Here is a 111895-nt window from a genome sequence, read left to right on the forward strand (position 1 = left end):
CATCGCCGAGAATTGTGAGCCGGCGCTTTCGACCGTGCTGTTCATCGGCGGCGCCGGCGGTTCGCTGCGTGCCGGCGTCACCGAGAACCCGGTCAGGCTGACGCGCTCGGTCAAGGACGCGCTGACCTATGTCACCTGCGGCGGCGCACCGGTCTATATCTGGCCGGGCGGCGGCATCACCTTCATGGTCGACGTCACCCGCCTGCCCGAGAACGCCTTCGGCTATGTGCCGACGCCGGCCCTGGTTGCGCCGCTCGAATTCACCATGAAGCTCTCCGACTATCAGGAGCTCGGCGGGCATATGGACCATGTCCGGCCGCTTTCCGAGCTCAATGCCGACGGCCGGCTGAAGCTGCCGCAGCGGCTCGACAATCCCTGGCCGCTGGCGCCGGAGCGGATGCGCCGCTCGCACGGCTGAGCGATGTTCGAGCCCCCCTCCGCGCGCCTGCTGCCAGACGGCAAGCGCCTGCTGCTGCAGCAGGGGCCGATCGACCTCGTCGTCGAGGCGACCGGCCCGGCGGCGGCGGTCGATGCGGCCTATCGGGCGGCGATGCGGCGCTTCGACGGGCTGCTCGCGGAGCTCTGCGGTGAACTTGCCCTGCTACGTTCGCCGGTGCGGGCGAACAGCCCGGTTCCGGAAGGGCCGGTCGCTCGGCGCATGCATCAGGCGGTCGCCCCTTTCGCCGGCAGGATCTTCATCACGCCGATGGCCGCTGTTGCCGGCTCGGTGGCGCAGGAAATCCTCGCCGTCATGGTCGAGGCTGCGCCGCTGGCGCGTGCCTATGTCAATAATGGCGGCGACATCGCCCTGCATCTGGCCGATGGCGAGGCCTTCCGGATCGGCCTTGTCGAGCGTCCGGACCGGCCAAATCTCTTCGCCACCGCCAGCATCGCCGCCAGCGATCCGGTGCGCGGTATCGCGACCTCCGGCTATCCCGGCCGCAGCTTTTCACTGGGCATCGCCGAGGCGGTGACCGTGCTCGCCCCGAGCGCCGCCATGGCCGATGCCGCTGCGACCGTGATCGCCAATGCGATCGACCTGCCGGGCCATGCTGCGATCGAGCGCCTGCCGGCCGAGGCCATCCAGGCCGACAGCGATCTCGGCGCGCTCCTCGTCACCCGCAAGGTCGGGCCGCTGACCGAGACCGAAATCGAAACGGCGCTCGCAGCCGGCCTCGCCGAGGCGCAGCGCCTGCACGGAGCCGGCCTGATCGTCGCCGCCGCCATGCATCTTCAGGGCGTGAGCCGGGCTCTCGCCACGCCTATGATCCCCAAAGAACAAGCCGAGAGGAGACTTGCCCGTGCCTGAGATCGTCGTGCGGAAATATGCCGTGACCGTGGAGGAGATCTTTCACGAAGGCGGCCCGGCCGCGACCGTGCCGTTGAAGCGCGGCGCGGCGCTGGCGGTGATCGCCAACCCTTATGCCGGCCGCTATGTCGAGGACATCCAGGGCTTCATGGATGATCTCAAGCCCTTCGGTCTCGCCATGGCGCTGCGCCTGCTGGCGGCGATGGGCGGCGACGTCAAGGCGATCCAGGGCTATGGCAAGGGTGCCATCGTCGGCGCCGCCGGCGAGATCGAGCATGGCGCGCTCTGGCACGTGCCGGGCGGCTATGCGATGCGCGAACTGCTGGGGGACGCCAAGGCGATCGTGCCTTCGACCAAGAAGGTCGGCGGACCCGGCACGCGGCTCGACATTCCGGTCACCCATGTCAACGCCTCCTATGTCCGCAGCCATTTCGACGCCTTCGAGATCGGCATCACCGACGCGCCCAGGGCCGACGAACTGCTGCTCGCTCTGGTGATGACCACGGGTTCACGCATCCATGCGCGCGTCGGCGGCCTGAAGGCGAGCGAGATCAAGGGCGAGGACGGGCTGAGATGAAGGCTTCCATCCGCAAGATCGTCACCATACTCGACGAGACCCATTCCGAGATGGGCCAGCCCGTCGTGCCGGCGATCTGCCGGGCCGCGGCGGTGGCGGTGATCGCCAACCCCTTCGCCGGCAAATACCAGCCCGATCTCTCCGAGTTGATCGAGATCGGCGAGGAGCTCGGAGACCTGCTCGGCCGCCACGCGCTTCAAGCGCTCGGCATCGAGGGCGAGGCCGTGCAGGGCTATGGCAAGGCCGCCGCCGTCGGCGAGGACGGCGAATACGAGCATGCGGCGGCGATCCTGCACCCGAAGCTCGGCGCGCCGCTGCGCAAGCTGCTCGGCAAGGCGCCGGCGCTGATCCCGTCCTCGAAGAAGCGCGGTTCGCTCGGCGTCGTCCTCGATATTCCACTCGGCCACAAGGCCGGCGCCTATGTCCGCAGCCATTTCGATGGCATGGAGGTCCGCATTCCCGATGCGCCGCGCGCCGGCGAGATCGTCGTCGCGGTGGCGCTGACCAGCGGCGGTCGCCCGCTGCCGCGCGTCGGCGGCCTGACCCATGACGAAGTCAAGGGCGAGGACGGGCTGCGCTGAGAGGCGTCCACGATTCAGATTGGCGCTCGAAACTCCACGTCATGCTCGCCCTTGTGGCGAGCATCCGCGTGTTGAGCGAAGGAAGATGCGGATGGCCGGAACAAGCCCGACCATGACGTCGAGTGGTCAGCGTCCGGCTTTCCGCGCCTTCGTGACCGCCTCCTCAATCCCCTCCCAACCCGGCTTCCCCTGCGCGAAGCGGCCGCGCAGATAGCCGGCGAGCTCGGCGATCTGGCGGTCGTCGAGCGCCGTCGCGAAGGAGGGCATCGAGCCGATGCCATGCTGGCCGCCTTCCAGCAGCATGTTGACGAGATTGGTCGGCGTCGCGGCATGGAGCTTCGAGGACAGGCCGAGCGCCGGCCCGGCATTGACCAGCACCGCCGTGCGACCGGGCTCGTGGCAGGCGGCACAGGCGCCCTGATAAAGGCGTGCGACCGGCGAGGTCGCGGGATTTGCCGCGGCGCTGGTGGCGAGCTCGATCCGGCTGGCGCGGGCTTCGATCTCGGCGTCCGGCAGCGGCTCGCTGAGTGAGGCGAGATAGCTCGCCATCGCCTTGATATCGGCATCCGGCAGCTCTTTGAGCTCCGCGATCACCGGCGCCATCGGCCCGGCCGCGGCGCCGTGATGCTGCGAGGTTCCGGTGCGCAGATAAGCGTAGAGCTCGGCCTCGCTCCAGGGCAGCGGCCCGGCCGAGATTCTGGTCAGGGCCGGCGCCTCCCAGCCCTCGGCCTCGCCACCGGAAAGATAGGCGCGGCCGCCGCGCTCGGCGCCGAGCGCGTTGCGCGGCGTGTGGCAGGCGCCGCAATGGCCGAGCCCGTCGACGAGATAGCGGCCGCGATTCCACTCTGCCGAGCGGGCTGGTTCCGGCTTGAGCTCGCCCCGCGGCCGGAACAGCAGGTTCCAACCGGCTAACAGCGGGCGCAGATTGACGGGGAAGACCATCCGGCTCGGCTGGTTCTCCTGCCTGACCGCCGGCTGCGACATCAGGAAGGCGTAGAGCGCCTGGAGGTCGGCCTCGCTGGTTTTCGCGTAGCTCGCATAGGGGAAGGCCGGGTAGAGATGGCGGCCGTCGCGATGGATGCCGGCGCGCATCGCCCGCTCGAAGGCCGGATAGGACCAGTTGCCGATGCCGGTTTCCGGATCGGGTGTGATGTTGGTGGTCATCACCATGCCGAAAGGTGTCTCGAGCGCGAGACCGCCGGCATAGGGCACGCCGTCCTTCACCGTATGGCAGACGGCGCAGGCGCCGAGCGCCGCGAGCTGGCGGCCTCTCTCGATCGTCGCCGCCGACCAGGTCGCCGGGTCGGGCCGGGCGATCGGGGCGATCGACGGCGCGAGTGCGAAGGAAGCGGCGGCGAAGGTCGCTGCACCGGCAAAGGCGGCGCCGAGTTTGCTCCACAGGCCGAAGCGGCGGGATTTGGCGGAAAGCTGCGGCGCGGCCGGTGCTGACGGCGGTAAGCGCCCGAGGCCGGCGAGCACGCGCTCGGGCGTCAGCGGCAATTCGCGAAAGCGCACGCCGGTCGCGTCAAAGACGGCGTTGACGATGGCGGCGGCGCTGGGGACGGAAGCCGACTCGCCGGCGCCGAGCGGCGCCTCGTGCTGCTTGTCGAGGAGCAGCACGTCGATCGCCGGCAGTTCCGGGAAGGTCAGGACGGGGTAGGCGCCCCAGTCGCGGGCGGCGACGGCGGTGGTCTGCGAGAAGCTCACCTCCTCGCGCAGCACACGGCTGGTCGACTGCAGGACATTGCCGTGGACCTGATGGGTCACCCCGGCCGGATTGACGACCATGCCGGTGTCCTGGCCGACGGTGACGCGGCTGACCGTGACCTCGCCGGTCGTGCGGTTGACCGCGACATCGGCGACCCAGGCGGCCCAGGCGGCGCCGACGCCCGGCCAGCTGCCATGGACATAGCGCGCCTGGGCGAAGCCGCGGCCGCGCAGGACCTCGCCATCTTCCTCCATGCGCGGGCCGATATGCGGCTGCCAATTGGCGCGTTCGGCGGTCGCCCGCGTCAGCTCGGCGGCGCGCTCGTCATTGATGTGGCGCAGGCGGAACTCGACCGGGTCGACGCCGGCCTCATGGGCGAGCTCGTCGATATAGCTCTCATGGGCGAAGACGTTGGGCATGGCCGAGACGCCGCGCAGCCAGGAGGCGCGGACAATCGGCGGCATGTCATAGGCCGTCAGCCGCATGTTCTCGTAGTCGTAGGAGGGCACCGCGGTGCGGTCGCCCATGCGCAGCGTCGCCGGCTGGTTCGGAATGCGCCCGGTCAGCAGCAGGGCGAGCGTCGGCGCTGCATTCGACGGGTACCAGGTGTGGAAGTCATAGGCCGGCAGCGAGCCGCCGGGGCCGAGGCCGCCCTTGATGTCGATCAGCTGGGCGGCGCCCTTCGGCTCCCAGAGATGCTCCTGCTCGCGGGTGAGTTGGACGCGCACCGGGGCGCCGACGGCGCGCGAGAGCAGCACCGCATCGGCGGCGACGTCATCGGCGCAGTTGCGACCGTAGCAGCCGGCGGCTTCGTGGCGGATGATGTCGATCTGCTCGCGCGGCAGGCCGGTGAGCACTGCGAGGTCGTTCTGCAGCGGAAACGGGTTCTGGCTGCCGGTCCAGACGGTGACGCCGTCGGCGCGCACATCGGCGACGGCGCAGGACGGGCCGATCGAGCCATGCATGTGGTAGGGCCAGACATAGGTGCGGTCGAGCCGCTTCTCGAGCGCGCCGAGCGCAGTTTCGACATCGCCTTCGTCGACCAGCAGGCGCGGCGTCGAGGGATGGGTGCGCAGGGCCTGGGCGACATCGGAGAGGTCCGGCGGCGTAAACGAGCGCCACTGCGCCTTCAGGGCGAGCGCCGCTTCCGCCGCCTGCTCCTCGCGCTCGGCGACGATGCCGATGAAATCGCCCTCGACCACGAGGGCGCGGATGCCGGGAATGCCGGCGAGCGAGTCGCGATCGACTGCGATCAGGCTGCGCCCGACGAAGTCGCCGGAATCCATGCCGGAATAGGGCGGGCGGACGACGCGGCCGTGCAGCATTCCGGGCACGCGCACGTCATGGACATAGACGAAGCTGCCATCGATCTTGGCCGGGATGTCGACCCGCGCCACCGATCGGCCGATCAGCCTGTGATGGTCGATCGGCTTGAATTGCGCGCTCTCGGCCAGCGGCAGCAGCAGGCGCTCATTGGCGAGCAGCGTGTCGAGTCCGATCGCCGGGGTGTCGGCCGCGCCGCGATAGAGCCGGCCGTCACGCAGGCTGATCTCATCCTCGCTGCAGGCAAGCGCCGCGGCGGTGAGCCCGATCAGCCTTGTGCGGATCTGGGTCGCGCCGATCCGCATCGCCACCGAGGTGACCTGGATCGTCTCGCTGGCGATGGTCGCGCCTTGGTCCGGCGTATCGGCGGTGTCGCCGAGCACCATCTCGACGGCGTCGAAGGGAAAATCGAGCTCCTCCGCCACCATCTGGGCGAGCGCGGTGCGGATGCCGGTGCCGAGATCGACATGGCCGGAAAAGGCGAGGATGCGCCCTTCGGCCGTGAGGCAGACATGCAGGTCGAGCGCGTCTTCCGAGCTGTCCCCGGCGGGCGCGCCCTTGCGCGGCGCGACGACGGCGATGATCCCGCCGCGCCGCAGCAGTGCCCGGCGGGAGAGGGGAGGCGGGGGTACGCTGTCGTTCATCGCGCTGTGGTTCATGGCGTGGCTGTCTCGCCGGTCCGGGCGCGCGCAGCGGCGAGCATCACGGCCCTGACGATCTCGACATGGGTGCCGCAGCGGCAGAGATTATAGCGCAGCGCCTCGCGCACCTGCGCCTCGCTCGGCGCCGGGTTGACGGCCAGCAAGGCCTTGGCGGTCATGATCATGCCGTTGATGCAGTAGCCGCATTGCGCGGCCTGGGCCTCGATGAAGGCCTGCTGGACCGGATCGGGGCCCGCGCTGCTGCCGAGCCCTTCCAGCGTGACGATCTCGCGCTCTTCCGCCAGCCGGACCGGCAGGGCGCAGGCGCGGGCGGCGATGCCGTCGATCAGCACGGTGCAGGCGCCGCATTCGCCGAGGCCACAGCCGAATTTCGGGCCGTTCAGCGAAAGGTCGTTGCGCAGGAAGAAGAGCAGGGGGGTCTGCGGCTCGCCCTCGACGAGGTGATCGGCGCCATTGACGCGCAGGGCGAAGCGCCGCGTCGTTCTCATGGCTCGTCCAAGCGGGGCGAGGCGCCTTTGATCGCGATTGTCGTCACGTGACCCAAATCGTTCGCATACGAATGAGAATAAGGACAAGTTGCGGCGCGCGGCAAGCGGGATTTGACGCGGGGGAAGTGCGTCGCCGTCATGCTCGCCCTCGTGGCGAGCATCGACGTCCTGAACACGCCCTCGCCGATGGAAGCGAAGACGTGGATGGTCGGCACAAGGCCGACCATGACGGTATGGGGCGTGGATCCCCGCTCAGTGCTGGACGGAGGGGATCTTCTCGGCCGGCGGGGTGTTGCGGCTGATGCCGCTGCGGACGATGCCGTCGATCACGATCATGCCGATGCCGGGCAGGTCGCCGAGCTGGATCGAGTCGAGGAAGTTCCTGCCGGCGGAATGCTGGGCCTTGTCCATGAAGACGAAATCGGCGCTGCGTCCGACCTCGATCAGCCCGCAATCGAGGCTGCGCATCCGCGCCGTGTTGCCGGTGGCGAAGCAGAAGGCCACTTCAGCCGGGACATCGCCGAGCGAGGACAGCATCGAGACCATGCGGACGATGCCCAGCGGCTGGACGCCGGAGCCGGCGGGGCCGTCGGTGCCGAGGATGACGCGCTGCAGTTCGCCCATTTCACGGGCGACGCGCAGCGTGTAGAGCGCGGCGCGCTCATTGCCGTTATGGACGAGTTCGAGGCCGCGCTTGCAGCCCTCGCAGATGCAGCGGATCTCCTTGTCGGGCAAGGCGGTATGGCCGCCATTGATATGGCCGACGACATCGGTGTCGGCCTCGAGCACCACGTCGGCACCGATCAGGCCGGAGCCGGGAATCGAGGGGCCGCCGGTGTGGATGGTCGACTGAATCCCGTATTTGCGGGCCCAGGCCACCATTTCCTTCGCCCGCGCGCCGTCCTTGACACCGCCGAGGCCGACTTCGCCGAGCAGCTTCACGCCGGCATCGGCCAGGTCCTTGAAGTCCTGCTCGACCATGCCGGGCTCGATCACCGGCGCGCCGGCATGGATCTTGACGCCGCCGGGGCGAAAGGCGGTGAAGGCGCGCTGGGCATAGATCGCCATGGCCTTGAGCCCGACAATGTCCTTGGGCCGGCCGGGGGTGTGGACCTCGCCGGCCGAGATCATGGTGGTGACGCCGCCATGCATGGTCGAATCGATCCAGCCGAGCTGGTTCTGGCGCGGCGTCCAGTCGCCGGCGACGGGGTGGACATGACTGTCGATCAGGCCGGGCGAGAGCACGGTGCCATGGGCGTCGATGACGGTGTCGGCCTGGTCGGTGTCGAGATCCTTGAAGCGGCCGACCGCGGCGATCCTGCCGCCGACGGCGACGAGCGTGTCGGCCTCCAGGATCGGGCGCTCAATGTCGCCGGAGAGCATCAAGCCGATATTCTTGATCACCAGCTTGTGGTTGGCGCCGACCGTCGCCGTCTGCTGTTCAGCCATCTCGTTCCGCCCCGTAAGCCTTCGCCGCCTCCTGTGAGGCCTGCGATATCCTCACCGTCCCGATCCCGATTGACAAGTGCGATCGAAGGCGGCATATCGTTTGTGTACGAACAAGTTTTGCATCTGCCTTCCCAGCCTGTCAAGCGGCAAGGATCACGCATGGCCTTTGCAGTCACCAGCGCCTGCATCCGTTGCAAATACATGGATTGCGTCGAGGTCTGTCCCGTCGACTGCTTCTATGAAGGCGAGAACATGCTCGTCATCCATCCCGACGAGTGCATCGATTGCGGCGTCTGCGAGCCGGAATGCCCGGCCGAGGCGATCGTCGCCGACAATGCCGAGGGGGCGGCCGAGTGGCTCGCGCTCAACGCCAGGCTGGCGCCGCTCTGGCCGAACATCACCGAGAAGCGCGATCCGCCAGCCGATGCGGATGATTGGAAGGGAATACCGGACAAACTCGACCTTCTTTCCGAACGCGCGGCGATGTGATAGCTGCCTGCCTGCGTTCGATGATCGGCTTTTTCCTGGGCTAACCGAGGAATGACGAGATGAGCAATTTCTACGAGGAGCGCGTGCTCAGCGTCCATCACTGGACCGATACGCTCTTCAGCTTCACGACGACCCGCGACACGACGTTCCGCTTCAAGAACGGCCAGTTCACGATGATCGGCATCAAGGTCGACGAGAAGCCGCTGCTGCGCGCCTATAGCGTCGTCAGCACCAATTACGACGAGAACCTCGAATTCTTCTCGATCAAGGTGCCGGACGGGCCGCTGACCTCGCGCCTGCAGAACCTCAAGGTCGGCGATCCGATCATCGTCGGCAAGAAGGCGACGGGCACGCTGGTGCTCGACAATCTCAAGGACGGCAAGCGCCTGTTCCTGCTGGGTACCGGTACCGGCCTTGCGCCCTTCCTGTCGCTGATCCGCGATCCCGAGACCTATGAGCGCTATGAGAAGGTGGTGCTGGTGCATGGCTGCCGGCAGGTGGCCGAGCTCGCCTATGGCGAGCAGATAACCCAGCACCTGCCCAATGACGAGTTCCTCGGCGAGATGATCCGCGAGCAGCTGATCTATTATCCGACGGTGACGCGCGAGCCCTTCCGCAATCGTGGCCGCATCACCGATCTGCTGATCTCGGGCCAGCTCTTCGAGGATATCGGCCTGGGCCCGTTCGATCCCGCCAGCGATCGCTTCATGCTCTGCGGCAGCCCGCAAATGCTGGTCGACCTCAAGAAGATCTTCGAGGACCATGGCATGGAAGAAGGCAACCATGGCGAGGCCGGCGACTATGTGATCGAGCGCGCCTTCGTCGAGCGCTGAGCCCACGACTTCCAAATCAACCGAGATACCAGACGGCCGGTCCGACCCACGGACCGGCCGTTTTCGTTCGTCCCGGGCAAACCTTTCGCACAACCGAAATCGGAACTCGGCGGCGGTAGAGCCGAGGCGCGGCGCGCGCTGCGGGTTTCGGAATATCGGAGTCGGCCACGAACCAATGGGGGGCTGCGAAACGAAAATCCCGGGCAGCCTGTTCGGCGCCCGGGATGGTTAAGGTTCGGCGGAGCAGGGGCGTGGCGGCCAGTGGCTGCCGGAGCCCCTAGCGATGTGTCAGCTGGCGGTTGAACAGCATCATCAGGCTGTTGCAGCTCACCGCGAAGACGGTCAGCAGGAGCGCGATCGCCATGATCGTGTCGATCTGGCCGAGATTGATGGCGCTGGTCAGAAGGAAGCCGAGACCGCGCTGCGAGGCGAACATCTCGCCGATCAGCACGCCGAGCAGGGTCAGCGAGAAGCCGAGGCGCACGCCCGAGATGATCTCCGGCAGGATCGCCGGCAGGATCACGGTGAAGGCCGATTGCGAAGGCGAAAGGCGCATCACCTGCGAGGTGCGCCGGTAGACCGGTTTCATCTGGCGGATCGCGTTCATCGAGAACAGGGTGATCGGGATCAGCCCGTGCATCACGCCGAAGGCGATCTTGGCGGAGATGCCGAGGCCGAAGCAGAGCAGCACCAGCGGGTAGAGCACGACCTTGGGGATCGAATAGAGCGTGGTCAGGATCGGCTCGGCGACGTTGCCGGCGAGCTTGCGGACCCCGAGCACGATGCCGAGGCTGATGCCGCCGAGCAGCGAGAGGAGGAAAGCGGCGACGAAGGCCCGCATCGTCTCGCTGATGTTGAGCCAGAACTCGCCGGTGCCGAGCAGCGAGCCGAGCTTGACGACGGTCTGCAATGGCGAGGCGATGGCCGAGGCGCCGACGAGGAGATGGAAGCCCTGCCAGAGCAGGATGAAGGTCAAAAGGACGATGAGAGTGCCGGCGAGTCTGGGCATGGCGTCACCTCACCGCTGGCGGCGCGCCTGGAGGCGCCGGTCGATCATGTTGAGGATCGTGTTGACGATGGTGACGGTCACCAGCACGAGCAGGATCAGCGCGTACATGTGCCCGTTCTCGAACAGATTGTAGGCATAGGCGATGGCGTAGCCGATCCCGGCGCCCGAGAGGATGAACTCCGAGGCGATCACTCCGATGAAAGAATAGGCGACCGAGAGCTTCACGCCGGTGAAGAGATAGGGCAGCGTCGCCGGTAGCTCGACGAGGAGTGCCGTCTTGGCCCGCGACATCCGGTAGATCTGCGCCGTCTTGCGCAGCACGCGCGGGATCCGGTCGAGCCCGTTCAGCGTCGCGGTGATCATCGAGACGACGGCGAGCAGCACGGCGATCGCGATGATCGAGGCCGAGCCGACGCCGAAGAGCGTGATGAAGATCGGATAGAAGACGAAGGTCGGGACGGCATAATAGCTCGCCAGCAGCGGCTCGAGCGCGTGGCGCAGCGCCGGCAGCGAGTAGATGATCAGGCCGGCGACGAAGCCGAGCACGATCGAGAGTGCCGTCGAGATGGCGATGTTGGTGAAGGTCGTCCGGATATCGGCCGAGAACTGGCCGGTGCGCAGGATCTCGGCGAGCTCGACCACCATCTGCGAGGGCGCCAGCATCACCATGCGGGGGATGACGCCGACCCGGCAGAGCAGCTCGACCAGGAGGATCATCGTCGCGACGACGATCAGGCGCAGCCATTTTTCCGACATGGCTCAGCTCTTCCCGGCCGACATGATCTTCAGCGCCTCGACGCGCAGCTTCTCCCAGAGCCGGGCGGTGATGTCGCCGAAATGCGGGGTCGAGACCACGCGGCTGTCGCGGTCGCGCTCCCAGCCGGTCTCGACGAAGTCGATGAAGGTGCCCGGCCTGGTCGACATCACGCCGACCCGGTCGGACAGCATCGCCGCCTCGTCGAGGGCGTGGGTGATCAGCAGCACCGTGGCCGAGGTTTCGCGCCAGAGCCGCAGCAATTCGTCGCCCATCAAGAGGCGGGTCTGCTGGTCGAGCGCGCCGAAGGGCTCGTCGAGCAGGATCAGCCTGGGTTGCATCACCAGCGTGCGGGCGATGCAGACCCGCTGGCGCATGCCGCCGGAGAGCTGAGCCGGAAAGGAGGCCGCGAAGTCCTTCAGCCCCATGAAGCCGATGGCATAGTCGACGCGGCGCTGGATTTCGGCAGGGTCGACGCCGGCGCGCCGGAGCCCGAAGGCGACGTTGTCGCGGACATTGAGCCAGGGAAAGGACGCATCCTCCTGGAAGACGACGCCGACCCCGTCGGGCACGCCGTTGACCGGCTTGCCCTCGAAATGCGCCGTGCCAGCCTGCGGGGCGCTGAGCCCCGCAAGAATGTCGAGCAAGGTCGACTTGCCGCAGCCCGAGGGGCCGACGACCGAGAAGAATTCGCCCTTGGCGAGGTCCAGATCGATCGGCCCGAGCGCGTGCAGGGTCGACTTCGGCAGCTGGAAGACCCGCGTCACGCCGCGCAGCGTCGCATGGGCTTCAACGGGCGCCGGCTGCTGCTTGAGTGTCACGACCTTGGCGCCCGCTGCGGCCGGGTTCATTGCTTGGCCTGCAGATCGGCAGGCAGGAAGGATTTGTCGAGCACGGTCGACCAGTCGATGTCGTTCTTGACCTCGCCGATCAGCTTCAGGCCTTCAACGATACGGTTGAGCTCGGTAATGCTGAACTCGCCCTCGCTCCACATCTTCGGGCCGATCATGTTGTCGACGGCTTCCTTGGCGACCGCCGGCTCGAGCTTGTAGAGCTTCTCGATGATCTTGGCGGTCTCGGCGGGGTCCTTGTAGATCGCCTGCACGCCGGCGCGGCGGCCCGCGATGATCGCCTTGAGCTTGTCGGGATGCTCCTGCGCGAATTTGCGGGTGGTGATGCCGACCGAGGTGGTCATCGGCTTCAGAATGTCGCCGGCCTTGTAGACCGTGCGGTACTTGTCCTTGCGGATGATCGAGAGTGGCTCGATCAGCACCGAGCCGGCGATCGCGCCCTGCTCGAGCATGGTCAGAGCCGGGACATAGCCGCCGGCGGCGACACGCTGGACCTTGGCCTGGTCGATGCCCTTCTCTTTCAGGACCATCAGGAAGAGCATTTCCGAGACGGATTTCGGCGAGGTGATCGCGACCTTCTTGCCGACCAGGTCCTCGACGCTCTTCACCTCGGAGTTCGGCATGGTGACCATCGAGGCCTCGGCGACGCTGCGCGTCCCGGTGTTGACGATGACGAGGTCGAGCCCCTGAGCCTTGGCGGCGAGCGCCGCGGAGACCGCGACCTCACCATAGGGCGTCGCGCTGGCGAGGATGTTCCGGACCGTGGTGCCGCCGCCGCCGGAGCCGATGATGCCGGTGATGTCGATGCCGGCCTGCTTGAACAGCCCCTTCTCCATCGCGACCGCATAGGGTGCGCCATAGAGGCTCGCGCCCCATTGCGTCACGGAAATCTCCTCGGCGCGCACCGGCGCCTGCAGGCAAAGCATCGTGACCGCAGCAGCTGCGAACTGCCGGAAACCAAAGAAATCCGTCATGCCTCTCTCCCGATAAGGTCCATGCCTGCGATTGTTATCGTTCCAGCATGCTGCCAAAATTTCATTTGTATACAAATAACGATCTCAGCATGAGGAAATCTTGTCAAGCGGGTAAGGAGCGAGAATCCGCCGGTCTGGAAGCCGAATTTGGCGGGCGTGGCCGGATGCGGCGCGCGCGGAAACTTCGCCATATCGCAGCCGATATGGTGCCAATTCAATGCTGAAAGCTCCTTTGGATCGGCGCGGGGCGCGGCGCCGGAATCGCCGTGTGGCAACGGCGTCAGCATCGGGGGCGACGCCGCGTCTGGCAAGCCCGAATGGGGGGGCGCGGCGGAATTGATATTGTTCGTGTACGAACTATCTGGATTTGGGCGATGGCCGGCCGGCAGCGCTCAGCTGCGCGGGCATGCCCGCAGCGTGACCCGATCGAGCGCATAGCCGGCGCGCGCCAGGCTGCGATCGTCGAAGGTCGCGACCGAGACCGGTTCGAGGTCGAGCAGGACGGCAGGCAGTCCGAGTTCGGCCGCCAGTCTGCCGGCGAAGCGCATCAGGGCCCGCATCGGTACCGAGCCCGGGAGCCTGGCCGTGGCGAGTTCGCTGATCTGCAGCGTCGCCTCGTCGCGCAGCGAGCGCTGCACGGCGAAGGCGAAGATCGCATGGATGCAGCCGCGTGCGTCTTCGAGGACGACGAGGCCGCGCCGGCCGTCCTTGGCACTGAAGGAGCGCAGATAGCGCGTCCACTGCGCCTTGCTGATATCGGGATGGAACATGGCGACGAGCTGGTAGGCCCGGCCCGCTTCCGCCGCTCCGATCCGCCGTGCTTGCAGGATATCCTCGGTCACCTTGTCACGCCCCTCCCAGGCAGCTGGAGAGGACAGGTGCGGCATCCCGCCCGCATTGATCCGTATCAATTACAAATCTAGGGTTTGATGCATGACTATTCCCCGGGTCGGCGTGCCCGCCATGCGGGGTCGTAGTGAGGTGAGACGCCGTGGATTGCACTGTTTTGGCTTGTGCCCAGCAACGCCCCCAGAAGGCGGGTTGCCAGAGTTGTGGCATTCGCCCGATGAGCATCTGCGCCTGTTTGGCCTACGACGAGCTCGCTCTGCTCGATGCGCTGGCGCACCCCGTCACCTTCGGTGCCAAGGAAACGCTGTTCGTTCAGGGCCAGCCGGCCGAGGCAGTCTACAACATCACCGGCGGCACGGTGCGGCTCTACAAGCTCCTGCCCGACGGGCGCCGGCAGATCGTCGGCTTCGCCCTGCCAGGCGACTTCCTCGGCCTGGCGATGCGCGACGCCTTCGGCTTCTCGGCCGATGCGATCGAGACCGTCACCGCCTGCGCCTTCCCGCGTTCGGCCTATTCGGCGCTGGTCGACGCCAAGCCGCATCTGCTGCGCCGCCTGCACGACTATGCCACGCATGAGCTGACCCTGGCGCATGAGCAGATGCTGCTGCTCGGCCGCCGCAATGCCGAAGAGCGGCTGGTCTGCTTCCTGCTGACGATGCGCGAGCGCTGGACGAGGCTCGGGCGCTCCTCGGCGACGGTCGAGCTGCCGATGAGCCGGCAGGATATCGCCGATTTCCTCGGGCTGACGATCGAGACGGTCAGCCGAACCTTCAGCAAGCTCGCCAAGAGCCGCAAGATCCTGATCGTGCCCGATGGCGTGCGTCTGCTCGACATCGAGGGCATGACGAATCTCGCCGCGGCCTGAAGACTCCATCGCCTAAGGGAGATCGCGCCGGTCGGGCCTCTCCGGCGGGCTGAATACGTTGCGGCGGCCATTGGCCAGCCGCGGCGTTTCGCTGCGGTGCAAAATGACCGCGAGCCTGGCGCCGACTGGCGCCGTTCCTTCGAAAAACATCAGTATCCTCAGGCGCTGCACGGTCAGTTGATCTGTATCAAGGCCGAGCGGCGCGCGCGGGAGTAACCCCCTCGCTGGGCGGCGTCCGTGTTGCGCTGCAGCGAGAAGAAAGGGTGTCGCATGGCGGCGATAGGCTATCCGATCCGGCGGGCCACGGTAGGAGAGATAGGCGGGATGGTGATCGCGGCCGCGGCCGTGCTGCCGCTGATCCTGATCGCTGCCATGACCGAGGACCGTGGGTACGCTTTCCATGCAGCCCTCGGGGCGCTGGCGGCGCTGGGGTCCGTGTTCCTGATCGCGAACCGCTGCTTCCGGCCCGATCAGGTGCCGGCGCCGCAGGAGATCGGCGGCCGGCCGAACTACAATATGGACCCGGTCAAGTTCGCGACCGTCGCGGCGATGGTCTGGGGCATCGCCGGCTTCACCGTCGGGCTGATCATCGCCCTGCAGCTCGCCTTCCCCGACCTCAATTTCGACCTGCCCTGGATCAATTTTGGCCGGCTCCGGCCGCTGCACACCTCGGCGGTGATCTTCGCCTTCGGCGGCAACGTGCTGATCGGCACCTCGTTCTACGTGGTCCAGCGCACCAGCCATGCCCGCCTCGCCGGCGATCTCTCGCCCTGGTTCGTGGTGCTCGGCTACAACCTCTTCATCGTCATCGCCGGCACCGGCTATCTGCTCGGCATCACGCAGAGCAAGGAATACGCCGAGCCGGAATGGTATGCCGATCTCTGGCTGACCGCGGTCTGGGTCGTCTATCTCCTGGTCTTCCTAGGGACGCTAGCCAAGCGCAAGGAGCCGCATATCTATGTGGCGAACTGGTTCTATCTCGGCTTCATCCTGACCATCGCCGTCCTGCATGTCGGCAACAACTTGGCCTGGCCGGTCTCGGTGCTGTCGCCGAAGTCCTATGTGCTCTGGTCGGGCGTTCAGGACGCGATGTTCCAGTGGTGGTACGGTCACAACGCCGTCGGCTTCTTCCTGACCGCTGGCTTCCTCGCGATCATGTACTACTTCGTGCCGAAGCGCGCGGAGCGGCCGGTCTACAGCTACCGGCTCTCGATCATCCACTTCTGGGCGCTGATCTTCCTCTATATCTGGGCCGGCCCGCATCATCTGCACTACACCGCCCTGCCGGACTGGGCGCAGACGCTCGGCATGACCTTCTCGATCATGCTGTGGATGCCCTCCTGGGGCGGCATGATCAACGGGCTGATGACGCTGTCGGGGGCCTGGGACAAGCTGCGCACCGATCCGGTCCTGCGGATGATGGTCGTCTCGCTCGCCTTCTACGGCATGTCGACCTTCGAGGGCCCGCTGATGTCGATCAAGGCGGTCAACTCACTGTCGCACTACACCGACTGGACCATCGGCCACGTCCATTCCGGCGCGCTCGGCTGGGTCGCCTACATCTCCTTCGGCGCGATCTACTGCCTCGTGCCCTGGCTGTGGAACCGCAAGGGTCTGTATTCGCTCAAGCTGGTGAACTGGCACTTCTGGATCTCGACCCTCGGCATCGTGCTCTACATCTCGGCGATGTGGGTCTCGGGCATCATGCAGGGCCTGATGTGGCGGGCCTATACCTCGCTCGGCTTCCTCGAATACTCGTTCATCGAGACGGTCGCGGCGATGAAGCCCTATTACGTGATCCGTGCGATGGGCGGCGGCCTCTTCCTCGCCGGCGCGCTGATCATGGCCTTCAACCTCTGGATGACGGTGAGGAGCGACGCGGTCGGCGCGTCGCAGCGCGAGCCCGCGCCCGATCCGCAGCTCGTCCCCGCCCAGTAAGGAGCCTGTCCCATGTCGAGCCTCGACGCCCCCAAGCAGGCGCCGCGCCAGTCGCTGTGGTCGAAGCACAAGATCTTCGAGACCAATTCGATCATCCTGGTGATCGGGGTGCTGATCGTGATCTCGATCGGCGGACTGGTCGAGATCGCGCCGCTCTTCTATCTGCGCAACACGATCGAGAAGGTCGAGGGCATGCGGCCCTATACGCCGCTGGAGCTCGCCGGCCGCGCGATCTATGTGCGCGAGGGCTGCTATAACTGCCATAGCCAGATGATCCGGCCGCTGCGCGACGAGATCGAGCGCTACGGGCATTATTCGCTGGCTGCGGAGAGCATGTACGACAAGCCGTTCCAGTGGGGCTCGAAGCGGACCGGGCCCGACCTCGCCCGCGTCGGCGGCAAGTACTCCGACGAATGGCAGCTCGCCCATCTCAACCGGCCGCGCGATCTCGTGCCGCAGTCGATCATGCCGGGCTATCCCTTCCTGGCGAAGACCGAGCTGAACTACAACGACATCGCTAACCATCTGCGCGCCAACCGTGCCGGCGGCGTGCCCTATACCGACGAGATGATCGAGGACGCCAAGCGCGACCTCGAGGCGCAGGCGACGCCCGACCATCCGCGCGCCGCGGAGCTGGAGAAGCGCTATCCGAAGGCGCAGATCCGCGATTTCGACGGCGATGCCCAGAAGATCAGCGAGGCCGATGCCCTGATCGCCTATCTGCAGGTGCTCGGCACGCTGGTCGACTTCAAGCTCTACGACGACAAAGCCAACATCCGGTGAGCACCGTCATGACGACATCGACCTATGCCTGGCTCGCCCATTTCGCCCAGTCGACCGGGGTCCTCTATTTCATGGGCCTGTTCCTGGCGATCTGCGCCTACGCCTTCTGGCCGAGCAACCGCGCCCGCTTCGAGGAAGCGGCCCGCACCCCCCTGCGGGAGGACTGAACCATGGCGGACCACAAGAGCACGCCGCAGATCGACGCCGCGACCGGCCAGTCGACCACCGGCCATGACTGGGACGGCATTCAGGAGCTGAACACGCCCTTGCCGCGCTGGTGGCTCGGCATCTTCTACGCCACGATCATCTGGTCGATCGGCTACTGGATCGTCTACCCGGCCTGGCCGCTGGTGACCGACGCGACCAAGGGCGTGATCGGCTATGCCTCGCGCATCGAGATCTCCCAGGACCTGGCCCTGATGAAGCAGGAGCGCGCGGCCCAGTCCAAGGGGCTGACGGAAGCCTCCTTCGAGCAGATCAAGGCCAATCCGGAGCTCTTCCGCATCGCCATGGCGCAGGGCAAGGCCGCCTTCGGCGACAATTGCGCCGCCTGCCACGGCGTCGGCGGCGGCGGAGCCAAGGGCTATCCGAATCTCAATGACGACGACTGGCTCTGGGGCGGCTCCTTCGCCGAAATCCAGAAGACGCTGGAGCACGGCATCCGCTTCGCCGGCGATCCCGATACGCGCGTCAGCCAGATGCCGGCCTTCGGTCGCGAGAAGATGCTGGACGCCACGCAGATCCGCGCCGTCGCCAACCATGTCCGCTCGATCGCCGGCCTGTCGACCGAGCCGAAGGCCGACCTCGCCGGTGGCGCCAAGCTCTTTGCGGACAACTGCGCCGCCTGCCATGGCGACCAGGGCAAGGGCAATCGCGAAATGGGGGCACCCGACCTGACCGACGCGATCTCGCTCTACGGCATGGACATGGCGTCGCTGACCGAGACGATCGCCAACAGCCGCAACGGTGTGATGCCGGCCTGGAACCAGCGCCTCGACCCGACGACGATCAAGGCGCTGACCGTCTACGTGCATTCGCTCGGCGGGGGTCAGTAAGATGTCAGCTGCCGACGCAGACGACCTGCCACTCTTCGCTCCGTCGAAGAAGGTCTATCCTCAGAGCGTCTCCGGTCCTTACCGGAGAGCGAAATGGGGCATCCTGGTTCTCTGCCTCGGCATCTACTACCTGCTGCCCTTCCTGCGCTGGGACCGCGGTCCGAACCTGCCGAACCAGGCGGTGCTGGCCGATATCGCCAATAACCGCTTCTATTTCTTCTTCATCGAGATCTGGCCGCAGGAGGTCTATTACTTCACGGGGCTGCTGATCCTGGCAGCCTTCATGCTGTTCCTGATGAATGCGGTCGCGGGCCGGATGTGGTGCGGCTATCTCTGCCCGCAGACGGTCTGGACCGATCTCTTCCTCGTGGTCGAGCGCTTCTTCGAAGGCGACCGCCGCGAGCGGATCAAGCGCGACGAGGCGCCCTGGTCCTTCGACAAGGCCTGGCGCAAGATCGCCAAGCATGCGGTCTGGCTGGTGATCGCCTGGTGGACCGGCGGCGCCTGGGTGCTCTACTTCGCCGATGCGCCGACCCTGGTGAAGGAGCTCGCGACCTTCACCGCGCCGCTCTCGGCCTATGTCTGGATCGCGATCCTGACCTTCACCACCTATACGCTGGCCGGGATCATGCGCGAGCAGGTCTGCACCTATATGTGCCCCTGGCCGCGCATCCAGGCGGCGCTGACCGATGACGACGCGCTCAACGTCACCTATCGCTATGATCGCGGCGAGCCGCGCGTCTCGATCAAGCAGGCCCAGCGCCTGCGCAGCACCGGCGCTCCGGCCGGCGATTGCATCGACTGCAACCAGTGCGTCGCAGTCTGCCCGACCGGGATCGACATCCGCGACGGGGCGCAGATGGACTGCATCCAGTGCGGGCTGTGCATCGACGCCTGCAACACGGTGATGGCCAAGGTCGGCTATCCCGCCGGGCTGATCGCCTACGACACCGACGACAACGTCAAGCGGCGGCAGGCCGGGCAGAAGCCGGTCTACCGGCCGATCCGCGCCCGCACGCTGACCTATGCCGCGCTGATCCTGGTGGTCGGCGGCGCTATGATCTACCAGCTCGCGACGCGCCAGATGGCCGACATCTCGGTTCTGCACGAACGCTCGCCGTTGTTCGTCAAGCTCAGCGACGGCTCGATCCGCAACAGCTACACCGTCCGCCTGCTTAACAAGCGGCCGGAGGCGCGGCCCTTCGCGCTGACGGTGTCGGGGCCGGCGGGGGCGCGCATCGAGGTGGTCGAGGCGCAGGCGACGGCGGATCTGCGGTCGATCGTGTCGGTCGAGGCCGACAGCTCGCGCGAGGTCCGCGCTTTGGTCACCGTGCCGGCCGATGTCCATCTCGACAAGTCGCAACCGATCACCATCACCGCCTCGGATCTCTTCGCCGGCGAAGTCGTGCGGGCCGAGGATCACTTCATGGCGCCTTAGCGCCGAACTTCCTCGGGCGGGCGCGCAGTCGGCGCCGGCCCGAGGCCCGATCTGATCGGGATCAAAGCGTTGAGGCAGGGTCCATGCGAAATCTTCGCTCCGAGGCTTTCCCGTTCCTGCCCTAGCGAGAGCTCCATGTCCTGCTGCGGAGGCTTTGCCATGCCGATTGACTTGCCAGCCCTGCCGCCGGCGCCTCGCGCGCCGTTCAGGCTCAGCGGCCGCTTCGTGCTCTTCGCGATGATCGGCTTCTTCGCAGTGGTCGCCGGGGTGAACGCGGTGATGATGACGATTGCGATCCGGACCATGCCGGGCGTCGACGTGAAAAGCGCCTACGAGACCAGCCAGCGCTTCAACCAGGAGATCGCCCGGATGCGGGCGCAGGGTGAGCGTGGCTGGCATGTCGATGCCGATCTGCGGCGGGAAGGCGGTGCCGAGGTGGTGGCCGTGAGCTTCGCGGACAAGTCCGGGCAGCCGGTCGTCGGGTTGTCGGTCGATGTCAGGCTGGAGCATCCGGCGCGGCGCGGCAGCGACCGGCAGGTCGTGCTCGCCGAGATCGCGCCCGGGCGCTATCAGGCGCAGCTGTCGGACCTGCCCGCCGGGGCCTGGACGCTGGTGCTGAGCGCCCAGCGCGACGGCGCCGCCGTCTTCGACACCCGCAGCCGCGTGATGCTGAAGGACTGAGCCATGGCTGAGGGCCAGGACCTCTCGATCTTCGTCCGGCACGGTACTGGCGGCGTCGCCGGCATGGAGCTAGCCGTTGACGGCATACGCTGCGCCGGCTGCATGCATGCGATCGAGCGCGGCCTGGCCGGGCAGTCGGGCATTCTGAGCGCGCGCGTCAATCTCGCCCTCAAGCGCGTCACCGTCGAATGGCGCGAGGGGGCATTGCGGCCGGAGGCGGTGATCTCCGGCCTCGCCGCGCTCGGTTTCAAGGCCTATCCCTTCCTGCCGAGCACCGAGCGCGAGGCCTCGCAGCAGGAGGACAAGCGGCTGCTGCGCTATCTCGGCGTCGCCGGCTTCGCCTCGATGAACATCATGCTGCTGTCGGTCTCGGTCTGGTCGGGTACCGGCAACGACATCAATCCGGTCACCCGGGATTTCTTCCACTGGCTCTCGGCGCTGATCGCGCTGCCGACGGCGGCCTATGCCGGCCGGCCCTTCTTCGAGAGCGCGCTACGGGCGCTGCGGGCCGGCGCCGTCAACATGGACGTGCCGATCATGCTCGGCATCGTGCTGGCGCTCGGCATGTCGGTCATCGTCACGCTGAACCATGGCGAACACGCCTATTTCGACGGCGTGGTGATGCTGATCTTCTTCCTCCTGATCGGGCGCTATCTCGACCAGCTGATGCGGCGGCGCACCCGCGACCTCGCCGGCAATCTCGCGGCGCTGAAAGCCGAGACGGCGACGAGACTGGCGGCCGACGGCAGCAGCGTCATCGTGCCGATCGCTGCGATCGCGCCGGGCGATCTCGTGCTGGTGCGGCCGGGCGAGCGGGTCAGCGTCGACGGGCTGGTCGAGGCGGGAGCCTCCGATCTCGACCAGAGCCTCGTGACCGGCGAGACCGCACCGGTCTCGGTCGCCGCCGGCGGGCGTGTGCATGCCGGCACGCTCAATCTCTCGGGCCTGCTGACGATTCGGGTCGAGGCGGCCGGTGCGGGGACCCTGCTCTCGGAGATCGACCGGCTGATGGCACAGGCGGTCGAGAGCCGCTCGCGCTATGTCCGGCTCTCCGACCGGGCGGCGAGGCTCTATGCGCCCGTCGTGCATGCGACGGCGCTCGCCACCTTCCTCGGCTGGATGCTGTTCGGCCTCGCCTGGCACCAGGCGCTGATCATCGCGATCACCGTCTTGATCATCACCTGCCCGTGCGCGCTCGGTCTCGCGATCCCGGCGGTCCAGGTCGTCGCCGCGGCGGCGCTGTTCCGGCGCAAGGTCATGCTCAAGCAGGGCGATGCGCTGGAGCGCCTCGCCGAGGTCGACACGGTGGTGTTCGACAAGACGGGAACGCTGACCCTGCCGGAGCCCGGGCTCAGCAATCCCGAGACGATCGACCCCGAAATCCTCGCGGCGGCCGGCGCGCTGGCGGCTGCGAGCCGGCACCCGCTGGCACGCCCGATCGCGGCCGCAGCCGGTGAGCCGCGCCCGCTCCGGACGGTGCGGGAACATCACGGGCTGGGGCTGAGCGCCATGGTCGACGATGTCGAGATGCGTCTCGGCAGCATAGCCTTCTGTTGTGCCGAAGCCGAAGCAGCGGCCGTGTCCGCCGCTTATCCCGCGGCCTCGCTGATCGCCTGGCGCCATGGCTCGCGCTGCGCCGTCTTCGCCGTCGACCAGCATTTGCGCCCCGATGCGGCGGCGAGCATCCGCGAATTGCGGGCGCTCGGCCTCGACGTCGTCATCCTCTCCGGCGATCGGGTCGATGCGGTCGCGCCGCTCGCCGACGAGCTCGGCATCGCGGCCTTCAAGGCCGGGCAGCGGCCGGACGAGAAGATCGCCGAGCTCGAGCGGCTTGCGGCCGCCGGCCGCCGGACGCTGATGGTCGGCGACGGGCTGAACGACGCGCCGGCCCTGGCACGCGCCCACGCCTCGATGTCGCCGATCAGCGCCACCCAGCTGGCGCAGGCCTCTGCCGACATCGTCTTCCTCGGCGAGGAGCTGGCACCGGTCGCCGCGAGCCTGCGGATCGCGCGCAAGGCGCGCCGGCTGATGGTGCAGAATCTCTGGTTCGCAGTGCTATACAATGCCATCGCCGTGCCGATCGCGATCGCCGGCTTCGCGACCCCGCTGGTGGCGGCCGTGGCGATGTCGGGCTCGTCGCTGGTCGTCACGCTCAACGCCTTGCGGGCCGGCCGCCAGCCGGCTGCCGCCAGTCACGGGAGCAACGCATGAACATCCTGATCGTGCTGATGCCGCTCGCGCTCGCTTTGGGGCTGACCGGGCTCGCGGCCTTCTTCTGGAGCATGCGCACCGGCCAGTACAGCGACATGGAAGGGCCGGGCTGGCGCATCCTCGACGATGACGACCTCGCCACGGAGTCGGTCGCGGCCGAGACGGCGGCCGATCAGCGCGTCGCGGCTCCGCGGCAACGCTCGTAGGTTCTCTCGGAACCTCTCCGTCATCCCGGCCGTAGCGAAGAGGAGCGCCGGGATCCATCGCAAAGCTCCGCAGCCCTATGATGAAGCCCGGAGCGGCGCCGTTCGCGCGGCTTGTCCGGGATGACGAGGCCGCTGCGCCGACGTTCGGCGGCCTTTCCCCATCCTTTCAATGAAAGTTCGGCTGACCGGCGCGCTCTCAGGCGGCGCCAGCGCTCCTCAGTCGAGCAATTCGCGAAGCCGCGTGGCCAGCTCTCGCGCCGTATAGGGCTTCTTCAGCCAGCCAGCCTCGGCGAGATCGCGCCCGGGGAGGCCGGGCTCGGCATAGCCGGAGGTGAACAGCACCTTGATCTCGGGCCGCAGCAGGCGTGCTTCCTTGGCGAGCTCGTCGCCGAGCATGCCGCCGGGCATGACGATGTCGGTGAAGAGCAGGCCGATCCCCGGATGCTCCCCGAGCAGCGTGAGGGCCTGCGCGCCGGTCGCGGCCTCGATCACGCGATAGCCCTCGGTTTCGAGCCGCGCGACGGCGACGCGCCGCACCCTGGCATCGTCCTCGACCACCAGGATCAGCTCGCGGCTCTGCGGCTGGCTGGCCGGGGGCGGCGCTTCCTCCGGCGGCGGCGCCGGATCGGGTTGAGCCGGCGCGGCGGCCGGCAGGAAGAGCTGCAGCGTCGTGCCCTTGCCGAGCACGCTCCGGAGCTGGAGATCGCCGCCCGACTGGCGGGCGAAGCCATAGACCATGCTGAGCCCGAGCCCGCTGCCGGCGCCGACGCTCTTGGTGGTGAAGAAGGGCTCGAAGGCGCGCTGCTGCACCTCGGCGCTCATGCCGAAGCCGGTATCGGAGACGCTGAGCAGGACATAATCGCCGATCCGCAGTTGCGGATGGTTCTGGGCGTAGTCGGCATCGAGCCGCGTGCGCGTGATCTCGACGGTGAGACGGCCGCCGCGCGGCATCGCATCGCGGGCGTTGAGCGCGAGATTGAGGAGGGCGTTCTGCAACTGGGCGGTGTCGACCAAAGCAGTGTGGCCGGCGCCGGTCACCACCGTGCGCAATTCGATCGCCTCGCCGAGCGTGCGTCGCAGCAGGTCGGCGAAGTTCGAGACCAGCTTGCCGATATCGGTGAGCTTGGGCGTGAGGGTCTGGCGCCGTCCGAAGGCGAGCAGCTGCCCGGTCAGCTTGGCGCCGTCCTCGGCGGCGTCCTGGGCCTCGCGCAGCAGCACGCCCAGCTCCCTGTCCTCCAGGCGCCGCTCGATCATTTCGAGATTGCCGCTGATCACCGTCAGCAGATTGTTGAAATCATGGGCGATGCCGCCGGTGAGCTGGCCGACCGCTTCCATCTTCTGGGCCTGGCGCAGTTCCTCCTCCATCCGGTGCCGGCTGGTCAGGTCGCGGATGAAGCCGGTGAAGATGCGCTTGCCATTGGCGGCGGCCTCGCCGATGGCGAGCTCCATCGGAAAAGTGGTGCCGTCCTTGCGCTGGCCGGTGACAACGCGGCCGAAGCCGATGATGCGGCGCTCGCCGGTCGCGACATAGCGCGCGATGTAACCGTCATGCCGGTCGCGGTCGGGATTGGGCATGAGCATCCGGACATTGCGACCGCAGACCTCATCGGCGGCGTAGCCGAACAGCTTCTCCGCCGCCTTGCTGAAGGAGATCATCTCGCCGACATCGTCGATCACGACCATCGCCTCGGGCACGGTCTCGAGGATCGAACGTAGATGCGATTCGCGCGCGGCGAGATCGTCCTGCGCGTATTTGAGGTCGCTGATGTCGATGTTCTGGGCGACGACCACCGGCTCGGCTTCCCCGTCCGGCAAGAGCACGACACAGCGGCTGGCGACGAAGACGGGCCGGCCGCTGCGATGGTTCTGCCTCAGCTCGCCATGCCAGCTGCCCTGTTCGCGCAGCTCATGGGAAATCGCCCCCGCCGCGCCCTCGGCGACGGTGCCGAGCAGTTCGCCGACATGGCGGTCGATCGCTTCCTCGGCGCCCCAGCCATAGAGCTGCGCGCAACCGGTGGTCCAGCGCAGGATCCGGCCGTCGAGCGCGTGGACGATCAGGTTGGCGCCGTCGAGGATCCGGACGAGCTCGTCGATGCTCTCCCAGCTCGTTCCGGTGGGGGGGATTGCTCTGGTCATCCGGCCTCGCGAGGAATCAATGGGGCCAGGCGGCCTGCCGGGCCGCGTCAGTGTCGCACGGCCGAATATCGGCCTGGCTGTCGGCGCCGGCAAGCCGGGCGAGCGTCGCCGGGCGGCGGATGGCCAGGGCATGGCGCCCCTCCGGCGCGATCACGCCGCGCTGGGTCAGATTGGTGAAGGTCCGCGAGACCGTCTCTATGGTGAGGCCGAGATGGTCGGCAATGTCGGTTCGGCTCATCGGCAGAGGGATCGTGGTTGCCGGATTGCCGCCCTCGGCAGCGCGCTGCATCTGCCGCAGCAGGAAGCCGCAGACCCGTTCTTCAGCACCCCGGCGGGCGAGCAGCATCGTCTGCTCCTGCGCAGCGGCGACCTCCTCGCAGAGCGCGGCGATGAACTCGCGCGTCAGGGCGGGCGACGCCTCGGTGAGGGCGCGGAAGCGGCAGCGTTCGATCCGGCGCAGCCTGACCTCGTTCACCGCCTCCGCAGTGGCCTGGCAATGCGCGTCGGGTGCGAGGCCGATGATGTCGCCCTCCTGCGCGAAGCCGACGATGATCCGGCGCCCGTCCGGCAGGATGCGGTACAGCCGCAGCACGCCCTTCAGCACCTCGAAGACATGCCGCGACCGGTCGCCCTGCCAGAACAGCGTCGCGCCGGGCTCGACGCTCTCGAGCGGCTGGCCCGAGAACAGGCCGTGCAGGCTCGGCACGTCCGGCGTGCCGGCAAGGATCGGGGCGCGCCCCGGCAGCTGGGAAACCGCACTTGCAATGATCATTGCCACCGTCTTCGCCTCCGATCCGATGGTGGCAATTGAACCTGCTCGCGTGACGCCGGAACGATGCGCGTGTTACCGTGCGTAGAGAATTGCAACGGATTGTAACAGCCTTGGCCCGCCCGCCTGCCGCCCGATCTTGCCATGGCTGAGCCGCAGAGCCGCGCCGAGCACATCCTCGTCGTCGACGACGACGCCCGTATCCGGCAGATGCTGATCCGCTATTTCGAGGGCGAGGGTTATCGCGTCAGCGCCGTCGGCGACGGCCGTGGCATGCGCGAGACCCTGCAGCGCGGCGGGGTCGACATCGTCCTGCTCGATCTCGTCCTGCCCGGTGGCGAGGACGGGCTGATGCTGGCGCGCGAGATCCGGGCCGGCTCCGACCTGCCGATCATCATGCTGACCGGCCGCGACGATGTCGTTGACCGGATCGTCGGGCTCGAGATCGGCGCCGACGACTACATTCCCAAACCGTTCCATCTGCGCGAGGTGCTGGCCCGGCTGCGGACGGTGCTGCGCCGGCGGCCGCGTGCCGAGGCGCCTGCGCCGAAGACCGATGGCGAGCTGATCCGCTTCGACGGCTGGCAGCTCGATCTGGCCCGGCGGCAGCTGCTCGACCCCGCCGGCGCCGAGATCATGCTGACCACCGGCGAGTTCGACATTCTGGCGGTCCTCGCCGGCCATCCCGGACGGGTGTTCTCGCGCGACATGCTGATGGAACGCACCCGCGGGCGGATGCTTGAAGCCTTCGACCGGTCGATCGATGCGCAGATCGCCAGGCTGCGCAAGAAGGTCGAGCCCGATCCGAAGGCGCCGGCCCTGATCAAGTCGGTGCGCGGCGTCGGCTATGTCTTCACCGGCAAGCCGGAGGGCTGAGGTCTTCCGGCTGCCGCTGCGGCCGGTATCACTCAGCCTGTCGCGGCGGCCATCGCGCTGAGACCGAGCGCCCGTGCCAGGCCGGTCATGTCCGGCAGGACCGGGATCGCCGGCGGGAACGGGTTGGCGATGCCTTCGGCGACGATGCCGACGAAGGGCATGCCCATGCCCCGGGCGGCGTCGAATTCGGTGGTCGAATCGCCGATCGCGACCATGCGGCGGGGATCATGGCCATATTCGGCGGCGAGTGTGGCGAAGGCGGCGGGCTTCAAGGTCGGCGCGCCGATCACGCGATGGAAGAAATGGCGCAGGCCGCGGCGCTCGACGATCGCCTCGAGCTCCTCCTGGGGCGTGCCGGAGACCAGATGCAGCGGCAGGCGCTGAGCGATGTCGTTCAGGAAGTCGAGAGCTCCGGGGATCAGCCGGCAGGCGACGACCTTCTCATAGACGATGGTGCGGTAGCGTTCGGCCAGTGCCTCGATCCCGGCCGGGTCGGTCTGGCGACCGAACAGCGCCGTCTCGAAATAGCGGAACTTCTCGCGTCGGCTGACGCCGCCATGGGCGTGGTGATAGCGGTCGATGGCGGCAAGCTGCTCCGGCGTCGCGTCGGCATAGACGTCCTGGAAAGCCTGCGATTTGATCGTGACGGAGTCGACGATGACCCCGTCGAAATCGAAAACGATGCTCACTGGCACGAGCTGCATGTCGTCTTCCGCTCCCTTGCGCGCTCCGCCGGCTGCAATCCGCTCCTACTTCGGGAACGTGCCTTCCGGGACGCCTCTGCGTCGATCGGCCGGGATGCTGTCGGGGGCCGCCTGCAGCCCGGTCCCGGATGGTGTCCTGTTCGCCCTTGGCGCCGTTCGGGTCAAGCGCCGCCGGACGCGTATCCGCGTTGCGCGGGGCGGGCCGTAGGAAAATCCGGGAGCCTGTGACAATGCTCGCCGAACGATCCATGGGAGCGTCGGCGGTGTCGGAGACGGAAATCGGCAGGCGGGACGTCGCGGCCGGGCGCGAGAAGAGCCAGCGCCTCGGTCTCGCCGGTTTCTGGCGCGAGCGGCTGGATCTCGCGCTGGTCGCGGTCGCGCTCTCGGGCCTAGCCATCGGTGGCGTTCTCTGGTGGCATGGCGCCGAGGCGGGCTGGGTCTGGACGCTCGCCACGCTCCCGGTTCTCGCCGCCCTGCTCGTGCAGATCGTCGGCTCGCTGCGCCGGGGCGATGTCGGGCTCGACATCGTCGCCGCCCTGTCGATGAGCGCCGCATTGCTCTTCGGCGAGCCGCTCGCCGGCAATGTCGTCGCGCTGATGTATGCCGGCGGGCAATTGCTCGAAGCCTATGCGCAAGGGCGGGCGCGGCGGGAGATGTCGGCGCTGCTCGGCCGCGTCGCCTTCACCGCGATGCGCTATCGCGATGGCGGGCTGGAGGAGGTGGCAACCGCCGAGCTGCGCCAGGGCGATCGCCTGCTGATCCGCACTGGCGACGTGCTGCCGGTCGACGGGCATGTCGCCGCGGGCGCCGCAGTGCTCGACCTTTCGGCGCTTACCGGCGAATCGCTGCCGCAGACCCTCGAGCGCGGGATGGAGGCACTGAGCGGCGCGACTCTGGTCGGCGCGCCCTTCGACCTGATCGCCAGCCGGCCGGTGGCGGAAAGCACCTATGCCGGCATCGTCCGGCTGGTCGAGCAGGCGCAGGCGAGCAAGGCGCCGATGGCGCGCCTCGCCGATCGCTACGCCATCGGCTTCCTCGTACTGACGCTGGCCATCGCCGGCGCCGCCTGGCTCCTCAGCGGCGATCCGATCCGGGCCCTCGCGGTGCTGGTGGTGGCGACGCCTTGTCCGCTGATCCTCGCAGTGCCCGTCGCGATCATCTCCGGCATCTCGAAGAGCGCCCGCAAAGGCGCCCTGGTCAAGGATGGCGGCGTGCTGGAAGCGCTGGCCCGCATCCGGATTGCCGTGCTCGACAAGACCGGGACGGTGACGCAGGGCCGGCCGACGATCATCGGCATCCGCGCCGTCAACGGCTTCTCGCCGGACAAGGTGCTGGGGCTGGCGGCGAGCCTCGACCAGGCCTCGGCGCATGTCGTCGCGACCTCGCTGATCAAGGCGGCGAGCGAAGCCGGGCTGGCGCTGCTGCCGCCGACCGAGATCGCGGAGACGCCCGGCAAAGGGATCGAAGGCAAGGTCGGCGAGCGCCGCGTCGCGATCGGCGGCGGCGGCTATGTCGGGCGACGCAGCACGGGCGGCGATGCCGATGCGCTCGCCGCCGATGCGCCGCCGGGCACGCTGATGGTCGCGGTTGCGGCCGATGGCTTGCTGGCCGGCGTCATCCTGCTGCAGGACCAGCTGCGCGACGATGCGCGGGAGACGCTCGAAACCCTGCGCCGGGCCGGGGTGGAGCGGATCGTGCTCGCCTCCGGTGATGTCGGCGAGATCGCGCGCGCGGTCGGGGCCAGCCTCGGGGTCGACGCCGTGCTCGGCGATCTGACGCCCGAGGGCAAGGTCGCGGTCATCCGGGATGAAGAGCGGGCCGGGCCGGTGATGATGGTCGGCGACGGCGTCAACGACGCCCCGGCTCTGGCGGCAGCGAGCGTTGGCGTCGCCATGGGTGCGCGCGGCGCGGCGGCCTCCTCGGAGGCGGCGGGCGTCGTGCTGCTGGTCGATGCGCTGGAGCCGCTGGCGAAGGCGCTCGCCTCGGCCCGGCGGACACGGATGATCGCCCTGCAGAGCGTCTTCGTCGGGCTCGGGCTCTCCGTGCTCGGTATGCTGGTCGCGGCTTTCGGCTATCTGCCGCCGGTCCAGGGCGCGCTGTTCCAGGAGGCGATCGACATCGTCGTGATCCTCAACGCCCTGCGCGCGCTGCGCTAGAGACGGGCGGATGCGCTTCCGGACAGAAGGGCCAGTGCCTGCGGAGACAGCGGCGCCTCGAAGCGCCGCAGCACCTCGATCACGGCCCGCAGCATGTCGGGCCCGGCGAAGCTCACGGTGAAATCGCGCCAGCCCCGCTTCGGCACGAAGGTCAGCTTCCGACCGAGGCGGCGGTCGAGCGCGATCACGGCGAGCTCGTCATAGCGCAGGCGGTGCCAGCGCAGGACCCTGACGGTCACGCCCTCGGCGTCGAGGGTCAGGGCCGGAAACAGCGCATTATGGCTGAGGGCGAGCAGCGGCACCCCGCGCAGCCCGCTGAAGCTCGCCAGCGGCGTGAACTTCAGGGCCTCCATCTGCTCCCCGCCAGTCATCGGCCGGAGGCGCCTCAGGCCCTGATCGCGTCGAAACTCTCGGCGCTCGCGAGCTTCCAGGCCGAGGCATAGAACTCGCCGTCGACGCCCTTCTCGAGCAAGCAGCCCGGCTCGAGGAAGCGGTGGAGCTGCGAGAACAACTTGATCTCGGTCGTGCTGGTGCGCCGCACCAGATGATGCGGTCCCAGTTCCGAAGGGTGGCTGACGCCGGCGGCAGCGAGCATCTCGGCCAGCGCTTTCAGGGTGTTGCGGTGGAAGTTGTGCACGCGCTGGGCTTTGTCGGGCACGACGAGGGCGCGCTGGCGCAGCGCGTCCTGCGTCGCGACGCCGGTCGGGCAGCGATTGGTGTGGCAGCTCTGCGACTGGATGCAGCCGATGGCGAACATGAAGCCGCGCGCGGAATTGACCCAGTCGGCGCCGATGGCGAGGACGCTCGCCATATCGAAGGCGCTGACCACCTTGCCGCTGGCGCCGAGCCGGATGCGGCTGCGCAGATTGGTGCCGACCAGCGTGTTGTGGACGAAGAGCAGGCCCTCGCGCAGCGGCACGCCGAGATGATCGGTGAACTCGACGGGCGCTGCGCCGGTGCCGCCCTCGGCGCCGTCGACGACGATGAAATCGGGCAGGATGCCGGTGGCGAGCATCGCCTTGACGATGCCCATGAATTCCCAGGGATGGCCGAGGCAGAGCTTGAAGCCGACCGGCTTGCCGCCGGACAATTCGCGCAGCTTCGCGATGAACTGCATCATCTCGATCGGCGTCGAGAAGGCGCTGTGGCGCGCCGGCGAGACGCAGGTCACGCCCTCTGGAACGCCGCGGGTGAGAGCGATCTCGCGGCTGACCTTGTGAGCCGGCAGGATGCCGCCATGGCCGGGCTTGGCGCCCTGGCTGAGCTTGATCTCGACCATCTTGACCTGCGGATCGCGCGCCTGTGCGGCGAAGCGCTCGGGGTCGAAATGACCGTCCGCGGTGCGGCAGCCGAAATAGCCGCTGCCGAGCTCCCAGATCAGGTCGCCGCCATTCTCGCGGTGATAGGAGCTGATGCTGCCTTCGCCGGTGTCATGGGCGAAACCGCCGAGCTTGGCGCCGCGGTTCAGCGCCCGGATCGCATTGGCGCTGAGCGAGCCGAAGCTCATCGCCGAGATGTTTAGCACCGAGCCGGAATAGGGCTGGGTGCATTGCGGCCCGCCGATCTCGATGCGGAAGCCCGCGGGATCGCCGACTGCCGCCGGTCGCATCGAATGGCCGATGAACTCGTAACCACCGGCATAGACGTCGACCATGGTGCCGAAGGGGCGGTCGCCATCCTCGTTCTTGGCACGGGCATAGATCAGCGAGCGCTGGCTGCGCGAGAAGGGCAGCCGATCGTCGTCGCTTTCGAGCAGATATTGCCGGATCTCCGGGCGAATGCCTTCGACGAGATAGCGGATATGGCCGAGGATCGGATAATTGCGCAGCACCGCATGCTGCGTCTGCACGAGATCATAGAGGCCGATCAGCGCGAGGATGCCGGCAAGGAGGGCCAAGGGCCAGAGCCAGGACCAGAGCGGCAGCAGCAGGAGCGAGCCGAGCGCGACGGCGATGCAGCCCGCGAGGGCGGCGTAGCGATTGAACAGCGAAATAGGCAAGGCGGCCGGACCTCGTGAAGAATGCGTCCCCGTTGCAGGGCGCGGCCGAGCCTCGGACAAAAAGGCGGGCAGGACAATGCCCCAGCGCGCCACGCCAGTGTGGCGGTGATGTCGGCGCGGCCGCCTCAGGCCGGGTGGACCAGTCGAAAGCCCATATGGCTGGTGCTCGAATCCGGGGCCGAGCCGATGCGGGCGGCGATCCGGTAGCGATGGCAATAGGAGCGGTGACAGAGGAAGGAGCCTCCTTTCAGCACCTGCCGGCGCTCGCTTGCCGCCTCGCGGTTGAGCTGCTGGGCGGCCCGCTTCAGCGAGCGGACGCGGAAGGGCTCGGCACACCATTCCCAGACATTGCCGCACATATTGTAGAGCCCGTAGCCATTGGGCGTGAAGGAGCGGGCCGGGGCCGTGCCGCGATGTCCGTCGGCGCCGCTATCGGCCTGCGGAAAGCTGCCCTGCCAGATATTGCAGGGGAAGGGTCCCTGATCGCCGGGCTCATCGTCGCCCCAGGGATAGAGTGCACCCTGCAGGCCGCCGCGGGCGGCGTGTTCCCATTGCGCCTCGCTCGGCAGGCGTCCGCCCGCCCAGCCGGCGAAGGCCAGCGCGTCGCGATGCGAGACATGCACGACCGGATGGTCCATGCGCTGCTCGATCGTCGATCCCGGCCCCGCCGGTTGCCGCCAGGTCGCGCCGTCGACACGGCACCACCAGGGCGCGCCCTCCGGGCGCTGCAGATCGCCGGCAGGCCCGACGACATCGCGTTCGAAGACGAAGGACCAGCCATATCCCTCGGCCTCGCTGACATAGCCGGTCGCGGCGACGAAGGCGGCGAAGCGGGCATTGGTCACGGCCGCCTCGTCCATCCGGTAGGCCGGCAGCTCGGTGAAGCGCCGCGGTCCCTCGCCGTCGACGGAAAAAAGCGGCCGATCGGTGCCGATTTCGGCGCGCCCGGCCGGGATCGCCACCGTGACGGTCTCGTCGCGGCCCGCTCCGGAGGGCAGCGGCGCCATGCCGGCTGCTCTCGCGGCAGGCGGTCGTGCGCCCGAAAGGCCGCAGCAGCCCGGTTTGGGCTCGGTCGTCGTCAACGCTGATCTCCGTTGTCGGTCGATGGTCCCAGCTTCGGCAGCAACCCGCGTCGGCATCAGTCAAGGCCGGCGGCCGGAACCACGTAGCGCTCCGCCGGGCTCAGGGCAGCTTGTGGTTCTCGAAGAAGCCGTCGAGCGGGATCTGTGTCTCCTTCTCGAAATCGTCCATCGCCTCGAGGAGGCGCTGGCGATAGCTCAGCAGTGCGAGGAGAATCTGGGCGGCATCGCGCGACAGGCCGTAGCGCGACCAGCTCTCGGCCGTGCGCTGTTCGAGGCCGATGCGGGTGCCGAAGGCCTCGATGCTGTCGAAGCCGAGGCCGCGCACCACGTCGAGCAGCTCTTCCGCACTCATCCGCGGCTTGACCAGATGCGAATGCACCCGCTCGAGCACGAGGCGCACATCCGAGGGCCGGAATTGCAGCGAGTGGCGCGCGAGCTGCTGCAGATTGCCGCCTGGTCTCGACGCTCCCGTGCCGATCGTCCGGCGCGGTCCGCCGCCCTCGCGCCGCTCAGTCATGCTTCTGCCCCATGTTCGCCAACAGCGCGTCGGCCGCGCTTTCGTCGGTGATCAGGACGCGTGCCGCGCTGGCCCGCAGCGCTGCCCGGATGGCCGGGGCCTTGTTGGCGCCGCCGCCGGCGATCGCAACCAGTCCGATCCCGGTCAGATCGGACGGGCTTACCGCCATGATACGCCGGTTCACCGGGTGGTCCACCGGTCTGCCCTCGGCGTCGATGAAATGGCAGAGCAGGTCGCCGACCGCACCGGCGGCGCGCAGCGATTCGAGATCCGATTCCGGTACGAGCCCCTCGCGGAACAGCGTCGAATCCCGCCCGAGGCTGCCGATGCTGAGCAGGGCGACATCGGCGGCGCGGGCCCGGTCGCGCAAAGCGCGCAGGGTCGGCTCGCGCCAGAGCGCATCGCGAATCTCGGCGCTCGAGACGAAGACCGGTGCGGTCAGCTGGAAGCAGTCCGCACCGAACATGTCGGCGACGCGGCGCGCCACGGCGGAGGGGTTGATGCTGCGTGAATGGGTCAGCCCCCCCAGCAGCGAGACCACCGACATCGCCTCGATCTGGCGCGGCTGCATGCCGCGCAGCGCCTGGTGCAGGGTTTCGCCCCAACCGACGGCGAGTGACATGCTGTCCTTCAGCATGTCCGACAGCCAGAGCCCGGCGGCATAGCCGACCAGGGCGGGGACGTTGGCGGCATCGCGGGCCGCAGGCACGACGATCGCCTCGTCCAGGCCGAAAACCGTGACCAGGCCGCGCTCCAATGCGGCCTGCCTGGCCGAGCGCGCATCGATGCGGATGCGGACGATGCCTTCATTGCGTGCCGCCGCGAGGATGCGAACGACCTTGACTCGGCTCAGCCCGAGCGCTTCGGCGATCTGCTCCTGGGTCAGGCCCTCGACATAATAGAGCCAGGCCGCGCGAACCTTGGCGTCCGCGACCAGCTCCGCTGTCGCCCGGGCTTCCTCTTCCAGCGCCATGAAGTTCCCGTCGTTTCCTCGTCGTCGCGCCGCACCATCGCTTCCCGGCGGCGGTTCGGCAATCCCGGCGCGATGCTGATCGCTTGACAGTGCCAGCGCAATGACCTTTTGTCTGGTTGAATGAACATATGTTCCAAGAGCCCATCCTTCCCGGGAGGAGATGAACGGACGATGGCGGCAGCATTTTCGCCTCCGATGGGCGCGTCGCCGACGGCCGGGCTGACCTTGGCCGAGGCGCTTGAGCAGCGCGAGAGGACCGGCAGGCCGGTCCGCGTCGGGCTGATCGGCGCCGGCCAGATGGGCACTGATATCGTCGTGCAGATCGCGCAGATGCCCGGCATCGCGATCGCCGCGGTCGCCGACATCGCGCCGGAGCGCGTGGTGCAGGCGGCGGCGCTCGCCGGCTCGGCCGCCGAGATCGTCTCCGACGCAGCCGGGATCGAAACCGCCCAGCGCAAGGGCCGCATCGCCGCGACGACCTCGCTCGACCTCGTCTGCAATTCTCCGGTCGTCGATGTGATCATCGACGCGACTGGCAATCCCGAGGCCGGCTCGCGCGTCGCGCTCGCCGCAATCGCGGCGCGCAAGCACATCGTGATGATGAATGTCGAAGCCGACATCACCATCGGCTCCTATCTCGCCGCCGAGGCAGCGAAGGCCGGGGTGGTCTACACGCTCGGTGCTGGCGACGAGCCTGCGGCGGCGATGGAGCTGATCAATTTCGTCCGCGCCATGGGCTATCCGGTCGTCGCCGCCGGCAAGGGCAAGAACAACCCGTTCCGGATCGACGCCGTCCCGGCCGATTATGTCGAGGAAGCGACCCGGCGGAACATGAATCCGCGCATGCTGGTCGAGTTCGTCGACGGCTCGAAGACCATGGTCGAGATGGTCGCGATAGCCAATGCCTGCGGCTTCGTGCCCGACATCCCAGGCATGCACGGCCCGGAAGCGCCGCGCGCCGAGCTGCAGAACTATTTCTGTCCGAAGGAGGAGGGCGGCCTGCTCTCGCGCAAGGGCGTGGTCGACTTCACCGTCGCCAAGGGCGTCGCGCCCGGCGTGTTCTGCGTTGCCGAGATGCGTCATCCGCGCGTCCGCGAGCGGATGAGCGACCTGCATCTCGGGCCGGGCCCGTACTACTCCTTCTTCCGGCCCTATCACCTGACCAGCCTGGAGGTACCGCTCTCGGCGGCGGCTGCCGCGCTGTTCGGGCTGTCCCATATGCGTCCGCTGCCGGTGCCGAGCGCCGAGGTCGGCTGCGTCGCCAAGCGCGACCTTGCGGTCGGCGAGACGCTCGATGCGATCGGCGAATATGCCTATCGCGGCTTTGCCCTGTCGCGGGCCGATGCGCAGGCGCGCAATGCGCTGCCGATCGGGCTCGCCCAGGGCGCGGCGGTGACGCGGGCGGTGCGCAAGGGCGAGCTGATCACGCTGGCCGATGCCACGCCCGATCAACGCCTGAAGATCGTCGAGGTGCGACGGGCGCAGGACGCGATGGTCGCCGCGCTCGGCGGGGGAATGCAGGCATGAACGACATGAAGACAGGTTCTGCGCAGACGGCGCGGCCGAATCAGCGGCCGGAGCTCGCGGCGCTCGACGATGCGACCTTGCGCACCGCGCTGACCAAGATGCATCTGATCCGCAAATTCGAGGAGGCGGCCGAGGCGAGCTATATGCGCGGGCTGATCCACGGCACGATGCATCTCTCGATCGGCCAGGAGGCGAGCGCGGTCGGCACGACCCTGCCGCTGCAGGCGCAGGACTACATCCTCTCGACCCATCGCGGCCATGGCCACTGCATTGCGCGCGGCGCCGAGCCGAAGCTGATGTTCGCCGAATTCTTCGGCAAGGAGACCGGCTACTGCAAGGGTCGCGGCGGCTCGATGCACATCGCCGATGTCGAGGGCGGCAATCTCGGCGCCAACGGCATCGTCGGCGGCGGCCTGCCGATCGCGGTCGGCGTCGGCATGAGCATCAAGGCGCAGAAGAACGGCCGGGTCTGCATGGTCTTCTTCGGCGACGGCGCCTCGAACGAAGGCGCCTTCCACGAGGCGCTCAACATGGCCTCGATCTGGAAGCTGCCGGTCGTCTTCGTCTGCGAGAACAACAAATACGGGATGTCGATGGACATCGCCCGCGCAATGGCGGTGGCCAATGTCGCCGACCGCGCCAGCGCCTATGCGATGCCGGGCCATTGCCTCGACGGCAACGACCTCGCCGGCGTCGCCGCGGTGGCGCGCGAGGCGGTCGAGCGGGCGCGCCAGGGCGGCGGCCCCTCGCTGATCGAGTGCAAGACCTATCGCTGGCGCGGCCATTCCAAGAGCGACCGCAATCTCTACCGCAGCAAGGAAGAGATCGAGGAATGGCGGGCGCAGGATCCGATCCGGCGGCTCGAGGACGAACTCAAGGCGCATGACCGGTTCGACGCTGCCGCGCTGATGAAGCTCGAAGAGGACGCCCAGCGCGAGATCGATGCCGCCGTCGAGTTCGCACGCACCTGCCCGGACCCCGATCCGAAAGACCTGACCCGTGACGTCTATGCCATCTGAGCTGCGCGAGCTTTCCTATGCCGAGGCCGTGCGTGAGGCGCTGGCCCAGGCGATGGAGGCCGACAGCCGAGTCTTCCTGTTCGGCGAGGATGTCGGCGTCTATGGCGGCGCCTTCGGCGTCTCCGGCGATCTCGTCCACCGCTTCGGCGCCGAGCGCGTCATCGACACGCCGATCAGCGAGCTCGGCATCGCCGGGGCGGCGGTCGGCGCCGCGATCACCGGCATGCGGCCGGTGGTCGAGATCCAGTTCTCGGATTTCGTCACGCTCGCCATGGAGCAGCTGGTCAACCAAGCGGCGAAGATCCGCTTCATGTTCGGCGGCAAGGCGAGCGTGCCGATGGTGGTGCGCCTGCCCGGCGGCTCGGGCACCGGCGCCGCAGCCCAGCACAGCCAGAGCCTGGAGGCCTGGTTCGCCCATGTGCCGGGGCTGAAGGTGCTGCAGCCGAGCACGCCGCACGATGCCAAGGGCATGCTGCTGGCGGCGATCGACGATCCCAACCCGGTGATGATCTTCGAGCACAAGCTGCTCTACAAGACCAAGGGCCATGTCCCGGCCGAGCCCTATCGCGTGCCGATCGGTCAGGCGGCGATCCGCCGCGAAGGCACCGACATCACCATCGTCGGCTCCTCGATCATGGCGCTGAAGGCGCAGGCGGCGGCGGCCCGGCTGGCGGACGAAGGCATCTCGGCCGAGGTGATCGATTTGCGCTCGATCCGCCCGATCGACTTCACCACCATCGCCGAGAGCGTGCGCAAGACCCACCGGCTGATGGTGGTCTATGAGGGCGTCAAGACCATGGGCATCGGCGCGGAGATTTCCGCCATGATCGCCGAGAGCGAGGTCTTCGACTTCCTCGATGCGCCGATCGTCCGCCTCGGCGGAGTCGATGCGCCGATCCCCTATAATCCGGTGCTGGAGAAGGCGGCGGTGCCGCAGGAGGACGACATCTTCACCGCCGCGCTCAACCTCCTGCGCCGCGGAGAGGCCTGATGCCGGTCGAGGTCATCCTCCCCAAGGTCGACATGGACATGGAGACCGGCACGATCGAGGCCTGGCACGTCAAGGAGGGCGACCAGGTCCGCCAGGGCGAGACGATCTTTGAGATCGGCACCAACAAGGCGGTGATGGAAGTCGAGGCGCCGGCGAGCGGCGCCATCCGCCGCATCCGGGCCGAGACCGGCATTGCCATCGCGGTCGGCACACCGGTCGCCTGGATCTATCTCGACGGCGAGGCGGAGGATACGGCACCGGCGGCCAAGCCTGCCGCAGCGCTCCCTCAGCAGGCCGCCGCGCCGGTTGCGGTGGTTGCGAACCACGCCAGCAATGGCGCCGCTGCCGGCGCGGTTCCGGCGGGCTTGCGCGCCACGCCTCTCGCGCGCCGCCTCGCGCGTCAGAACGGCATCGACCTCAAGACCATCGTCGGCACCGGGCCGCGCGGGCGGATCGGCGAGGCCGATGTCCGCAGCCATATTGCTGCAGCGGCAGTTCCCGCACCGATCGCGGTCGACAGCGCCGCCGCGACCTGCCGCAGCGCCGAAGTCCCGGCCGACACGCTGAAGCCCTTTTCCGCCATTCGCCGCATCGTCGCGACGCGGCTCTCGGAGAGCATGCGCACTGCGCCGCATTTCTATCTCACCAGCGAGATCGAGATGAGTGCCGCGCAGGCGCTGCTGCGCCGGCTCGCCGCCCGGCATGAGCGGATCGGTGCGCCGAAGCCGAGCCTGACCGTGCTGATCGCCCGGATCGCCGCCGGCGTGCTCGGCCATCACCCGCTGCTCAACGCCTCGGCGGAGGGCGAGGCGACGCGTTTTCACGAGCGCATCGACATCGGCATCGCCATGGAGCGCGAGGGCGATCTCGTCGTGCCGGTGCTGCGCGATGCCGGTAGGATGGACATGCCGGCCATGGCGCGGGAGTTCGCGCGGCTGCGCGAGGGCGTCGCCAAGCGCAGCCTGACGCCGGCCGAGCTCGGCGGCGGAACCTTCACCATTTCCAATCTCGGCATGTACGGCGTCGACAGCTTCACGGCGATCATCAACCCGCCGCAGGGCGCGATCCTGGCGGTTGGCCGCACGGTCGAGAAGCCGGTCGGCCGCGACGGGCAGATCGTGCTGCGGCCGATGGCGAACTTCACCCTGTCATCGGATCATCGCATCATCGACGGGGTCACGGCGGCGCGCTTCATGGCCGATCTGCGCGAGGCGCTGGAAAACCCGGAAGTTCTCTTGTGAGGGATGCAGGCCACCATGCCGGCGATGCGGCATGGTGGCGGGAAAGACGAACTGATAGCCAGCAGTGACGAAGATCGTCCGGCGCCCTAAGGCGGTAAGGACGACTGACACAACGGAGGAGACAAAAACCATGACCCAGACCAGACGCAGCCTCGTCATCGCCGCGCTCGGCGGCCTGCTCGCCGCGAGCCCGGCCTTCGCCCAGGAGCCGGCCGGCAAGCTCGTGCTCTACACCTCGCAGCCGGAGAAGGATGCGGCGCAGACCACGGCCGCCTTCAAGAAGGCCTATCCCAAGGTCGAGGTCGAGATCTTCCGCTCCGGCACCACCGAGGTCATGGGCAAGCTCGCAGCCGAAATCTCGGCCGGCCAGCCGCGCGCCGACGTGCTGCTGATCGCCGATGCGGCGAGCATGGAGATCCTGAAGAAGGATGGCCGTCTGCTCGCCTATGCCGGGGCCAAGGTCGACGGGCTGCAGCCCGGCTCCTTCGACGCCGACAAGACCTATTTCGGCTCGAAGCTGATCACCACCGGCATCGCCGTCAACACCGGTGCCAAGACCCGCCCGACCTCGTGGAACGATCTCGGCAATCCCGAGCTGAAGGGCCAGATCTCGATGCCGAGCCCGCTCTATTCGGGCGCCGCGGCGATCATGCTCTCGACCATGACGGCCAGGCCCGATCTCGGCTGGAAGCTGTTTGAGCAGCTCAAGGCCAACGAGGCCGTCGCGGTGCGCGGCAATGGCGCCGTGCTGCGCGCCGTCGCGAGCGGCGAAAAGACCTATGGCGTGCTGGTCGACTTCATGGCCTTCAACGCCAAGGCCCAGGGCTCGCCGGTCGAGTTCATCTTCCCGAAGGAAGGCGCCCCGGCGGTCACGGAGCCGGTCGCGATCCTGAAGACGACTAAGAACGAGGCGGCTTCGAAGGCCTTCGTCGATTTCATCCTCTCGGATGAGGGCCAGAAGCTCGCGCTCACCATGGGCTATATCCCGGCCAAGCCGAGCGTCGGCTCGCCGTCCTGGCTGCCGGCCGGCACCAAGATCAACGTCATGGCCTCGGATATCGCGGCCGTGGTCAAGGCGACCGAGGCCGACAAGGCCCGCTTCGCCACCATGTTCGGCAACTGAGACCGGCCCCATGTCCCTAGTGGATGCTGCCACGACGCGTACGCGCGTCGTGGAGACCGGTCTCCTCTGGGGACTCGTCCTGCTCGTCGCGGCGCTGTCGCTGCTGCCGATCGGCCGGCTGGTCTTCGAGGGGCTGGCGCCGGGCGGCGCGCTCTCGACCTCCTCGCTCGGCAAGGTCCTCGCCAGCCAGACCACCTGGACGGCGACGGTAAACAGCCTGGTCACCGCCATCGCCGGCACCGTGCTCGCGGTTCTGCTCGGCGGCACGGTGGCGCTGCTGACGACGCTGACCGATATCCGCGCCCGCAACGCCTTCACCTTCTGCTTCGTGCTGCCGCTGATGATCGCGCCGCAGGTCACGGCGCTGGCCTGGTTGCAGCTCTTCGGCCCGTCGAGCACGCTGCTCAAGCTGATCGGCATGGCGCCGCCGCTCGGCAGCAGGAACCCGCTCTATTCGCGCGAGGGCATCATCCTGCTGCTCGGGCTGCAATACGCGCCGCTGGTCTTCCTGACCTTGCGCGCCGGCCTGCGCGCCTTGCCGAAGGAGCTGATCGAGGCCGGCCTCGCCGCCGGGGCGAGCCCGCTCACCGTGCTGCGCACCGTCGTACTGCCCCTGATGACGCCGCCGCTGATCGCCGGCATCGCGCTCTGCTTCGTCTCGAGCCTCGGGAATTTCGGCATTCCGGCCTTTCTCGGCATTCCCGGCAATTTCCTGGTGCTGCCGACGCTGATCTACCAGCGCCTCGCCGGGCTCGGCCCGGGCGTGCTCTCGGAGGTCGCGATCCTCTCGCTGCTGATCGGCCTCATCGCCATGGTCGGCATCCTGCTGCAGGATTTCATGCTGCGCCGGCGCGATTTCCGGATCACCACCACGTCGAGCGCGGCGCGGCCCTTCGAGCTCGGGCGCTGGCGCACCCCGGTCGAGATCCTGCTCTGGACCGTCGCGATCCTGATCCTGGCGCTGCCCTTTCTCGGCCTGATCACGACCTCGCTGATCCCGGCCTTCGGCGTGCCGCTCAATGCGAAAACCGCGACGCTCGCCAACTATGCCTATGTGCTGCTTGAGCATGCCGCCTCGAAGCGCGCCTTCGTCAACAGCTTCCTGATGTCGGGCGCCGCCGCGATCCTGATCGTGGTGATCTGCGTGCCGCTCGCCTATTTCATCGTCTGGAAGAAGTCGCGGCTCTTACGCCTGCTCAACGTCGCTGCCGAGCTGCCCTATGCGATGCCGGGCGTGGTGCTCGCCATCGCCGCGATCCTGCTCTTCCTGAAGCCGCTGCCGCTGCTCGGCTTCTCGCTCTACAACACGATCTGGATCATCGTCTTCGCCTATCTCGCGCGCTTCCTGGTGCTCGGTCTGCGCCCGATCATCAGCGGCTATCTGCAGCTCGACCGGACGCTGGAGGAAGCCGCCCAGATCGCCGGTGCCGGGCTCGTGCGCCGGCTCGTCACCATCATCTTCCCACTGGTCGCGCCGGCGGCGGTGGCGGGCGCGCTGCTGATCTTCCTGACCGCCTTCAACGAGCTCACCGTCTCGGCCCTGCTCTGGTCGTCCGGTACGGAGACGCTCGGCGTGGTGGTGTTCTCCTTCGAGCAGGGCGGCGACTCGACCTATGCCTCGGCACTGGCGGCGGTGACGGTCCTCGTCACCATCGGGCTGATGCTCTCGACCCTGCTCTTCGCCAAGAAACTGCCACAGGGAGTGCTGCCGTGGCGCGACTGAAGATCGACCGGGCCCGTAAGTATTTCGGGTCCTACACCGCGCTCGACGACGTCTCCATCGATGTCGAGGATGGCGAGTTCATCGCCGTGCTCGGCCCGTCCGGCTGCGGCAAGACCACGCTGCTGCGCCAGATCGCCGGCTTCGACAAGCTCGATGGCGGCGAGATCACCATTGGCGACCGGCTGCTCTCCTCGCCCGAGCGGCATGTGCCGCCGGAGCATCGCAAGCTCGGCATCGTCTTCCAGTCCTATGCGCTCTGGCCGCATATGAGCGTCGCCGAGAATGTCGCCTATGGGTTGACGGTCGCCGGGGTGCGCGACCCCGAGCGCGCAAGGCGCGTCGCCGCGGCGCTCGATCTCGTCGGCCTCACCGGCTTTGCCGAACGGCGCCCGGGCCTGCTTTCGGGGGGGCAGCGCCAGCGCGTCGCCCTGGCGCGCTGCCTCGTCACCGAGCCCTCGCTGGTGCTACTCGACGAGCCGCTCGCCAATCTCGACGTGCATCTGCGCGCCTCGATGGAGGAGGAGTTCTCGCGCTTCCATGAGCGCACCGGCACGACCATGGTCTACATCACCCATGACCAGGCCGAGGCGATGGCGCTGGCCGACAGGATCGCGGTGATGGACCGCGGCCGGCTGCTTCAGCTCGCCAGCCCCTCGCTGCTCTATCGCGAGCCGGCGAACACCACGGTGGCAGGCTTCATCGGCGAGGGCATGGTGCTGCCGGCGCGCCTGCTTTCGAAGCCCGAGGCCGGGCATTGCAAGGTCGATGTGCTCGGCGTCGAAGCGGTGATGCGCTGCCGGTCCGACCAGCCGGCGATCGCGCAGGCCAATATCTGCCTGCGGGCCCGCGACTTCTCGATCGCTCCGGGTGCGGGCGGCCTCGCCGCGCGCGTCGAGCGCCTGTCCTATCAGGGTGGCTATTTCCGCATGGAGGTGCGCCCGCTGGCGAGCGAGGAGACCGTGCTGCATCTCGACGCGCCCGAGCCGGCGCCGGCCGCCCCCGGCGAGACGATCCGCCTCGATATCAGGGATGGCTGGGTCATTCCGGAGACGGAACTCGCGGCATGAAGCTCAGAATTCACGGCGGTGTCGGCGAGAAGGGCCGCACCTGCATCGGCGTCGCGCATGGCACGATGCGGCTTCTGCTCGATGTCGGCGTCGACACCAGCGCGCCGCGCGGGCCGGGCTACTATCCGGCGATCTCGCCGGAGGAGCTGGCCGCCACCGAGGCGATCATCGTCACCCATGCGCATGAGGACCATATCGGGGCGCTCGGCTGGTGTCTGGCCAACGGGTTTTCCGGCCGGATCCTGATGACGGCCGAGGCGGCCGCCGAAACTGATGCGACACTGCAGGCCTATGCCACGGCCGAGGAACGAGCGCTCGCCCAGGCGGTGAGGTTCGAGATTATCGAGGCGGGCAAGCCCTTCCGGCTCGGGTCTATCGCGATCGAGACCGGGCGCAGCGGCCATGTCGTCGGCGGGGTCTGGTGCCATCTGAGCGCCGATGGCCGCCGGCTCGGCTATTGCGGCGATGTGGTGCCGGCGAGCCCGGTCTTCGCGATGGACGCGATGCCGCCTTGCGACCTTCTCCTGCTCGACGCCTCCTATGGCGAGGACCGGGTGCCGGCCTGGGAACGCGGCCTCGCCGTGACGCGCTGGCTAGAGGCGCAACCGGGCGGCGCCGTGCTGCCGACGCCTTTGTCCGGGCGCTCCGTCGAGCTGATCGCGCTGATCGACACGCCGATCGCGATCCATCCTTCGATGCAGGCGCCACTGGCGCAGCAGATCGCCGCGACGCAATGGCTGGTTCCGGGCATTGCCGACGAATTATCGCGCAAGCTCGCAGGTGCGCTGCTCTGGCGCGAAGGCGACAAGCTGCCGAAGGCGGCGCTGCTCTGCCATGACGGAATGGGGCTGGCCGGCCCCTCGGCGGCCGCCCTCGCGCAGGCCCGGACGGAGGGCCACCCGGTCCTGCTCACCGGGCATGTGCCGAAAGGCAGCCCTGGCGACGCTCTGCTGGCGGCGGGCAAGGCGCAATGGCTGCGCTTCCCGACCCATCCGACCCTGCCCGAGAATGCCGCGCTCGTCACAGCCAATGGCGCGCCTGTGGTGCTGGCCCATTCCTGCGACGCTGCCACGGCACGTGCACTGGCGCGCAGCATTCCCGGCCTGAACCCGGCGCCCAAGCCGGGCGACATCATCGAGATCTGAGGCTGAACCATGCGTATCCTGATCGCCAATGACGACGGTATCGACGCGCCGGGCATCGCCCTGCTGCGCCGCGCCGCCGCGCGCCTCTGGTCCGATGTCTGGGTCGTGGCGCCGGAGCGCAAATGGACGGCGGCGAGCCACCATCTCTCTTTCGACCGCGACCTCGTGCTGACGCGGCGCGAGAACCAGGTCTACGCGCTCTCGGGCACGCCGGCCGATTGCGTCGTCGGCGCCATGACCGTGCTGTTCCGCGATGGCGGCCGGCCGGATCTCCTGCTCTCGGGCGTCAATCATGGCCGCAATACCGGTGAGGACGCGGCCTATTCCGGCACGCTCTCGATCGCGCGCGAGGCCTGTTTCTGGGGCGTCCCGGCGATCGGCCTGTCGCGGGTCAAGGAGGGCGGCTATGGCGAGGAGGATGTCGCGGCGCTTGCAGCCCTGCTCGCCAGCCTCTGGGCGCGGCGTGGGCAATGGGCGCGCGAGGGCGCCTGGCTCAGCGTCAACCTCCCCAAGACCTTGCCGGCCGAGATCGGGCTGGCCCGGATCGGCCGCGACAAGATCGCCGGCGCTGCCGACATCGTCGATGACGATCCCGAGCGCACGGTCTGGCGGATCAGGCGCGGCCGGCCGCAGAGCAGCCAGCCCGGCGACGAGAATTCACTGATCGACGCCGGCAAGATCGCGATCGTCCGGCATTGCTGGACGGACGGCGCGCCGCTCGACGAGAGCCTGGCGCAGGAGCTCAACGCGGAGCTCGGGCAGGGCTAGCCTTTAGCGCATTTGCAGGAATCCAGAACGTCATCCCGGGCTTTGCCCGGGATGACGAAGCTATTGCTGGGCAGATCAGCCGGTTCGAACACGCGTTCGGACCCGCTGGTCGCCGGCCTTCCTTCAGCCATGGCCGTAATCGTCTGCCGCGGCCGCCGTCTCGTCGCCATCGCCGGTCTCGCGTTCGAGCAGGGCGGCCCAGCTTGCCGCCGGTGCATGTCCGCTCTGGAGCATCTGGCGCAGCAGCACCCTCGCGACGTGCCGGGCGAAACGGTCAGCCGGGATCGCGGCGGCATCGGCGGAGGCGCCCGACGCCATGGCCGCGGCGAGCCGTGACTTCAGGGCGAGCAGGCGGACGTCGCCGTATTCGCCGAGCATGGCCTGGAAGGCGTTATGGGCCTGTTGGTCCCAGGGGCGGCGATGGCCGAGGCCGTCCTTGAGCGGATGGGCCGGCACGAGATGGGCGCAAGGCACGAAGCCGTCTGGCACCGGCTCGGTCGCGGCATGGGTGCGCCCTGAGCGCAGCAGCTTCGGCAGGACATGGGTGTGCGGGCCTTCCGGGCTCTTGCCGTCGGCCGGCGGGATCGGCTGGTAGACCTCGCAGCGGCCGAAGCGCGCCATGAAGACGCGATGCGGCCCGGCGGCGACGATCGCGGCCATGGCCGGATTGCCGGACTCGAACAGCGAGCGCCCGGCCACTGAGCGCAGTACGCCAACCAGGCCGGGATCGGCGGTGCGGATGCAGATATCGGCCTGCAAAGTGCCGAGCCCCATGTCGAACAGGATGCCGTTCCGGTCCTGCGGCCGGAGCGCCTCGCCATCGAGGCCGAGCTCGGTCAGGACCGTACGGCGGTTCATGGCGCAGGCATCGGCCGGCAGGCAGAGCGAGATGCGGTGGCTCCAGCTCTGGCCGATCGCGGTCTCCGAGGCGAAGAGCCGGACGGCAGAGAGATCGCCGAAGCCGACGCCGCCACGTGCGGTCGTCGCGGCGAGGCGGCCGGGCTCGTCGGTCAGGACGAAAGCTTCGCCGGGATCGCGCTGGAACTCGGCGATGGCGCCGAAGGTGCCGAGATTCCATTGCGAACTCTGCGTCCGCAACTGCTCGCGGATGAAGCCGGTGATGTCGCGCTTGGTCATGAGGCAGTCTCGTCTTTGCGGGGGATCGGTCGCCAGGGCAGGGCATAGGGCTGGCCGTCATGTGCGCCGCGCGCGACCTCGATGCCGAAGGCCCGGGCGAGATTGGCGTCGTCGAGAACGGAATCGGGGGCGCCGTCGGCCAAGACGCGGCCCTGGTCGAGCAGGACGAGGCGGTCGCAGAAGCGGCCGGCGAGGCTGAGATCATGCAGGACGACGACCACGCCGGCGCCGGCATGTGCGGTGCGCCGCAGCAGCGCCATCGCCTCGAGCTGATGGAGCGGGTCGAGCCCGGCGAGCGGCTCGTCCGCCAGCAGCATCTTGGCTTCGACCGCCAGCGCCCGCGCCAGCAGGACGCGCATGCGCTCTCCGCCGGAGAGGCTGTCGAGCGTGCGCTCGGTGAAGCCAGTGACATCGGCGGCCGCCATGGCGCGCGCGATCGCGGCGTGATCGGCTGCGTTCTGATCGGCGAAGGGGCGGCGATGCGGCAGCCGGCCGAGCGCAACGACGGCGCGGGCCCGCATCTGCCAGTGCACCGTGCCCCCCTGCGCCAGGAAGGCGATGCGCCGGGCCAGCGTCTTGCGCCCCAGCGCCCTCGCGGTGAGGCCGTCATAGCGCAAGCTTCCGGCGTCGGCCGATAGCAGGTCGGCGAGCACGCGCAGCAAGGTCGTCTTGCCGGCGCCGTTCGGGCCGATCAGGCCGACCATCTCGCCGGCCCGCAAAGAAAGGTCGATGCCGCGCAGCACCGGTTTGCCGCCGAGGCTGACCGCGATGTCCCTGGCTTCGATCTGCATCACGCCGCCCTCCGCATCCGCTGGATCAGGCTGAACAGGAAGGGTGCGCCGATCAGGGCGGTGACCACGCCGAGCTTGAGCTCGGGCCGGATCGGCATCAGCCGCAGGGCAATGTCGGCGGCGAGCGTCAGGATAGCGCCGCCGAGCCCGGAGACCAGCAGCAGCCGGCCGGGGCGATGCCCGACCAGCGGGCGCAGCAGATGCGGCACGACGAGCCCGACGAAGCCGATCGCGCCGGTGACGGCGACCGAGGCGCCGACCGCCAGCGCGGCACCGCCGATCAGCCGGGCGCGCAGCCAGCCGAGATCGAAGCCGAGGCTGCGGGCGGTGTCCTCGCCGAGGGTGAGCCCGTCGAGGGCGGTGGCGCTGGAGAGCAGCAGTGCCCAGCCGAGCAGCATCAGGGGCAGCACCAGCCAGATATGGGCCATGCTGCGGTCGGCGAGCGAGCCCATCAGCCAGAAGACGATCTCGAGCGCCGCATAGGGATTCGGCGCGAGATTGAGCGCGAGCGAGGTCATAGCGCCGGCGAAGCTGTTGATCGCGACGCCGGCGAGGATCAGCGCCATGGTGCCGGCGCCGCGCCCGTTCAGGGCGTAGAGCAGGAGCGTCGCCAGCATCGCGCCGACGATGCCGCCGAGCGGCAAGGCGAGCAGGAAGGCGCCGGCAAAGCCGGAATAGAACACCACCACCGCGCCGAAGGCGGCGGCGCTGGAAATGCCGAGCAGGCCGGGTTCGGCGAGCGGGTTGCGGAGCAGTCCCTGCATCGCGGCGCCGGCGAGGCCGAGGCTGAAGCCGACGAGCGCACCGAGCAAGGCGCGTGGCAGGCGCAACTCGACGAGAACCAGCGCCGGCAAGCTGGCGCGGCCGGCCAGCCAGTCGCTGAAAGCTGTGTCGAGATCGAGATCCGCGTAGCCGACAGCGACCGAGAGCGCCGTCATGGCTAGGAGCAGGGCGGTCAGCAGCGCGACCAGAAAGCGATAGCGGCTGCGACTTTCCGTGGCGATGGCGGTGGCGGCGGGGTTCACGGGCCGCTCCTGGGCTTGCGCGGCGCGGCGGCCGCATCGATCAGCATTTCGATGGCGTCGATCACCGCCGGTCCGGCACAGGTCCAGAGTCTGGAGGGCAGGGCGACGAGCCTCAGCCGGTCGCCGAGCCGGCCGATCAGCGGGTGGTTCAGGATCTCATGGGCGAGCGAGGGCGGGCCGCCCTCGCTGGTGTTGAGGATCAGGATGTCGGCCTCGCCGAGCGCCACGGTCTCCAGGGCGATCTGGCCGTAATTGTCGATGCCGAGCTCGGCGGCGAGGTTGACGAAGCCGGCTCTGGTCAGGATCTCGTCGACGAGCGAGCCGCGCCCGACGGTGAAGCCGTTCGGCCGCAGGACCAGCGCCTTCGGCCGCTCCTTGCCGATACGCTGCGCCAGGAGCGCGAGGCGGGCGTCGATCTCGCCGATCAGGGCTTCGCCGCGGGCCGGCTCTCCGAGCAGCGCCGCCATCTCGGCGATCTGGGCCTTGACCCCGGCGAGGTCGCGCGGCACGCCGAATTCCCTGACCGGTGCGCCGACGCGCTTCAGCAGCGCGACGGTATTGCGGGTGGTGAAGCTCCCGGCGATGACGAGATCGGGCCGGAAGGCCAGCAATTCCTCGACGAGGCCGTGATTGGCCGGGTACCGGCGGGCCGCCTCTGCCATATTGGCGTTGCGCGGGTCCTGCGAGAGCCAGGTCACCGAGGCGATCGCCGCGGGATCGGCGAGGCGCAGCACGAGCTCGTCCGTGCACATGTTGAGCGAGACGATGCGCTCCGGCCTCGCGCCCGCTGCCGGCGTAGCCGCGAGCGCGAGGCTCGCGACCACGAGCGCTGCGCCGAGGGCGCATTTTGAGCGGCGCTCCGCCATCATCCGCCGAACGCGACCTTGACGCCACCGAAGGCGCCGAAGCCGGGCACGAGGAAGCCGACGGGATTCTCCCAGCGTTTGTCGAACAGGTTGTCGACGCGCCCGAAGACCGTGACCTTGTCGGTGGCCTTGTACTCGGCGGCGAGGTTGACCAGCGTCGCGCCCTTGGCCTTCAGGCGAGGCACCGAAAAGTCCCGGTTCCCGTCGACCCAGGGACCGACATAGATCAGCGTCGCCGAGAGGCTGAGCTTATCCATCGGGGTCCAGGTGACTGTGCCGCTTGCCTTGTGACGCGGCCGGCGCAGCAGTTCCTGTCGCGCGACCTCATCCTTGGCGAGCGTGAAGGTGTAGTCGGCCCTGACACGCAACTGCTCGGAGATCTGCAGCGCGGCGAAGGACTCGACACCCTTCGTCTCGGCCTTTCCGATATTGGCGTAGGAGTTGCGCGCCGCGTTGGTCGCGATCAGGTTCTGAATGTCGTTCTGGAACCAGGTCGCACCGAACTGAACGCGCCGGTCCAGAAGCGGCTGCTCGAATCCGACGTCCCAGCCCCGGCTCTCCTCCGGCTTGAGATTCGGGTTGCCGAAGAAGTTGAAGCCCGGCCGGTAGTCGATGAAGAGTTCGGCGAGCGTCGGCGCCTTGAAACCGGTGCCATAGCTCGCCTTCAGCTTGGTCTCGGTCCCTGGAACGATGTAGGCCGGCGCGATCCGGTAGGTGGTGTGGCCACCATAGCTGTCATCGTGGTCGTGACGGATGTTGGCGGCCAGGAAGAAGCGGTCGGCGACATTGCCCTGATATTCGAGATAGGCCGCCTTGTTGCCGTTCGAGGCCGTGAGGCTGGGGGTGTCCAGCCGCTCGCGCTCATAGGAGAGGCCGCCGATCAGCATGTGCCCCTTGGCGAGTTCGAGATCGCCCCGCCAATCGAGCTTGGTCCGCTCACCCAGGTTCTCCGTCGGCAGGCCGAGGGCCCCGAATGCGTCGGGGGAGCGGTAGGAGCGATCCTGGTTCGAGTATGACACGCCGAAACGGTTCACAAAGCGACCTCCCAGCGGATCCCAGACCACCTCGCCGCGGGTGAAGGCCTGGGCGTAGTTCGAAAGCGATCGGTAGGATGTCGGCCGACTGGGGAAGCCGCTGTCATAGGTCGAGCGAAACTGCCCGTCGGTATAGCGGCCGACCCAGTTGACGCTGAGCGTGTCGGTCAAGGCGAAGCCGAGGCGGCTGGAGTAGCTATAGGCGTCATAGGCATTGGGCTTCACGCGCACGCCCGGCGGGATCAGGTTCGGCGGCACGGAATCGGTCGAGTCCGAGCGCATATGGGAGACGTTGAAGGCGTAGTTGAAACGGTCGTCGCCGCCGCTGAAGCCTGCGGCCTGGTTGAAGGTGCCGTGCGAGCCGGCCTCGACGCGCGCGGTCGCCTTTGGCGGTCCTTCGCCGCGCCTGGTGACGATCGAGATCACGCCGCCGATCGCGTTGGCGCCGTAGAGGCCGCTCTGCGGGCCGCGCAGTACCTCGATGCGCTCGACGTCGTCGGTCAGCATCGAGCCGAAATCGAAGGACCGGTTCGGCGTCGACGGGTCGTTGGCCTCGATGCCGTCGATCAGCACCTTGACGTGGTTCGAATTGGTGCCGCGCATGAACACCGAGGTCTGACCGCCAGGGCCGCCGATCTGGACGATGTTGAGGCCCGGCACGGCAGCGAGCGCCTGCGGTAGCGTCCGGCGCTGCTCGCGCTGGATCTGGTCGGCGGTGATGACGGTGACGGAGCTCGCGACCTCGCGTGCCGGGGTCGGCGTGCCGGTGGCGCTGACCACGACCTCGTCGAGCCGGATCGTTTCAGGTCCCGACTGGGCCCCGGCGGCAAGGGGGTTCAGCGAGGTGCCGGCGAGCAGCAGGAAGGCGAACGGCAAGGGGCCGCGCAGGGCGGTCTGGGGGAAGGGGAGCACGGAAGAAACCTCGGGCGGTCAACGTTGTGGCACGTCACCGCGAACGCGATCTCCCGCCCGCACCCGAAAAGGGCAGCGCGCAAGTGAACCAGCGATCGAAACACCCCGTCCGAACGTGTTCGCGTGTGACCACGACTGACGGCAGGTCTCCTGGCTCGCGGGTCAGCGCCTTCTCACCGCCTTCCCAGGGCCGAGGCCCCAGTGGCGTATGGCGAAAGGCTCGCCGCTTACAGTTGCGGGGGCAGCCGCAGCATGGGGTGGCGAGCCACCTGCACTGCGTTCCCTTTTGATCCCGTGAGGGAACCGTCGTGTTTACGAGTAGGGCGGGAATGAGGCGGCGTCAACGCGCGATGGGAGCGGGAGGTGTCCCGTGGCGCGACGAAGGAGGTTGCAAACTATCATTATATATTATATGAAAATGTATATTGAATTTCGAGCCACAGGAGCCGCCATGAAAATCGTCGAGATCTCCGAGAGGCTTGCGGTCGCTGGGCAGCCCTCCCTCGTCGACTTCAAGTCCCTCGCCGCGCGGGGGGTCAAGGCCATCGTCAACGACCGCCCCGATGGCGAGGAACCGGGCCAGCCAGATTCGGCCGCCGAAAGGCAGGCGGCGACCGAGGCGGGCCTGGCCTACAGCTTCGTACCGGTGACCGGGACGACCATCACCCGGGCCGATGTCGAGGCCTTCCAGGCGGCGCTCGCCGCGGCGCCGGGGCCGGTGCTGGCGCATTGCAAGGGGGGTACGCGCTCCTTGACCCTGCATGTGCTGGGCGAGGTCCTGGGCGGACGGATCAGGGCCGAGGAGGTGCAGGGTTTCGGCGCGCGCTTCGGCTTCGATCTTGCCGGCGCAAAAGCTTGGCTCGACCGCGAGAGCGCCCGCAGTCCGCAGGTCAAGGGCTTTTACGAGCCGCGCAGCGGCAGCGTGCAATATGTCGTCGCAGACCCGGCGACGGCGCGCTGTGCGATCATCGATCCCGTGCTCGATTTCGACGAGAAATCGGGCGCGACCGCGACCGTTAGTGCCGATGCCATCCTCGCCTATGTCGCGCAGCAGGGCCTCACCGTCGAGTGGATTCTCGACACCCATCCGCATGCCGATCATTTCTCGGCGGCCGCCTATCTCAAGGCGAAGACGGGCGCGCCGACGGCGATCGGCGCCGAGGTCGTCGCGGTTCAGCGTCTGTGGAAGGATTTCTACAACTGGCCGGATTTTCCGGCCGACGCCTCGCAATGGGACAAGGTCTTCGCGGCGGGCGAACGCTTCAGGCTCGGATCGCTCGAGGCGTCAGTGCTGTTCTCGCCGGGCCATACCCTAGCCTCGGTGAGCTATCTGATCGGTGATGCGGCCTTCGTCCACGACACGCTGTTCATGCCGGATTCCGGCACGGCGCGGGCGGATTTTCCCGGTGGCAGCGCCAAGGCGCTATGGGCTTCGATCGAGGCCATTCTCGCCTTGCCCGACGAGACGCGGCTGTTCACCGGCCACGACTACCGCCCGGGGGGCCGGGCGGCGCGCTGGGAAAGCACGGTTGGTGAGCAGAAGCGGGCCAACCCGCATATCGCCGGCCAGGACGAAGCCTCCTTCGTGGCGCTGCGCCAGGCCCGGGACAAGACGCTGCCGATGCCGAAGCTGATCCTCCATGCCCTGCAGGTGAACATCAGGGGTGGCCGGCTGCCGGAGCCGGAAGGCAATGGCCGGCGTTATCTGAAGATCCCGCTCGACGCATTGCCGGGCGCGGTCTGGGGCTGAGATGCGATGACGATGCAAGCCGAACAGGTGAACACGAGGGCAGAGCTCGCCGCCAGGGCAGAGGAGGTGGCGGAACTGCTGCGCACCCTCGCCAACCGCAACCGGCTGATGCTGGTCTGCACCCTGGTCGAGGGCGAATATTCGGTCGGCCAGCTCGAGGAGATGCTCGGCATCCACCAGCCGACCCTGTCGCAGCAGCTCACCGTGCTGCGCGAGGCCGGGCTGGTCGAGACGCGCCGCGACGCCAAGCAGATCTTCTACCGGCTGACGGCGGCGAAGGCCGCGCGGCTGGTCGAGGCGCTGCACCAGATCTTCTGCAATGAGGAGGTGCCGGAATGACGGCCTATCTGCCATCGCTCGCAGGAGGCATGCTGATCGGCCTGTCGGCCGTCATGCTGCTGCTCCTGAACGGTCGTGTCGCCGGGATCAGCGGCATTCTCGGACGGCTCGCGCTCGGGACGCAGGCCGCGACCAATGCGGCCTTCGTCATCGGGCTCCTCGTCGGGCCGCCGCTCTACCGGCTCGCCACCGGGCAATGGCCAGCGGTGACGATCACGGCCTCGCTGCCGGTGATCGCGCTCGCCGGGCTCCTGGTCGGGTTCGGCACGCGGATGGGCTCGGGCTGCACCAGCGGTCACGGTATCGTCGGCCTCGCCCGGTTCTCGCCGCGCTCGGCGGTCGCGGTCGCGACCTTCCTGCTCGCCGGCATCGTCACCGTTACCCTGATGAGGCTCGCTGCGGCATGAACCGATTCGCACAAGTGATCACCGCCCTGGCGGCGGGCACCGTCTTCGGCCTCGGCCTCGCCATGTCGGGCATGCTCGACCCTGCCCGGGTGCGTGGCTTCCTCGATCTCTTCGGGGCCTGGGATCCGAGCCTCGCCTTCGTGCTCGGCGGCGCGGTCACGGTCGCGCTCGCGGGCATGGCCGTGCTGAAGCGCCTGCGGCGCCCCGCCTTCGACGAGCAGTTCCATCTGCCGGCGACGTCACCGGTGGACCGGCGGCTGGTGCTGGGCTCGGCGATCTTCGGGGTAGGCTGGGGCATGGCCGGCTTCTGTCCGGGCCCGGCGCTGGCCTCGCTCTCGCTGGGGCTGGCCCCGGTCGCGCTTTTCGTGGTCGCCATGCTGGCCGGGATGACGCTACATGACCGCGTCTGGTCGCGCAGGATGGGCTGACGGTCAGTATGCTGGAGGCGGTGCCGGAAGCCGGCTCCGGCGGCAGCCCGGCGAGGTCTCGCACCATGGCGTCGGCCTCCCGGGCGGGTCGGCGGGAAAGGCCCGGCCGCGACCTTTAAAAAAATCTGCGAAGAAAGTCGCGAGAACGGGGTTGCCAAGCGCGGCCCGACTCGCTAATTCGACATCCGTCAGCCGAACGCGGCTCCCGCCGTTCCGTTCCGTTGCCACGCGCCCGTAGCTCAGCTGGATAGAGCATCAGACTACGAATCTGAGGGTCAGAGGTTCGAATCCTTTCGGGCGCGCCATTACTGTTTGACTGGGTTTTTCGGCTCGGTAGCGGACATTAAGCCATATTTTCAGGTTCATCAGCTAAGACGCAGCCCGCCTCTTCAGGCGGGCTTTTTGTTTCCCGTGTTCCCGAACGCTTCTGGGCTTTCCGGCTGTCACATCTCCAAACGGGGCGCAGGGGTGGCTGACGAAGGCGATGTAGGCGAGGCCTGGCCGGGCGAGAATATGGGCGAAGTCCTGGAGCCAAAGCGTTCGGTGCTGGCGGACGGAAAATCCGGCTCGCCTGATCAAGCGGGCACGGTGCGGCCCCTTCGGCCTCTGCGGCATGCAGGGACTTGTCGTCGATTGGATCTTGCAAGGCCCGGGCTTCGCAGGAAGCGGTTCAGGGCGATGGAGCCCCGCGATGCCGGCAAGCGCCGCAGCCTGTGTCCAGCGGTCAGACGACCCCTTGTCGCCTCAGGGCTTCGATGTCGTCCGGACCGATGTCCAGCCCTTGAAGAATCATGTCGGTATCTGCCCCGAGCCGCGGCGCCGGCTTGATCCCGAAAGCTGAAAACGCGCGCGTGCGGATGTTCGCAGTGGCGATCGGCAGCGACACCGGCGCTCCGTCGAAAGGCATCAGCTCGAAATAATCCGATGCGCTTTCGGCGGCGAGAGCCTGTGCCGGCGTGAGAATCGGGCAGGCCGGTATCCGGGCAGCTTCGGTTGCCTCGAGGCACGCGGTGAGCGTGCGCTCCGCGCACCATTGTCCCATGATAGTGCTGAGAACCTCGCCGTTCTCGCCTCGGTCGATATCGGTGAGGAAGCGCGGATCCGCTGCGAGTTCAGGACGGCCGACCAGTTCGGTCCAGCGCTCGAACATCTGTTTGCCGATTACCTGAACCATGATCCAGCCGTCCTGCGCCTTGAACAGGTCCGAAGGGCCGGCAATGGGGCTACGATTGGCCGTCGCCGTCCTGCGGCGCGCTCCGGTTGCTTCCTCGACGAGGATCGGATTCATCATCGTCAGGGCCGTTCCCATCAGGCTGCATTCGACATGCTGGCCCCTGCCGGTGATGGCGCGGTCGAAAAGAGCGGCGGCCGTCGCGAAGGCGGCCGACGCACCAGTGGCGTAGTCGACATAGGACACCGCGGCCCGCATGGGGCGTTCGCCGGTGCCGGAAAGGTACATCGCGCCGCTCAGCGCCTGTCCCATCCCGTCGAAGCCGACGCGGTCCCGCTGGTTGCCGGAATAGGCGAAGGCCGAGACGGTGGTGAGAATGATCTCGGGATTGAGCTGCCGCAGGCTCTCATAGTCGAGGCCGAGCTTGACAAGGGGCCTGTGCGGCAGGTTGACGACAACGACATCGCTGGCTGCGATCAACCGGTCGAGGATCCGCCTGCCGCTCGGCTGTGAGAAGTCGAGCGTCAACGACTTCTTGTTGCGGTTCATCTGAAGATAGAGACTGCCGCGGCCATCGATGCCCACCGGCATGACCTCCCGGTCCGCAGCGCCCTCCGGCGACTCGATCCTGATGACCTCGGCGCCCTGGTCGCCGAGCATTGCGGCGCAAAGCGGTGCTGCGATGTAGCGTCCCAGATCGAGAACGCGCAGGCCCGATAGTCCACGAGCCTCCAGCCGCGCCGAGGGTTCCCGGTTGTCAGTGGAGCAGGAGGAATCGCGCTGCATCGGCCAATCTTTCAACAAGCGTACGACAGCCGCGTTGCCAGCTTCGCGGTTTCCCGACGCTCTGCGTGTCGGCTGCCATCGATCGGGCGAGTGCCGATGCCACGCAGGAGGGCGATTCGGATCGCCGTAAATAGTCTAACGTTTGTTTGAATATTGAGGCTGCAGCCGGCTGTCAATAGGGGAGGCGGCGGGGCTAGGCAGCCGAGGCGCCGGATTTCGATTCGGCCGTCCGGTGAGCCGGATCCTCCTCAGGATCGCGCTGGGAAAGGCTCGCAAGCCTTGCACCGAAAGCCGGGTCGCGCGGCGGCGGGTGAATCGGCTTGCCAATAAATCTACCATATGTTAGGCAGAATTTAGAAAAAGACGAACACAGCAATGCCTGACGGGAGGCGCCCAATGACGGTCGAGAATCGATTCGGATTTGACGAAGCTGATTTGCGCGATGCGGCCACGGTCTTTGCGCCGGGGTTGTTCGAGGGGCGCGTCGCAGTCGTTTCAGGGGCTGGCACGGGGCTGGGGCGTGCTATCGCCACGCTCTTCGCGCGATTGGGGGCGTCGGTCGCCATCTGCGGCCGGAACGAGGAGCGATTGGCTGCGACTGCGGAATTTCTGCGTAGTTTCGGCGGAAAAGTCTTGGCGCGCCCGACCAATATCCGCGTTCCCGATGAGGTCGACGCGTTCATCGCTGCGGTTCGCGCCGAGTTCGGCCGGATCGATGTGCTGGTCAACAATGCCGGCGGCCAGTTTCCGCAGGCGGCGATAGACTTTTCCCGCAATGGCTGGAACGCCGTCATCGACACCAATCTCAATGGAACATGGTGGATGATGCAGGCGGCGGCCCGGACCTGGATGGCCGACGGGCAGCCTGGCTCGATCGTCAACATCGTTGCCGATATCTGGCGAGGCATGCCGGGCGTGGCGCACACTTGTGCGGCGCGAGCCGGTGTCGTCTATCTGTCGAAGACGGTAGCAGTCGAATGGGCACCGTCGAATATCCGGGTCAATTGCGTGGCGCCCGGCTGCTGCGAGAGCAACGGCTTCAGTCGCTACACTGCCGAGGGCGCGGCGACCTTCCAGGAATCTAATCCGATGCTTCGAGCCGGAGATGAATGGGATATCGCCGAGGCGGTGGCTTACATCTCCGCCGGATCGGGAAAATTCATAACCGGCGAAGTATTGACGGTCGATGGTGGCCAGCAGCTTTGGGGAGATCCTTGGCCGACAGGTCGTCCTGAGTATTTCAGGATCCCATAAGGACCTACTCGGCTCTTCCGATCCGCTTTCAGGCTGCGTGGAACAATATGCACCAAGATATCAGTGCGAGCGGCATTGCCGCGTCCGCAGGGACGCGGGATCCGATACTTGAATGCGTCGGGATCGAGCGCCGGTTCGGAGGTGTCATCGCCGTGTCCGGCGTCGACCTGGAGATAGGCCGGGGCGAGATTTTCGGCCTGGTGGGCCCGAATGGAAGCGGCAAGACCACGCTGACCAATGCGATCACCGGATTCTATCCGCCGACCAAGGGCACCATATCGCTGAAGGGCAAGCCGATCGCAGGAATGGCCCCGCACGAGGTCGCCAGGCTGGGCGTCGCCCGCACCTTCCAGAATCTGGCGCTGTTCAATGGCCTGAGCGTTCTCGAAAACATTTTGCTCGGGCGGCACATCCATCTCCAGTCCGGCGTGCTGCGCACGGCGCTCTACTGGTGGCTTGCCCGGCCCAGCGAGGTGGCCAATCGCGAGATCGCCGAAGAGGTGATCGAGTTCCTCCAGCTCGAGAGCATCCGCCACGAGGCGGTCGACCGGATTCCGATCGGGCTGAAGAAGCGCGTCGAGCTGGCGCGCGCGCTGGTCGCCCAACCGGACCTGCTGATCCTGGACGAGCCGATGGCCGGCATGAACCAGGAAGAGAAGGAATACATGGCGCGCTTCATCCTCGATGCGCGCGCCGAGCGCAATGTGACCGTGCTGATCATCGAACACCACATGGATGTGATCCTGGGCATTTGCGACCGGATGCTTGCGCTCAACTACGGCGAGATGATCGCGAGCGGTGTGCCGAGCGTCGTCATCAAGGACCCGCGCGTGGTGAAGGCCTATCTGGGTGACCGCTATGCCGACTGATCCAAAGCTGGCTCCAAACGGAAACGACGGCGTGGACACGCTGATCAAGCAGCTCGTCCGCAATGCTGCGACGCATGGCGCCCAGCCAGCCATCCGCGAGAAAGAGCGCGGCATCTGGCACGAGATCACCTGGAGCCAGTATGCCGACGCGATGCTGTCGGCGGCCGCGGGGCTCGAGATGCTCGGCATCAAGTCGCGCGACGCCATGCTCGTCCTCGGCGACAACCGCAGCTCGCTCTATTGCGGCATGCTGGCGATCGCCGCTTTGGGTGGCTACGCGATGCCGGCCTATTCGGGCGCAACGACCGACGAACTCCGCCACTTCGTCAGCGAGGTCAATCTGACCGTCGCCCTGGCCGAGGACCAGGAGCATGTCGACAAGGTGCTGGAGCTGCGCGCTGCCGGCGCCCAGATCGAAACTATCATCTACTGCGATGAGCGCGGCTTTGGCGGCTACACGGCGCCTGGCCTGATCTCGTGGCAGGCTCTGCTGGACAAGGGGGCCGAAAGACTTCGCGCCGACCCCCGCCTTCGTCAGCAGATCCTGGAGCGGAGCGTACCCGACGACGCGGCGATCTTCCTGCATTCCTCGGGAACGACGGGGAAGCCGAAAGGCATCACCATCAGTCATCGCAATTATCTCGCGGCCAGCCGCAACGCGCTCGCGGGGGGCGTTTTTCAGGAGGGCGAGGAGGCGATGGCGTATCTGCCGATCGCCTGGGCCGGCGACTACGCGCTGTCGATGGCAGGCGCCATCTGCAGCCGCTTCACGATCAACATCCCCGAGCGGCAGGAAACCATGCTGCGCGATGTGCGTGATGTCGCCCCGACATTCTTCCTGGCGCCACCGCGCAACTGGGACAACATGCTGACGACGATCCAGGTGGGGCTGGAGAGCTCGACCCGCTTCAAGCGCTGGATCTATCAGCAGTTCATGGATCTCGCGATCGCGAGCGAGCAGCGCAAGCTGAAGGGGGAGCCTGCCTCGCGGCTTGAATGGTTGTGGCGACCGATCGGCGAACTCGTCGCCTACGGGCCGATCAAGGACCAGTTCGGCCTCACCCGCCTGCGCAATGCCTTCACCGGCGGCGAGGCGATCGGCGAGGACACGTTCGTCTTCTACCGCGCGCTCGGCATCAAGCTGCGCCAGCTCTATGGCCAGACCGAGAACAGCTTCATCACCGCGACCCAGTCGCCGGATGAGGTGATGCTGCACACGGTCGGACGGCCGCTTCCCGGCGTCGAGATCACCACCTCCGCGGATGGCGAGATCATGGTCAGGGCCGCGAGCGTGTTCTCCGGCTATTTCAACAATCCGGACGCGACGGCCACCACCCTGGTGGATGGATGGCTGCGCACGGGCGATGCCGGCTATCTCGAGGCGGACGGGCAGCTCGTCGTGCTCGGGCGCATCGCCGAGGTGGTGCATACGGCCGGCGGAACCCGCTACGTGCCGAACTACATCGAGAACCGCTTGAAGTTCAGCTCCTACATCAAGGATGTCGCCGTCATCGGCGCGGGGCGGGACCATCTGGTGGCGATCCTGTCGATCGATTTCGAGGCGGTCGGCCATTGGGCCGAGGTCAACAGCATTCCCTACGCGTCCTATGCCGACCTATCTCAGCGCCCCGAAGTGGCCGAGTTGCTCCAAAACGCCGTCCGGCGCGTGAACAACGTCCTTCCGCAGGCGCTGCGCGTCGTGCGTTTCGTCAGTCTCCACAAGGAGTTCGACCCCGACGACGGCGAGATCACCAGAACAAGGAAGCTGCGCCGCAACGTGGTCGAAAGTCGGTACGAGCCGGTCATTGATGCGCTCTACAGCGGCGATTCCGATGTGCGGATCAGCGCCACCGTCAGCTACGAAAATGGTCAATCCGGCACAGTGGAGCGCACCGTGCGCATCTGGGGGGTATAATGGACGCGCTCCTGCTTACAGAACTGGTCATCAACGGCGCGGCTACAGGGCTCCTCTATTCGCTCGTCGCCGTTGGTCTGGTTCTGGTCTACAAGTCTTCATCCGTGCCGAGCTTGGCGCATGGCGCGCTGATCATGCTCGGCGGCTACATCACGCTGGCATTCACCTCCCAGCTGGGGCTGCCCTTGTGGGCGGCAATCCCGCTGGCGATGGTCGTGATGTTCTTCTTCGGGCTTGCGCTGGAGCGGCTGACGCTGCGAAGGCTCGCCGGACGGCCCGTCATCATGATCCTGATGATGACGCTCGGGCTCGAAATCGTCATCCGAAGCACCACAATGGCGATCTGGGGGGCTACGGCGCGTCCGATGGGGCTCGGCGTCAGCTATGATCCATTGCTCGTCGGACCGCTCCTCCTCAGCCGCATCCATCTTTGGGGAGCGGCTGTCGCCGTGGTTCTTCTGGTCGCCTTTCTGATCTTCTTCCGTACTCGTTTGGGCGTGCGGTTGCGGGCGATCTCCGACGACTACACGGCCTCGTGGTCGGTGGGCATCTCGGTCGAACGCGGCATCGCGCTCTCCTGGGGCCTGGCCTCGGTGACGTCGGTCGCCGCCGGCGTCATCTGGGGCGAGATCCAGGGCGTGGATCAGGGGCTCTCGCTGCTGCTCCTGAAGGGCCTGACCGTCGCGGTTCTCGGCGGGCTCGACAGCCTGCCGGGCGCGCTCGTCGCCGGGCTGCTGATCGGCGTGCTCGAGGCTGTCGGATCGGCGCTGCTCGACCCGCTGGTCGGTGGCGGCAGCCGGGACCTGATCATGGCGGCGATTCTCATCCTGACCATCCTGATCCGTCCGCATGGCATTTTCGGCCGACACGACATCGAAAGACTCTGAGCCATGTTCTACAGACAAGCCGGTCTTCAGCAGACGAGCTACGTGGCCGACACCCGCGTGCTCAAGATCCCAGCCGACAAATATACTGCCATTGCACTGTTCTTGCTGGCGCTCGCCGCTCCGCTTTATCTCAGTGATATCCACCTGAAGAGTTATGTACTGCCGTGGCTGATCTGGACCGCTGCGGCGCTCGGACTGAATCTCGTCACCGGCTGGGCCGGACAGCTGCATCTCGGCTATGCCGCGGTGATGGCGGTCGGTGCCTATTCTGCGGTCCATGCCGCCCGCTTCGGGATTCCGTGGGAGGTCGCCTTCCTCATCGCCGGCGTCAGTGCGGCGTTGATCGGCAGCCTGTTCGCTTTCGCCGCGCTGAAGGTCAAGGGGCTCTATCTTGCGCTGACAACGCTGGCGATGCAGTTCGTCATGGACTGGATCCTGTCGCATGTGCCGGCGGTGACCGGAGGCAGCCATGGCGTGCTTCAGGCTCCGCAGTTGCGCTTGCTCGGCCAGCCGGTCACGTCGGATGCGGCGCTCTACTACGTTGCGCTCGCCTGGTGCCTGCTCGTTACGCTCTTCGTCATCAACATGCGCCGCACCGGTCTCGGCCGTGCGCTGATCGCCGTCCGCGAGAAGGACTACGCCGCCGCCATCCTCGGCGTGAACAGCTTCGTCTACAAGCTGGTGGCGTTCGCGACCTCGTCCTTCATCGCCGGGGTCAGCGGCGCGATCCTCGTCGCGACCTTCTACTATCTGGCCACGCCGGAACAGTTTGGCGTCAATGTCTCGATCCAGGTGCTGGCGATGGTGATCGTCGGCGGTCTTGCGCACATCATCGGCACCTATCTCGGCGTCGCGCTCATTCTGTTGGCGCCGGTCCTGCTCAACGACCTTGTCCCTAGTCTGCTCAGGCTGTTCGACATCGTCCCGAGCGCCGAGGCGATGGCCCACATCCCAAGCGCCACTTACGGCGCGCTGATCGTCATCTTCCTGCTCGTCGAGCCGCTTGGTCTCGGAAAGATATATAATAATATTCGAGATTATTTCATGGTTTGGCCGTTCAATCAGGTCAGAAAGTGACGCCGCCATGACTGAGAAATCTCAATCTAATACCAAAAATATACTTTCCTTGAACAGCATCGAGGTCGTCTACGATTCGGTCATAGTCGCCGTAAGGGGCATATCGCTTCAGGTGCCGCGGGGCGGCATCGTAGCTCTCCTCGGCGCGAACGGTGCCGGCAAGAGCACGACGTTGAAGAGCGTGAGCGGGTTGCTCGCGCCGGAGCGCGGCAAGATCACGCGCGGCCATATCGAATTCGATGGCGAGCCGATCCGCGATGCGGCGCCGGATTCGCGGGTCGGCCTTGGCATCTGCCACGTGATCGAAGGGCGCCGGGTCTTCGAGCACCTGACGCCCGACGAGAATCTGGAAGCGGCCGCGCCGATGAAGCTGTCGCGCGCCGAAGTGAATCGCGAGCGGGACCGCATCTACGACTACTTTCCGCGGATCGCACAGCGCAGGAAGTCGAAAGCGGGATACCTCTCCGGCGGAGAGCAGCAGATGCTGGCGATCGGCCGGGCGCTGATGACGCGGCCCAAGCTGCTGATGCTGGACGAGCCCAGCCTCGGTCTCGCGCCGCTGCTCGTCGCCGAGATCTTCGGGATCATCCAGCGCATCAATCGCGAAAACGGGCTGTCAGTGCTTCTGGTGGAGCAGAACGCGATGGCGGCGCTCGAGGTGGTCAGCCACGGCTACCTGATCGAGCAAGGCCGCATCGTCATGCACGATACCGCGCAGGCGCTGAAAGAAAATTCGGATATCCAAGAGTTCTATCTCGGTGGGGGGCAGGCGAAGAACTTTCACGAAATCAAGCATTATCGCCGAAGGAAGCGGTGGCTTTCTTAATAAAACTCATGATAACTTCAGGGAGGCTGTAATGAAACTTTCAATGCATGTTAGGGCCGGTTTGGGCGCGGCGCTGTTCGGGCTGCTTTCCAGTGCGGCAGCGAGCGCGCAGGAGCCGCTCAAGTTCGGATTGTGTTACGATCTCACCAAGGCGTACACTTTCCTGAGCCCGCATATTGCGCAGGCCGCCCAGGACCTGGCCGCGCTCCAGAATCTCAAGGGTGGCATCGAGGGGCGCCCGGTCAAGATCGTGTTGCAGGACCATGGCAACGAGCCGCAGCGCGGCATCGAGTGCTATGAGCGCCTGAAGCGAGAGGGCGTCTTCGTTTTCGACTTCCTGTCGAGCCCGGTTTCCAATGCGATGATGCCGCGGACGGCGAAGGACGGGAATATCCATGTCACGGCGATGGCCGGGCGGGGTGACGCGATCGATGGCGAGGTCTTCAAGACCATCTATCCCCTTGGGCCGACCTATTGGGGCCAGGCCGCCAACGACATCGACTACATCAAGAAGCAGAGCGGCGGAAAGCTCGCCGGCAAGAAGATCGCTCTCGTCTACCTCGATACCGCATTCGGCCAGGAGCCGATCCGGGTGCTGCAGACGCTGGCAAAGCTGGAAGGTTTCGAGCTCCAGCTCTTCCCAGTCCCGCCGCCGGGTTCCGACCAGAGCGCGGTATGGACTCAGGTTCGACGCGCCAACCCTGACTGGATCCTCGGCTGGATCTTCGCCAACCAGCAGGTCGTGGCCGCGCGTGAGATGAAGCGCAACGGCATCCCGACCTCCAAATACCTCTCCAGCAACTGGCTGAACGAGGCGGATCTCGCCAGCATCGGCCTCGATGCGGCGAAGGGCGTCAGGCGCGGCACCAATGTGGCCGGTGGCCAGAAAAGCCCGCTCATTCAGGAGATTATCACGACCCTCTACGACAAGAGCCTCGGCTCCGGCGACCGCAAGCTGGTCGAGAACGTCTACTACAACACCGGACTGGCGATTTACTCGCTCGTGTTCGAAGGTGCCAGGCAGGCTCTGAAGAAACACGATAGCAAATTCACGCCTGAGACGATGAAGGCCGGTCTCGAGAGCATCAAGGATTTCGATGCCAACGGGCTGTTCGCGCCGATCACCATCACCGCCAAGGATCATGGCGGTGGCGGCAAGACGCGCATCGAGATGTGGGATGGCCAGCAGTGGGTTCCTCAAACCGAGTGGCTGAGCGCCTATGACGACGTGATCTGGGGCGTCGTGCGCGAATATTCGAGCAAGTTCAAGGCTGAGCAGAATTGAATGAGGCACCTGCGCGGCGAGTTCGCTCGCCGCGCAGGTGGTCGAAGACAGAGTGATTGCGGGCTATGAAAAGTGGCCGACAATCTTGGGTTGAGATGTTGCGGATGGTGTTGGAAAGAGTTTGGAGATTCAGATATCCGCTCTATTTCTGCGATTTCTGAAAGGCAGTTGATGAAATCCGACGATCAAGACGCACCTCTCCAGAAGGTCCGCAGATCCGCAAAGCCGCGCAAGGCCGATGTCACGCGCCGCGCCATTCTCATCACCACCGCGCGGATGTTCGCCGAGAAGGGGTACAGCGAGTGCAATCTCCGCGAAATCGCGGAGGAAGTCGGCATCAAGGCTGGCAGCTTCTATTACCATTTTCGATCCAAGGATCAGATCCTGGACGAAATCCTGGATGCCAGTATCACCCTGATGTCCGGTGCCGTGAACTCGGCCGTGGCGGAACTTGGGCCGGACGCACCGGCTCTTGCGAAAATCGCCGTCGCCATGCGCGCCCATGTGGCGACTTTTCTCGTCGACGACGCGAGCTCCGCGGCACTGATGCGGGTCTACGAGCACCTTCCGCCGTCGATGAAGCGCCGCTCCCGCGAGCAGCGCCGCGCTTATGCGCAGATCTGGTTCGATCTGTTTGAGCAGGGCGTGAAGGAAGGCAGCATCCGCGACGATCAGGATCCGAAGCTCATGGTGACCTTCATCCTCGCAGGCATGAGCCGCGTCGTGGAATGGTACAATCCACGCCATATGCGCGTTTCGGAAGTGTGCGAGCTGGCGGTCGAGCTGTTCTTGAACGGCGGGGTGATCGCCAAGGGCGTGAAGGCGAAGATCCCGGCGGCCTGATCGAAAATCGTCGTTGCAATCAGACTAACGTATGTTAGATATTGATTGCCGGACGCATTCCGCGCCGCTGTATTCCGCGTGCGCGCGAGCTCGTGAACTTCCGGAATTTTTTGAGCTGGCGACGAACGCCGCAAGGGTTCGAGGGAGGGGATAGCCATGGCCGGTCCATACGCAAGATACGACAAGCTGCTGTTCGACAAGCCGGCCGACCGCGTGCTTCGCGTCACCTTCAATCGCCCGGAGACGTTCAATTCCGTCGATGCCGAGACGCATGCCCAGATGACCGACCTGTGGGTCGACATCGGCCGGGACCCCGAGGTGAACGCCGTGATCGTGACCGGCGCGGGCCGAGCATTTTCCGCTGGCGGCGATTTCAACCTGCTCGAAGGCATCGCCGGCAATTTCGATGTCGTCATGCGCACCTGGCGTGAGGCAAAGGACCTCGTCTATAACATCATCAACTGCAGCAAGCCGATCGTGTCCGCGATCAACGGGCCGGCTGCAGGGGCCGGGCTTGTGGTCGCGCTGCTCGCCGATATTTCGATTGCGGGCAGGCGGGCGAAGATCGTCGACGGTCACCCGCGGCTGGGCGTGGCGGCCGGCGATGCGGCAGCGATCATCTGGCCGCTGCTCTGCGGTATGGCCAAGGCGAAGTATTATCTTTTGACCGGCAAGGCCGTCAGCGGCGAGGAGGCCGAGCGGATCGGGCTGGTCTCGATGTGCGTCGACGATGACGAGCTGCAGTCGATCGCGCTGGAGACTGCGACGTCGCTGGCCACCGGTGCGCAGAGCGCAATCCGCTGGACGAAATACTCGCTCAACAACTGGCTGCGTCAGGCTGGGCCGACATTCGATGCCTCGACGGCGCTCGAGATGCTCGGCTTCATGGGGGACGACGTCAAGGAAGGCATCGCAGCGCTGCGCGAGAAGCGCGAGGCATCCTTCCGGAGGGATTGCCCGCTTTAGGCGGGCGAGGCTCTGCCTTTCCTTCGACCGGCGGGGCCGTTCCAGAGCGGTCCCGCGTGCCTTCCTGTTCCTCTCGACTGCGGGGATGTCTGATCATGAGCGACGTTTCAAGCTGGAAACGGCTCGCCGTCGAATATGCGGAGGCGGCGAAGCGGGCGCCGGGGCTGAGGGCGCGTTTTGAGGCGGCCGACTTCGATCCTGCTGCGCTGGCCTCGCTGGAGGATCTGACGCGCCTGCCTGTCCTGAAGAAGGAAACGCTGGTCGCGCTGCAGCGCGCGAATCCTCCTTTCGGTGGGTTCCTGGCCGCCGACCCGCTATCGCTGGCGCGCATCTACGTGTCGCCGGGGCCAATTTTCGAGCCGTCTCTGGCGGATGGTGGGGCTCACAATCTGGACATGCTGTTTCGCGCCGCGGGTACCGGTCCCGGCGACATCGTCCTGAACACATGGTCCTATCATCTTGTCCCGGCCGGCCTGCTCTTCGACGCGGCTGCGCGGGCTGTCGGTGCCACGGTGGTGCCCGGCGGGGTCGGCAATTCCGAGCTTCAGGCGCAGGTGCTCGCAGAGCTCGGGGCGACGGCGATCGTCGCCAGCACCGCTTTCTTCATCACGCTCGCAGATGCGGTGATCGCGCGCTATGGCCGCGAGGCCTGGCGCGTGCGCACCGCCTTTCTCGGTGGCGAGATGGGCGACTGGGCGGCAAGACGCAGGCATATCGAAGCGGCCTATGGGGTGACGACCTGGGCGGCCTATGCGACGGCCGATCTCGGCCTCGTCGCCTATGAGGATGGCCGTGGCGAGGGCTATGCCGTCCACCCCGATTGCATCGTGCAGATCTGCGATCCTGCCACCGGGCTGCCGATGGCGCCGGGTACGACCGGCGAGGTCGTCGTCACAACCCGAAGCGCCAACTGGCCGATGATCCGCTTCGGAACAGGGGACAGCGCATTCGCGCTCGAGGCCGGCCCGGACGGCAGCGTGACGCGCCTTTCCATGCTGCAGGGCCGTGTCGGCGCCGCGGTGAAGGTGCGCGAGATCTTCGTCTACCCGCGTGTCGTCGAGGAGCTGGTGATCGCCACGCCGGGTGTTGCGGCCGCGCAGGCGACGGCTCGGCGCCGCGAAGGGCGCGAGGTCATCGATCTCGGCCTCGTGCTCGAGCAGGGCGCCGATGCCGCCGCGGTCAAAGCCAGCGCGCTCGAGACGTTCAAGACTCTGGCCCGCGTCCGTGCCGATGCGGCCGCGATCATCGCAAGCCTGCCGGAGAACGCGCCGCTGCTCCTCAACGAGAAGGACGGCTGACGTCGCGACCGGAGCCGGCGGTCCCGATCGCCGACATGCGTCGCAGTCAAATAGCTTCATGCGTCGCTGACAAACAACCTGGAGGATCTGACATGAGAGGCCTTGAAGGCAAGCGTGCGATCGTGACCGGCGGCAGCGGCGGCATCGGTCGTGAGATCTGCCGCCGCTTCGGCGCGGAAGGCACCGAGGTGGTGATTTTCGACCTCGACCCGGCGGGCGGGCAGGAAACGGCGCGGATGGTGGTCGAGGCCGGCGGCAGGGCCTCCGCCCACCGCGTCGATATTTCCGACCGTGCCGCCGTCGATGCGGCGCTGAAGCAGGTCGAGGCGCAAGGCGCGGTCGACATCCTCGTCAACAATGCCGGTTGGGACCGTCCCATCCCGTTTCTCGAGACCGATGCCGAGTTCTGGAAGAAGGTCATCGACATCAATCTGTACGGGCCGCTCAACATGCATCACGCCGTGCTGCCCGGCATGATCGCCAATGGCGGCGGCTGCATCGTCAATGTCAGCTCCGACGCCGGGCGCGTCGGGTCCTCCGGCGAAGCGGTCTACTCGGCCTGCAAGGGCGGCGTCATTGCCTTCTCGAAGACCATCGCGCGCGAGCTGGCTCGGAAGAATATCCGCGTCAACACGGTGTGCCCTGGCCCGACCGACACGAATTTGCTGGCCGAGTTCCGCAGCGGCGATGCCGGCGACAAGATCCTCGAGGGCATGAAGCGGGCGATCCCGATGCGGCGGATCGGCCAACCTTGCGACTATCCCGGGATCGTGTGTTTCCTCGCATCGGACGACGCGGCCTTCATTCTCGGCCAGACCATATCGGTGTCGGGCGGGCTGACGATGCACGGCTAGCCGGCGCGACCGCAGGTCTCTCCATTTCTTGTAATTCAAGCTAACGTATGTTAGAATATCTGTATATTGGCCAACTGAGCATCGGAGCTGGCACGGATGGACGGGTTCCACACTGAAGAACAGCAAGAGTTCCGCCAGACGGCGCGCCGGTTCGCGCGCGAGAGGCTCCAGGCGGGCTATATCGCGCGCGCGGCGCAGCACGCGATGGACTGGCCGCTCATGAAGGAGATGGGCGCTCTGGGCCTGATCGGCGTGGACCTGCCGGAGGAATATGGCGGTCTCGGTGCCAGTTCGGTGACTGCCGGCCTGATCATGGAGGAGATCGCCTATGGCGATTTCAACATGAGCTATGTCCAGTTGCTCGCCTCGCTGATGGGCAGCATGGTCGCGAAGCACGCCGCCCCCGACATCGCGCGCGAGTGGATCCCGCAAATCGTGGCCGGCGACCGGATCGTGGCGCTTGGCCTGACCGAGCCGCGCGGCGGTTCGGACGCGGCCAATCTCCAGCTGCGTGCCGAGAAGTCAGGCAATGGCTGGCGGCTCAATGGCGAGAAGACCTCGATCAGCTTCGCCACTCAGGCCGATGCGGCCGTGGTGTTTGCACGCACCGGCGATCCCGCCGGCGGTTCGCGCGGCGTGAGCGCCTTTTTCGTCGACCTGCGGTCTCAGGGGATTACGCGCACACATCTCGACGATATCGGCACGCGCCCGGTCGGGCGTGGCTCGATCTTCTTCGATGACGTCCATGTTCCCGCCGAATGCTTGATGGCCGAACAGGATCGCGCATTCGGAACGATCATGGCCGGCTTCGACTACAGCCGCGCGCTCATCGGCCTGGAATGCGTGGGCCCGGCCCAGGCTTCCGTCGACGAGACCTGGGCCTATGTTCAGGAGCGCCAGGCGTTCGGTGCGCCGATCGTGCAGTATGAGGGCGTCAGCTTTCCCCTGGCGGAGGCCGAAACCCAACTGACCATGATGCGGCAGCTCTGCTACCACACGCTGGCGCTGCGTGACGCCCAGCGTCAGCACACCACCGAAGCGGCGATGTGCAAATGGTATGTTCCGAAGGTCACCTGCGAGATCATCCACCAGTGCCTGCTGCTGCACGGTCATTTCGCCTATACGACCGGTTTGCCGTTCCACCAGCGCTACAACGATCTGCTCGGCCTGCAGATCGGTGACGGCACGGCGCAGATCCAAAAGCTGATCATCGCCCGAGAGAAGGTCGGCCGCGTCGCCCTGCAATACGCTCAGCAGAAGGCGCCGGCAAAATGAGTGCGCCCGTCATCACGATGGTCGACGACGGTGTCGGCATCATCGAACTGAACCGGCCGGACAAGTTCAACTGCCTGTCGCTGGCGGCGCATCAGGTGATCCACGCGGCGTGCGAGGCGTTCGAGGCCGACGGTTCGGTCAGGGCGGTTCTCGTACGCGCGAGGGGCGAACATTTCTGCACCGGCGCGGATCTCCAGGAGATCACGGAAACGCTGGGCGATCCGGCGGCGCTGGATCGGTTCATCGGTTTCGGCCACGCGGCGATGATGCGGATCGAGGCAAGTCCTCTGCCTGTCGTCGTGGCGGTGCATGGGCTGTGCCTGGCGGGCGGGCTCGAGCTGATGCTCGCCGCCGACGTCTGTTTCGCCGGGCAGGGCGCGCGCTTCGGCGACCAGCATGCGCGGTTCGGGCTGGTGCCGGGCTGGGGCGCAAGCCAGCGGTTGCCGCGCGCCATCGGCATGCGGCGCGCGCTGGACCTGATGTATTCCGCCCGCTGGATGGATGCCGACGAGGCGCAGCGCGTCGGGCTCGTGAACTATGTCGTGCCGGATGAGGAGCTTCACGGCGAGGCCATGAAATATTGCCGCGAGCTGACCAAGCGCTCGCGCGTCGGCCTCTCGGAGATGAAACGATTGGCGCGCGAAGGCGTCGACCTGCCGATCGCCGAAGCCATGAAGCTCGAATGCGAGGCTGCGGTTCGTTACCTGCAGGGCAATGATGCAGCCGAGGGCATCGCAGCGTTTCGCGAGCGCCGGAAGCCGTCATTCCGCTGAGGACACAGCCGACAGGATGGCGGGGCGGTTCTGCCCCGTCGTCGGCGACGTGTCGGGAGGCAAAAAAGATCTTGCAGGCGGATGACATGACAATGAACGCGATGGCATCTGCGGACGCCGAGCTTCACTTCCCGTGGCCGGAGCCTCCTCCCGGCGGCGAGGTGCGCGAAGTCGCCCCGGGCCTCCTGTGGCTGCGGATTCCGCTGCCCTTCCGACTAGACCACGTCAACGTCTACCTGATCGCGGACGATACCGGCTGGGCGATCGTCGACACGGGAATCGCCGATGATGCCGCCCGGGGCACCTGGGACGCGCTGCTTGCCGGCCCCTTGGCGGGCTGGACCTTTACCAGGCTGATCGTCACGCATCATGATCCCGATCACATCGGGCTCGCCGGCTGGCTGTGCGGACGCCTGGGCATTCCCCTGCTCACAAGCCAGGGCAGCTATTTCAACGCGGTCAACATGACGCTCGACCCCGGCGCTTTCGAGGCCGCGTTCTATCAGGATTTCTACCGGCGCCATGGCATGGCGGAGGAGGCGCTCCCGCTGGTTGCCGAGCATCGGCACGAATTCTGTCGGGCGGTGGCGCCGCTGCCGCCCAGCTACCGGCGACTGCACGCGGGCGACGAGCTGGTGATCGGAACCCGCAGGTTCGAGGTCCTGGTCGGCGAGGGGCATGCGCCCGAAGTGGTCATGCTCTATTGCGCGGCAGAGGGGCTGCTGCTCGCCTCCGATCAGGTCATCGCGAAGATCTCGCCGAATATCAGCGTCTGGGCCGTGGAGCCGGATGGCGATCCGCTTGGGCTCTATCTGAGTACGCTTGCTGCGCTCGAGCGGCGGGTCTCGCCCGGAGCCCTGGTGCTGGCCGGGCATCAATTGCCGTTCCACGGCCTCCATCAGCGCTGCCGGGAGCTCGCCGCTCATCATCGCATCCGCTGCGATCTCGTCGTCGATGCCTGCCGCGGCCGGCCGAAGACGGTGGCGGAGCTCGTGCCGGTGTTGTTCACGCGCCCGCTGGATCGCTACGAGGTGTGCTTCGCCTTCAGCGAGGCACTTGCGCATGTCAACCACATGGTCGGGCAGGGGTGGATGGCGTGGCACGACAAGGGCGGGGAGCGACGGCTCCATCCGGTCTAGGGCAGCGTCGGACGAGGAATGACCCCTGAACTGTTTCGGATCACCGCGCGGGGCGCTGGTGACGGTAGCTGGAGATCTGCGATGAAAGTGGTTGTGCCGGTCAAGCGGGTTATCGACGCGAACGTGAAGGTTCGCGTCAAGCCGGACGGTTCCGGCGTCGAGCTTGCCAACGTCAAGATGGGGATGAACCCTTTCGACGAGATCGCGCTGGAAGAGGCAATCCGCCTGAAGGAAGCGGGCAAGGCCGAGGAGGTCATCGTCGTCTCGATCGGCCCGACACAGTCGAGCGAGACGCTGCGGACGGCGCTGGCGATGGGGGCGGACCGGGCGATCTTGGTCAAGGAGGAGGGCGTCGTCGAGCCGCTCGGCGTTGCCAAGGTGCTCAAGGGTGTGGTCGAGCTCGAGCAGCCCGGCCTGGTGATCCTCGGCAAGCAGGCGATCGACGATGACAGCAATCAGACCGGCCAGATGCTGGCGGCGCTGCTGGGCTGGGCGCAAGGCACGTTCGCCTCGAAGGTGGAGCTGGCCGGTGACCGTGCCCGGGTGACGCGTGAGGTCGACGGCGGCCTGCAGACGGTCGAGCTGAAGATGCCGGCGATCGTAACGGTCGATCTCAGGCTCAACGAGCCGCGCTATGCCTCGCTGCCGAACATCATGAAGGCGAAGAAGAAGCCGCTCGCGGAGAAGGTCCCGGCCGATTTCGGCGCCGACGTGTCACCGCGGCTGGAGGTGCTCAAGACCGAGGAGCCAGGCGGCCGCAATGCAGGGGTCAAGGTCAAGACCGTCGCCGAACTGGTGGACAAGCTGAAGAACGAAGCCGGGGTGCTGTAGCACCGGCCCCCTTCGTCGCCGGCGCCCGCCGAAGGCACGCGCTATCGCGGTCCAGGTCAACCTCTTCCCATACTCCTTCCGCTCTCATGCGCTGTCTTGCAAAGCGCGCGTCTTCCCTGACCAGGGGAGGTGGCCGCCGGCGCCGCAGCGAACCTTGAAAGGACAAGACAATGCCCATTCTGCTGATCGCCGAACATGACAACGCGACGCTGTCCGAGCAAACCGGCAAGGCCCTTGCCGCTGCGGCCAGGATCGGTTCCGAGGTCGATGTGCTGGTGGCGGGCAAGGACGCGAAAGGCCCGGCGGCTGCCGTCGCCAGGTTGCAAGGCGTCCGCAAGGTGCTCCTCGCCGACGCAGACGAACTCACCGAGCGGCTGGCCGAGCCGCTGGCGGCGCTGGTGGTTTCACTGGCCGGCGACTATGACATGATCGTCGCGCCGGCCACCGCCTCGGGCAAGAACGTGGCGCCGCGGATCGCGGCCCTGCTCGACGTCGCTCAGGTTTCGGAGATCGTCGAGGTGGTCTCGCCAGACACCTTCAAGCGGCCGATCTATGCCGGAAACGCCATCCAGACGGTGCGGACGCGCGACGTGAAGACGGTGATCACCGTGCGCACGGCATCCTTCCAGGCGGTGGGCGAGGGCGGCTCGGCCGCGGTGGAGAGTATCCAGGCCGCGGCCAATCCGGACCTGTCGAGCTTCATCGAAAACAAGCTCTCCGCCAGCGACCGCCCCGACCTCACCGCCGCCAGGATCATCATCGCGGGCGGCCGTGCCCTTGGTTCGACGGAGAATTTCAAGGCCGTGATCGAGCCGGTTGCCGACAAGCTCGGTGCAGCCGTCGGTGCCTCGCGGGCGGCCGTCGATGCCGGCTACGCGCCAAATGACTGGCAGGTCGGCCAGACCGGCAAGGTGGTCGCGCCCGAGCTCTACATCGCGGCCGGCATTTCCGGGGCCATCCAGCACTTGGCGGGCATGAAGGATTCGAAGATCATCGTAGCCATCAACAAGGACGACGAAGCCCCGATCTTCCAGGTCGCGGATTACGGTATCGTCGGCGACCTTTTCACCATCCTCCCCGAACTCGAAGCGGCACTTTGAGATGCCCGGAGCCCTCACCGGCATCCGTGTCATCGACCTGACGCAGATGCTTGCCGGACCGTACTGCACGATGATGCTGGCGGATCACGGTGCAGAGGTCATCAAGATCGAGCCCGTGGACGGCGATCCGACGCGGCGCTTCGGTCCGTTTCCGGAAGACGATACCGAGCGCCATTTCGGCGGATATTTCCAGGGCACGAACCGCAACAAGCTCAGCCTCACGGTCGATCTCAAGAAGCCGGAGGGGCGCGACATCCTGATCCGCCTCGTCCGCGAGGCGGATGTGCTGGTCGAGAATTTCCGGGCCGGCGTGATGGACCGGCTCGGCGTCGGCTATGAGACGCTGGCCAGGGAGAATCCGCGTCTTGTCTACGCCGCGATCCGTGGCTTCGGCGACCCGCGCACCGGCGCGAGCCCCTATGTCGATCGCCCGGCCTTCGATGTGGTGGCGCAGGCGATGGGGGGCGCGATGGGCATCACCGGCCCCGACGCGGCGACGCCGATGAAGATCGGCCCCGGGATCGGGGACATCTTTCCAGCCACGCTCGCCGCCTTCGGGATCCTTGCCGCTCACCGGCATGCCATGGTGACCGGACAGGGGCAGTTCCTCGACGTCGCCATGTATGATGGCATCGTGTCGCTGTGCGAGAGGGCGGTCTACCAGTATTCCTATACGGGCAGATCGCCGGTGCCGGAGGGCAATCAGCACCCGATCCTGTGTCCGTTCGGCATGTTTCCGGCGCTCGACGGCCAGGTTACGATTGCCTGTCCGCGTGACAGCTTCTGGACCGAGCTCGTGACGATCATGGGCCGCCCGGAGCTTGCGAGCGAGCCGCGTTTTCGTACGAATGCGGACAGGCTGCAGAACAGTGCCGAGACGGTGGAGATCGTCGAAAGCTGGACCCGGCAGCATACCAAGGCGCAGATCGGCCAGGCGCTCGGGGTGCTCGTGCCCTATGGCGAAGTGAACACCGCCGCAGACATCTTCGCGGATCCGCATTTGAAGGTGCGCGAGATGCTGGCCGTGGTCGAGCATCCCGGTTCTGCGCGTCCGGTCACCATTGCTTCGACGCCGATCCGGATGACGGCAACGCCGGGTGGTGTCGTGCAACGTGCGCCGCTTGCGGGCGAGCACAACGATAGGATCCTGGCCGGCTGCGGCTTCTCGGCGTCCGACATCGCCCAGTTGAGGGAGAGCGGCGTCATCAGCTGACGCCGCCGCCCGGCGGTCCGCTTGCGTCAGTTCAGTTTCGCGAGCATCCGGTGCGCCATTTCCAGATGCAGCAGTTCCGTCATCTTGCCGTCGATCGAGATGACGCCCTTTCCGCTATTGGCCGGATCGGCGAAGGCCTGCACAATCGTCCGGGCCTCGGCGATCGCCTCCGTGGAGGGCGCGAAGGCCGCGTTGGCCGGCGCAATCTGCCGCGGATGGATGAGGGTTTTGCCGTCGAAGCCGGAAAGCGCGCCATCACGGCATGCCTGCATGAAGCCAGCCTCATCGTTGAAGTCGTTATAGACGCCGTCCAGCACGTCGATTCCGCCGGCCTTGGCGTGGATGACGATGAGGGCGAGCCAATGCTCGATCGTCCGGCGTCCCAATGGAAGCGGCACGCCGGTTTCCTTCGAGAGATCGTTGGTTCCCGCGACGAGGCAGTCCAGACCGACATCGTGGCGAGCGGCGCCCTCGACGATGTCGCGAAGCCCGACGATGGCGCGCGGCGTCTCGATCATCGCCCAGAGCCTGATGTCATGCCCGCCGCCTGCGTCCAGCGCCTTGCGGGTGTGGCGCAGTTGCTCGGCGGTTTCGACCTTCGGGATGAGCAGGGCGTGCGGTGCGCTCCGCAGGACGAGTGCCAGGTCCTCGCTGTCGACGAAGCCGTCGGAAAGGTTCGCGCGAATGACCCGCTCCTGGCCGGTGCCGAAGGCTCCCACGTGAAAATGCGCCAGAAGATTGGCGCGTGCCTCGGCCTTGGCTTCGGGTGCCACCGCATCCTCGAGATCGAAGATCGCCGCGTCACAGGCAAGTGACGCGACCTTGGTGAGCGCCTTCACATTCGAGGCCGGGAGGTAGAGCGCGGAGCGCCGGCGGCGGAAGCTACGTGTCATGCGCAAAAGGTCCGTATGCTAGGCGTGAGTGGCCGGAGGACGCGCGACGCCGTTGCTCGCCGCAGTGTCGAGAGCGGTACGCGGCATCAGTGCCCAGTAGTCGACATCCAGCAGCACCGAGGCGCCCTCGTCGGCATCCGGCGCGGGGAAGGCTTCGCAGCCGTGATCCTTGACGGCCACGGTCCGCAGCCGCAGCGCCCCGACATCGTCGCGTCCGGCGAGCGCCTGCTTGTCGAGGACCTCGGACCAGCAATAGATCGTGTCGCCTGCGGCGGTGGGATTGACGTGCCGGCCGCCATTGATCGCTGCGATGAAGGCGGCGTTGGCAAGGCCGTTGAAGGACAGCGAGCGCGCGAGCGACATGATGTGGCCGCCATAGACGATGCGGCGCCCGAAGCGGCCGGCGCGCTGCACAACCGCGTCGAAATGGCCTTTGGCGGTGTTCTGGTAGAGGCGCGTCGCGATCTGATGCTCGGCTTCCTCGATCGTCATGCCGTCGATGTGGTCGATGCGTTCGCCGATCGCGTAATCGTCGAAGAGATCGAGGCTGCCGGCAAGGACGCGGTCATATCCGGAGGCATTGAAGCCATCGGGCACGACCAGGGCCGCGGCATCCACCGCCGATGGCAGGCTGGGCACTACGGGATCCGGCGCCGGTCTGCCGTGATCACGCTTGGCGACCATCACCCACCGGACGAAGCTGAGCACCGCCTCGCCGGTCTGGTTGAAGCCGGTCGACCGCACATAGACGATTCCGGTCTTGCCGCTGCCGTTCTCACGCAGGCCGATGACCTCGGAACGTGCCGTGAAGCTGTCGCCGGGATAGGCCGGCCGTAGAAGCCGGCAATCGGCATAGCCGAGATTGGCGACCGCGTTCAGCGAGATATCCGGGACAGACTTGCCGAAGATCACGTGGAAGAGCAGGAGGTTGTCGACCGGAGCCCGGGAGAGCCCGGTTGCGCGTGCGAAGGCATCGGATGACTGGATCGGGAACCGCATGCCGTATAGCGCCGAGTAGAGCGCGACATCCCCGGTTGTGATGGTGCGCGGGACGGCATGGGGCAATTGCTGCCCCAGGCGGAAATCTTCGAAAAAATTCCCCGAGCTGGACTTGGTCATGGCCATCAGATTCCCTCCGACGGCCTGATGCCGGCGAGCTCGGCCTGATCGATCGTGCGCTGGACGAGACGCACGGTGGCCACGTCCACCATCTGCCCGTCCACCTGGATGGCTCCCAGCCCCTGTGCCTGCGCGTCGCGATAGGCTGCGACGGCGCGGTAGGCGCGGTCCACCTCGTCCTGCGTGGGGCTGAACACCTTCTGCGCGATCGCGATCTGGCTAGGGTGGATCGCCCATTTGCCGACAGCGCCCAGCTGCTTGGCACGGACGCATTCCGTCTCGTACCAGTGGCTGTCCTTGAAGCTGACGAATGGGCCGTCGACCGGATCGAGACCGAAGGTGCGGGCGGCGATGATCATCTTGTAGCGGGCATAGTGCCAGATGTCCCCGGGATAGCCGCTGTCGGCAGAGATCGCGCGCGGATCGATGCCCTGCGAGGCGGAATAGTCGCCCATGCCGAAAATCAGGGCCTCGAGACGCGGCGATGCGCCGGCGATCTCCTCGACGCGCATGATGGCCTCGGCCTCCTCGATCAGCACCTCAATGCCGATCCTGTGCGGCAGGCCGAGCTTCGTCTCGATCTGCGTCAGCAGCCGGTCGACGAAGCGTACGTCGCAGGCGCTGCGCACCTTCGGCACCAGGATCGTGTCGAGATTGGCGCCGGCGCCCTCGACGACCGCGATGATGTCTTCATAGGCATAATGGCTGTCGAGGTCGTTGATGCGCACACAGCGCACCGAATGGCCAAAGTCGAGCGAGTTCAGCGCGGTGACGATCAGCGCGCGGGCCGACACCTTGGCGTTGGGCGCAACGGCGTCTTCAAGGTCCAGGAAGACGTGATCGACGTCCATCCCCGCGGCCTTCGCCAGCATCTTCTCGCTGGATCCCGGGACGGCCAGTTGGCAGCGCCGCAAGCGCTTGATTTTGCTTACCATGACAGCTTCTCCCACTGTGACGCCAGCGCTCTGGCGGCCGGTATTACGGCGCGACATTCGGAGTCCGCTTCCGTCGCGCCGCACCGGAACCATTTTGTTATAAAACTAACTATAGTTAGAAAAGAAAAGGGTAAAGCCCAAAGTGGTGGGCACATAGCTTCGGGGTGGTCGGGCTGGCATGACGAAATTGCGGGCCGCTGGGATAGGCTGTTGCATCATTTTCAAACGCATGTTAGTTATATTGATGTGCCGCAGAGAGCCCATCTGAGATCGAGAGCGGGTTCCTCAAGGACGGCAGGGAGTGCAGGGGCCGCCCGTCTGAAGGGGCGACGCTGCACCGGGGTGCAGGCAAATCCTGAGGGCTGAAATACGCATATGCCGAAGATGCTCGAAAACAAGGTCGCACTCATCACCGGCGCCGGTCGCGGCATCGGTCGCGAGATCGCGTTGATGATGGCCCAGCGCGGCGCCCGGGTCGTGGTGAACGATCCCGGCGTCTCGCTGGACGGCAAGAATGAAACAAATGCGCCGGCTAATGAGGTCGTCAACGATATCGTGTCCGCCGGCGGCGAGGCGGTGGCGGATTTCGGCAGCGTCTCGGAATCGGCGTCCGCGCGGGCGATGGTGCAGCGCGCCGTCGACACATTCGGCCGCATCGACATCGTCGTGAACAATGCCGGAATCCTGCGCGATGCCTTCTTCCACAAGATGACGGACGAGGACTGGGACACCGTCATCAAAGTGCACCTTTATGGCAGCTTCTATGTCAGCCGGGCCGCCGCCGAGCATTTCCGGAGGCAGGAGAGCGGCGTCTTCGTCAACATGACCTCTACGTCGGGGCTGGTGGGCAATGTCGGCCAGGCCAATTATTCGGCGGCGAAGCTCGGCATCGTCGGTCTGTCCAAGTCCCTGGCGCTCGATATGGCCAGATTCAATGTCCGTTCGAACTGCATCTCTCCGTTCGCGTGGAGCCGGATGGTCGGCTCCATCCCGAACACGCCCGATCAGGAGGAGCGTCTCAAGGGCCTGAAGATGCTCACGCCCGACAAGATCGCGCCGGTGGCGGCCTTTCTTGCGAGCGACGCCGCGAGTGAGGTCACCGGCCAGATCTTTGCGGTTCGCGGCAACGAGATCTTCCTGATGAGTCAGCCGAGGCCGTCGCGCTCGGTGCACCGTTCCGAAGGCTGGACCCCGGAGACGCTGCGCGACCACATGCTGCCGGCCCTGCGGCCGTCCTTCCTGCCGCTGGAGGTGTCGCGCGACGTGTTCCCCTGGATGCCTGTCTGAGAGATGGCGGAATATCGTCGATATGCGGATGTTTGCGTCGGCGACGTCTTTCCGCCGCAGCCGCTGGCCTTCCGGATCGAAGCGCATGTCGTCGATCGCTTTCTGGCGGCGACCGACAGTTTCAACGAGGGCCCCCGACGGGTCCCGTCGATGATCGCTTCCGTCTATCTGATCGACCTGCTGACGGCGCGCCGCAGCCCGCCGGGCGGCATTCATGCGAAGCAGTCGATCCGCTTCCATCGGGCGGTCCGGATCGACGAGATCCTGTCGATCCAGGCCGAGGTCGTCGAGAAGTACACGCGCAAGGACCGACCCTATGTGGTGTCCGATTTCCGCGCCCATGGAGACGATGGTGCGCTGGTCGCAACCGGGCGCATAACCTCGATCTGGGGGCCCGACCAATGACGGCGGCGTCGCTTTCGCTTGTTCGCACGGTCGATCAGGCGACCATCGACCGATACGCCCAGGCATCGGGTGACTTCAATCCGATCCACGTCGATCCGGTTTATGCGGCGAAGAGCCCGTTCGGGCGAACCATCGCCCACGGGCTCATGACGCTGGCCTATGTCGCCGACATGCTGAACCGGTGGAGCGGCGGGCGTTTCGACGAAGCCGGCGAGATCGAGGTCACCTTCGTCGGGCCCGTCTTCGTCGGCGATACCGTCGAGATCAGCGGTGCCGCCGAGGAGCATGTCGAGCGCGACGGGCAGGAATGCCTTCGCATCAAGCTGCGCGTGACAGCCGGCGAACGCCTGATCCTCACCGGATACGCCATCCACCCCGATACGAAAACTGGAAGCTGAACGTGCGCGAAGCTGTGATTGTCGGGGTCGGCGACGTCCCCCTGGAAAATGGCCGGGTCGTCGGCGGCGGGTCCGTGCTGCAGGTTCAGGCCCGTGCGGCAAAGGCCGCGCTCGATGATGCGCGCATCCCGATGCGCGATGTCGACGGTCTTCTGGTTGCCGGCCTCTGGGCCGTACCCGGCCCCGGCCAGCTGCCATCGCTGACGCTGGGAGAATATCTCGGCATCCATCCGCGCTTCGCGGACACGACCAATATCGGCGGATCTGCCTTCGAGGCGCATGTCGCTCACGCGGCCATGGCGATCGAGAAGGGCTATTGCGACGTCGCGCTCATCGTCTACGGCTCGATGCAGAAGAGCGAGCGCAGCCGAACGCTGGGCGGGCGCCCGTCCATCCTGACGATGCAGTTCGAGAACATCTGGGGCATTCCGGCGCCGGTCGGCGGCTATGCCCTCGCCGCGCGCCGGCACATGCACGAGTTCGGCACCACGGAGGAGCAGCTCGCCGAGATCGCGGTCGCGACGCGCCATTGGGCCAGCCTGAATCCGGCAGCCATGATGCGCGACCCGATCACCGTCGACGATGTGATGGCATCGACGCCGATCTCGGATCCGCTGAAACTGCTCGATTGCTGTCTCGTCACCGACGGAGCCGGCGCCATCGTGATGACGACGGCGGAGAATGCCAGGGCGCATGGCGTGAAGCCGATCCATGTGCGCGGCTATGGCGAGGCCCATACCCATTGGTCGATCGGTGCGATGCCGGACCTCGCCCGGCTCACCGCCGCGGAGATGGCTTCGAAACGCGCCTTCGAGATGGCCGGTATCGGCCATGACGCGATCGATGTGGTCGAATGCTACGACTCTTTCACCATCACGGTGCTGATGACGCTGGAAGCGCTGGGGTTCTGCAAGCCTGGCGAGGGCGGAGCGTTCGTCTCGGGCCAGAGGACGGCTCCTGGCGGCGCCTTCCCGCTCAACACCAATGGCGGCGGGCTCTCGTTCTGCCATCCCGGCATGTACGGCATCTTCCTTCTCGTGGAAGCCGTCCGCCAGCTGCGCGGGCAGTCCGGCGCACGTCAAGTGGCGGACCCGTCCATCGCGCTCGTCCACGGAACCGGCGGTACGCTGTCATCCGGCGCGACCGTGATCCTCTCGAACAACTGAGCGCCCGGCCATGACGGACACCTACGAAAAGCCCAGACCGGTCATCGACCCCGGCAGCGAGCCCTTCTGGAGCGCGGCGAAGCAGCATCGGCTGTCGATCCCGCGCTGCAAGGCGTGCAACCAGCACCATTTCTATCCGCGCGAACTGTGCCCGCACTGCCATTCCGACGAGCTTGAATGGACCGATGCCTCGGGGCGCGGCGAGATCTATTCCTACACCATCGCGCGCAAGCCCGCCGGCCCGGCCTTCGCGGCCGACGTGCCCTATGTGGTCGCCATGATCACCCTCGATGAGGGCCCGCGCATGCTGACCAATATCAGCACTGCCGATGTCGACAGCGTGAGGATCGGAGATCGGGTTCGCGTGAAGTTCGACGATGTCGCGGCGGATCTGACGCTTCCGAAATTCGTTCTCGAGAAAGAGTGACATGAACCTGTCGTCCTTCCCCGAAGACATCGTCCAGATCGGCGAAAGCCTGATCCGTTTCGTGGAACAGGAGATCGTCCCGATCGAGACGGCGAACAAGGCGATCTTTGCCTCCGAGCGGACCATGTTCGACGAAACCGGCCGCTTCACGCCGGCTGTCGAGGCCCTCAAGCGCGACGTGCGGATGAAATCGGCCGAGGCCGGCTTCTACACTATGTTCGGCCCGGAAGAGATCGGCGGCGGCGGGCTCGGCCCCCTTGCGTCGGTGTATCTCAACTGGCTGCTGTCGGCTCATTGCGGGCCTGGTCGCACCCTGATCCATCCGGTGGTTGTTCCGTCGCCCTTCACGAACGGATTGTCGCCGCTGCTGACCTTCCTCGACGCCGATGTGCGGGCCGGCCATCTCCCGCAGATCGCGTCCGGCGAGAAGACGCTGTGCTTCGGCCTGTCGGAGCCCGATGCCGGTTCGGACGTGTTCAGCATCAAGACGCGCGCCGTGCGCGACGGAGATGACTGGGTCATTACCGGCTCGAAGCAATGGATCACCAACGGGCCCTATGCCGACTATGCGATGGTCTTCGCCATCACCGATCCCGAACTGTTCGCGCAGCGCAAGGGCGGGATAACCGGATTTTTCGTCGATACGAGCTGGGCAGGCTTCAGCGTCGTCTCGACGATTCCGATCATGGGGCATCTGGGTGCCGAGATCGGCATCCTGGCCTTCGACGGACTGCGCGTGCCCGACCGCTACCGGCTCGGGGCTGTCGACCAGGGGCTGAAGGTGGCGCTCAAGGGGGTGAACACCGGTCGACTCGGCATGTCCGCCACCTGCATCGGGCTTGCGCGCTGGGCGCTCGTTCAGGCGATCGAATATGCCAAAGTGCGCAAGACGTTCGGCAGGCCGATCGCAGAGCACCAGGCCGTGCAGATGCTGCTCGCTGAAAGTGCCTCCGACCTCTATGCCGCCGAGACGATGCTGGTCGACTGCGCGCTCAGGCTCGAGCGCGGCGAGCGCGCGCTCGCCGAGACGTCGCTCGTCAAGCAGCACTGCACGGACAGTTCCAACCGAGTCTTCGATCGCTGCATGCAGGTGCATGGCGGAATGGGGCTGACCAACGAGCTGCGGCTCGAGCAGGGCTACCGCTTCACGCGCTCGATGAGAATTCCCGACGGCACGAGCGAAATCCAGAAACGGACCGTCGCCCGCGATCTCATCGCCAACGGCATCACGTTCTGAGCGGGCCGGCGCAAGGGCTGCGCTGGCCGGCAACGGTTGATCGAAACCGGATCATGGTAAGGGGTTGCGCCAGAAAATGTCCGAACTGTCCGAAGAACGCAGGCTGATCCAGAGTTCGGCACGCGATTTCACCCGCGAAGTCGTTCGCCCGATCGCCGACCGCCTCGATCCAGTCAGGGGGGAGATTCCGGCAGAGCTCATCGAGCAGATGGCGGAACTCGGCTATTTCGGGATTCTGATTCCTGAGGAGTATGGCGGCCTGGGCCTCGGTGCGTTCGAGTACTGCCTCGTCGCCGAGGAACTGGCCCGGGGCTGGATGAGCGTTGCGTCGATGATCGCGCGCGGCAATGCGTTGATCGGATCGCTCAAGGCCATGACGCCGGAGCAGAAGAAGGTCTACCTGCCGCGCATGGCGCGGGGCGAATTTCTCGGCGCCTTCTCGCTCTCGGAACCCGATGCCGGCTCGGATGTGGCGAACATCTCATGCCGGGCGGTGCGCGTCGGCGACGAGTGGGAAATCTCCGGCAACAAGTACTGGTGCACTTTTGCCGACGGCGCCGATTTCATCATGGTGTTCGCCCGTACGGAAAAGCACGTCGATCCGAAAGCGCCCCATCGGGGGATTTCGGCCTTCATGGTCGAGAAGCCCCGTGGCCGGCTGCCAGAGGGCGTGGCGGGCAATACGATCCCCAAGATCGGCTATTTCGGCTGGTCGACCTGGGAGCTGGCTTTCGACAAGTGCCGGGTTCCGGCGGCCAATCTGATCGGCGAGGAGGGGCGCGGCTTCTACCTTGCGACAGCCGGTCTCGAAACCGCGCGCGCTCATACGGCCGCCCGCTCGATCGGGCTGGCGCAGGCCGGCCTCGACGATGCGGTCGCCTATGCGCAGCAGCGTCGCCAGTTCGGGCAGACGATCGCCTCCTTCCAGGCGATCCGCTTCAAGATCGCGACGATGGCCACGGAGATCGAGGCGGCGCGTGCGCTGACATATTCAGTCTGCAGCAAGATCGACCAAGGCGAGCGCTGCGACAAGGAGGCCTCGATGGTGAAGCTCTTCGCCTCGGAGATGTCGGAACGCGTGACCAGCGAAGCGCTGCAGATTCTCGGTGGCGGAGGCTACACGACCCTCAATCAGGTCGAGCGCCACTGGCGAGACGCGCGGCTGACCAAGATCTTCGAAGGGACGTCGGAAATCCAGATGCGCATCATCTCCGACCATATCCTCGGCCGAGCCGGCAAGGCGAATTAGCACGACTTCGGCATGCTTGGGGGCGCCTGCGCGTTTCGGGATCCCCGCGGCGCGTTTCGCGTGTTTCACGGGTGTCCGGCTTTCTCGAGGGCCGGCTTGCGCGCTTTCTCGATGCCTCGCGGTACAAGGCGCAGGCGTGGATTTCCGGCCTCTATGTGGCCGGGCTGATCGGCATCGATGATCGCAGGAGCATGCAGCCGATCGCTGCGGCCCATTCTTCGATGGCCATGACGGCGCGTGGCTGATCCATTTCAGCCACGAGCGCTGTCGCTCCGCCCCTTCCGGACGACGCGGCGCTCAAGGCGTCGGTCATTTCGATGCGCTCTGAGCTTACGGGCGGAAGCATTCGCAAGATGAACGGAGAGCCTCCCGACGGCTCTTCCATTCACGCTCCTGGTGCCCAACAGGACAAGGCGATCATGGGGATTTTCCCCAGATGCCGTCAGTCAACGATTTCCGGCGGATCCTTGCCATGCGCGGTCACGAACGCGCCGCGTGTTTCCTCAGCTCCGCACCAGGATTCAGCAGTTCGACCGTGTGCTCTCCCAGTTGCGGGGGCGGCCGGCGAACCTGACAGGCGCGCTCCTTCAGCTTGATGGGGAAGCCCAGCATCCGGACAGTGTCATGCGCGGCAGTCGGCACGTCGATCGCCATCTTCTGCGATGCGATCTGCGGGTCCGAGAAAACCCCCTTGAGATCGTAGATCGGCCCGCATGGGACACCGGCGGCATTGAGCCGTTCGATCCAGTCGGTGGAATCGCGCTCGCTCAGTTTTTCCTCGACCAGCTCCCGCAGCCTGCCGCGATGCTCCACCCGGCGGAAATTATCGGCGAAGTCCGGGTCGTTCTTGACCTTCGGCAGGTCCAGCGCATCCATCAGGCGACCGAAGAAGACATTGTCGCTGGGCGCGATCGCGATCTGACCATCGCGTGTCCTGAAGAGACCATAGGGCGAGGCGATCGGATGGTCGTTGCCGGTTCTGGGCAGGACCTCGCCGGTCGCGAAGTAATGCGAGGCCGTATAGGCGAGCAGGCTGACCATCGAGTTCGTCAGGCTGACATCGACCCGCTCGGCTCCTCCGTTGCGCTCGCGGCCGAGCAGTGCGGCGCAGAGCCCGAGCGCGCCGTAGATGCCGCAGACCAGATCGCTGATCGGCAGGCCGCTGCGCTGCGGCGGATCATCCTTGCCGCCGTTGACGCTCATGAAGCCGCTCATGGCCTGCGCGATGAAATCGAAGGCCGGCCGATCGCGATATGGACCATCCGCACCGAAGCCGGTGATCGAGCAGGTGATGATGCCCGGCCTGATCTGCTGCAGGCGCTCCTCGCCGAAGCCCAGGCGCTGCATCACGCCGGGGCGAAAATTATCGATCACCGCATCGGCATCGGCGAGCAGCTTCTCCAGGCCGCGCTTGCCCTCCTCCGTCTTCAGATCGAGGACGACCGAGCGCTTGTTGCGGTTGAAGGATGCGTAATACCAGCTCAGGCCGTTGCGGCCGCTGCCCTGCGTGCGCAGTGGATCGCCCTCGGGCGGTTCTATCTTGATGACGTCGGCGCCCAGATCGGCCAGCAGCATCGTGCAGAACGGACCGGAGATGACGCGCGTGAGATCGACGATTCGTAGGCCGGTCAACGGCATTTACAGCCTCTTTGGGATTAGAAGGAGAGGTTTGGCAGCCAGGTGACGATGCCCGGGAAGATCGAAATCAGGACCAGAACGACCAGCGACCAGCCAAGGAAGGGCAAGAGCTGGACAGCGATGGGCCAGAGCGGAACGCGGCCGACCGCGCCGGTCACGAAGAGCAGCAGCCCGATCGGCGGGTGCAGCATCCCGATCATCAGGTTCAGCACGACGATCATGGCGAACTGGATCGGGTCGAGGCCGAGCTGGGCCTGGATCGGCAGCAGCGTCGGAACGAACATGACCAGGGCCGGCAGCGGCTCCAGGATCATGCCGACCACGAAGAGCATCACGTTGACGATAAGCAGGATGATCAGCGGGTCATTCGAGATCGACAGGATGCCCTGCGAAATGCGCGTGGCGATGTGCGACTCGTTGAGCAGCCAGGCGAATGGTCCTGCCGCGGCGAGCAGGAACAGGATGACCGCGGAGGTCTTGCCGGCCGCCAGGAAAACCTCGCCGAGGCTGCGGACCTTGAGATCGCGATAGATCGCCATGCCGACGATCAGCGCATAGACGCAGATCACCCCGGCGGCTTCCGTCTCGGTGATCACGCCCGAGCGGATCCCGACGATGATCAGGACCGGTACCAGCAGCGCCCAGATCGAGGCGCGGGTGGACGTCGCCCGCTCGGCCCAGCTCGCGGCCGGCTTGGCGGCATAGCCCTCGCGCCGCGCCACCCAGGCGCAGATCGCCATATAGCCGGCAAAGAGCATCAGCCCCGGCACGACACCGGCGAGGAACAGCTTGCCGATCGAGAGATTGGCCATGATGGCGTAGATGATCAGCGGGATCGAGGGCGGCAGGATCGGGCCCAGCATCGCGCCGGCGGCGATCACGGCGGCGGCATAGCCGGGCTTGTAACCCTCCTTCTTCATCGACGGGATCAGGATCGAGCCGGTCGCGGTCGCATCGGCGACGGCCGAGCCCGAGATGCCGGCCATGATGAGGTTCGTCATCAGGGCGACCTGGGAGAGGCTGCCGCGCAGATGGCCGACCATGGCCGTGGACCATTCGATCAGGCGGCGGGTGACGCCGCCGCGGTTCATGATCTCGCCGGCCAGCACGAAAAGCGGCACCGTGATCAGCGCCGCGCTGTCGACGCCGGACACCACGGTCAACGGCGCCATCACCGGATCGATGCCACCATGCATCACCATGCCGATGAGGGCGGCGAGGATCATCGCAAAGCCGACATCGAGCCCCGCGACGAGCAGGCCGAAAAAGATCAGCGTACTAATGATGATCATCATGATCGGTCACCGCATCTACGCCGAGACGGCCGCCCATCAGCGTGTCCGCGATGCGCAGGGCCAGGAAGATGACAAGCAGGATGAGCCCGGCGAGGAGCGCCCCGTACATCACGTCGTAATAGAAGGGCGTGCCCATGATCGCCTGGAAGGAGCCGACTTCCAGCAATTGCCAGCCGTTCACGAGCAACGCGATGGCGATTACCATCATCACCACGTCCAGGAACACGCCGGAGACGCGCCGGACACTTTCCGGCAGGAAATGCTGGATCACCTCGATCCGGATATTGGCGCGACTGCGGACGCCGAGCGCAAAGCCCAGAAAGGCCATCCAGACCATGCCGATCCGCGCGATCTGGTCATGTGCGTCGAACTGAGTCTTCAGCACATAACGGTCGGCGACCTGGCCGACGGTGAAGGCGAGCACCACCGTCAGGGCCAGGACGACCAGGATCTTGACCAGGGTCTCGAGGATGTGGACCGGAACGGTCAGCATGCGCACACCCTCCGGGCGCGCGGGCACCTCCGCCCGCGCCCGTGCATCGGCGTCCGAGAGGGCCATCAGGCCTCCTGCAGCTTGCGCAGCCGCGCGACGAAGCCCTTCGGCCACATCTTGCCCTCGAGATCGTCCTCGACGCCGGCGACCGCCTTGCGGAAGGCGGCGATGTCGGGAACGACATAGGTGCAGCCGGCCTTCTTCAGGATTTCGATCGCATCCGTGTCGAGCTGCTTGGTCAGCTGGGTGGTGACCATGCCGGCCTCGCGGGAGGCCTTGCGGAAGAGTTCGCGATCAGCCTCGTTCAGGCCCTTCCACAGCCGCTCGGAGCCGAAGAAGCCGACGAGCTCGTTGACATGGTCCGTGGCCGACCAGAACTTCGCGGCCTCGTGGAAGCGCGGCGGAATCGCGAGGTCGAAGCCGTTGTCCTGGCCGTCGACCGTGCCGCGCGAAAGCGCGCTGTAGATCTCCAGCATGCCGAGCGGCGTCGACTGGGCGCCGAGGCGGTCGAACATCGCCCGCAGCATGGGGATGGCCGGAATCCGAAGGCGCAGGCCCTTGACGTCCTCCGGCATCATGATCGGCCCGCGCGTGCTCTGGATGGCGCGCGATGAGCGCTGCCCCCAGGCGCCGAAGACGCGCACCCCGGCGCTCGTCGCCATCTTGTCGAACATGCCCTGCAGTTCGGCATCGGAGTTGATGATCTTCTCCGCCCACTCCCCGTTCTTGAACAGGTAGGGGACGTAGAACACGTTGAAGGCTTCCCCGCCGCGCACGAAGGAGATCGACGACAGCCCGAAATAGGAAAAATCGACCGTTCCGAGCTGCATCGCCGACAGAAGCTGGGCGATGTCGCCGAGCTGGCCGTCGGTGTAGACGCTGACATTGTAGCGGCCACCGCTCTCGCTTTCGACGACCTCCTTGAAACGGTTCAGCGCCTTGTGCCAGGGGCTGTTGACCAATGCGATCGTCGCGATCTTGAGGGTCTTGGTCTGGGCCCGCGCGATGCTGGGCATGCCGAGCGCGGTGCCAGCACCGCCGAGCAGGGCGCCGCCCATCAAGGTGCGTCGGTCGATCCGGATCGTCATCTGTTTCTCCCTCTTTTCGGTAGCGTTGACCGCCCCGGCTTGTATCGGTTGCCTTCGCTTCCGGCGCTCGGCGCAGATGGGGCTTCACGGCCCGGCAGAGAGCCGAATCTGCGCGCGTTCGCCGGGGTTCGCTGTTGTCTCAGAATTCCCAGTGGACCGGCGGCGCCCCGGCGATGGGCGAGCGGAAGCTCGCCAGATGGGGCGCGAAGAGCGAGCCGAGATAGACCGTCTTCAGGTCGGGGCCACCGAAAGCGATGCCGGAAAGATTGCCGGCCGGGCGCCGTCCGCCCGCGTCGAGATGCGCGCGGGTATAGGTGCCGTTCTGGAAGGCCTGCTCGGCCTCGTCGATCGCCTTTGCGTCGCTGTCCTCGAAGATCACCTGCTGCACGCCGTCCTGCGTGGTGCGGATGACCCGGTTGGACACCACGGTCACGGTCCAGACCGCGCCTTCGGCATCGAAGGCGAAACCGTCGGGGAAGCTCGCCGCGCCATACTGGGCGAAGGTCTCGCGCGGGCCGAGCGAGCCGTCTTCGGAAATGGCGAAGCGGCTGGTCCGGCGTGCGATCGTCTCGTTGACATAGAGCCAGCGTCCGGTTGGATCGACGATCGCCTCGTTGGTGAACCCGAGCCCATCGGCAACGACCCTCGCCCCCTTCTCGTCGATGAGGATGATGTAGCCGTCGGCATGGCCCTTCTTCATCGAGTGCTCACGCGGGATCAGCTTGGTCGAAACGCTGACCCAGACGCGGCCCTTGGCGTCGGTGCCCACGAAATTCGTCGGCTCGATATGGCGGCCGTCGATTTCCAGCAGCTTGGGGGACATCTCGCCATCGGGGCGCATGTGCCAGACGCCGCCTTCCGGCCCGAGATCGGCGATCAGGAAGCTGCGGTCGGGCATCAGCGCGAAGCCGTTGGGCAGAAACCCGTTCGGCCCGTTCTTCGCACGGATCAATTCGGTCCTGCCGTCGCTGCGTATGACCGCGATGCCGCCGCGCTTGTCGGGCATGAAAAGGTCGCCGGACCGGGTCGCCATGACGCATTCGGCGCGTGAAAGATCCTCGCCCACATAAGCGAGCGCGCTCGTATCGACGGAAAGCATTTGAATTCCTTGTAGACGTCATCCAACCCGATACGGCTACCGCTTGCTGCCGGTGCCGATTTATGTTCGCTCACCGCCATTGGCTGCGGTGTTGGACGGAGAGCCTACTCGAAGCCGGGCCGGCGAATAGTCGTGAATCGGAACGCCCGCGTTCTCGATCCGTGAACACACATATCGAGGAACGGGACGAGGTATGAATTTCCGGCCGGATCTGACCACCTTGCGTATGTTTCTGGCCGTTTACCGGCAAGGGAACATGACCAAGGCGGCGGAACGCGAGCACATCGCCCCCTCCGCCATCAGCAAGCGCATCCAGGATCTCGAGCTCGAGATCGGCACCCCCCTGTTCTACCGGCACGCGCGCGGCATGACCGCGACTCCCGCCGGGGACGCGCTGGCCAGGCACACCGCTGGCCTGTTCGACGACGTGAACCGGATGGCGGCGGAACTCAGCGTCTTCAGCAAGGGCGAAGAGGGGCAGGCCCGGCTCCATGCGCATCAGTCCGCGGTCGTGCAGCATCTGCCGCAGGAGCTCGCGGCCTTCCGGACAGCTTATCCGAAGATCAAGATCCTGCTGCGCGAGGAGACCAGCCCGAACGTGGTCCAGTCCATGCAGGACGGGCTCGGCGACATCGGCATCTTCGCCGAACATAGCCAATTGCCCGAAGGGCTGGAGATCTACGAGTACAAGCGGGACGCGCTGGTGGCGCTGATGCCCCATTCTCACCCGCTGGCAGAGCGTGCATCGCTGACGCTGCCGGAGATCACCGGCTATGATTTCATCAGCCTGGAAACCGGCTCTTCGCTGCAGGTGCTGCTCGCCAACTCGGCTGCGCAAGCAGGCGTCGACATCTCCTTCCGGATCGAGGTCGTCACTTTCACCGCAGCCGTGCAGATGGTCGAATACGGCTTCGGGATCACGATCGTGCCCGCCGGCATTGCGCGCATCTACTGTGCCAAGGACAGGATCGTGGCCGTGCCGTTCTCCGATTCCTGGGCGCTGCGCCGGCTGATGATCTGCACGCGCGACGAGCCCAAGCTCACTGCCGCCGCCAGGCTGCTTCTCAACCATCTGCGCGGCCCCGATGCGGTGCCCCTGCATTTGCCTGCCACGAAGGGCTCGCTTCCCAATCGATAATGGTCGCCCGCGACGCAGCTCGCTAAGTCCTCAGGATGAAGGCGGCGCGGGAATGCGACGCCGCCATGGGAGGACTAGTGATGGCCAGCGTCGAAATCGTCGAAGTCGCACCGCGCGACGGGCTTCAGAACATCGCGGCGTTCGTGCCGACTGATTCGAAGCTGGAGCTGATCCACGCCCTCGTGGCGGCCGGCGTGAAGCGGATGGAGATCGGCTCCTTCGTCAGCCCGAAGGCGATTCCGCAAATGGCCGATATGGACGAGGTCGTCGCCCGGCTCGGGCCGTTGCCGGGCCTTCACAAGGTGGCGCTCGTGCCGAACGGCAAGGGTGCGCGTCGCGCGATCGCGGCCGGCATCGATGAGCTGATCTTCGTGATCTCGATGTCGAACGCGCACAATATGAGCAATGTGCGCCGCCCGACCGCCGCCTCGATCGAGGATCTCAAGGCGACCCTGGCGGAGGTCGACCCCGACAACCACCTGACCGTCCGCGTCGGCCTGGCGACAAGCTTCCACTGCCCCTTCGAGGGTACGATGGACGAGGATGCGGTGTTCGCGACCATCGGTGAGATCGCAAAAATCCGCGCCGACATCGAGCTGACGCTGGCCGACACGACCGGCATGGCGCTGCCCGACCATGTCGGCCGGATGGCGCAGCGTTGCCTGGCCGCCTATCCGTCCATGCGCTGGTCGTTCCACGGCCACGATACGGCCGGTTTCGGCATCGCCAATGTGCTGGCTGCCTATCAGGCCGGAATCCGCTCGTTCGACGGCGCGGCCGGCGGTCTCGGCGGCTGTCCCTTCGCACCGGGCGCGACCGGCAACATCGCCAGCGAGGATCTGGTCTATCTGTTCGAGCGCATGGGCGTGGATACGGGCATCGACCTCGCCAAGCTGCTCGAGGCCGCCGAGCTGGCGCTGTCCTTCGCCCCGCAGACCGTGCGCAGTCACGTCCTCGCCATGCCACGTGAACGTGCGATGGCCGGCGGTGGCCCGGCTGCCTGTGCTGCCTGAGTCGTTTCGCGCTCCGATGCGCGGGCTGCGCGTGCAGCCCGCGTCAATCATCGCTTGGCTGTTTCGAACTGGTCCTTGCGTTTCCTCGACGCTACCCGTTCAGGACGTCCTTGCCGCCGCGGCAGTATATCCATTGCCTCCGCCGCCAATGGTGTAGGCCTTTTCGGCGCTCCAGCCGCCATCGACCGGCAGGACGACGCCGTTGACGAAGCCGGCGAGCGGCGATGCCAGGAAGAGCACGGCGTTGGCGACATCGTCGGAGCTTCCCTTGTCGCCGAGCGGCACGACTTCCCGGAGCCCGTTGCGGAAGCCTTCATCGTCGAAAAAGCCTTCGGTCATCGGCGTGCGGATGGTGCCCGGCGCGACGGCGTTGACGCGGATGCCGTCGCCCGCCAGATCGCGCGCCAGGTTCCGGGTCAGGCCGACCAGCCCATGCTTGCTCGCCGTATAGGCCGGCCGATGCGTCAGGCCCATGATGCCGGCGACGGATGCGACATTGACGATCGATCCGCCGCCGGTCTCGCGCATTCTCAGCGCGGCTTCGCGCGTGACGTAGAACGGCCCGCTCAGATTGACGGCGATGACGCGCTCCCACTCGGCGGGGTCGAGATCGTAGATCCTGGAGACCTCGCGAATGCCGGCGCAATTGACCAGGATATCGATCCGGGCCTGATGCCGGTCCAGCTTTGCGAACGCCTCGGCGACCGCCGCTGCCGAGGAGACGTCGACAGCGATCGCGATGGCTTGGCGCTCCGTGCTCGCCAGCAGCTCCCTGGCGGCCTCGTCCGCGCGCTCAGGGCTGCGGTCCATGGCGACGATACGGGCGCCATGGCTCGCCAGCGTCCTGGCGATGGCCAGGCCGAGTCCGCCGCCGCAGCCGGTCACGACCGCGGTTTTTCCATCGAGCAGCATGTCTCGTTCCTTCTTCCACCGCCGGCCGTCCGCCGGCCGGAGCCCCGGATCCCGCGGCAGGTCAGATCAGATAGGTTCCGCCATTGGCGGTGATCGTCGATCCCGTAAGGAAATCGGCTTGCTCGGATGCCAGGAAGCAGACGCAGCGGGCGATGTCCTCCGGCGTGCCGAGGCGGCCGACCGGGATCTCGGCGAGCAGGCTCGCGACCAGTTCCGGGCTGGAGGACCGGACGATCTCGGTGTCGATATGGCCGGGAGCAATGGCGTTCACAGTGATGCCGCGGCGGGCATATTCCATGGCGAGCGCCTTGGTCAGGCCGTAGAGGGCGGCCTTCGCCGTCGAGTAGTTGACCTGCCCGTAGCGACCCCGCTGGCCGTTGATCGAGGAGATGTTGATGATCCGGCCATAGTGCCGCTCGCGCATCCCCTCGATGACCGCTCGTGTCATGTAGAACGCCGAGTGCAGGTTGGTGTTCATCACCACATGCCAGTCCTCGTCGGACATCTTACGGAAGGCACGGTCGCGGGTGATGCCGGCATTGTTGACCAGGACCTCGATCGGCCCGAGCGCCTGCGTCACCTCGTCAACGCCGCGACGGCATTCCTCGGAGCTGCCGACATCCCAGCGGAACACCGGGATTCCGGTCTCCTCGCGGAACTCCTCGGCCGCTGCGGTATTGCCGACGAAACTTGCCGCCACGGTGTAGCCGGCTTCCTTCAGGCCACGCGCGATGGCAGCGCCAATCCCGCGGGTCCCGCCTGTGACGAGCGCCACTTTCGACACGATATGCTCCTGTTTCATGACGGGCAGGGCGCTCCAGCGCTGCGCCCGCTCGGATGGGTTATGGGATGGACGGATGGCGACGAAGCCTGCTCAGGCGGCTGCGTCGCCGATGCTGGCGAGGCCGTTGCCGATGAGTTCGGCGCCGCTCTCCAGCGAGAAGGCCCGGAAGATCACATTCCCGCCCTCGCGCCAGATTTCTGTCCGGACGGTGTCGCCCGGCAGGCCGGGAGCACTGAACTGGCAGCTGATCCGGCTCAATCTTTCCGGCCGGTAGTCGCAGGTGGCGATCACCACGGACCGGCAGGCGATGCCGAAGGTGCAATTGCCGTGCAGGATCGGGCGCTCAAACCCGGCTGCCTTGGCGAAATCCGGGTCGAAGTGATGCGGATTGACGTCACCGAGCAGCCGGTAGAACAGCGGCTGGTTCCGGTTGGTCGGGGTGTCGATCATCGCGTCGGGGGGGCGATCCGGATAATTCGCCTTCGGCGCGCTCGGGCCCTTTTCGCCGCCGAAGCCACCTTCGCCGCGGGCGTAGGAGGTCCAGAGATTGGTGCAGAGCGGCGTGCCGGAATGTTTTTCGCGGATCCTGATTTCGGCGACGATCACCGCGCCCTTGCCCGGCCCCTTGTCGAACAGATCGCTTATGCGAAACTCCGAGACAATCGTCGCGGCCGGCGGCAACGGGTTGTGGATCTCGACCGATTGGGCGCCGTGCAGGATCATCACCTCGTCGATGCCGCTGCCTTCGATGAAGCTGTAGTCCCAGGCGATCACCGTCGCCTGGGAGGGCAGGACCCGCGGCTCCGGCCCGCAGACGAAGGCGAGTTCGCGCCGGTCGGTCGGATCCTGCGCCATGCCGACGCTCAGCGCGTAGAGCATCGTGTCGCGCTCGGTGTAGGAGAATTCTCTGTCCGGATAGCGGCGGCCCAGAAAGCGGCTTGGATCGAGCGGCATGAAACTCTGGCTTTCCTTGCTTGAAGGAGGGCGGGCACGCGGTGGCGCGCGTCCCTCGATGGGAAGGCGTTCTTCGCCTAGGCTGCGGCGCGCGCGAGGAGCTGCTGGTGCGCCACCGCCAGCCGCAGGCCGAGCGAAGCGCGATAGCGCGGGTCGCCGGTCGCCGCCTCGATCGCGTCGAGCGCCGCCAGGATCGAGCCGAGACCGATCCTTCGCGCCCAGGCGGCGGGGCCGATCGGATAGTTCGCCCCGTTGACCATTGCCGCATCGATCTCCTCGAGCGAGGCGACGCCGACCAGTGCGGCCTCGAAGGCCTCGTTGGCCAGCATGGCGACCGTCCGCAGCACGATCATGCCCGGCCGATCCGCGATGAGGCTGATCTGACGCACGCCGCCGCCGATGAAAGCGCCGATCGCGGCGCGGGCCGCTTCCGGGACATCGGGCGAAAGCGCGAGCGCGACCAGGCTCGCCCGAGGATCGGAGGTCACGTCGTAGAGGGCGACCGGGCGCCCCTCGGCGAGCGCACGGTCAGCCGCGCTACGGCCGTCGCTGCGCGCGATCAGCACGCCGGCACAGGAAAACGACGCCCCGTCGAGGACCGGCAGCGACTTGGCGCCCTCTCCGCCGACTGCGGCTGCGGCTGCTGGAGCAGGCGCTGCGCCATAGTCGAAGAAGCCCTTGCCGCTCTTGCGCCCGAGCCAGCCGGCCTCGACCATTTCCTTCTGAAGCGTCGAGGGGCGATAGCGCGGGTCATAGGAGAAGGCCTCGAAGACCGAACGCGTCACCGCATAGTTCACGTCATGGCCGATCAGGTCCATCAGGGCGCAGGGCCCCATCCGGAAGCCGCCGCCCTGGGTGAGGATGGCGTCGACCGCGGCAGGCGTCGTGGCCTCCTCCTCGAGCAGCCGCAGCGCCTCGCCGTAATAGGGGCGAGCGACGCGGTTGACGACGAAGCCGGGCGTCGACCGCGCGACGATGGCAACCTTGCCCCAGAGCGTCGCAGTGGCGACGAGGGTTGCGATCACCGCAGGGTCGGACTGGGCCGCCCGTACCACCTCGACCAGCTTCATGATCGGGGCCGGATTGAAGAAATGGAAACCGGCGACGCGCGAAGGCCTTGCCAGCCCGGCGGCGATGGCGGTCACAGAGATCGACGATGTGTTCGTCGCCAGGATCGTGTCCTCGCCGACGATCATCTCGAGGCTGCGAAACAGTGCCTGCTTTGCCGCGAGGTCCTCGATGATCGCCTCGACCACCAGCCCGGCTGCCGCGAATTCGGAAAGCTCGCTGACCGGCACGATGTTCGCCAGGCAGGCCGAGCGGGAGGCTTCGGAGAGGCGCTTTCTGTCGACCAGGCGGGCGAGGTCGTCGCCGATGCGATTGCGCGCCCGCTCCGCGGCGTCGGCAGCGTTGTCGAGCAGCAGGACCCGGTGGCCGGCGGAGGCGGCGATCTGGGCGATGCCGGCGCCCATCGCGCCGGCACCGACGACCCCGACCACGCTGGTTTGCTTGAGCGCGCTCACGACGGCCGGACCGAGAGAATGATCTTGCCCTGGGCCTTGCCGTCGCGCAGCGAACGCAGCGCCTCCTTGAACTCGGCCAGCGGCAGAACCCGGCTGATCATCGGATCGATCTTGCCGCCGACATAGAGCGCGAAGATCTCGCGCTGGGCCTCCTGCATGCGCTCCGGTGTGCGGTCGCGATAATCCGACCATTGCAGGCCGCTGACCGCGATGTTCTTGACCAGCAGGTAGTTGGCCTTGATCGCCGGGATAGTGCCGCTGGCGAAGCCGATCACCACGAGGCGGCCGCACCAGGCCATGGCGCGCAGCGCGGCGGCATTGGCGTCGCCGCCGACGGGGTCGATCACCACGTCGACGCCATGTCCGCTAGTGAATTCGCCGACCTGGCGGCGCAGGCTCTCGCGCAGCTCCGGATCACCTAGCTCGATGACATGGTCGGCGCCGGCTTCGCGCGCGACCTTCGCATTCTCGGCACCGAGAACCCCGGCGATCACCATCCTTGCGCCGAGCGCCTTGGCGAGCTGCACGCTTGCGACGCCGACACCCCCCGAGGCGCCGAGCACGAGCACGATCTCGCCCGGCTTGAAGGAGGCGCGATCCTTCAGGGCGAACCAGGCGGTCTGGTAGACTAGCCCGAGCGCCGCCGCCTTCTCGGCCGGGATGCCAGCGGGGGCGTGGAAGCAGTGAGCGGCGGCAACCCGCAGCTTCTCGGCATAGGCGCCGTACTCGACCTGCACGGAGACGAAGTCGCCGGTCTTGAAGGTGCTGACGCCTTCGCCGACGGCGGAAATGCGACCGGCAGCCGATTTTCCGGGTGAGAACGGCAGTGGCGGCTTGATCTGATAGCGCCCCTCGATCGCCAGGATATCGGGATAGTTCGCTTCGGCGGCGGCGACATCGACCACGACTTCGCCCGGCCCTGGCACCGGATCCGGCAACTGGCCGATCTCGATCTCCTCGAACGGCGCGTTCCTGCTTACCACTACCGCTTTCAAAACAACCTCCTGGCCTGTTGCCGCATCGTGCGGGAAGAGCTGCTGCCGGCGGGCCTTGGCCCGGCAGGCCGTCACAGGCCCCGCCTGCATGGCCGGCAACAGGGCAAGGACCATGCCGGCCCGCCAGTCGATGATTGATGCGGCCCGGACCATCGAAATCCCGGTCGACATGTCCTCGCTGACGACATTCGCCGCATCCGTGTCCTTTGCGGATACAGGCAAAGCGCGGCGCTGGGCAGTGCGCCGCTTGCCCGCTGGCATTCCCGCGCCACGGGCTCGCTGGCACGATGGTTGCGGTGCTTTTCGCGTACGCCGAAACGCCGCATAGCGGCGGGGCTGCGCAGGACATCGGGCCGGTTGATCCGATCGGCCCGCTACTGCCTTACCTTGCGATGGAAGAGAACATGCTGCGGACCGTGAAGAGAAAGCTCCTGCTCATCCAGGGCGCCAATATGTGCTATCTCGGCAAGCGCCAGCCGGAAGTCTACGGCACGACCACGGCGCAGGAACTCGATGCGGCGCTCCAGGCGCATTGCCGCGACATCGGCGTCGAGCTCGAGATTTTCTACACCAACCACGAAGGCGAGGCGATCGACCGGATCTATCGGGCAACCGGCGAGGGCTTCGATGGGCTGATGATGAATCCGGCTGGGTTCCAGTATTGCGGCTTCGCGCTGCGCGACTGCCTCATGGCCGTGCCCCTGCCCTATGTCGAGCTCCACATCACCAAGGCCTCGATCACCGGCGGCCTCAACACCGTTACCGCGGCTGCGGCCAAGGGCTATGTCTGCGGCTTCGGAATCGATTCCTATTTCGCAGGTCTCGACGGCATGCTGCGCCTGCTCGACCGGATGCATGCCGCTACAGCGGCCTCCTAGCACCTCCGCTCCTACCGTATCGCTCCTGGCTCCGGCGCGGGCCGGCCCGCTTTCTCGCGCCGTTATCCGGCATCGCCATGCCCAACCACAGGGTGGTCTCGTGACCGAACAGAAGATTTCCGGAGAATACATCGTCACCGGCGCCGCAGGCGGCATCGGCGAAGCCGTCTGGCGCAGGCTCCATCGCGGCGGCGCGAGCCTGGTTCTGATCGACCGCGCCTTTCCGGCCGATGCGGGCAGCGCTCCCGAGCGGGTCAGGCGCATCATGGCGGACCTCGGCGCTCCGGATCTGCAGGACAGGCTCGACCGCGAACTCGGCGATCTCGCCGCGATCGACGGGCTGGTGAACGTCGCCGGCGTGCAGCACATCCGCAAGCTGGTCGATGTCTCGCTCGACGAGTTCGACACGACTTTCGCAGTCAATGTCCGCGGCAGCTTCCTGATGACCCAGTGGGTGGCACGCCGCATGCTGAGCGCCGGGAAGGGCTCGATCGTCTCGATCTCCTCGACATCCGGCCGCATGCCGCGGATGGCTCAGGGTGCCTACTGCGCCTCCAAGGCGGCCCTCAGCCAGATGATGCGGGTGTTCGGCCTCGAGCTCGCGCGCAACGGCATCCGGGTCAATACCGTGGCGCCGGGCTCTACCGACACCGCCATGGTGCGCCGAATGGCCGGGGCGATGGCCTTCGGCTCCGAGGTGCTGGACGGCAGCGCCGCCAGCTTCCGCCTCGGCATCCCGCTGAACCGCGTCGCGACGCCGGAGGACGTGGCCAATTCGGTCGCCTTCCTGCTCTCCGACGAAGCCCGCCACATCACGATGGCCGAGTTGGTCGTCGATGGTGGCGGGACCCTCGGCCTCTGAGCGCAACCCGGCAGGTGCCGGGCTTCGCCAGGCCCGCGGCGCGAGCCTGGCGCGAGACGTCCACGATTCCTTCAGGAGACCATGATGGCTGATGTTTTTGTCTGCGACGCCGTGCGCACGCCGATCGGGCGCTATGGCGGCGCGCTCTCGCGGGTGAGGGCCGACGATCTCGCCGCCGTGCCGCTAAAGGTGCTGCTCGAGCGTCAGCCCGGCATTCGGGAGGCGGTCGACGAAGTCGTGTTCGGCTGCGCCAACCAGGCCGGCGAGGATAATCGCAACGTGGCGCGCATGGCGGCGCTGCTCGCCGGCCTGCCCGAGCATCAGGCGGCGGTCACGGTCAACCGGCTCTGCGCTTCCGGCCTCGATGCGGTCGGTATCGCCGCCCGTGCCATCCGGGCCGGAGAGATGGATCTCGTCATCGCCGGCGGCGTCGAATCGATGAGCCGCGCCCCCTTCGTGATGGGCAAGAGTGAACAGGCCTTCCAGCGCAGCGCCCAATTGCAGGACACGACCATTGGCTGGCGCTTCATCAACCCGCTGATGAAGGCGCAGTACGGTGTCGATTCCATGCCGGAGACCGCCGAGAATGTCGCCGACGAGTTCGGGATCACGCGCGAGGACCAGGACGCCTTCGCCCTGCGTTCACAGCAGCGGGCGGCAATCGCCCAGGCGAACGGCATGCTCGCCACCCATATCGTCTCTGTTTCGGTGCCAGCGGCGAAAGGCCAGGAAACGGCGTTCGCCCTCGACGAACACCTGCGCGAGACCACCATCGAGGCGCTGGCGAAGCTGAAGCCGGTGGTTCGTCCGGGCGGCTCGGTGACGGCCGGCAACGCTTCCGGCGTCAATGACGGGGCGGCGGCGATGATCCTGGCCTCCGGGGCCGCGGTCGAGAAATACGGTCTGGTCGCGCGTGCCCGCATCCTCGGCGCTGCTTCTGCCGGCGTCCCGCCGCGGATCATGGGCATCGGCCCGGTGCCGGCGGTGCGCAAGTTGATGGACCGGACCGGGCTCGGGATCGGCGCCTTTGACGCCGTCGAGATCAACGAGGCCTTCGCCAGCCAGGTGCTGGCCTGCCTGCGGCAGCTCGGGCTCGCCGACGATGCGCCGCACGTCAATCCGCATGGCGGCGGCATCGCGCTCGGCCATCCGCTCGGCATGTCCGGCACCCGCATCGCCATGGATATCGTGCGCGAGCTCGAGCACCGCCAGGGGCGCTACGGCCTCGCCACCATGTGCGTGGGCGTCGGGCAGGGCGTCGCGATGGCGTTCGAACGCATCGCCTGAACCGCCTCGACCAAAGAGAAAGGAGCGCGCCGCGACCGGCGCGCTCCTTTTTTGTGTCCCGCGTTCCCGAGACTACCAAGGGGGAGGTGCAGCGCCAGTGCGCTTCCTCTCCCGGGCCCGGTCAGTAGCCGCCGAGCCAGCGCGCCGGCCCCGTCACCAGGATCGGGAACAGCACCAGCAGGAACAGCACGATGAGTTGTGCCACCATGAACGGCCAGACGCCCTTCACCACCTGCTCCATGGTGATGTTGGAGACGCCGCAGACCACGTTGAGCACGGTTCCGACCGGTGGCGTGATTAGGCCGATGGCGCAGTTCATGATGAAGAGCACGCCGAAATAGACCGGGTCGATGCCGGCCTGCTTGACGATCGGCATCAGTACCGGCGTCAGGATCAGGATCGTCGGGGTCATGTCCAGCGCCGTGCCGACGATCACCACCAGCAGCATCATCGCGAGCAGCAGCAGGGTCGGATGGTCGATCAGCGGCTCGACCAGGTCGATGATCTGGGTCGAGATCTCCGAAACCGTGATCAGCCAGGACGAGACCAGCGCCGCGGCCACCAGCAGCATCACCACTGCGGTCGTCATCGCCGAGCGGACGAAGAGCGCCGGCAGGTCGGAGAGCTTCAGTTCGCCATACACCACCGTCGCCACGAACAGCGAATAGACCGCCACGACGACAGCCGCCTCGGTCGGGGTGAACATGCCGAAGCGCAGGCCGAAGATGATGATGAACGGCAGCATCAGGGCCCAGAAACCGTCCTTGAAGGCGACCATGACCTCCTTGGTGGAGCGCTTGGCGAGGCGGTTGGTGTCCTCCCGGCGGGCATAGAGCCACCAGGCGACGCACAGGCTGACGCCCATCAGGATGCCGGGGACGATGCCGGCGAGGAACAGCTTCGAGATCGAGACGCCGCCTGCCACGCCGAAGATCACGAATCCGATCGAAGGCGGCAGCACCGGCGCGATGACGGCGCCGGCCGAAACCAGGCCCGCGGCCCGCGCCTTGTCGTGCCCGGCCTGCACCATCATCGGCACGAGCAGGGCGCCGAGCGCCGCCGCGTCAGCCACCGCCGAGCCCGATAGCGAGGCCAGCATGCAGGAGGTCAGGATGGTGACGTAACCGAGGCCGCCCTTGATATGGCCGACCAGCGTCAGCGCGAAGGCGACGATGCGCTTCGCCAGCCCGCCGGCGTTCATGATCTCGCCGGCGAGCATGAAGAAGGGCACCGCCATCAATGGGAAGGAATCGGCGCCGTTGATCAGGTTCTGCGTAATGATCTGGGCATCGAAGATGTCCATATAGACCATCAGCGCCACGCCGCAGACGAGCAGGGCATAGGCGATCGGCATGCCGAGAGCCATGCTCCCCAGCAGCGACCCGGTGAAGACCAATACCGTCATGCGACTAGCTCCCAGCTCTTTGCGGTGTGCCCGGGTGCCGGTCGTTGCCTTCTGCCGGTACAGAATGCAGTGTCTCGATCTCCTCGCTCTCCCTGACCAGGCCAAGCCGGTCGTCGGGGATCGCACCGCTCAGGGTCCGGTAGAGATCGGTCGCCAGCACGAGGCCGGTGGTTACGCCGAAGACGACGCCGGAGCTGTAGAAATAGCCGAGCGACAGGCCCGATGCCGGCGCGACGACGTCCCAGTTGATCAGGACCTCTTTCCAGCTCCCGATCGTAATCAGATAGGTGATGTAGAGCATGGCGAGCTGGGTGAAGGCGACGCATGCGCGCTTCGCGGTCGGCGGCAGCCGCTTCACCAGCATGTCGACGCCAAGATGGCCGTGCTCGCGCATCGCGACGCAGGATCCGAGGAAAATCAGCCAGACGAACAGCCAGCGCGACAATTCCTCGGAAACGATGATGCCGGAATTGAACAGGTAACGAAGTGCCACGTTTCCGAAAACGAGGATGACCATCCCGAGCAGAAACAGCGCAATCAGGCACTTCAGGAAATAGAAGTAAGCGTCAATCAGTCTACTCATGGGTGACCCTCTCGGTCCCGCTGCGCGAGCGACAAGGCGCAAAAGCCCGCCGCTTCCTGCACCTCGTCGCCCTCGACGAAGTGCAGGAACGGTTGGACAACCTGTCGAAAACGCCGCGGCTTACAGCTTCTGGATACGCTCGAGCTCCGCCTTGAAGAGCTTCACGGTCTCCGCGTCGTACTGGGTCATGAACTTCTCGGTGATCGGCTTGCTGATCTCGCGCATCTTGTCCTTCTCGGACTGCGCGACGTCGTCGATCTGCATGCCCGCAGCCTTCAGATCGTCGAGCCCCTTGGCGAGCTGCTCGCGGCTGATCTTGCGCTGATAGGCAATCGCCTCCGTCATCGCTTCCGAGATGATCTTCTGCTCGGTAGCAGAGAGCTTGTCCCAGAATTTCTTGCTCATCAGGATGATGTTGTTGCCGTAGACGTGACCGGTCAGGCTGAGATACTTCTGTACCTCGTAGAACTTGGTCGTGACGATGTTCGGCAGCGGGTTCTCCTGCGCATCGACTGCCTTGGTCTCGAGCGCCGTGTAGAGCTCGCCGAAGCCGAGCGGCACCGGGTTGGTCTTGAAGGCCCGGAAGGTGTCGATGAAGACCGGGTTGAGCTGGACGCGGATCTTCAGGCCGTCGAGGTCGGCGAGCCCCTTCACCGGGCGCTTGCTGTTCGTCACATGGCGGAAGCCGTTCTCGAAATAGCCCAGGCCGACGATGCCCTTGGCGGGCAGGGTCTTGAGCAGGGTCTGGCCGAACGGGCCGTCGAGAAGCGCATCGGCCTGCGGCAGGGTGCTGACGATGTAGGGGAAGTCGAGAAGCCCGAATTCCTTCACGGCGCCGACGAGCTGCGGCGAACCGGGCGCCGCCATCTCCTGCGTCCCGGCGATGAGGGCCGACTGCTGCTGGTTCTCATTGCCGAGCTGCGCGGCGGGGAATTCGCGGACCTTGAGCTTGCCCCCCGACTTCGCCGCGACGATCTCGGCGAACTTGCGGACGCCATGGCCGACCGGCGACTCGGCGTTGACGAAATAGCCGAATTTGATCGTCCGATCCTGGATGTCCTGTGCAAGGGCGGGCGCCGCCGTCAGGGCGGCAAGCAGAGGAACAGTGAAGAGGAAATCGCGGCGTTTCATAGAATACTCCCATGCCGAGTTATTGTGCTTGAACCCGCCGGTGAATCGGACTGCACCGGCGCTCAGGTATGGCAAGGCGCATGCCAGCGCCCTGCAAAGCCCTTTTCAGGGAAGCTCCCTGCTGCCGGCGCCGTCGCGGGGGCGCCGGGCGGGCCAAGAATGATCGCGAGAACGACACGGCCCGGGATGTGACCGCGGCGCAGACACCGGCCTGCGCCGCGCCTGTCCTTCCCGGACAAGCGCGTTCAAGCGTTCGAAGCCGGGCCCCGGCGCCGTGCCGCCACCGTGGCCCGGCGCGCCGGCGCATAGCCCTGGCTTCCATAGATCTCGAAAAGGGCCTTGCTGATGTCGTAATGCTCCGCCAGCCCGCCACGCACGACGCGTTCGATCGGCCCGTCGCGATAGCCCAGGCCGAGCCGACAGGTCAGATCCATGTCCTGCTGCGTCGCCAGCCCCTCGTCGAGGAACCTCAGGGCGGCGTTGTATTTCGGGCGGACGAGGCGGTCGATGATCCGGCCGGCCTGATCGTCGCAGATCGCGACCTGCAGTCCGGCGCTCTCGAACACCGCCCTGGCCGCGGCGATCGCAGTTTCCGGTGTCGCCTTCTGACGGACGATCTCGACCAGATCGGAGGGCGTGTCCGCCCCGTTGCGGTAGCGGCAGAAGCCGAGGACATTGCTGCCTTCGCCGCCCAGCGTCTCGCCGGTGTGGACGCCGAGGCATTCCGCGCCGAGCTCGACCAGAATCGCAGCCCTGGCATCATCGGCGCGGAGCGCCGTGCCGAGATGGATCATCACCTCGGCGGCTTCGGGCGCCACGGCGTTGGTCAGGAAGGCATCGCCTGTCGGGAAGGACCGGCTCTCGCCGGCCTGCTGGATTGCATAGCGCATCGGTTCAGGCTCCAAACATCGCGTTGCCGTCATAGGTGAAGAAGCCGCGGCCGGCCTTGCGTCCCAGGAGCCCGGCCGAGGTCATGCGCCGCAGCAGCGGCGGGGCGGCGGCGCGCTGATCGAGCGTGATCGGATAGAAGGCCTCCGAGAGCCGGACCTGGGTGTCGAGCCCAATCAGGTCGATCAGTTCCAGAGGCCCCATGCGGTAGCCGAGACCGGCCTTGATGGCGCGGTCGATATCGGCCGGCGAGGCCACGCCGGCCTCGACGGCCCGGATCGCATCGTTGTTGAAGGGCACAAGCAGTGCGTTGAGGATGAAGCCCGGCTTGTCCTGCGTCTTCACCGGGATCTGGCCACAGCGCTCGGTGAAGTCCCAGGCGGCCTGCATGGTCTCGTCCGAGGTTAAGATGCCCGGCGACATCTCGATCAGCTTCATCAGCTGCGCCGGCAGGCAGAAATGCATGCCGACGACCTTGTCGGGGCGCTTGCAGCCGGAGGCGATCTCGGTGATCGACAGGGTCGAGGTGTTCGAGGCGAAGATCGTTTGCGGCGGGCAGATCGTGTCCAGATCGCCAAGCAGCTCCTGCTTGACGCTCAGCGCCTCGAAGACAGCCTCGATCACGAGGTCGCAGGCGCCGAGATCGGCGAGCTCCGTGCTCGACTGCATGTTGGCGAGAATGGCGTCGCGCTCCTCTGCCGAGAGTTTCTGCCTTTCGACGGATTTGGCGAAGAACGCCTCGGTCTGCTTGCGGGCGCGGGCCAGCGCCTCGGCCGAGCGGTCGAAGGAAATCGTCCTGTAGCCGGCGCGGGCGGCGACGATCGCGATGCCTGCGCCCATGGTGCCGCCGGCACCGCAGACGCCGACAGTTCGAATGGTTCCGGTCATGTCCTGGCAAAGCTCCTGCCGATGAGTTGGCGATGGATCTGGTTCGTGCCTTCCCAGATCTGGGTGATCTTGGCGTCGCGCATCAGCCGTTCGGCGCGATACCCTTGGCAGTAGCCGTAGCCGCCATGCATCTGGACGCATTCGGTGGCGATCCGCATGGCGAGATCGGAAGCGCGCATCTTGGCCATCGAGGCCTCGACGCCGAATTCGGTCTCGCCCTCGTCGACCAGCGCGCCGAGATGGTCGAGCCAGTGCTCGGCCATGGCGAGGTCGGTGGCGAGATCGGCCAGCGTGAACTGGTTGCCCTGGAACTCGACGAGGCGCTTGCCGAACTGGCGCCGCTGATTGGCGTAATCCGTCATGTCGCTGAAGGCCGCATGAGCGATTCCCAGCGCGTGCGCGGCGATGCTGGGGCGCGATTTGTTGAGCGAGGCCAGGAGGATCGGCAGACCGTCTCCGGGCTCGCCGAGGAGATTGGCGCGCGGCACATGGCAGCCGCGGAAGGCGATCTCGGCCGTCGACGAGGCGCGATGGCCCATCTTGTCCTCAAGACGCAGGATCTCGAAGCCCGGAGTGCCCTTTTCGAGAACGAGCACCGAGATCGCCTTGCGGGGGTCCTCGATCTCGCTCCATTTGCCGAAGAGCAGGATGAGGTCGGCGACATCACCGTTGGTGATGAAGATCTTGCCGCCATCGACGACGATGTCGCCGCCATCGGGGCGAAACCGCGTCTGCATGCCGGTGGCATCGGACCCGGCCTCGGGTTCGGTGATCGCCAGGGCGCCGAGACTCCCTTGCGCGATCCGCGGCAGAAAGCGCGATTTCTGCGCCTCGCTGCCATGGTCGACCACCGGCCCCATGCCGTGGAAGCTGGTCGCATAGATGATCCCGGTCGCGGCACAGGCCTCGGAGATCAGTCGGACCACGGCGAGATAGAGCCTGTAGGAGCCGCCAGTCCCGCCATAGCGTTCCGGAACAAAGAGAGCGTTGAGCCCGAGCCGGTCGAGGGCCTCGATACTCGCCCAGGGAAAAGCCGCTTCGCGGTCGCATTTCGCTGCATTCGGCGCGATCGCCTCCGCGCAAAGCCGCGCGACCTGGTCGAGAAGGAGCCTCTCCTCCTCGCTCCAGCGGCGACGTCGCTCCAGCTGGCGAAAGACGTTCATCGGCTGCGCGTTCCTGACTGCGTGATCCGGCGCGTGGTGGCGGCGCGCGGCCGGGCAGGTGCGCCCGGCCGCCTGTGTCGGAGAGACCTCCGACCGGTGAGCTAGGCGTCCCTGAATGCGGGTTTCCGCTTTTCGGAGAAGGCGGCCATGCCTTCCTCGGCATCCTGCGTCCGGTAGGCGAGCGTCGACAGGTCGGCCTCGACCTTCAGACCCTCGCAGATCGGCAGGTCGAGGGCGCGCTGGACCGCCTCGCGGGCGAAGCCGAGCGCCGGCAGGCCGTAGCCGGTGAACTCGGCGGCCATGGCGAGCGCGCTGTCGAGGATCGGAGCCTCGACCAGCCGGTTCACCAGGCCGATCGTCTGGGCCTCCTCCGCCCCGATGCTGCGCCCGGTCATGATCAGGTCGAGGGCGCGGGCCTGGCCGATCAGGCGCGGCAGGCGCTGCGTCCCGCCATAACCGGGGACGAGGCCGAGCTTGATCTCCGGCAGGCCCATCTTGGCGCTGCGCAGCGCGACGCGGAAGGTGCAGGCCATCGCCAGTTCGAGCCCGCCGCCGAAGGCATAGCCGTTGATTGCGGCGATCGAGGCTACCGGCAGCGTGTCGAGCTTGGCGAAAACGCGTTGCCCAAGTTCGGCACCACGCTTCTGGGCAACCAGGTCGCGGCCGCGCAGCTCCTTGATGTCGGCGCCGGCGCAGAAGGCCTTTTCGCCCGCGCCGGTGATTATCAGCGCCCGTACCGGCATGCCGGCGACCTTGTCGAGTGCGGCACCGATCTCTTCGAGAATGGCGAAGGAGAGCGCGTTCAGCGCTTCCGGCCGCGACAGCATGAGGATCGCGACATTGCCCTGCTGCGAGAGTTGAACGCTCATGCCAGCCTCTTTTCGCGAGCCTGGTAGCGCACGGCGACCGGCGTCAGCGCCCCCTGCTTCACCATGTCGATCAGCGTGCGTTTCAGGATCTTGCCGCTGGCCGTCAGCGGCAGGGTTTCGACACGCACGAAGAACTCCGGCATGTCGTATTTCGAGAGGCCTTCGCCGGCGAGATGCAGCAGCAGATCCTCCGGCTCGGCCTCGCCGATGATGGCGATGCAGGCGCGCTCTCCGAGGCGCATGTCGGGCACCGGGAAGCAGGCGGCCTTGGCGACCTGGGCATGCCGCAGCGCCAGCGCCTCGATCTGGGCCGGGTAGATATTGTGGCCGCCGCGGATGATCAGATCCTTGAGGCGCCCCTCGATCCGCAGGTTGCCCTTGGCGTCCATCACACCGAGATCGCCGGACATGAACCAGCCATCACTGTTGAAGCTGGCTTCGGTCGCGCTCTGGTTGTCGAAATAGCCGAGCATCAGGGCCGCGCCCTTGCCGCCGATATGGCCGATCTCGCCGGCTGCAACCGGACGGTCCTGGTCGGCGGGGTCGAAGAGCTTGACCTGATAGGCCCGGCCGCCGCGGCCGCAGCTCGAAACCACCGTTTCGGCGTCGTCGAGCAGATGCGTGTACTGGTGCGACGAATTTTCCGTCATGCCGTAGACGTTCTGCGGGCGGATGCCCTGCGCGACGAAGGCGGCCGCGACACTGGGCGGGATCGGCGCGCCTGCCATGTAGAAGACCTGCAGATCACCCAGTCGCGGCAGGCCCTTCAGCTTCTGCTCGGCAAGGATATCCATGGCGTGCGTAGGCACACCCATGACATAGGTCGCGCCGGTCTCGATGATCCAGTCGAGCCGCGACATGCCGGCTGGCGGGTCGTCGGTGACCAGCCGACAGCCGGAGACCAGCCATTGCCCGACGGCGACCCAGGCGATGTGGTGCGACAGTGGCGAGAGCGTCAGCAGCACGGTACTCGGCCCGTGCCCCCAGTCGCGCACCATGTCGCGGGCATTGGCGAGCAGCGAGTTGTCGGAATGCATCACGCATTTCGGCGCCCCGGTCGTGCCGGAGGTGAAAGCGAGATAGACGACCTTGTCCGGGTCCGCGCAGGGGGGCTGCATATAGGGGGCCGGCGCCGGGAAGCTGTCCGGTGTGTAGACGACCTTGAGAGAAGGGATCGCGGCCAGCGTCGCATCGAAATCGGCTTCGTCGCGATTGGCGCCCCAGCCCGGTTCGGTGACGAGGCAGCGTGCCGACAGCCGGTCGAGCAGGCCACCGACCTCCTCGCAGGTATAGGTGCGATGGAGCGAGGGGTTGCAGGCGAAGCCTTCGCGCGAGCAGGCGAGGAAGGTGACGATCGCCTCGATCCGGTTCGAAGCCCAGATCGAAACGCGGTCGCCTGCCACCAGCCCATAGGCACGCAGATCCCCCGCGACGCCGTCGACCCAGTGGCAGAGCGCCGCCCAGCTCAGTTGCTGACGGCCGTCGCGGATCGCGATCGCGTCCGGCCGGGCGGCGGCATGGCGCGCCAACAGCCCATAGAAGGTGTCCTCCTGCCAGAGGTCCTCGGCATAGAAGCGCCGGGTGTTGAGCGGCTGATGAAGGGTGAGGAACGGGGCCATCGCGCTTACTTCCCGAACTTGGCCGGATCGGGTTTGCGCCGCTCGGCAAAGGAACTCGAGAGTTCCTTGCTCTCCTCGCTCGTCAGATAGGAGCGCAGCAGCAGGTCGTGCGCCACGCGCGCCAGGCCTGCGACGCCGCCATGGCGTGCATGGAACGCCCCCTTGATCGCGGCGAGCGCGAACGGTCCGCGATCCGCGATTTCGAGAGCCATTGCGCGCGTCGCTGCGGCGAGCTGGTCGTCGGGAACGACCTGGTTGATCATCCCGAGCGCCAGCGCTTCCTGCGCCGAGATCTTGGGATTGCGGAACCAGATCTCCTTGGCCTTCTTCTTGCCGACCAGGTCCTCCAGATACCAGGTGCCGTAGCCGGCATCGAAGGACCCCATCATCGGGCCGACCTGGCGGAACACCGCGCTCTCCTTGGCGATGGTGATGTCGCAGACCACCTGCAGCACGTTGCCGCCGCCGACGGCATAGCCGTTGACGCTGGCGATCACCGGCTTCTGCAGCTTGTCGATCGCATCGTACATCTCCAGCGTCGGCAGCGTGCCGGCATAGAGTGTGGAATCCTCCATGCCGTCCTTGCGTCCGCCGATGCAGAAAAACTTGTCGCCCGCGCCCGTGATGACGACGACGCGGGTGCGCGTTTCGCGCCGGATCTGTTCGATGCAGTCGCGGATCTCGTGGCACATCGTCGCGTTGAACATGTTGCCGTCGTCCGGGCGGTTCAGCGTGATGGTGCCGACCGGGCCGTCTTCAGCGTACAGAATCGTCTCGTAGTTCATCGCTCTCTCCTTCAGAGGACACCGGCGGCCGCGAGCGCCCGAATCCTGTCGTCGTTGTAGCCAAGCAACCCGTCGAGAATCTCGCGCGTATGTTCGCCGAGGGCTGGTGGCGCACTGCGCGGAACATTGCCGGAGCCGTCGAGGCGGATGCCGGTTCCGACCTGGGGAACGAGCCCACCCTCGGCTTCGATGGCATAGATCATGCCGCGGCGCCGCATTTCGGGATCGGCGGCGACCTCGTCGATCCGGTTGATCGGGCCGGACGGGATGCGGGCTGCACGAAGCACCGCGAGCCAGTAGCTGCGGGGATGCGCGATCAGGGCTGCCTGGATCCGCGCCACGATTTCGCTTCGGTGTACCCGGCGATCGGCATTCGAAGCATAGGCCGGATCCTCGGCGACCGCCGGCTCACCGACCGCCTGCCAGAACCGACGCCAGATCGCATCATTGCCGAGGCCCAGCGTGATCGGCTCGTCTGCTGTCTCGAAGGTCTGGTAGATGGCGATGACGCTGTCCTTCCCACCGGAGCGACGCGGCACCTCGCCGGAGCCGAGATAGGGCACGATCCGGCAGGTCAGGAACCGCGTCATCGAGTCGACCAGCGCGATGTCGATGACGCGCCCCTTGCCGGTGCGGGCGCGTGCCAGCAGCGCCGACACGGTGGCGAAGGCGGCATCCTGCCCCGCGAGCATGTCCGCGGCCGGGGTGCCGATCTTCTGCGCCTCGCCGCCGGCTTCGCCGGTCAGGTCCATCACGCCAGAATAGCCTTCGGCGATCAGATCATAGCAGGTCCAGTCGGCCCGTTCGCCGGCGAGGCCGAACCCGGTGATCGAGACATAGATCAGGTCCGGCCGGATCTGCTGCAGGGAGGCGGCATCGAGCCCGAGCTTACTGGCGACGCGCGGTGGCTGGTTGACGACCACGACATCGCTCTGCCGCACGAGGTCGTGCAGCACCGCGCGGCCCTCGAGCGAGGAATGGTCGAAGCTCAGGCTCTTCTTGTTGCGGTTGACGCTCAGGAACCAGAGCGACTCGCCGTTCAGGAAGGGTGGGCCCCAGGCGCGCGCATCGTCACCCAGGCCGGGGCGCTCGAGCTTCATCACCTCGGCGCCCATATCGGCGAGCAGCATCGTCGCGAAGGGGCCGGCGACGGAGGTGGTGAGATCGAGGATTCTTATGCCCTCGAGCAGATCGAAGCCCTTGCCAGTCGCCAGGCGGGGCAGCGTATCGAGGGGTGAGCTTCCGGCGTTGTGTTTTTGATGCGCATTCGTCATGAGCTGTTCCGAATTCATATTCGGAGGGACGGCAAACTCTGTGCCACCCCGACGGGGCGACTGACGGCGCGTGAACGCCCGGATTTTCGCCCCTGCCTTCAGGGGCGGTGTCTTCCCTGGCAACAGCGCGGCGATGGGCGTGTCGTCCTCGACTGCACCGGGATTGTGACGAAGGAACGGGAATGGCGAGCGCGGGCGGTACGGTCGAGGGAATCGTCGTCGTGGATCGACACGGTACCATTCAGTTTGCGCAGGGGCTGGGCGAGGACATCCGCGTCAAGAGCCTGGCAGGCCATGCCGATTGGATGGCGGAAATCCGGGTCCGGCGCCTTCAGCCCTTCACCATCGACCGGCGTTCCTATGTCGTGCTGCAGACGCCGGTGGCCGTTGGCGACCTGCTGCTGTTCAGCCGGGCGCCAAGCCAGGCGGTGCTCGACTTCATCGGCTCGGTCGATTTCGCCTACGACATCCTCGGCCACCTGCTGACCGACCCTTTCGATGCGATGACCATCGTCGACGATGCCGCGCGGGTGGTCTACATCTCGCCGGTGCATGAGGGCTTCTTCGGCCTCTCGCATGGTGAGGCCAATGGCAGGCCGGTCAAGGACGTCATCGAGAACACCCGGCTCGATCGCGTCGTCGCGACCGGCAAGGCCGAGGTCGGCGAGATCCAGAGCATGCGCGGCGCCGAGCGCGTGGTCACGCGCACGCCGATCAAGCGCGGCGACGAGGTCATTGGGGCGGTCGGCCGCGTCATGTTCAAGGGCCCCGAGCAGGTCGAGACTCTTAGCCGGCGCATCAACATGCTCGAGCGCGAGGTCGAATTCTACAAGCGCGAAGCCGCCGCGATCCGCAACCGCAGCTACGGGCTCGACATGCTGATCGGCGACAGCGCGCCGATGCGGCGCCTGCGCGACGAGATCATCAAGGTCGCGCCGCTGGAGATCCCGGTCCTGATCCGTGGCGAGAGCGGTACGGGCAAGGAGCTGGTCGCGCAGGCCCTGCACCGCCTGAGCGCCAGGCGCGATTCCGCGATCGTCATGGTCAACGCGGCCGCACTGCCCGCGACGCTGGTCGAATCCGAGCTGTTCGGCTACGAGCCTGGCGCCTTCACCGGCGCGGACAAGAAGGGCCGCAAGGGCAAGTTCGAACAGGCCGCCGGCGGAAGCATTTTTCTCGACGAGATCGGCGACATGCCGATGGAAGTGCAGGCCAAGCTCCTGCGCGTGCTGCAGGACCGGATCGTCGAGCGCATCGGCAGCGACCGGCCCCAGCATGTCGATTTCAGGCTCGTCACCGCTACCAATCACGATCTTCAGGAACTGGTGACCGCGGGCCGCTTCCGTCTCGACCTGTTCTACCGGATTTCGGCAATCACGATCGAAATTCCGCCGCTGCGGAGCCGGGTCGACGACATCCCTGATCTGGTGGCGCATTTCGTCAAGGACGTCGCGGACCGCCACCGCCAGCCCGCCCCGGACGTCAGCGACAGCGCCCTGTCCTATCTGATGGAACAGCCCTGGCCGGGCAATGTCCGGCAGTTGCGACATGAGGTCGAACGGGCGTTCGTCTTTGCCGAGAACGGGCGCATTACCGAAGAAACGCTCGCGCCAGCATCGGCTTTCCGATCGTCTCAGGCAACCGCAGTCAGTGCAGCTCAGAGCATTGCGATCACCGCTCGTAAGGCCGCGACCCTCAAATCCTCGGTCGGGCAGGTCGAGGCCGAGCTCGCCACAGCTGCGTTGCTCCGCAACAATGGAAATAAGAAGCAAACCGCAAAAGAGCTCGGAATATCGCGCTCGTATCTGTATAAATTGATCGGCAATAATGATTAGGGTATCGGGGTTTTGAAAAAAGTATTTCTAAGTAAATCTAAATTTCTGCCTGCGGTTGCGGTATCGCTACGAATAGCAGTTTAATCATGGGCGGTCGACGGGCTCATTGGATTCGTGGCGGTTGTCCGCTCGTGAGCGTCGTCAACATCTGTGGTTGGCGCGCTGAGGCTTTGCTGGGCGTTGGCGCGATGGCGATTGAATGCGGTATCTCAGCGGCAGGACGCGTCATGCCGATCGAACATCCGCAGGGGCAGTAGCGTCCAGCCTGGAATACAGGACGTTCGATGGGCTCGAAACCGCCGCTGAAGCCCACGTCATATCTGAGTGATCGGGACTTGGCTTCATCACGCAGCAGGGTGCGTGACCGGCTTAGCAGAGTATGTGATCTGGACGATCCGGCTACGAGGTGGGCGGTTCAGAATGGAGACTTGCTTTTGCCAGGCCGTAGTCGCCACGGTAATCACGTGACAACCCAGGATA

Annotated in this window: 106 protein-coding genes, 1 tRNA gene and 1 riboswitch (1 of these 108 cut by a window edge); of the genes, 61 read left to right on the forward strand and 46 right to left on the reverse strand. The window is 66.6% G+C overall.

Annotation, left to right across the window (positions count from 1 at the left end; genetic code table 11):
• The 4 genes in view from ACWGRX_RS16300 to ACWGRX_RS16315 are tightly spaced (at most 3 nt apart) and all read left to right on the forward strand, a layout consistent with a single transcriptional unit that may run on beyond the window.
• Window positions 1-418 carry the 3' portion of a 6-hydroxynicotinate reductase gene (locus ACWGRX_RS16300; RefSeq protein ID WP_291633789.1) on the forward strand. 1067 nt of this gene lie to the left of the window's left edge, so the window shows 418 of its 1485 coding nt (coding positions 1068-1485); its start codon lies beyond the left edge, outside the window; its stop codon occupies window positions 416-418.
• 3 nt (window positions 419-421) lie between these two features.
• Entirely contained in the window at window positions 422-1309 is an 888-nt protein-coding gene (locus ACWGRX_RS16305) for a UPF0280 family protein (RefSeq protein ID WP_452118386.1), read from the forward strand.
• A complete protein-coding gene (locus ACWGRX_RS16310) occupies window positions 1302-1886 on the forward strand; it encodes an amino acid synthesis family protein (protein WP_452118387.1) in 585 nt (194 codons plus the stop codon). Before ACWGRX_RS16305 ends, ACWGRX_RS16310 begins: the two co-directional genes overlap by 8 nt.
• Window positions 1883-2467 (forward strand): amino acid synthesis family protein, encoded by a 585-nt coding sequence (locus tag ACWGRX_RS16315; protein ID WP_452118388.1) that lies wholly within the window; start codon window positions 1883-1885, stop codon window positions 2465-2467. The genes ACWGRX_RS16310 and ACWGRX_RS16315 overlap by 4 nt, the downstream gene beginning before the upstream one ends.
• A 126-nt stretch (window positions 2468-2593) precedes the next feature.
• On the opposite strand, the gene ACWGRX_RS16320 is transcribed toward ACWGRX_RS16315, so the two are convergent.
• The 3 genes from ACWGRX_RS16320 to ACWGRX_RS16330 form a co-directional block, all read right to left on the reverse strand.
• Window positions 2594-6157, reverse strand: a complete 3564-nt coding sequence (locus ACWGRX_RS16320) for a molybdopterin cofactor-binding domain-containing protein (RefSeq protein WP_452118389.1) — start codon at window positions 6155-6157, stop codon at window positions 2594-2596.
• Window positions 6154-6648, reverse strand: a complete 495-nt coding sequence (locus ACWGRX_RS16325) for a (2Fe-2S)-binding protein (protein ID WP_452118390.1) — start codon at window positions 6646-6648, stop codon at window positions 6154-6156. The genes ACWGRX_RS16320 and ACWGRX_RS16325 overlap by 4 nt, the downstream gene beginning before the upstream one ends.
• Window positions 6649-6900: 252 nt before the next feature.
• Entirely contained in the window at window positions 6901-8097 is a 1197-nt protein-coding gene (locus ACWGRX_RS16330) for an amidohydrolase family protein (RefSeq protein WP_452118391.1), read from the reverse strand.
• Between the two features lie 159 nt (window positions 8098-8256).
• On the opposite strand from ACWGRX_RS16330, the gene fdxA reads away from it, so the two are divergent.
• Together fdxA and ACWGRX_RS16340 are read left to right on the forward strand one after the other, a co-directional pair.
• Window positions 8257-8586, forward strand: coding sequence for a ferredoxin FdxA (gene fdxA, locus ACWGRX_RS16335; RefSeq protein WP_291633803.1), 330 nt, complete (start codon window positions 8257-8259; stop codon window positions 8584-8586).
• Between the two features lie 59 nt (window positions 8587-8645).
• Window positions 8646-9419 (forward strand): ferredoxin--NADP reductase, encoded by a 774-nt coding sequence (locus tag ACWGRX_RS16340; protein WP_452118392.1) that lies wholly within the window; start codon window positions 8646-8648, stop codon window positions 9417-9419.
• Window positions 9420-9696: 277 nt separating this feature from the next.
• Here the strand turns inward: ACWGRX_RS16340 and ACWGRX_RS16345 are convergent, their stop codons facing one another.
• The 6 genes from ACWGRX_RS16345 to ACWGRX_RS16370 form a co-directional block, all read right to left on the reverse strand.
• The gene (locus ACWGRX_RS16345; protein WP_291633808.1) at window positions 9697-10428 is read right to left on the reverse strand and encodes an ABC transporter permease; all 732 of its coding nucleotides are present in this window, start codon (window positions 10426-10428) and stop codon (window positions 9697-9699) included.
• Between the two features lie 9 nt (window positions 10429-10437).
• Window positions 10438-11184, reverse strand: coding sequence for an ABC transporter permease (locus ACWGRX_RS16350; RefSeq protein WP_291633810.1), 747 nt, complete (start codon window positions 11182-11184; stop codon window positions 10438-10440).
• A gap of 3 nt (window positions 11185-11187) precedes the next feature.
• A complete protein-coding gene (locus ACWGRX_RS16355) occupies window positions 11188-12033 on the reverse strand; it encodes an ABC transporter ATP-binding protein (protein WP_452118393.1) in 846 nt (281 codons plus the stop codon).
• Window positions 12030-13007 (reverse strand): ABC transporter substrate-binding protein, encoded by a 978-nt coding sequence (locus ACWGRX_RS16360; protein WP_291633814.1) that lies wholly within the window; start codon window positions 13005-13007, stop codon window positions 12030-12032. The genes ACWGRX_RS16355 and ACWGRX_RS16360 overlap by 4 nt, the downstream gene beginning before the upstream one ends.
• The gene (locus ACWGRX_RS16365; RefSeq protein ID WP_452118394.1) at window positions 13004-13294 is read right to left on the reverse strand and encodes a hypothetical protein; all 291 of its coding nucleotides are present in this window, start codon (window positions 13292-13294) and stop codon (window positions 13004-13006) included. Before ACWGRX_RS16365 ends, ACWGRX_RS16360 begins: the two co-directional genes overlap by 4 nt.
• Window positions 13295-13399: 105 nt before the next feature.
• Window positions 13400-13849: a hypothetical protein gene (locus ACWGRX_RS16370; protein ID WP_452118395.1), complete on the reverse strand. Its 450-nt coding sequence runs from the start codon at window positions 13847-13849 to the stop codon at window positions 13400-13402.
• Window positions 13850-14073: 224 nt separating this feature from the next.
• Between ACWGRX_RS16370 and ACWGRX_RS16375 the strand changes: the two genes are divergently transcribed.
• The 9 genes from ACWGRX_RS16375 (at window position 14074) to ccoS (ending at window position 23033) form a co-directional block, all read left to right on the forward strand.
• On the forward strand, window positions 14074-14721 hold the full coding sequence (locus tag ACWGRX_RS16375) for a helix-turn-helix domain-containing protein (RefSeq protein ID WP_291633820.1): 648 nt from the start codon (window positions 14074-14076) through the stop codon (window positions 14719-14721).
• A gap of 270 nt (window positions 14722-14991) precedes the next feature.
• Window positions 14992-16659: a cytochrome-c oxidase, cbb3-type subunit I gene (gene ccoN, locus ACWGRX_RS16380; RefSeq protein ID WP_452118396.1), complete on the forward strand. Its 1668-nt coding sequence runs from the start codon at window positions 14992-14994 to the stop codon at window positions 16657-16659.
• A gap of 12 nt (window positions 16660-16671) precedes the next feature.
• Window positions 16672-17442: a cytochrome-c oxidase, cbb3-type subunit II gene (gene ccoO / locus ACWGRX_RS16385; RefSeq protein ID WP_291645997.1), complete on the forward strand. Its 771-nt coding sequence runs from the start codon at window positions 16672-16674 to the stop codon at window positions 17440-17442.
• Window positions 17443-17450: 8 nt separating this feature from the next.
• Entirely contained in the window at window positions 17451-17609 is a 159-nt protein-coding gene (locus ACWGRX_RS16390) for a cbb3-type cytochrome oxidase subunit 3 (protein WP_291633826.1), read from the forward strand.
• A gap of 3 nt (window positions 17610-17612) precedes the next feature.
• Complete coding sequence (ccoP, locus tag ACWGRX_RS16395; protein ID WP_452118397.1) at window positions 17613-18497, forward strand: cytochrome-c oxidase, cbb3-type subunit III; 885 nt, start codon at window positions 17613-17615, stop codon at window positions 18495-18497.
• Window position 18498: 1 nt separating this feature from the next.
• Window positions 18499-19935, forward strand: a complete 1437-nt coding sequence (gene ccoG / locus ACWGRX_RS16400) for a cytochrome c oxidase accessory protein CcoG (RefSeq protein WP_452118398.1) — start codon at window positions 18499-18501, stop codon at window positions 19933-19935.
• Window positions 19936-20094: 159 nt separating this feature from the next.
• Entirely contained in the window at window positions 20095-20616 is a 522-nt protein-coding gene (locus ACWGRX_RS16405) for a FixH family protein (RefSeq protein WP_291633832.1), read from the forward strand.
• A gap of 3 nt (window positions 20617-20619) precedes the next feature.
• On the forward strand, window positions 20620-22827 hold the full coding sequence (locus ACWGRX_RS16410) for a heavy metal translocating P-type ATPase (RefSeq protein ID WP_452118399.1): 2208 nt from the start codon (window positions 20620-20622) through the stop codon (window positions 22825-22827).
• Entirely contained in the window at window positions 22824-23033 is a 210-nt protein-coding gene (gene ccoS, locus ACWGRX_RS16415; RefSeq protein ID WP_452118400.1) for a cbb3-type cytochrome oxidase assembly protein CcoS, read from the forward strand. Before ACWGRX_RS16410 ends, ccoS begins: the two co-directional genes overlap by 4 nt.
• A gap of 216 nt (window positions 23034-23249) precedes the next feature.
• Here the strand turns inward: ccoS and ACWGRX_RS16420 are convergent, their stop codons facing one another.
• Both ACWGRX_RS16420 and ACWGRX_RS16425 read right to left on the reverse strand, forming a co-directional pair.
• The gene (locus tag ACWGRX_RS16420; RefSeq protein ID WP_452118401.1) at window positions 23250-25169 is read right to left on the reverse strand and encodes a hybrid sensor histidine kinase/response regulator; all 1920 of its coding nucleotides are present in this window, start codon (window positions 25167-25169) and stop codon (window positions 23250-23252) included.
• A 16-nt stretch (window positions 25170-25185) separates the two neighbouring features.
• Complete coding sequence (locus tag ACWGRX_RS16425) at window positions 25186-25941, reverse strand: Crp/Fnr family transcriptional regulator (RefSeq protein WP_452118475.1); 756 nt, start codon at window positions 25939-25941, stop codon at window positions 25186-25188.
• A gap of 141 nt (window positions 25942-26082) precedes the next feature.
• Here ACWGRX_RS16425 and ACWGRX_RS16430 point away from each other — a divergent pair, with 141 nt between their 5' ends.
• A complete protein-coding gene (locus tag ACWGRX_RS16430; protein ID WP_452118402.1) occupies window positions 26083-26814 on the forward strand; it encodes a response regulator in 732 nt (243 codons plus the stop codon).
• Between the two features lie 32 nt (window positions 26815-26846).
• Here the strand turns inward: ACWGRX_RS16430 and ACWGRX_RS16435 are convergent, their stop codons facing one another.
• Window positions 26847-27518, reverse strand: coding sequence for an HAD family hydrolase (locus ACWGRX_RS16435; protein WP_452118403.1), 672 nt, complete (start codon window positions 27516-27518; stop codon window positions 26847-26849).
• Between the two features lie 248 nt (window positions 27519-27766).
• On the opposite strand from ACWGRX_RS16435, the gene ACWGRX_RS16440 reads away from it, so the two are divergent.
• Window positions 27767-29674: a heavy metal translocating P-type ATPase gene (locus ACWGRX_RS16440; protein ID WP_452118476.1), complete on the forward strand. Its 1908-nt coding sequence runs from the start codon at window positions 27767-27769 to the stop codon at window positions 29672-29674.
• Here ACWGRX_RS16440 and ACWGRX_RS16445 read toward each other — a convergent pair.
• The 5 genes from ACWGRX_RS16445 to ACWGRX_RS16465 all read right to left on the reverse strand — a co-directional run bounded on the left by ACWGRX_RS16445 (window position 29671) and on the right by ACWGRX_RS16465 (window position 34245).
• Complete coding sequence (locus ACWGRX_RS16445; protein WP_291633858.1) at window positions 29671-30045, reverse strand: hypothetical protein; 375 nt, start codon at window positions 30043-30045, stop codon at window positions 29671-29673. The genes ACWGRX_RS16440 and ACWGRX_RS16445 overlap by 4 nt on opposite strands.
• 14 nt (window positions 30046-30059) lie before the next feature.
• Complete coding sequence (locus tag ACWGRX_RS16450; RefSeq protein WP_452118404.1) at window positions 30060-31673, reverse strand: FMN-binding glutamate synthase family protein; 1614 nt, start codon at window positions 31671-31673, stop codon at window positions 30060-30062.
• Between the two features lie 125 nt (window positions 31674-31798).
• Entirely contained in the window at window positions 31799-32680 is an 882-nt protein-coding gene (locus ACWGRX_RS16455) for a formylglycine-generating enzyme family protein (RefSeq protein WP_452118405.1), read from the reverse strand.
• Window positions 32681-32855: 175 nt separating this feature from the next.
• Entirely contained in the window at window positions 32856-33272 is a 417-nt protein-coding gene (locus tag ACWGRX_RS16460) for a hypothetical protein (RefSeq protein ID WP_291633862.1), read from the reverse strand.
• Complete coding sequence (locus ACWGRX_RS16465) at window positions 33265-34245, reverse strand: sugar-binding transcriptional regulator (protein ID WP_452118406.1); 981 nt, start codon at window positions 34243-34245, stop codon at window positions 33265-33267. The genes ACWGRX_RS16460 and ACWGRX_RS16465 overlap by 8 nt, the downstream gene beginning before the upstream one ends.
• A gap of 171 nt (window positions 34246-34416) precedes the next feature.
• Here ACWGRX_RS16465 and ACWGRX_RS16470 point away from each other — a divergent pair, with 171 nt between their 5' ends.
• From ACWGRX_RS16470 to ACWGRX_RS16510, 9 genes are all read left to right on the forward strand, one after another.
• Complete coding sequence (locus ACWGRX_RS16470) at window positions 34417-35772, forward strand: NAD(P)H-dependent oxidoreductase (RefSeq protein WP_452118407.1); 1356 nt, start codon at window positions 34417-34419, stop codon at window positions 35770-35772.
• A complete protein-coding gene (locus ACWGRX_RS16475; RefSeq protein WP_452118408.1) occupies window positions 35769-36791 on the forward strand; it encodes a thiamine pyrophosphate-dependent dehydrogenase E1 component subunit alpha in 1023 nt (340 codons plus the stop codon). The genes ACWGRX_RS16470 and ACWGRX_RS16475 overlap by 4 nt, the downstream gene beginning before the upstream one ends.
• Window positions 36781-37782, forward strand: a complete 1002-nt coding sequence (locus ACWGRX_RS16480; protein ID WP_452118477.1) for an alpha-ketoacid dehydrogenase subunit beta — start codon at window positions 36781-36783, stop codon at window positions 37780-37782. The genes ACWGRX_RS16475 and ACWGRX_RS16480 overlap by 11 nt, the downstream gene beginning before the upstream one ends.
• Window positions 37782-39023, forward strand: coding sequence for a dihydrolipoamide acetyltransferase family protein (locus tag ACWGRX_RS16485; protein WP_452118409.1), 1242 nt, complete (start codon window positions 37782-37784; stop codon window positions 39021-39023). The genes ACWGRX_RS16480 and ACWGRX_RS16485 overlap by 1 nt, the downstream gene beginning before the upstream one ends.
• 130 nt (window positions 39024-39153) lie before the next feature.
• Complete coding sequence (locus ACWGRX_RS16490) at window positions 39154-40146, forward strand: ABC transporter substrate-binding protein (protein ID WP_452118410.1); 993 nt, start codon at window positions 39154-39156, stop codon at window positions 40144-40146.
• A gap of 10 nt (window positions 40147-40156) precedes the next feature.
• Window positions 40157-41869 carry an ABC transporter permease gene (locus ACWGRX_RS16495; RefSeq protein WP_452118411.1) on the forward strand — a complete coding sequence of 571 codons (1713 nt, stop codon included), beginning with the start codon at window positions 40157-40159 and terminating at the stop codon, window positions 41867-41869.
• Window positions 41857-42936 carry an ABC transporter ATP-binding protein gene (locus ACWGRX_RS16500; protein WP_452118412.1) on the forward strand — a complete coding sequence of 360 codons (1080 nt, stop codon included), beginning with the start codon at window positions 41857-41859 and terminating at the stop codon, window positions 42934-42936. The genes ACWGRX_RS16495 and ACWGRX_RS16500 overlap by 13 nt, the downstream gene beginning before the upstream one ends.
• Window positions 42933-44081, forward strand: coding sequence for an MBL fold metallo-hydrolase (locus ACWGRX_RS16505; protein WP_452118413.1), 1149 nt, complete (start codon window positions 42933-42935; stop codon window positions 44079-44081). The genes ACWGRX_RS16500 and ACWGRX_RS16505 overlap by 4 nt, the downstream gene beginning before the upstream one ends.
• Window positions 44082-44090: 9 nt before the next feature.
• Window positions 44091-44849 carry a 5'/3'-nucleotidase SurE gene (locus ACWGRX_RS16510; RefSeq protein ID WP_452118414.1) on the forward strand — a complete coding sequence of 253 codons (759 nt, stop codon included), beginning with the start codon at window positions 44091-44093 and terminating at the stop codon, window positions 44847-44849.
• 123 nt (window positions 44850-44972) lie between these two features.
• Here the strand turns inward: ACWGRX_RS16510 and ACWGRX_RS16515 are convergent, their stop codons facing one another.
• From ACWGRX_RS16515 to ACWGRX_RS16535, 5 genes are all read right to left on the reverse strand, one after another.
• Window positions 44973-45986: a DUF6925 family protein gene (locus tag ACWGRX_RS16515; RefSeq protein WP_452118415.1), complete on the reverse strand. Its 1014-nt coding sequence runs from the start codon at window positions 45984-45986 to the stop codon at window positions 44973-44975.
• Window positions 45983-46777: an ABC transporter ATP-binding protein gene (locus ACWGRX_RS16520; protein WP_452118478.1), complete on the reverse strand. Its 795-nt coding sequence runs from the start codon at window positions 46775-46777 to the stop codon at window positions 45983-45985. Before ACWGRX_RS16520 ends, ACWGRX_RS16515 begins: the two co-directional genes overlap by 4 nt.
• Entirely contained in the window at window positions 46777-47715 is a 939-nt protein-coding gene (locus ACWGRX_RS16525) for a FecCD family ABC transporter permease (protein ID WP_452118479.1), read from the reverse strand. Before ACWGRX_RS16525 ends, ACWGRX_RS16520 begins: the two co-directional genes overlap by 1 nt.
• A gap of 83 nt (window positions 47716-47798) precedes the next feature.
• Window positions 47799-48626 (reverse strand): ABC transporter substrate-binding protein, encoded by an 828-nt coding sequence (locus ACWGRX_RS16530; RefSeq protein ID WP_452118416.1) that lies wholly within the window; start codon window positions 48624-48626, stop codon window positions 47799-47801.
• A gap of 41 nt (window positions 48627-48667) precedes the next feature.
• Window positions 48668-50614: a TonB-dependent receptor plug domain-containing protein gene (locus tag ACWGRX_RS16535; protein WP_452118417.1), complete on the reverse strand. Its 1947-nt coding sequence runs from the start codon at window positions 50612-50614 to the stop codon at window positions 48668-48670.
• A gap of 123 nt (window positions 50615-50737) precedes the next feature.
• Window positions 50738-50937, reverse strand: a riboswitch (cobalamin riboswitch).
• A 128-nt stretch (window positions 50938-51065) separates the two neighbouring features.
• Between ACWGRX_RS16535 and blh the strand changes: the two genes are divergently transcribed.
• From blh to ACWGRX_RS16560, 5 genes are all read left to right on the forward strand, one after another.
• A complete protein-coding gene (gene blh, locus ACWGRX_RS16540; RefSeq protein WP_452118418.1) occupies window positions 51066-52364 on the forward strand; it encodes a bifunctional sulfur transferase/dioxygenase Blh in 1299 nt (432 codons plus the stop codon).
• Between the two features lie 6 nt (window positions 52365-52370).
• Complete coding sequence (gene bigR, locus ACWGRX_RS16545) at window positions 52371-52703, forward strand: sulfite-sensing transcriptional repressor BigR (protein WP_452118419.1); 333 nt, start codon at window positions 52371-52373, stop codon at window positions 52701-52703.
• Window positions 52700-53110: a YeeE/YedE family protein gene (locus ACWGRX_RS16550; RefSeq protein WP_452118420.1), complete on the forward strand. Its 411-nt coding sequence runs from the start codon at window positions 52700-52702 to the stop codon at window positions 53108-53110. Before bigR ends, ACWGRX_RS16550 begins: the two co-directional genes overlap by 4 nt.
• A complete protein-coding gene (locus ACWGRX_RS16555) occupies window positions 53107-53538 on the forward strand; it encodes a DUF6691 family protein (RefSeq protein WP_452118421.1) in 432 nt (143 codons plus the stop codon). Before ACWGRX_RS16550 ends, ACWGRX_RS16555 begins: the two co-directional genes overlap by 4 nt.
• A 228-nt stretch (window positions 53539-53766) precedes the next feature.
• Window positions 53767-53843 (forward strand) — tRNA-Arg (locus ACWGRX_RS16560).
• 419 nt (window positions 53844-54262) lie between these two features.
• On the opposite strand, the gene ACWGRX_RS16565 is transcribed toward ACWGRX_RS16560, so the two are convergent.
• Entirely contained in the window at window positions 54263-55495 is a 1233-nt protein-coding gene (locus tag ACWGRX_RS16565) for a CaiB/BaiF CoA transferase family protein (RefSeq protein ID WP_452118422.1), read from the reverse strand.
• A 396-nt stretch (window positions 55496-55891) separates the two neighbouring features.
• Here ACWGRX_RS16565 and ACWGRX_RS16570 point away from each other — a divergent pair, with 396 nt between their 5' ends.
• The 17 genes from ACWGRX_RS16570 to ACWGRX_RS16650 all read left to right on the forward strand — a co-directional run bounded on the left by ACWGRX_RS16570 (window position 55892) and on the right by ACWGRX_RS16650 (window position 73900).
• Window positions 55892-56749, forward strand: coding sequence for an SDR family oxidoreductase (locus ACWGRX_RS16570; protein ID WP_452118423.1), 858 nt, complete (start codon window positions 55892-55894; stop codon window positions 56747-56749).
• Between the two features lie 152 nt (window positions 56750-56901).
• Window positions 56902-57618 carry an ABC transporter ATP-binding protein gene (locus ACWGRX_RS16575; protein WP_452118424.1) on the forward strand — a complete coding sequence of 239 codons (717 nt, stop codon included), beginning with the start codon at window positions 56902-56904 and terminating at the stop codon, window positions 57616-57618.
• Between the two features lie 31 nt (window positions 57619-57649).
• The gene (locus tag ACWGRX_RS16580) at window positions 57650-59533 is read left to right on the forward strand and encodes an AMP-dependent synthetase/ligase (RefSeq protein WP_452118425.1); all 1884 of its coding nucleotides are present in this window, start codon (window positions 57650-57652) and stop codon (window positions 59531-59533) included.
• A complete protein-coding gene (locus ACWGRX_RS16585) occupies window positions 59533-60420 on the forward strand; it encodes a branched-chain amino acid ABC transporter permease (RefSeq protein WP_452118426.1) in 888 nt (295 codons plus the stop codon). The genes ACWGRX_RS16580 and ACWGRX_RS16585 overlap by 1 nt, the downstream gene beginning before the upstream one ends.
• 42 nt (window positions 60421-60462) lie before the next feature.
• Entirely contained in the window at window positions 60463-61497 is a 1035-nt protein-coding gene (locus tag ACWGRX_RS16590; RefSeq protein ID WP_452118427.1) for a branched-chain amino acid ABC transporter permease, read from the forward strand.
• 7 nt (window positions 61498-61504) lie between these two features.
• Window positions 61505-62323, forward strand: a complete 819-nt coding sequence (locus tag ACWGRX_RS16595) for an ABC transporter ATP-binding protein (protein ID WP_452118428.1) — start codon at window positions 61505-61507, stop codon at window positions 62321-62323.
• Window positions 62256-63608: an ABC transporter substrate-binding protein gene (locus tag ACWGRX_RS16600; protein ID WP_452118429.1), complete on the forward strand. Its 1353-nt coding sequence runs from the start codon at window positions 62256-62258 to the stop codon at window positions 63606-63608. The genes ACWGRX_RS16595 and ACWGRX_RS16600 overlap by 68 nt, the downstream gene beginning before the upstream one ends.
• A gap of 171 nt (window positions 63609-63779) precedes the next feature.
• The gene (locus tag ACWGRX_RS16605) at window positions 63780-64451 is read left to right on the forward strand and encodes a TetR/AcrR family transcriptional regulator (protein ID WP_452118430.1); all 672 of its coding nucleotides are present in this window, start codon (window positions 63780-63782) and stop codon (window positions 64449-64451) included.
• Window positions 64452-64607: 156 nt separating this feature from the next.
• Window positions 64608-65417 (forward strand): enoyl-CoA hydratase/isomerase family protein, encoded by an 810-nt coding sequence (locus tag ACWGRX_RS16610; RefSeq protein ID WP_452118431.1) that lies wholly within the window; start codon window positions 64608-64610, stop codon window positions 65415-65417.
• Window positions 65418-65512: 95 nt separating this feature from the next.
• Window positions 65513-66715: a phenylacetate--CoA ligase family protein gene (locus ACWGRX_RS16615; protein WP_452118432.1), complete on the forward strand. Its 1203-nt coding sequence runs from the start codon at window positions 65513-65515 to the stop codon at window positions 66713-66715.
• Between the two features lie 92 nt (window positions 66716-66807).
• Entirely contained in the window at window positions 66808-67569 is a 762-nt protein-coding gene (locus ACWGRX_RS16620; RefSeq protein ID WP_452118433.1) for a glucose 1-dehydrogenase, read from the forward strand.
• A gap of 96 nt (window positions 67570-67665) precedes the next feature.
• Entirely contained in the window at window positions 67666-68844 is a 1179-nt protein-coding gene (locus ACWGRX_RS16625) for an acyl-CoA dehydrogenase family protein (RefSeq protein WP_452118434.1), read from the forward strand.
• 17 nt (window positions 68845-68861) lie between these two features.
• Window positions 68862-69617, forward strand: coding sequence for an enoyl-CoA hydratase/isomerase family protein (locus ACWGRX_RS16630; protein WP_452118435.1), 756 nt, complete (start codon window positions 68862-68864; stop codon window positions 69615-69617).
• An 86-nt stretch (window positions 69618-69703) separates the two neighbouring features.
• Complete coding sequence (locus ACWGRX_RS16635) at window positions 69704-70756, forward strand: MBL fold metallo-hydrolase (protein ID WP_452118436.1); 1053 nt, start codon at window positions 69704-69706, stop codon at window positions 70754-70756.
• 81 nt (window positions 70757-70837) lie between these two features.
• A complete protein-coding gene (locus ACWGRX_RS16640) occupies window positions 70838-71587 on the forward strand; it encodes an electron transfer flavoprotein subunit beta/FixA family protein (RefSeq protein ID WP_452118437.1) in 750 nt (249 codons plus the stop codon).
• A gap of 170 nt (window positions 71588-71757) precedes the next feature.
• Entirely contained in the window at window positions 71758-72687 is a 930-nt protein-coding gene (locus tag ACWGRX_RS16645; protein WP_452118438.1) for an electron transfer flavoprotein subunit alpha/FixB family protein, read from the forward strand.
• Between the two features lies 1 nt (window position 72688).
• Window positions 72689-73900 (forward strand): CaiB/BaiF CoA transferase family protein, encoded by a 1212-nt coding sequence (locus ACWGRX_RS16650; RefSeq protein WP_452118439.1) that lies wholly within the window; start codon window positions 72689-72691, stop codon window positions 73898-73900.
• Window positions 73901-73926: 26 nt separating this feature from the next.
• Here the strand turns inward: ACWGRX_RS16650 and ACWGRX_RS16655 are convergent, their stop codons facing one another.
• Genes ACWGRX_RS16655 through ACWGRX_RS16665 form a run of 3 tightly spaced genes read right to left on the reverse strand, consistent with a single transcriptional unit; the run spans window position 73927 to window position 76904 of the window.
• Window positions 73927-74793, reverse strand: a complete 867-nt coding sequence (locus ACWGRX_RS16655) for an HpcH/HpaI aldolase/citrate lyase family protein (RefSeq protein ID WP_452118440.1) — start codon at window positions 74791-74793, stop codon at window positions 73927-73929.
• Between the two features lie 18 nt (window positions 74794-74811).
• On the reverse strand, window positions 74812-75912 hold the full coding sequence (locus tag ACWGRX_RS16660; protein WP_452118480.1) for a MaoC family dehydratase: 1101 nt from the start codon (window positions 75910-75912) through the stop codon (window positions 74812-74814).
• 5 nt (window positions 75913-75917) lie between these two features.
• Complete coding sequence (locus tag ACWGRX_RS16665) at window positions 75918-76904, reverse strand: HpcH/HpaI aldolase/citrate lyase family protein (RefSeq protein ID WP_452118441.1); 987 nt, start codon at window positions 76902-76904, stop codon at window positions 75918-75920.
• 318 nt (window positions 76905-77222) lie between these two features.
• Here ACWGRX_RS16665 and ACWGRX_RS16670 point away from each other — a divergent pair, with 318 nt between their 5' ends.
• The 7 genes from ACWGRX_RS16670 (at window position 77223) to ACWGRX_RS16700 (ending at window position 83016) form a co-directional block, all read left to right on the forward strand.
• Window positions 77223-78134 carry an SDR family oxidoreductase gene (locus tag ACWGRX_RS16670; RefSeq protein ID WP_452118442.1) on the forward strand — a complete coding sequence of 304 codons (912 nt, stop codon included), beginning with the start codon at window positions 77223-77225 and terminating at the stop codon, window positions 78132-78134.
• A gap of 150 nt (window positions 78135-78284) precedes the next feature.
• The gene (locus tag ACWGRX_RS16675; RefSeq protein ID WP_291642090.1) at window positions 78285-78539 is read left to right on the forward strand and encodes a hypothetical protein; all 255 of its coding nucleotides are present in this window, start codon (window positions 78285-78287) and stop codon (window positions 78537-78539) included.
• A complete protein-coding gene (locus ACWGRX_RS16680) occupies window positions 78536-78937 on the forward strand; it encodes a MaoC family dehydratase (protein ID WP_452118443.1) in 402 nt (133 codons plus the stop codon). Before ACWGRX_RS16675 ends, ACWGRX_RS16680 begins: the two co-directional genes overlap by 4 nt.
• Window positions 78938-78939: 2 nt before the next feature.
• Entirely contained in the window at window positions 78940-80103 is a 1164-nt protein-coding gene (locus tag ACWGRX_RS16685) for an acetyl-CoA acetyltransferase (protein ID WP_291642095.1), read from the forward strand.
• 10 nt (window positions 80104-80113) lie between these two features.
• Window positions 80114-80530, forward strand: coding sequence for a Zn-ribbon domain-containing OB-fold protein (locus ACWGRX_RS16690; RefSeq protein WP_452118444.1), 417 nt, complete (start codon window positions 80114-80116; stop codon window positions 80528-80530).
• Between the two features lies 1 nt (window position 80531).
• Window positions 80532-81767: an acyl-CoA dehydrogenase family protein gene (locus ACWGRX_RS16695; protein WP_452118445.1), complete on the forward strand. Its 1236-nt coding sequence runs from the start codon at window positions 80532-80534 to the stop codon at window positions 81765-81767.
• 76 nt (window positions 81768-81843) lie between these two features.
• Window positions 81844-83016 carry an acyl-CoA dehydrogenase family protein gene (locus tag ACWGRX_RS16700; protein WP_452118446.1) on the forward strand — a complete coding sequence of 391 codons (1173 nt, stop codon included), beginning with the start codon at window positions 81844-81846 and terminating at the stop codon, window positions 83014-83016.
• Window positions 83017-83496: 480 nt separating this feature from the next.
• On the opposite strand, the gene ACWGRX_RS16705 is transcribed toward ACWGRX_RS16700, so the two are convergent.
• From ACWGRX_RS16705 to ACWGRX_RS16725, 5 genes are all read right to left on the reverse strand, one after another.
• Window positions 83497-84654 (reverse strand): CaiB/BaiF CoA transferase family protein, encoded by a 1158-nt coding sequence (locus ACWGRX_RS16705; RefSeq protein ID WP_452118447.1) that lies wholly within the window; start codon window positions 84652-84654, stop codon window positions 83497-83499.
• Window positions 84655-84671: 17 nt separating this feature from the next.
• On the reverse strand, window positions 84672-85949 hold the full coding sequence (locus tag ACWGRX_RS16710) for a TRAP transporter large permease (RefSeq protein WP_291650630.1): 1278 nt from the start codon (window positions 85947-85949) through the stop codon (window positions 84672-84674).
• Window positions 85933-86508 (reverse strand): TRAP transporter small permease, encoded by a 576-nt coding sequence (locus ACWGRX_RS16715; RefSeq protein WP_291650628.1) that lies wholly within the window; start codon window positions 86506-86508, stop codon window positions 85933-85935. The genes ACWGRX_RS16710 and ACWGRX_RS16715 overlap by 17 nt, the downstream gene beginning before the upstream one ends.
• Window positions 86508-87530, reverse strand: coding sequence for a TRAP transporter substrate-binding protein (locus ACWGRX_RS16720; RefSeq protein ID WP_452118448.1), 1023 nt, complete (start codon window positions 87528-87530; stop codon window positions 86508-86510). The genes ACWGRX_RS16715 and ACWGRX_RS16720 overlap by 1 nt, the downstream gene beginning before the upstream one ends.
• A gap of 139 nt (window positions 87531-87669) precedes the next feature.
• Entirely contained in the window at window positions 87670-88629 is a 960-nt protein-coding gene (locus ACWGRX_RS16725; RefSeq protein ID WP_452118449.1) for an SMP-30/gluconolactonase/LRE family protein, read from the reverse strand.
• A 226-nt stretch (window positions 88630-88855) separates the two neighbouring features.
• Here ACWGRX_RS16725 and ACWGRX_RS16730 point away from each other — a divergent pair, with 226 nt between their 5' ends.
• A complete protein-coding gene (locus ACWGRX_RS16730) occupies window positions 88856-89767 on the forward strand; it encodes a LysR family transcriptional regulator (protein ID WP_452118450.1) in 912 nt (303 codons plus the stop codon).
• Between the two features lie 80 nt (window positions 89768-89847).
• A complete protein-coding gene (locus ACWGRX_RS16735) occupies window positions 89848-90780 on the forward strand; it encodes a hydroxymethylglutaryl-CoA lyase (protein WP_452118451.1) in 933 nt (310 codons plus the stop codon).
• A 99-nt stretch (window positions 90781-90879) separates the two neighbouring features.
• On the opposite strand, the gene ACWGRX_RS16740 is transcribed toward ACWGRX_RS16735, so the two are convergent.
• The 5 genes from ACWGRX_RS16740 to ACWGRX_RS16760 form a co-directional block, all read right to left on the reverse strand.
• Window positions 90880-91692 (reverse strand): SDR family NAD(P)-dependent oxidoreductase, encoded by an 813-nt coding sequence (locus tag ACWGRX_RS16740; protein ID WP_452118452.1) that lies wholly within the window; start codon window positions 91690-91692, stop codon window positions 90880-90882.
• 61 nt (window positions 91693-91753) lie between these two features.
• Entirely contained in the window at window positions 91754-92476 is a 723-nt protein-coding gene (gene phbB, locus ACWGRX_RS16745; protein ID WP_452118453.1) for an acetoacetyl-CoA reductase, read from the reverse strand.
• Between the two features lie 90 nt (window positions 92477-92566).
• Complete coding sequence (locus ACWGRX_RS16750; RefSeq protein WP_452118454.1) at window positions 92567-93430, reverse strand: MaoC/PaaZ C-terminal domain-containing protein; 864 nt, start codon at window positions 93428-93430, stop codon at window positions 92567-92569.
• Window positions 93431-93507: 77 nt separating this feature from the next.
• Window positions 93508-94953, reverse strand: coding sequence for a 3-hydroxyacyl-CoA dehydrogenase NAD-binding domain-containing protein (locus tag ACWGRX_RS16755; RefSeq protein ID WP_452118455.1), 1446 nt, complete (start codon window positions 94951-94953; stop codon window positions 93508-93510).
• Window positions 94950-95936 (reverse strand): NADPH:quinone oxidoreductase family protein, encoded by a 987-nt coding sequence (locus ACWGRX_RS16760; RefSeq protein ID WP_452118456.1) that lies wholly within the window; start codon window positions 95934-95936, stop codon window positions 94950-94952. Before ACWGRX_RS16760 ends, ACWGRX_RS16755 begins: the two co-directional genes overlap by 4 nt.
• A 416-nt stretch (window positions 95937-96352) precedes the next feature.
• On the opposite strand from ACWGRX_RS16760, the gene ACWGRX_RS16765 reads away from it, so the two are divergent.
• The 3 genes from ACWGRX_RS16765 to pcaF all read left to right on the forward strand — a co-directional run bounded on the left by ACWGRX_RS16765 (window position 96353) and on the right by pcaF (window position 98975).
• Window positions 96353-96826 (forward strand): type II 3-dehydroquinate dehydratase, encoded by a 474-nt coding sequence (locus ACWGRX_RS16765; protein WP_452118457.1) that lies wholly within the window; start codon window positions 96353-96355, stop codon window positions 96824-96826.
• 100 nt (window positions 96827-96926) lie between these two features.
• Window positions 96927-97688, forward strand: a complete 762-nt coding sequence (locus ACWGRX_RS16770) for an SDR family oxidoreductase (RefSeq protein ID WP_452118458.1) — start codon at window positions 96927-96929, stop codon at window positions 97686-97688.
• A gap of 84 nt (window positions 97689-97772) precedes the next feature.
• Window positions 97773-98975 (forward strand): 3-oxoadipyl-CoA thiolase, encoded by a 1203-nt coding sequence (pcaF, locus tag ACWGRX_RS16775; RefSeq protein WP_452118459.1) that lies wholly within the window; start codon window positions 97773-97775, stop codon window positions 98973-98975.
• 121 nt (window positions 98976-99096) lie between these two features.
• On the opposite strand, the gene ACWGRX_RS16780 is transcribed toward pcaF, so the two are convergent.
• The 10 genes from ACWGRX_RS16780 to ACWGRX_RS16825 form a co-directional block, all read right to left on the reverse strand.
• On the reverse strand, window positions 99097-100380 hold the full coding sequence (locus tag ACWGRX_RS16780) for a TRAP transporter large permease subunit (protein ID WP_452118460.1): 1284 nt from the start codon (window positions 100378-100380) through the stop codon (window positions 99097-99099).
• A 4-nt stretch (window positions 100381-100384) separates the two neighbouring features.
• The gene (locus ACWGRX_RS16785) at window positions 100385-100963 is read right to left on the reverse strand and encodes a TRAP transporter small permease (RefSeq protein ID WP_291638839.1); all 579 of its coding nucleotides are present in this window, start codon (window positions 100961-100963) and stop codon (window positions 100385-100387) included.
• 120 nt (window positions 100964-101083) lie between these two features.
• Window positions 101084-102094 (reverse strand): TRAP transporter substrate-binding protein, encoded by a 1011-nt coding sequence (locus ACWGRX_RS16790; RefSeq protein ID WP_452118461.1) that lies wholly within the window; start codon window positions 102092-102094, stop codon window positions 101084-101086.
• Window positions 102095-102339: 245 nt separating this feature from the next.
• Window positions 102340-102984, reverse strand: coding sequence for a 3-hydroxyacyl-CoA dehydrogenase family protein (locus ACWGRX_RS16795; RefSeq protein ID WP_452118462.1), 645 nt, complete (start codon window positions 102982-102984; stop codon window positions 102340-102342).
• A 4-nt stretch (window positions 102985-102988) separates the two neighbouring features.
• Window positions 102989-103870, reverse strand: coding sequence for a 3-hydroxyacyl-CoA dehydrogenase family protein (locus ACWGRX_RS16800; protein WP_452118463.1), 882 nt, complete (start codon window positions 103868-103870; stop codon window positions 102989-102991).
• Entirely contained in the window at window positions 103867-105033 is a 1167-nt protein-coding gene (locus ACWGRX_RS16805; RefSeq protein WP_452118464.1) for an acyl-CoA dehydrogenase family protein, read from the reverse strand. Before ACWGRX_RS16805 ends, ACWGRX_RS16800 begins: the two co-directional genes overlap by 4 nt.
• Window positions 105034-105134: 101 nt before the next feature.
• Window positions 105135-105902: an enoyl-CoA hydratase/isomerase family protein gene (locus ACWGRX_RS16810; RefSeq protein ID WP_452118465.1), complete on the reverse strand. Its 768-nt coding sequence runs from the start codon at window positions 105900-105902 to the stop codon at window positions 105135-105137.
• On the reverse strand, window positions 105899-107521 hold the full coding sequence (locus ACWGRX_RS16815; protein ID WP_452118466.1) for a class I adenylate-forming enzyme family protein: 1623 nt from the start codon (window positions 107519-107521) through the stop codon (window positions 105899-105901). The genes ACWGRX_RS16810 and ACWGRX_RS16815 overlap by 4 nt, the downstream gene beginning before the upstream one ends.
• Window positions 107522-107526: 5 nt before the next feature.
• Complete coding sequence (locus ACWGRX_RS16820) at window positions 107527-108306, reverse strand: enoyl-CoA hydratase-related protein (RefSeq protein ID WP_291640419.1); 780 nt, start codon at window positions 108304-108306, stop codon at window positions 107527-107529.
• Between the two features lie 11 nt (window positions 108307-108317).
• Window positions 108318-109580: a CaiB/BaiF CoA transferase family protein gene (locus ACWGRX_RS16825; protein WP_452118467.1), complete on the reverse strand. Its 1263-nt coding sequence runs from the start codon at window positions 109578-109580 to the stop codon at window positions 108318-108320.
• 182 nt (window positions 109581-109762) lie between these two features.
• Here ACWGRX_RS16825 and ACWGRX_RS16830 point away from each other — a divergent pair, with 182 nt between their 5' ends.
• Complete coding sequence (locus tag ACWGRX_RS16830) at window positions 109763-111415, forward strand: sigma-54 interaction domain-containing protein (protein ID WP_452118468.1); 1653 nt, start codon at window positions 109763-109765, stop codon at window positions 111413-111415.
• The last annotated feature ends 480 nt before the right edge of the window (window positions 111416-111895 follow it).

The sequence above is a fragment of the Allobosea sp. NPDC055594 genome (assembly GCF_053618995.1).

Bases quoted from the DNA above. Each gene is read 5' to 3' on its own strand.
- ACWGRX_RS16305 (WP_452118386.1), top strand. From the start codon at position 422: ATGTTCGAGCCCCCCTCCGCGCGCCTGCTGCCAGACGGCAAGCGCCTG.
- ACWGRX_RS16315 (WP_452118388.1), top strand. From the start codon at position 1,883: ATGAAGGCTTCCATCCGCAAGATCGTCACCATACTCGACGAGACCCAT.
- ACWGRX_RS16320 (WP_452118389.1), bottom strand. From the start codon at position 6,157: ATGAACCACAGCGCGATGAACGACAGCGTACCCCCGCCTCCCCTCTCC.
- ACWGRX_RS16325 (WP_452118390.1), bottom strand. From the start codon at position 6,648: ATGAGAACGACGCGGCGCTTCGCCCTGCGCGTCAATGGCGCCGATCAC.
- ACWGRX_RS16330 (WP_452118391.1), bottom strand. From the start codon at position 8,097: ATGGCTGAACAGCAGACGGCGACGGTCGGCGCCAACCACAAGCTGGTG.
- fdxA (WP_291633803.1), top strand. From the start codon at position 8,257: ATGGCCTTTGCAGTCACCAGCGCCTGCATCCGTTGCAAATACATGGAT.
- ACWGRX_RS16340 (WP_452118392.1), top strand. From the start codon at position 8,646: ATGAGCAATTTCTACGAGGAGCGCGTGCTCAGCGTCCATCACTGGACC.
- ACWGRX_RS16345 (WP_291633808.1), bottom strand. From the start codon at position 10,428: ATGCCCAGACTCGCCGGCACTCTCATCGTCCTTTTGACCTTCATCCTG.
- ACWGRX_RS16350 (WP_291633810.1), bottom strand. From the start codon at position 11,184: ATGTCGGAAAAATGGCTGCGCCTGATCGTCGTCGCGACGATGATCCTC.
- ACWGRX_RS16355 (WP_452118393.1), bottom strand. From the start codon at position 12,033: ATGAACCCGGCCGCAGCGGGCGCCAAGGTCGTGACACTCAAGCAGCAG.
- ACWGRX_RS16360 (WP_291633814.1), bottom strand. From the start codon at position 13,007: ATGACGGATTTCTTTGGTTTCCGGCAGTTCGCAGCTGCTGCGGTCACG.
- ACWGRX_RS16365 (WP_452118394.1), bottom strand. From the start codon at position 13,294: ATGCTGACGCCGTTGCCACACGGCGATTCCGGCGCCGCGCCCCGCGCC.
- ACWGRX_RS16375 (WP_291633820.1), top strand. From the start codon at position 14,074: ATGAGCATCTGCGCCTGTTTGGCCTACGACGAGCTCGCTCTGCTCGAT.
- ccoN (WP_452118396.1), top strand. From the start codon at position 14,992: ATGGCGGCGATAGGCTATCCGATCCGGCGGGCCACGGTAGGAGAGATA.
- ccoO (WP_291645997.1), top strand. From the start codon at position 16,672: ATGTCGAGCCTCGACGCCCCCAAGCAGGCGCCGCGCCAGTCGCTGTGG.
- ACWGRX_RS16390 (WP_291633826.1), top strand. From the start codon at position 17,451: ATGACGACATCGACCTATGCCTGGCTCGCCCATTTCGCCCAGTCGACC.
- ccoP (WP_452118397.1), top strand. From the start codon at position 17,613: ATGGCGGACCACAAGAGCACGCCGCAGATCGACGCCGCGACCGGCCAG.
- ccoG (WP_452118398.1), top strand. From the start codon at position 18,499: ATGTCAGCTGCCGACGCAGACGACCTGCCACTCTTCGCTCCGTCGAAG.
- ACWGRX_RS16405 (WP_291633832.1), top strand. From the start codon at position 20,095: ATGCCGATTGACTTGCCAGCCCTGCCGCCGGCGCCTCGCGCGCCGTTC.
- ACWGRX_RS16410 (WP_452118399.1), top strand. From the start codon at position 20,620: ATGGCTGAGGGCCAGGACCTCTCGATCTTCGTCCGGCACGGTACTGGC.
- ccoS (WP_452118400.1), top strand. From the start codon at position 22,824: ATGAACATCCTGATCGTGCTGATGCCGCTCGCGCTCGCTTTGGGGCTG.
- ACWGRX_RS16420 (WP_452118401.1), bottom strand. From the start codon at position 25,169: ATGACCAGAGCAATCCCCCCCACCGGAACGAGCTGGGAGAGCATCGAC.
- ACWGRX_RS16425 (WP_452118475.1), bottom strand. From the start codon at position 25,941: ATGATCATTGCAAGTGCGGTTTCCCAGCTGCCGGGGCGCGCCCCGATC.
- ACWGRX_RS16430 (WP_452118402.1), top strand. From the start codon at position 26,083: ATGGCTGAGCCGCAGAGCCGCGCCGAGCACATCCTCGTCGTCGACGAC.
- ACWGRX_RS16435 (WP_452118403.1), bottom strand. From the start codon at position 27,518: ATGCAGCTCGTGCCAGTGAGCATCGTTTTCGATTTCGACGGGGTCATC.
- ACWGRX_RS16440 (WP_452118476.1), top strand. From the start codon at position 27,767: ATGGGAGCGTCGGCGGTGTCGGAGACGGAAATCGGCAGGCGGGACGTC.
- ACWGRX_RS16445 (WP_291633858.1), bottom strand. From the start codon at position 30,045: ATGACTGGCGGGGAGCAGATGGAGGCCCTGAAGTTCACGCCGCTGGCG.
- ACWGRX_RS16455 (WP_452118405.1), bottom strand. From the start codon at position 32,680: ATGGCGCCGCTGCCCTCCGGAGCGGGCCGCGACGAGACCGTCACGGTG.
- ACWGRX_RS16460 (WP_291633862.1), bottom strand. From the start codon at position 33,272: ATGACTGAGCGGCGCGAGGGCGGCGGACCGCGCCGGACGATCGGCACG.
- ACWGRX_RS16465 (WP_452118406.1), bottom strand. From the start codon at position 34,245: ATGGCGCTGGAAGAGGAAGCCCGGGCGACAGCGGAGCTGGTCGCGGAC.
- ACWGRX_RS16470 (WP_452118407.1), top strand. From the start codon at position 34,417: ATGGCGGCAGCATTTTCGCCTCCGATGGGCGCGTCGCCGACGGCCGGG.
- ACWGRX_RS16475 (WP_452118408.1), top strand. From the start codon at position 35,769: ATGAACGACATGAAGACAGGTTCTGCGCAGACGGCGCGGCCGAATCAG.
- ACWGRX_RS16480 (WP_452118477.1), top strand. From the start codon at position 36,781: ATGCCATCTGAGCTGCGCGAGCTTTCCTATGCCGAGGCCGTGCGTGAG.
- ACWGRX_RS16485 (WP_452118409.1), top strand. From the start codon at position 37,782: ATGCCGGTCGAGGTCATCCTCCCCAAGGTCGACATGGACATGGAGACC.
- ACWGRX_RS16490 (WP_452118410.1), top strand. From the start codon at position 39,154: ATGACCCAGACCAGACGCAGCCTCGTCATCGCCGCGCTCGGCGGCCTG.
- ACWGRX_RS16495 (WP_452118411.1), top strand. From the start codon at position 40,157: ATGTCCCTAGTGGATGCTGCCACGACGCGTACGCGCGTCGTGGAGACC.
- ACWGRX_RS16505 (WP_452118413.1), top strand. From the start codon at position 42,933: ATGAAGCTCAGAATTCACGGCGGTGTCGGCGAGAAGGGCCGCACCTGC.
- ACWGRX_RS16510 (WP_452118414.1), top strand. From the start codon at position 44,091: ATGCGTATCCTGATCGCCAATGACGACGGTATCGACGCGCCGGGCATC.
- ACWGRX_RS16515 (WP_452118415.1), bottom strand. From the start codon at position 45,986: ATGACCAAGCGCGACATCACCGGCTTCATCCGCGAGCAGTTGCGGACG.
- ACWGRX_RS16520 (WP_452118478.1), bottom strand. From the start codon at position 46,777: ATGCAGATCGAAGCCAGGGACATCGCGGTCAGCCTCGGCGGCAAACCG.
- ACWGRX_RS16525 (WP_452118479.1), bottom strand. From the start codon at position 47,715: ATGACGGCGCTCTCGGTCGCTGTCGGCTACGCGGATCTCGATCTCGAC.
- blh (WP_452118418.1), top strand. From the start codon at position 51,066: ATGAAAATCGTCGAGATCTCCGAGAGGCTTGCGGTCGCTGGGCAGCCC.
- bigR (WP_452118419.1), top strand. From the start codon at position 52,371: ATGACGATGCAAGCCGAACAGGTGAACACGAGGGCAGAGCTCGCCGCC.
- ACWGRX_RS16550 (WP_452118420.1), top strand. From the start codon at position 52,700: ATGACGGCCTATCTGCCATCGCTCGCAGGAGGCATGCTGATCGGCCTG.
- ACWGRX_RS16555 (WP_452118421.1), top strand. From the start codon at position 53,107: ATGAACCGATTCGCACAAGTGATCACCGCCCTGGCGGCGGGCACCGTC.
- ACWGRX_RS16565 (WP_452118422.1), bottom strand. From the start codon at position 55,495: ATGCAGCGCGATTCCTCCTGCTCCACTGACAACCGGGAACCCTCGGCG.
- ACWGRX_RS16570 (WP_452118423.1), top strand. From the start codon at position 55,892: ATGACGGTCGAGAATCGATTCGGATTTGACGAAGCTGATTTGCGCGAT.
- ACWGRX_RS16585 (WP_452118426.1), top strand. From the start codon at position 59,533: ATGGACGCGCTCCTGCTTACAGAACTGGTCATCAACGGCGCGGCTACA.
- ACWGRX_RS16595 (WP_452118428.1), top strand. From the start codon at position 61,505: ATGACTGAGAAATCTCAATCTAATACCAAAAATATACTTTCCTTGAAC.
- ACWGRX_RS16605 (WP_452118430.1), top strand. From the start codon at position 63,780: ATGAAATCCGACGATCAAGACGCACCTCTCCAGAAGGTCCGCAGATCC.
- ACWGRX_RS16610 (WP_452118431.1), top strand. From the start codon at position 64,608: ATGGCCGGTCCATACGCAAGATACGACAAGCTGCTGTTCGACAAGCCG.
- ACWGRX_RS16615 (WP_452118432.1), top strand. From the start codon at position 65,513: ATGAGCGACGTTTCAAGCTGGAAACGGCTCGCCGTCGAATATGCGGAG.
- ACWGRX_RS16620 (WP_452118433.1), top strand. From the start codon at position 66,808: ATGAGAGGCCTTGAAGGCAAGCGTGCGATCGTGACCGGCGGCAGCGGC.
- ACWGRX_RS16625 (WP_452118434.1), top strand. From the start codon at position 67,666: ATGGACGGGTTCCACACTGAAGAACAGCAAGAGTTCCGCCAGACGGCG.
- ACWGRX_RS16630 (WP_452118435.1), top strand. From the start codon at position 68,862: ATGGTCGACGACGGTGTCGGCATCATCGAACTGAACCGGCCGGACAAG.
- ACWGRX_RS16635 (WP_452118436.1), top strand. From the start codon at position 69,704: ATGACAATGAACGCGATGGCATCTGCGGACGCCGAGCTTCACTTCCCG.
- ACWGRX_RS16640 (WP_452118437.1), top strand. From the start codon at position 70,838: ATGAAAGTGGTTGTGCCGGTCAAGCGGGTTATCGACGCGAACGTGAAG.
- ACWGRX_RS16645 (WP_452118438.1), top strand. From the start codon at position 71,758: ATGCCCATTCTGCTGATCGCCGAACATGACAACGCGACGCTGTCCGAG.
- ACWGRX_RS16650 (WP_452118439.1), top strand. From the start codon at position 72,689: ATGCCCGGAGCCCTCACCGGCATCCGTGTCATCGACCTGACGCAGATG.
- ACWGRX_RS16655 (WP_452118440.1), bottom strand. From the start codon at position 74,793: ATGACACGTAGCTTCCGCCGCCGGCGCTCCGCGCTCTACCTCCCGGCC.
- ACWGRX_RS16660 (WP_452118480.1), bottom strand. From the start codon at position 75,912: ATGACCAAGTCCAGCTCGGGGAATTTTTTCGAAGATTTCCGCCTGGGG.
- ACWGRX_RS16665 (WP_452118441.1), bottom strand. From the start codon at position 76,904: ATGTCGCGCCGTAATACCGGCCGCCAGAGCGCTGGCGTCACAGTGGGA.
- ACWGRX_RS16670 (WP_452118442.1), top strand. From the start codon at position 77,223: ATGCCGAAGATGCTCGAAAACAAGGTCGCACTCATCACCGGCGCCGGT.
- ACWGRX_RS16675 (WP_291642090.1), top strand. From the start codon at position 78,285: ATGATCGCTTCCGTCTATCTGATCGACCTGCTGACGGCGCGCCGCAGC.
- ACWGRX_RS16680 (WP_452118443.1), top strand. From the start codon at position 78,536: ATGACGGCGGCGTCGCTTTCGCTTGTTCGCACGGTCGATCAGGCGACC.
- ACWGRX_RS16690 (WP_452118444.1), top strand. From the start codon at position 80,114: ATGACGGACACCTACGAAAAGCCCAGACCGGTCATCGACCCCGGCAGC.
- ACWGRX_RS16695 (WP_452118445.1), top strand. From the start codon at position 80,532: ATGAACCTGTCGTCCTTCCCCGAAGACATCGTCCAGATCGGCGAAAGC.
- ACWGRX_RS16700 (WP_452118446.1), top strand. From the start codon at position 81,844: ATGTCCGAACTGTCCGAAGAACGCAGGCTGATCCAGAGTTCGGCACGC.
- ACWGRX_RS16705 (WP_452118447.1), bottom strand. From the start codon at position 84,654: ATGCCGTTGACCGGCCTACGAATCGTCGATCTCACGCGCGTCATCTCC.
- ACWGRX_RS16710 (WP_291650630.1), bottom strand. From the start codon at position 85,949: ATGATGATCATCATTAGTACGCTGATCTTTTTCGGCCTGCTCGTCGCG.
- ACWGRX_RS16715 (WP_291650628.1), bottom strand. From the start codon at position 86,508: ATGGCCCTCTCGGACGCCGATGCACGGGCGCGGGCGGAGGTGCCCGCG.
- ACWGRX_RS16720 (WP_452118448.1), bottom strand. From the start codon at position 87,530: ATGACGATCCGGATCGACCGACGCACCTTGATGGGCGGCGCCCTGCTC.
- ACWGRX_RS16725 (WP_452118449.1), bottom strand. From the start codon at position 88,629: ATGCTTTCCGTCGATACGAGCGCGCTCGCTTATGTGGGCGAGGATCTT.
- ACWGRX_RS16730 (WP_452118450.1), top strand. From the start codon at position 88,856: ATGTTTCTGGCCGTTTACCGGCAAGGGAACATGACCAAGGCGGCGGAA.
- ACWGRX_RS16735 (WP_452118451.1), top strand. From the start codon at position 89,848: ATGGCCAGCGTCGAAATCGTCGAAGTCGCACCGCGCGACGGGCTTCAG.
- ACWGRX_RS16740 (WP_452118452.1), bottom strand. From the start codon at position 91,692: ATGCTGCTCGATGGAAAAACCGCGGTCGTGACCGGCTGCGGCGGCGGA.
- ACWGRX_RS16750 (WP_452118454.1), bottom strand. From the start codon at position 93,430: ATGCCGCTCGATCCAAGCCGCTTTCTGGGCCGCCGCTATCCGGACAGA.
- ACWGRX_RS16765 (WP_452118457.1), top strand. From the start codon at position 96,353: ATGCTGCGGACCGTGAAGAGAAAGCTCCTGCTCATCCAGGGCGCCAAT.
- pcaF (WP_452118459.1), top strand. From the start codon at position 97,773: ATGGCTGATGTTTTTGTCTGCGACGCCGTGCGCACGCCGATCGGGCGC.
- ACWGRX_RS16780 (WP_452118460.1), bottom strand. From the start codon at position 100,380: ATGACGGTATTGGTCTTCACCGGGTCGCTGCTGGGGAGCATGGCTCTC.
- ACWGRX_RS16785 (WP_291638839.1), bottom strand. From the start codon at position 100,963: ATGAGTAGACTGATTGACGCTTACTTCTATTTCCTGAAGTGCCTGATT.
- ACWGRX_RS16790 (WP_452118461.1), bottom strand. From the start codon at position 102,094: ATGAAACGCCGCGATTTCCTCTTCACTGTTCCTCTGCTTGCCGCCCTG.
- ACWGRX_RS16795 (WP_452118462.1), bottom strand. From the start codon at position 102,984: ATGCGCTATGCAATCCAGCAGGCCGGCGAGAGCCGGTCCTTCCCGACA.
- ACWGRX_RS16800 (WP_452118463.1), bottom strand. From the start codon at position 103,870: ATGACCGGAACCATTCGAACTGTCGGCGTCTGCGGTGCCGGCGGCACC.
- ACWGRX_RS16805 (WP_452118464.1), bottom strand. From the start codon at position 105,033: ATGAACGTCTTTCGCCAGCTGGAGCGACGTCGCCGCTGGAGCGAGGAG.
- ACWGRX_RS16810 (WP_452118465.1), bottom strand. From the start codon at position 105,902: ATGAGCGTTCAACTCTCGCAGCAGGGCAATGTCGCGATCCTCATGCTG.
- ACWGRX_RS16815 (WP_452118466.1), bottom strand. From the start codon at position 107,521: ATGGCCCCGTTCCTCACCCTTCATCAGCCGCTCAACACCCGGCGCTTC.
- ACWGRX_RS16820 (WP_291640419.1), bottom strand. From the start codon at position 108,306: ATGAACTACGAGACGATTCTGTACGCTGAAGACGGCCCGGTCGGCACC.
- ACWGRX_RS16825 (WP_452118467.1), bottom strand. From the start codon at position 109,580: ATGACGAATGCGCATCAAAAACACAACGCCGGAAGCTCACCCCTCGAT.
- ACWGRX_RS16830 (WP_452118468.1), top strand. From the start codon at position 109,763: ATGGCGAGCGCGGGCGGTACGGTCGAGGGAATCGTCGTCGTGGATCGA.